Origin of the sequence: Cupriavidus sp. H19C3 (assembly GCF_049393815.1) — a bacterium.
Lineage (GTDB): Bacteria > Pseudomonadota > Gammaproteobacteria > Burkholderiales > Burkholderiaceae > Cupriavidus.
Window position 1 is genome coordinate 1489267 of record NZ_CP184985.1, and the last position, 114578, is coordinate 1603844.

At 65.6% G+C, this 114578-nt stretch carries 105 protein-coding genes and 6 tRNA genes (2 of these 111 only partly in view); 41 read left to right on the forward strand and 70 right to left on the reverse strand.

The window, feature by feature from the left end:
• The 7 genes from DFLDMN_RS06740 to DFLDMN_RS06770 all read left to right on the forward strand — a co-directional run.
• A protein-coding gene (locus DFLDMN_RS06740; protein WP_423197700.1) for an iron-containing alcohol dehydrogenase crosses the window boundary here: on the forward strand, positions 1-988 show its 3' portion. The gene continues 158 nt to the left of window position 1, outside the view; the window shows 988 of its 1146 coding nt (coding positions 159-1146); its start codon lies beyond the left edge, outside the window; the stop codon is at positions 986-988.
• An 80-nt stretch (positions 989-1068) separates the two neighbouring features.
• On the forward strand, positions 1069-2037 hold the full coding sequence (locus DFLDMN_RS06745) for a Bug family tripartite tricarboxylate transporter substrate binding protein (RefSeq protein WP_423197701.1): 969 nt from the start codon (positions 1069-1071) through the stop codon (positions 2035-2037).
• Between the two features lie 198 nt (positions 2038-2235).
• Positions 2236-3222 (forward strand): DctP family TRAP transporter solute-binding subunit, encoded by a 987-nt coding sequence (locus DFLDMN_RS06750; RefSeq protein ID WP_423197702.1) that lies wholly within the window; start codon positions 2236-2238, stop codon positions 3220-3222.
• Between the two features lie 28 nt (positions 3223-3250).
• Entirely contained in the window at positions 3251-4243 is a 993-nt protein-coding gene (locus DFLDMN_RS06755; protein ID WP_423197703.1) for an amidohydrolase family protein, read from the forward strand.
• Positions 4240-4740 (forward strand): TRAP transporter small permease, encoded by a 501-nt coding sequence (locus DFLDMN_RS06760; RefSeq protein WP_423197704.1) that lies wholly within the window; start codon positions 4240-4242, stop codon positions 4738-4740. The genes DFLDMN_RS06755 and DFLDMN_RS06760 overlap by 4 nt, the downstream gene beginning before the upstream one ends.
• 18 nt (positions 4741-4758) lie before the next feature.
• Positions 4759-6036 carry a TRAP transporter large permease gene (locus tag DFLDMN_RS06765; protein ID WP_423197705.1) on the forward strand — a complete coding sequence of 426 codons (1278 nt, stop codon included), beginning with the start codon at positions 4759-4761 and terminating at the stop codon, positions 6034-6036.
• A gap of 56 nt (positions 6037-6092) precedes the next feature.
• Complete coding sequence (locus tag DFLDMN_RS06770) at positions 6093-6716, forward strand: PPC domain-containing DNA-binding protein (protein WP_423197706.1); 624 nt, start codon at positions 6093-6095, stop codon at positions 6714-6716.
• Positions 6717-6748: 32 nt separating this feature from the next.
• Here the strand turns inward: DFLDMN_RS06770 and DFLDMN_RS06775 are convergent, their stop codons facing one another.
• On the reverse strand, positions 6749-7774 hold the full coding sequence (locus DFLDMN_RS06775) for an AraC family transcriptional regulator (RefSeq protein WP_423197707.1): 1026 nt from the start codon (positions 7772-7774) through the stop codon (positions 6749-6751).
• Positions 7775-7912: 138 nt separating this feature from the next.
• Here DFLDMN_RS06775 and DFLDMN_RS06780 point away from each other — a divergent pair, with 138 nt between their 5' ends.
• The 5 genes from DFLDMN_RS06780 (at position 7913) to DFLDMN_RS06800 (ending at position 12726) form a co-directional block, all read left to right on the forward strand.
• Positions 7913-8851 (forward strand): 3-keto-5-aminohexanoate cleavage protein, encoded by a 939-nt coding sequence (locus DFLDMN_RS06780; protein ID WP_423197708.1) that lies wholly within the window; start codon positions 7913-7915, stop codon positions 8849-8851.
• Between the two features lie 91 nt (positions 8852-8942).
• Entirely contained in the window at positions 8943-10292 is a 1350-nt protein-coding gene (locus DFLDMN_RS06785; RefSeq protein ID WP_423197709.1) for an MFS transporter, read from the forward strand.
• A gap of 14 nt (positions 10293-10306) precedes the next feature.
• On the forward strand, positions 10307-11047 hold the full coding sequence (fabG, locus tag DFLDMN_RS06790; RefSeq protein WP_423197710.1) for a 3-oxoacyl-[acyl-carrier-protein] reductase: 741 nt from the start codon (positions 10307-10309) through the stop codon (positions 11045-11047).
• An 86-nt stretch (positions 11048-11133) separates the two neighbouring features.
• Positions 11134-11925 carry an SDR family oxidoreductase gene (locus DFLDMN_RS06795; RefSeq protein WP_423197711.1) on the forward strand — a complete coding sequence of 264 codons (792 nt, stop codon included), beginning with the start codon at positions 11134-11136 and terminating at the stop codon, positions 11923-11925.
• A gap of 237 nt (positions 11926-12162) precedes the next feature.
• Positions 12163-12726, forward strand: coding sequence for a YkgB family protein (locus DFLDMN_RS06800; RefSeq protein WP_423197712.1), 564 nt, complete (start codon positions 12163-12165; stop codon positions 12724-12726).
• A 420-nt stretch (positions 12727-13146) separates the two neighbouring features.
• Here DFLDMN_RS06800 and DFLDMN_RS06805 read toward each other — a convergent pair whose 3' ends face one another.
• The gene (locus DFLDMN_RS06805) at positions 13147-13410 is read right to left on the reverse strand and encodes a hemagglutinin repeat-containing protein (protein ID WP_423198342.1); all 264 of its coding nucleotides are present in this window, start codon (positions 13408-13410) and stop codon (positions 13147-13149) included.
• Positions 13411-13710: 300 nt separating this feature from the next.
• Between DFLDMN_RS06805 and DFLDMN_RS06810 the strand changes: the two genes are divergently transcribed.
• Entirely contained in the window at positions 13711-14691 is a 981-nt protein-coding gene (locus DFLDMN_RS06810) for an NAD-dependent epimerase/dehydratase family protein (protein WP_423197713.1), read from the forward strand.
• Between the two features lie 1364 nt (positions 14692-16055).
• On the opposite strand, the gene DFLDMN_RS06815 is transcribed toward DFLDMN_RS06810, so the two are convergent.
• From DFLDMN_RS06815 to acs, 3 genes are all read right to left on the reverse strand, one after another.
• Positions 16056-16146 (reverse strand) — tRNA-Ser (locus DFLDMN_RS06815).
• A 50-nt stretch (positions 16147-16196) separates the two neighbouring features.
• Entirely contained in the window at positions 16197-18248 is a 2052-nt protein-coding gene (locus DFLDMN_RS06820; RefSeq protein WP_423197714.1) for a VC_2705 family sodium/solute symporter, read from the reverse strand.
• Positions 18249-18386: 138 nt separating this feature from the next.
• Positions 18387-20369, reverse strand: coding sequence for an acetate--CoA ligase (acs, locus tag DFLDMN_RS06825; protein ID WP_423197715.1), 1983 nt, complete (start codon positions 20367-20369; stop codon positions 18387-18389).
• A 365-nt stretch (positions 20370-20734) separates the two neighbouring features.
• On the opposite strand from acs, the gene DFLDMN_RS06830 reads away from it, so the two are divergent.
• The 4 genes from DFLDMN_RS06830 (at position 20735) to murI (ending at position 24932) form a co-directional block, all read left to right on the forward strand.
• The gene (locus DFLDMN_RS06830; RefSeq protein ID WP_423197716.1) at positions 20735-21643 is read left to right on the forward strand and encodes a DMT family transporter; all 909 of its coding nucleotides are present in this window, start codon (positions 20735-20737) and stop codon (positions 21641-21643) included.
• Positions 21644-21733: 90 nt separating this feature from the next.
• Positions 21734-22315 (forward strand): TIGR00645 family protein, encoded by a 582-nt coding sequence (locus tag DFLDMN_RS06835; RefSeq protein WP_423197717.1) that lies wholly within the window; start codon positions 21734-21736, stop codon positions 22313-22315.
• Between the two features lie 139 nt (positions 22316-22454).
• Complete coding sequence (locus DFLDMN_RS06840; protein ID WP_423197718.1) at positions 22455-23978, forward strand: fumarate hydratase; 1524 nt, start codon at positions 22455-22457, stop codon at positions 23976-23978.
• 135 nt (positions 23979-24113) lie between these two features.
• A complete protein-coding gene (murI, locus tag DFLDMN_RS06845) occupies positions 24114-24932 on the forward strand; it encodes a glutamate racemase (RefSeq protein WP_423197719.1) in 819 nt (272 codons plus the stop codon).
• Between the two features lie 33 nt (positions 24933-24965).
• Here murI and DFLDMN_RS06850 read toward each other — a convergent pair whose 3' ends face one another.
• Positions 24966-27266, reverse strand: coding sequence for an AAA family ATPase (locus DFLDMN_RS06850; RefSeq protein WP_423197720.1), 2301 nt, complete (start codon positions 27264-27266; stop codon positions 24966-24968).
• 414 nt (positions 27267-27680) lie between these two features.
• Between DFLDMN_RS06850 and DFLDMN_RS06855 the strand changes: the two genes are divergently transcribed.
• The 4 genes from DFLDMN_RS06855 to DFLDMN_RS06870 all read left to right on the forward strand — a co-directional run bounded on the left by DFLDMN_RS06855 (position 27681) and on the right by DFLDMN_RS06870 (position 30171).
• Positions 27681-28343 (forward strand): energy transducer TonB, encoded by a 663-nt coding sequence (locus tag DFLDMN_RS06855; RefSeq protein ID WP_423197721.1) that lies wholly within the window; start codon positions 27681-27683, stop codon positions 28341-28343.
• Between the two features lie 49 nt (positions 28344-28392).
• A complete protein-coding gene (locus DFLDMN_RS06860; RefSeq protein ID WP_423197722.1) occupies positions 28393-29124 on the forward strand; it encodes a MotA/TolQ/ExbB proton channel family protein in 732 nt (243 codons plus the stop codon).
• Between the two features lie 29 nt (positions 29125-29153).
• Positions 29154-29567: an ExbD/TolR family protein gene (locus DFLDMN_RS06865; protein ID WP_423197723.1), complete on the forward strand. Its 414-nt coding sequence runs from the start codon at positions 29154-29156 to the stop codon at positions 29565-29567.
• 268 nt (positions 29568-29835) lie between these two features.
• Positions 29836-30171 carry a hemin uptake protein HemP gene (locus tag DFLDMN_RS06870; protein WP_423197724.1) on the forward strand — a complete coding sequence of 112 codons (336 nt, stop codon included), beginning with the start codon at positions 29836-29838 and terminating at the stop codon, positions 30169-30171.
• A 205-nt stretch (positions 30172-30376) separates the two neighbouring features.
• Here DFLDMN_RS06870 and DFLDMN_RS06875 read toward each other — a convergent pair whose 3' ends face one another.
• From DFLDMN_RS06875 to DFLDMN_RS06885, 3 genes are all read right to left on the reverse strand, one after another.
• The gene (locus DFLDMN_RS06875; RefSeq protein ID WP_423197725.1) at positions 30377-30784 is read right to left on the reverse strand and encodes a heme-binding protein; all 408 of its coding nucleotides are present in this window, start codon (positions 30782-30784) and stop codon (positions 30377-30379) included.
• A gap of 161 nt (positions 30785-30945) precedes the next feature.
• Positions 30946-31203, reverse strand: a complete 258-nt coding sequence (locus DFLDMN_RS06880; protein WP_423197726.1) for a hypothetical protein — start codon at positions 31201-31203, stop codon at positions 30946-30948.
• Positions 31204-31499: 296 nt separating this feature from the next.
• Positions 31500-31814: a hypothetical protein gene (locus DFLDMN_RS06885; protein WP_423197727.1), complete on the reverse strand. Its 315-nt coding sequence runs from the start codon at positions 31812-31814 to the stop codon at positions 31500-31502.
• Positions 31815-31988: 174 nt separating this feature from the next.
• Here DFLDMN_RS06885 and DFLDMN_RS06890 point away from each other — a divergent pair.
• Positions 31989-32075: transfer RNA gene (locus DFLDMN_RS06890), tRNA-Leu, on the forward strand.
• 165 nt (positions 32076-32240) lie between these two features.
• Here the strand turns inward: DFLDMN_RS06890 and DFLDMN_RS06895 are convergent.
• The gene (locus DFLDMN_RS06895; protein ID WP_423197728.1) at positions 32241-33353 is read right to left on the reverse strand and encodes a YeiH family protein; all 1113 of its coding nucleotides are present in this window, start codon (positions 33351-33353) and stop codon (positions 32241-32243) included.
• Positions 33354-33465: 112 nt separating this feature from the next.
• Between DFLDMN_RS06895 and DFLDMN_RS06900 the strand changes: the two genes are divergently transcribed.
• A complete protein-coding gene (locus tag DFLDMN_RS06900) occupies positions 33466-34383 on the forward strand; it encodes a LysR family transcriptional regulator (protein WP_423197729.1) in 918 nt (305 codons plus the stop codon).
• A gap of 97 nt (positions 34384-34480) precedes the next feature.
• Here DFLDMN_RS06900 and DFLDMN_RS06905 read toward each other — a convergent pair.
• The 5 genes from DFLDMN_RS06905 to uvrC form a co-directional block, all read right to left on the reverse strand.
• A tRNA-Cys gene (locus DFLDMN_RS06905) sits at positions 34481-34554 on the reverse strand.
• Between the two features lie 260 nt (positions 34555-34814).
• Positions 34815-34890 (reverse strand) — tRNA-Gly (locus DFLDMN_RS06910).
• 75 nt (positions 34891-34965) lie between these two features.
• Positions 34966-35041: transfer RNA gene (locus DFLDMN_RS06915), tRNA-Gly, on the reverse strand.
• Between the two features lie 179 nt (positions 35042-35220).
• Complete coding sequence (gene pgsA / locus DFLDMN_RS06920) at positions 35221-35820, reverse strand: CDP-diacylglycerol--glycerol-3-phosphate 3-phosphatidyltransferase (protein WP_423197730.1); 600 nt, start codon at positions 35818-35820, stop codon at positions 35221-35223.
• Between the two features lie 198 nt (positions 35821-36018).
• Positions 36019-38169 carry an excinuclease ABC subunit UvrC gene (gene uvrC / locus DFLDMN_RS06925; protein WP_423197731.1) on the reverse strand — a complete coding sequence of 717 codons (2151 nt, stop codon included), beginning with the start codon at positions 38167-38169 and terminating at the stop codon, positions 36019-36021.
• A gap of 73 nt (positions 38170-38242) precedes the next feature.
• Here uvrC and earP point away from each other — a divergent pair, with 73 nt between their 5' ends.
• From earP to efp, 3 genes are read left to right on the forward strand one after another with little or no spacing between them, the layout of a single operon-like run.
• Positions 38243-39415, forward strand: a complete 1173-nt coding sequence (gene earP / locus DFLDMN_RS06930) for an elongation factor P maturation arginine rhamnosyltransferase EarP (RefSeq protein ID WP_423197732.1) — start codon at positions 38243-38245, stop codon at positions 39413-39415.
• Between the two features lie 24 nt (positions 39416-39439).
• Entirely contained in the window at positions 39440-39598 is a 159-nt protein-coding gene (locus DFLDMN_RS06935; protein WP_423197733.1) for a hypothetical protein, read from the forward strand.
• Positions 39595-40155: an elongation factor P gene (gene efp, locus DFLDMN_RS06940; protein ID WP_423197734.1), complete on the forward strand. Its 561-nt coding sequence runs from the start codon at positions 39595-39597 to the stop codon at positions 40153-40155. Before DFLDMN_RS06935 ends, efp begins: the two co-directional genes overlap by 4 nt.
• A gap of 84 nt (positions 40156-40239) precedes the next feature.
• On the opposite strand, the gene nagZ is transcribed toward efp, so the two are convergent.
• The 21 genes from nagZ to DFLDMN_RS07045 all read right to left on the reverse strand — a co-directional run bounded on the left by nagZ (position 40240) and on the right by DFLDMN_RS07045 (position 60594).
• Complete coding sequence (nagZ, locus tag DFLDMN_RS06945) at positions 40240-41289, reverse strand: beta-N-acetylhexosaminidase (protein ID WP_423198343.1); 1050 nt, start codon at positions 41287-41289, stop codon at positions 40240-40242.
• Positions 41289-41708, reverse strand: a complete 420-nt coding sequence (gene acpS / locus DFLDMN_RS06950; protein WP_423197735.1) for a holo-ACP synthase — start codon at positions 41706-41708, stop codon at positions 41289-41291. Before acpS ends, nagZ begins: the two co-directional genes overlap by 1 nt.
• Complete coding sequence (pdxJ, locus tag DFLDMN_RS06955) at positions 41705-42487, reverse strand: pyridoxine 5'-phosphate synthase (RefSeq protein ID WP_423197736.1); 783 nt, start codon at positions 42485-42487, stop codon at positions 41705-41707. The genes acpS and pdxJ overlap by 4 nt, the downstream gene beginning before the upstream one ends.
• 20 nt (positions 42488-42507) lie before the next feature.
• Positions 42508-43386, reverse strand: coding sequence for a DNA repair protein RecO (gene recO, locus DFLDMN_RS06960; protein ID WP_423197737.1), 879 nt, complete (start codon positions 43384-43386; stop codon positions 42508-42510).
• A 5-nt stretch (positions 43387-43391) separates the two neighbouring features.
• Positions 43392-44330, reverse strand: a complete 939-nt coding sequence (era, locus tag DFLDMN_RS06965) for a GTPase Era (protein ID WP_423197738.1) — start codon at positions 44328-44330, stop codon at positions 43392-43394.
• Positions 44327-45097, reverse strand: coding sequence for a ribonuclease III (gene rnc / locus DFLDMN_RS06970; protein WP_423197739.1), 771 nt, complete (start codon positions 45095-45097; stop codon positions 44327-44329). Before rnc ends, era begins: the two co-directional genes overlap by 4 nt.
• A 1-nt stretch (position 45098) precedes the next feature.
• Complete coding sequence (locus tag DFLDMN_RS06975) at positions 45099-45494, reverse strand: DUF4845 domain-containing protein (RefSeq protein WP_423197740.1); 396 nt, start codon at positions 45492-45494, stop codon at positions 45099-45101.
• Between the two features lie 51 nt (positions 45495-45545).
• On the reverse strand, positions 45546-46445 hold the full coding sequence (gene lepB / locus DFLDMN_RS06980; protein WP_423197741.1) for a signal peptidase I: 900 nt from the start codon (positions 46443-46445) through the stop codon (positions 45546-45548).
• Between the two features lie 71 nt (positions 46446-46516).
• Positions 46517-48310, reverse strand: coding sequence for a translation elongation factor 4 (lepA, locus tag DFLDMN_RS06985; RefSeq protein WP_423197742.1), 1794 nt, complete (start codon positions 48308-48310; stop codon positions 46517-46519).
• Between the two features lie 418 nt (positions 48311-48728).
• Positions 48729-50231 (reverse strand): DegQ family serine endoprotease, encoded by a 1503-nt coding sequence (locus DFLDMN_RS06990; protein WP_423197743.1) that lies wholly within the window; start codon positions 50229-50231, stop codon positions 48729-48731.
• Between the two features lie 115 nt (positions 50232-50346).
• Positions 50347-51429: a MucB/RseB C-terminal domain-containing protein gene (locus tag DFLDMN_RS06995; RefSeq protein WP_423197744.1), complete on the reverse strand. Its 1083-nt coding sequence runs from the start codon at positions 51427-51429 to the stop codon at positions 50347-50349.
• Between the two features lie 8 nt (positions 51430-51437).
• Positions 51438-52064: a sigma-E factor negative regulatory protein gene (locus tag DFLDMN_RS07000; RefSeq protein ID WP_423197745.1), complete on the reverse strand. Its 627-nt coding sequence runs from the start codon at positions 52062-52064 to the stop codon at positions 51438-51440.
• A 139-nt stretch (positions 52065-52203) separates the two neighbouring features.
• Positions 52204-52803, reverse strand: a complete 600-nt coding sequence (rpoE, locus tag DFLDMN_RS07005; protein WP_039006621.1) for an RNA polymerase sigma factor RpoE — start codon at positions 52801-52803, stop codon at positions 52204-52206.
• Between the two features lie 702 nt (positions 52804-53505).
• Positions 53506-54738: a beta-ketoacyl-ACP synthase II gene (gene fabF / locus DFLDMN_RS07010; protein WP_423197746.1), complete on the reverse strand. Its 1233-nt coding sequence runs from the start codon at positions 54736-54738 to the stop codon at positions 53506-53508.
• A gap of 180 nt (positions 54739-54918) precedes the next feature.
• Positions 54919-55158, reverse strand: coding sequence for an acyl carrier protein (gene acpP / locus DFLDMN_RS07015; RefSeq protein ID WP_008644813.1), 240 nt, complete (start codon positions 55156-55158; stop codon positions 54919-54921).
• Between the two features lie 169 nt (positions 55159-55327).
• A complete protein-coding gene (fabG, locus tag DFLDMN_RS07020) occupies positions 55328-56077 on the reverse strand; it encodes a 3-oxoacyl-ACP reductase FabG (protein ID WP_423197747.1) in 750 nt (249 codons plus the stop codon).
• A gap of 72 nt (positions 56078-56149) precedes the next feature.
• Complete coding sequence (gene fabD / locus DFLDMN_RS07025; RefSeq protein WP_423197748.1) at positions 56150-57079, reverse strand: ACP S-malonyltransferase; 930 nt, start codon at positions 57077-57079, stop codon at positions 56150-56152.
• Between the two features lie 78 nt (positions 57080-57157).
• Positions 57158-58138, reverse strand: coding sequence for a beta-ketoacyl-ACP synthase III (locus DFLDMN_RS07030; RefSeq protein WP_423197749.1), 981 nt, complete (start codon positions 58136-58138; stop codon positions 57158-57160).
• Between the two features lie 76 nt (positions 58139-58214).
• Positions 58215-59414, reverse strand: coding sequence for a phosphate acyltransferase PlsX (plsX, locus tag DFLDMN_RS07035; RefSeq protein ID WP_423197750.1), 1200 nt, complete (start codon positions 59412-59414; stop codon positions 58215-58217).
• Positions 59415-59651: 237 nt separating this feature from the next.
• Positions 59652-59831, reverse strand: a complete 180-nt coding sequence (gene rpmF / locus DFLDMN_RS07040) for a 50S ribosomal protein L32 (protein ID WP_423197751.1) — start codon at positions 59829-59831, stop codon at positions 59652-59654.
• Positions 59832-59982: 151 nt separating this feature from the next.
• The gene (locus DFLDMN_RS07045; RefSeq protein ID WP_423197752.1) at positions 59983-60594 is read right to left on the reverse strand and encodes a YceD family protein; all 612 of its coding nucleotides are present in this window, start codon (positions 60592-60594) and stop codon (positions 59983-59985) included.
• Between the two features lie 217 nt (positions 60595-60811).
• Here DFLDMN_RS07045 and DFLDMN_RS07050 point away from each other — a divergent pair, with 217 nt between their 5' ends.
• Both DFLDMN_RS07050 and DFLDMN_RS07055 read left to right on the forward strand, forming a co-directional pair.
• A complete protein-coding gene (locus DFLDMN_RS07050) occupies positions 60812-61411 on the forward strand; it encodes a Maf-like protein (protein WP_423197753.1) in 600 nt (199 codons plus the stop codon).
• 2 nt (positions 61412-61413) lie between these two features.
• Positions 61414-62145: an SAM-dependent methyltransferase gene (locus DFLDMN_RS07055; protein ID WP_423197754.1), complete on the forward strand. Its 732-nt coding sequence runs from the start codon at positions 61414-61416 to the stop codon at positions 62143-62145.
• 12 nt (positions 62146-62157) lie between these two features.
• Here the strand turns inward: DFLDMN_RS07055 and DFLDMN_RS07060 are convergent, their stop codons facing one another.
• The 4 genes from DFLDMN_RS07060 to DFLDMN_RS07075 are packed head-to-tail and all read right to left on the reverse strand — an operon-like array spanning position 62158 to position 65426.
• Positions 62158-63318, reverse strand: coding sequence for a S49 family peptidase (locus DFLDMN_RS07060; protein ID WP_423197755.1), 1161 nt, complete (start codon positions 63316-63318; stop codon positions 62158-62160).
• A 37-nt stretch (positions 63319-63355) separates the two neighbouring features.
• Positions 63356-63736: a Rieske (2Fe-2S) protein gene (locus DFLDMN_RS07065; protein ID WP_423197756.1), complete on the reverse strand. Its 381-nt coding sequence runs from the start codon at positions 63734-63736 to the stop codon at positions 63356-63358.
• Positions 63729-64388: an HAD-IA family hydrolase gene (locus DFLDMN_RS07070; RefSeq protein WP_423197757.1), complete on the reverse strand. Its 660-nt coding sequence runs from the start codon at positions 64386-64388 to the stop codon at positions 63729-63731. The genes DFLDMN_RS07065 and DFLDMN_RS07070 overlap by 8 nt, the downstream gene beginning before the upstream one ends.
• A 42-nt stretch (positions 64389-64430) precedes the next feature.
• Complete coding sequence (locus DFLDMN_RS07075; RefSeq protein WP_423198344.1) at positions 64431-65426, reverse strand: RluA family pseudouridine synthase; 996 nt, start codon at positions 65424-65426, stop codon at positions 64431-64433.
• A 923-nt stretch (positions 65427-66349) separates the two neighbouring features.
• Here DFLDMN_RS07075 and DFLDMN_RS07080 point away from each other — a divergent pair.
• The 5 genes from DFLDMN_RS07080 (at position 66350) to DFLDMN_RS07100 (ending at position 73391) form a co-directional block, all read left to right on the forward strand.
• The gene (locus tag DFLDMN_RS07080) at positions 66350-69553 is read left to right on the forward strand and encodes an Rne/Rng family ribonuclease (RefSeq protein WP_423197758.1); all 3204 of its coding nucleotides are present in this window, start codon (positions 66350-66352) and stop codon (positions 69551-69553) included.
• 226 nt (positions 69554-69779) lie between these two features.
• Entirely contained in the window at positions 69780-70904 is a 1125-nt protein-coding gene (gene moaA / locus DFLDMN_RS07085) for a GTP 3',8-cyclase MoaA (protein WP_423197759.1), read from the forward strand.
• Positions 70905-70955: 51 nt separating this feature from the next.
• The gene (gene mobA, locus DFLDMN_RS07090) at positions 70956-71579 is read left to right on the forward strand and encodes a molybdenum cofactor guanylyltransferase MobA (protein ID WP_423198345.1); all 624 of its coding nucleotides are present in this window, start codon (positions 70956-70958) and stop codon (positions 71577-71579) included.
• Positions 71580-71597: 18 nt separating this feature from the next.
• Entirely contained in the window at positions 71598-72905 is a 1308-nt protein-coding gene (gene glp / locus DFLDMN_RS07095) for a gephyrin-like molybdotransferase Glp (protein WP_423197760.1), read from the forward strand.
• A 207-nt stretch (positions 72906-73112) separates the two neighbouring features.
• A complete protein-coding gene (locus DFLDMN_RS07100) occupies positions 73113-73391 on the forward strand; it encodes a hypothetical protein (RefSeq protein WP_423197761.1) in 279 nt (92 codons plus the stop codon).
• Positions 73392-73463: 72 nt separating this feature from the next.
• On the opposite strand, the gene DFLDMN_RS07105 is transcribed toward DFLDMN_RS07100, so the two are convergent.
• The 6 genes from DFLDMN_RS07105 to DFLDMN_RS07130 form a co-directional block, all read right to left on the reverse strand.
• Complete coding sequence (locus DFLDMN_RS07105) at positions 73464-75023, reverse strand: DNA recombination protein RmuC (protein WP_423197762.1); 1560 nt, start codon at positions 75021-75023, stop codon at positions 73464-73466.
• A gap of 2 nt (positions 75024-75025) precedes the next feature.
• Positions 75026-76021 carry a 2-hydroxyacid dehydrogenase gene (locus DFLDMN_RS07110; RefSeq protein ID WP_423197763.1) on the reverse strand — a complete coding sequence of 332 codons (996 nt, stop codon included), beginning with the start codon at positions 76019-76021 and terminating at the stop codon, positions 75026-75028.
• Between the two features lie 5 nt (positions 76022-76026).
• Positions 76027-77466: a sodium:proton antiporter gene (locus DFLDMN_RS07115; protein WP_423198346.1), complete on the reverse strand. Its 1440-nt coding sequence runs from the start codon at positions 77464-77466 to the stop codon at positions 76027-76029.
• Positions 77467-77637: 171 nt separating this feature from the next.
• Entirely contained in the window at positions 77638-78324 is a 687-nt protein-coding gene (locus DFLDMN_RS07120) for a LutC/YkgG family protein (RefSeq protein WP_423197764.1), read from the reverse strand.
• 109 nt (positions 78325-78433) lie between these two features.
• On the reverse strand, positions 78434-79612 hold the full coding sequence (gene pncB / locus DFLDMN_RS07125; protein WP_423197765.1) for a nicotinate phosphoribosyltransferase: 1179 nt from the start codon (positions 79610-79612) through the stop codon (positions 78434-78436).
• 73 nt (positions 79613-79685) lie between these two features.
• Positions 79686-80306, reverse strand: coding sequence for a hypothetical protein (locus DFLDMN_RS07130; protein WP_423197766.1), 621 nt, complete (start codon positions 80304-80306; stop codon positions 79686-79688).
• A 434-nt stretch (positions 80307-80740) separates the two neighbouring features.
• Between DFLDMN_RS07130 and fdxA the strand changes: the two genes are divergently transcribed.
• The 3 genes from fdxA to DFLDMN_RS07145 all read left to right on the forward strand — a co-directional run bounded on the left by fdxA (position 80741) and on the right by DFLDMN_RS07145 (position 82630).
• Positions 80741-81064, forward strand: a complete 324-nt coding sequence (fdxA, locus tag DFLDMN_RS07135) for a ferredoxin FdxA (protein ID WP_423197767.1) — start codon at positions 80741-80743, stop codon at positions 81062-81064.
• 85 nt (positions 81065-81149) lie between these two features.
• Complete coding sequence (locus DFLDMN_RS07140; RefSeq protein ID WP_423197768.1) at positions 81150-82256, forward strand: NAD(P)/FAD-dependent oxidoreductase; 1107 nt, start codon at positions 81150-81152, stop codon at positions 82254-82256.
• Between the two features lie 298 nt (positions 82257-82554).
• Positions 82555-82630, forward strand: a tRNA-Asn gene (locus DFLDMN_RS07145).
• Positions 82631-82813: 183 nt separating this feature from the next.
• On the opposite strand, the gene DFLDMN_RS07150 is transcribed toward DFLDMN_RS07145, so the two are convergent.
• A complete protein-coding gene (locus DFLDMN_RS07150) occupies positions 82814-85714 on the reverse strand; it encodes an autotransporter outer membrane beta-barrel domain-containing protein (RefSeq protein ID WP_423197769.1) in 2901 nt (966 codons plus the stop codon).
• Positions 85715-85892: 178 nt separating this feature from the next.
• On the reverse strand, positions 85893-87848 hold the full coding sequence (locus DFLDMN_RS07155) for a M14 family zinc carboxypeptidase (protein WP_423197770.1): 1956 nt from the start codon (positions 87846-87848) through the stop codon (positions 85893-85895).
• A 217-nt stretch (positions 87849-88065) separates the two neighbouring features.
• Here DFLDMN_RS07155 and DFLDMN_RS07160 point away from each other — a divergent pair, with 217 nt between their 5' ends.
• From DFLDMN_RS07160 to rpsU, 3 genes are all read left to right on the forward strand, one after another.
• Positions 88066-88908 (forward strand): AraC family ligand binding domain-containing protein, encoded by an 843-nt coding sequence (locus DFLDMN_RS07160; protein WP_423197771.1) that lies wholly within the window; start codon positions 88066-88068, stop codon positions 88906-88908.
• Positions 88909-88929: 21 nt separating this feature from the next.
• Positions 88930-89616, forward strand: a complete 687-nt coding sequence (locus DFLDMN_RS07165) for a LysE family translocator (RefSeq protein WP_423197772.1) — start codon at positions 88930-88932, stop codon at positions 89614-89616.
• A 364-nt stretch (positions 89617-89980) separates the two neighbouring features.
• Positions 89981-90193 (forward strand): 30S ribosomal protein S21, encoded by a 213-nt coding sequence (gene rpsU, locus DFLDMN_RS07170; RefSeq protein ID WP_029044331.1) that lies wholly within the window; start codon positions 89981-89983, stop codon positions 90191-90193.
• An 86-nt stretch (positions 90194-90279) separates the two neighbouring features.
• Here the strand turns inward: rpsU and DFLDMN_RS07175 are convergent, their stop codons facing one another.
• Complete coding sequence (locus DFLDMN_RS07175; protein WP_423197774.1) at positions 90280-90897, reverse strand: LysE family translocator; 618 nt, start codon at positions 90895-90897, stop codon at positions 90280-90282.
• A 149-nt stretch (positions 90898-91046) separates the two neighbouring features.
• Here DFLDMN_RS07175 and nodI point away from each other — a divergent pair, with 149 nt between their 5' ends.
• Both nodI and DFLDMN_RS07185 read left to right on the forward strand, forming a co-directional pair.
• Complete coding sequence (nodI, locus tag DFLDMN_RS07180; RefSeq protein ID WP_423198347.1) at positions 91047-91991, forward strand: nodulation factor ABC transporter ATP-binding protein NodI; 945 nt, start codon at positions 91047-91049, stop codon at positions 91989-91991.
• Position 91992: 1 nt separating this feature from the next.
• Positions 91993-92868 carry an ABC transporter permease gene (locus tag DFLDMN_RS07185; RefSeq protein ID WP_423197776.1) on the forward strand — a complete coding sequence of 292 codons (876 nt, stop codon included), beginning with the start codon at positions 91993-91995 and terminating at the stop codon, positions 92866-92868.
• Positions 92869-92978: 110 nt separating this feature from the next.
• Here the strand turns inward: DFLDMN_RS07185 and DFLDMN_RS07190 are convergent, their stop codons facing one another.
• The 21 genes from DFLDMN_RS07190 to DFLDMN_RS07290 form a co-directional block, all read right to left on the reverse strand.
• Entirely contained in the window at positions 92979-94184 is a 1206-nt protein-coding gene (locus tag DFLDMN_RS07190; RefSeq protein ID WP_423197777.1) for an O-succinylhomoserine sulfhydrylase, read from the reverse strand.
• A 13-nt stretch (positions 94185-94197) separates the two neighbouring features.
• Positions 94198-95727, reverse strand: a complete 1530-nt coding sequence (gene purF / locus DFLDMN_RS07195) for an amidophosphoribosyltransferase (RefSeq protein WP_423197778.1) — start codon at positions 95725-95727, stop codon at positions 94198-94200.
• 124 nt (positions 95728-95851) lie between these two features.
• Complete coding sequence (locus DFLDMN_RS07200; RefSeq protein ID WP_423197779.1) at positions 95852-96349, reverse strand: CvpA family protein; 498 nt, start codon at positions 96347-96349, stop codon at positions 95852-95854.
• 72 nt (positions 96350-96421) lie between these two features.
• The gene (locus tag DFLDMN_RS07205; RefSeq protein ID WP_423197780.1) at positions 96422-97174 is read right to left on the reverse strand and encodes an SPOR domain-containing protein; all 753 of its coding nucleotides are present in this window, start codon (positions 97172-97174) and stop codon (positions 96422-96424) included.
• A 98-nt stretch (positions 97175-97272) separates the two neighbouring features.
• Positions 97273-98583: a bifunctional tetrahydrofolate synthase/dihydrofolate synthase gene (gene folC / locus DFLDMN_RS07210; RefSeq protein ID WP_423197781.1), complete on the reverse strand. Its 1311-nt coding sequence runs from the start codon at positions 98581-98583 to the stop codon at positions 97273-97275.
• A 77-nt stretch (positions 98584-98660) separates the two neighbouring features.
• Positions 98661-99533 (reverse strand): acetyl-CoA carboxylase, carboxyltransferase subunit beta, encoded by an 873-nt coding sequence (accD, locus tag DFLDMN_RS07215; RefSeq protein ID WP_423197782.1) that lies wholly within the window; start codon positions 99531-99533, stop codon positions 98661-98663.
• A 188-nt stretch (positions 99534-99721) separates the two neighbouring features.
• Positions 99722-100519 (reverse strand): tryptophan synthase subunit alpha, encoded by a 798-nt coding sequence (trpA, locus tag DFLDMN_RS07220; RefSeq protein WP_423197783.1) that lies wholly within the window; start codon positions 100517-100519, stop codon positions 99722-99724.
• Between the two features lie 8 nt (positions 100520-100527).
• Positions 100528-101436, reverse strand: coding sequence for a DNA-methyltransferase (locus DFLDMN_RS07225; protein WP_423197784.1), 909 nt, complete (start codon positions 101434-101436; stop codon positions 100528-100530).
• Positions 101436-102629, reverse strand: a complete 1194-nt coding sequence (gene trpB, locus DFLDMN_RS07230; RefSeq protein ID WP_423197785.1) for a tryptophan synthase subunit beta — start codon at positions 102627-102629, stop codon at positions 101436-101438. Before trpB ends, DFLDMN_RS07225 begins: the two co-directional genes overlap by 1 nt.
• A gap of 89 nt (positions 102630-102718) precedes the next feature.
• Complete coding sequence (locus DFLDMN_RS07235; RefSeq protein ID WP_423198348.1) at positions 102719-103465, reverse strand: phosphoribosylanthranilate isomerase; 747 nt, start codon at positions 103463-103465, stop codon at positions 102719-102721.
• On the reverse strand, positions 103455-104276 hold the full coding sequence (gene truA / locus DFLDMN_RS07240; protein WP_423197786.1) for a tRNA pseudouridine(38-40) synthase TruA: 822 nt from the start codon (positions 104274-104276) through the stop codon (positions 103455-103457). The genes DFLDMN_RS07235 and truA overlap by 11 nt, the downstream gene beginning before the upstream one ends.
• A 141-nt stretch (positions 104277-104417) precedes the next feature.
• Complete coding sequence (locus DFLDMN_RS07245; RefSeq protein ID WP_423197787.1) at positions 104418-107345, reverse strand: FimV/HubP family polar landmark protein; 2928 nt, start codon at positions 107343-107345, stop codon at positions 104418-104420.
• A 300-nt stretch (positions 107346-107645) separates the two neighbouring features.
• Positions 107646-108782: an aspartate-semialdehyde dehydrogenase gene (gene asd / locus DFLDMN_RS07250; RefSeq protein ID WP_423197788.1), complete on the reverse strand. Its 1137-nt coding sequence runs from the start codon at positions 108780-108782 to the stop codon at positions 107646-107648.
• Positions 108783-108871: 89 nt separating this feature from the next.
• Positions 108872-109012 (reverse strand): hypothetical protein, encoded by a 141-nt coding sequence (locus tag DFLDMN_RS07255; RefSeq protein WP_423197789.1) that lies wholly within the window; start codon positions 109010-109012, stop codon positions 108872-108874.
• Positions 109013-109136: 124 nt separating this feature from the next.
• Positions 109137-110204, reverse strand: a complete 1068-nt coding sequence (gene leuB / locus DFLDMN_RS07260) for a 3-isopropylmalate dehydrogenase (protein WP_423197790.1) — start codon at positions 110202-110204, stop codon at positions 109137-109139.
• A gap of 37 nt (positions 110205-110241) precedes the next feature.
• On the reverse strand, positions 110242-110892 hold the full coding sequence (gene leuD / locus DFLDMN_RS07265; protein WP_423197791.1) for a 3-isopropylmalate dehydratase small subunit: 651 nt from the start codon (positions 110890-110892) through the stop codon (positions 110242-110244).
• 16 nt (positions 110893-110908) lie between these two features.
• Positions 110909-111040 (reverse strand): entericidin A/B family lipoprotein, encoded by a 132-nt coding sequence (locus tag DFLDMN_RS07270; protein WP_423197792.1) that lies wholly within the window; start codon positions 111038-111040, stop codon positions 110909-110911.
• A gap of 47 nt (positions 111041-111087) precedes the next feature.
• Positions 111088-112497, reverse strand: a complete 1410-nt coding sequence (leuC, locus tag DFLDMN_RS07275) for a 3-isopropylmalate dehydratase large subunit (protein WP_423197793.1) — start codon at positions 112495-112497, stop codon at positions 111088-111090.
• A 292-nt stretch (positions 112498-112789) separates the two neighbouring features.
• Complete coding sequence (locus tag DFLDMN_RS07280; RefSeq protein WP_423197794.1) at positions 112790-113491, reverse strand: ABC transporter ATP-binding protein; 702 nt, start codon at positions 113489-113491, stop codon at positions 112790-112792.
• On the reverse strand, positions 113491-114258 hold the full coding sequence (gene livG / locus DFLDMN_RS07285; protein WP_423197795.1) for a high-affinity branched-chain amino acid ABC transporter ATP-binding protein LivG: 768 nt from the start codon (positions 114256-114258) through the stop codon (positions 113491-113493). Before livG ends, DFLDMN_RS07280 begins: the two co-directional genes overlap by 1 nt.
• Positions 114255-114578, reverse strand: partial view of a high-affinity branched-chain amino acid ABC transporter permease LivM gene (locus tag DFLDMN_RS07290; RefSeq protein WP_423198349.1) — the 3' end only. Its footprint extends 924 nt past the window's final position; only the last 324 of its 1248 coding nucleotides appear in the window; the start codon falls outside the window, past its right edge; the stop codon is at positions 114255-114257. Before DFLDMN_RS07290 ends, livG begins: the two co-directional genes overlap by 4 nt.

The window sequence follows — 114578 nt, forward strand, 5'->3', positions numbered from 1 at the left end:
GACGCCCGGCATGGAGGCAGTGATCTACGACGGCACCCCGTCCAACCCGACCGAGCGCGCCATGCGCGAAGCCGTGGTGCTGTACCGCGATTACCGCTGCGACGGCATCATCGCCATCGGCGGAGGCTCGCCGATCGATCTGGCCAAAGGCGTGGCCGTGTGCGCCACGCACGAAGGTCCGCTGCGCCAGTTTGCGGCCGTGGAAGGTGGCGTGGCACGCATTACGGCCGCCACCGCGCCCGTCATCGCGGTCCCCACCACCGCCGGCACCGGCAGCGAGGTCGGCCGAGGCGCCGTGCTGATCCTCGACGACGGCCGCAAGGTTGGCGTGCTATCGCCACATCTCGTGCCGCGTGTCGCCATCTGCGATCCCGAGCTCACGCTGGGCCTGCCGCCCGGCCTGACCGCGGCCACCGGCATGGACGCCATTGCGCATTGCATGGAAACCTTCATGGCCCCGGCCTTCAATCCGCCGGCGGACGGCATCGCGCTCGATGGCCTGCGGCGTGGCTGGCAACACATCGAACTCGCCCAGCGCGAGCCGCAGCATCGGGCCGCGCGGCTGGCGATGATGAGTGCCTCGACGCAGGGCGCGCTGGCGTTCCAGAAAGGTCTCGGCTGCGTGCACAGCCTCAGCCATGCACTGGGGGGACTGATGCCGACGCTGCACCACGGGACGCTGAACGCGGTACTGCTGCCGGCCGTGATCCGCTTCAATGCCGCGGCCCCGTCGATGCGCGAGGACGACCGGCTCGCGCGCATGGCGCACGCCATGGGACTTGCTGGCACGGACGCGGAGGCGGTGGCAGGCGCCATCGTGGAAAAAAACCGCCGGCTGGGCCTGCCCGCCGGCCTGGCGCAGATGGGCGTGGACCCCGCGCTGTTCCCGCGCGTGATCGCGTATGCGCTGGCCGATCACTGCCACAAGACCAATCCGCGCATTGCCAGCGAAGCCGACTACCTCGCCATGCTCAACGCCTCGCTCTGAGCACGTGCACCGCGCCCGCCACGCAAGACGACTTATGCCGCACCACACGCGGCACATATAACAACAGACAGGAGACCGCCATGCAACGTCGCACCTTTATCGGCGCGGGTGCCGCCATGCTTGCCGCACCCTGGGTCCACGCCCAGGCCCTGCCATCGGCACCGATCCGCATCATCGTCGGCTTTCCGCCCGGTGGTGGCACCGACGTCATGGCGCGCGTGATCGCGGAGAAGCTGACCGCGCTCTGGCAGACCACCGTTATCGTCGAGAACCGTCCCGGCGCCGCCGGCGTGGTGGCGGCCGAATACACCGCGCGTCAGCGTCCCGACGGCACCACGCTGCTGATGACCAATATCAGCAACCATGCCATCGCGCCGAGCCTGTACCCCAGGATCGGCTATTCGGTGGAAAAGGACTTCACGCCGATCATGCTGGTCGGGATTACCCCCAACCTGCTGATCTGTCGCGCCGGCGGCCCTGCCCGCACGGTACAGGAGGTCGTGGCGCTCTGCCGCAGCCAGCCTGGCAAGATCACGTTCGGCTCGTCGGGCGCGGGTGCCGCACAGCATCTGGCGCTGGAAATGTTCAAGCTGCGCGCGGGCGTCGATGCGCTGCACGTGCCGTATCGCGGCTCGGCGCCGATGCTGACCGACCTCGTCGGCGGCCAGATCGACTTCAGCTTCGAGACCATGACCTCGGCCACGCCGCAGATCCACGGCGGCAAGGCGATCGCCATCGCGCAGACGCGACTGCACCGGGCCACCAGCTTCGCCGAGGTGCCGACGCTGGCGGAGTCCGGCTTTCCCGGCTTCGATGCCGGCACGTGGTATGGCCTGGTCGGTCCCGCGCGCATGGCTACGCCGCTGGTGGCCAGAATGAATGCGGACCTCAATCGCATCGTGACCATGCCCGAGGTCGCGCAGAGGCTCGCAAGCTTCGGCGCCGAAGACGGCGGCGGCAGCGCGGCGCGCTTTGCCGGGTTCATCTCGAGCGAACGCATCAAATGGGCGCGCGTGATCAAGGACGCGCACGTCAAGGTCGAGGGCTGACCGTGTTCCGCCCTCACGCCGCGGGCGCCGCGCCCGCCGTACTCCACCCGCCGCCCTGACCCTGCGCCATCGCGCGCCGTCGTGGCCCTTGGAGGCCAGTGCGTGCGCGCGCGGGCCTGGACCGGCCCGCGGCGACCGTCACCACCACATGCATGCAACCGATGTGACGGCGCCATCCCTCATCCCAGGAGACCACCCATGAAACACGCTATCTCGCATATCGTGCTGGCCGCGCTTTTGTCCGTCGCCAGTGTCGTCAGTGCCCAGACCATCAAACTGCGCTTTGCGCATACCGTGCCGGAGACCGATTCGCAGCATCTGGCCGCGCTCTCGTTCAGCGAGAAGGTAAAGGCGCGCACCGGCGGTGCCATCGAGATCCAGGTCTACGCCAACAGCCAGCTCGGCAACGACACCTCGCTCGTGACCGGCGTGCGCAGCGGCACCATCGACATCGGCGCCACCGGAAACCCGTTTGTGACCGGGCTCGCCCCGCGCCTCAACGTGCTCGACCTGCCCTACCAGTTCGAGGATGGCGCCGCTGCCTATCGCGTGCTCGACGGCGCGGTGGGTCGCTCGCTACTCGACGAACTGGGCGCCCATCGCATCAAGGGGCTCGCGTTCTGGGAAATCGGCTTCCGCAGCCTTGGCAACAACAAGCGGCCGGTGCAACGCGCCGAGGACATTCGCGGCCTGAAGATCCGCACCACCCCCAATCCTTCCCATATCAAGGCATTCCAGCTGCTCGGCGCGAGCCCGCAGCCGATGCCGTTTGCGGAGGTATTCGGCGCGCTTGAATCGGGCGCCGTCGACGGCCAGGAAAACCCGCCCACGCTGATGGTATCGGCCAAGCTCTACGAGGTACAGAAGTACGTATCGCTGACGCGGCACGCATACACGGCCCTGGTCGTCCTCATGAACAAGGCGAAATTCGATGCGCTCAAGCCCGAGCACCAGAAGATCCTGCTGGAGGAAGCGGCGGCGGCGGCCACCTACCAGCGCAAGCTCAACGCCGAGAACGAGCGCGCGGCCATTGCGCAGCTGCGCGCCAGGGGCGTGCAGGTCAACGAACACCCCGACAACGACAGCATCCGCAAGGTGGTGCGCGAGGAAACGCGGCAGCTGTTCGTGCAGAAGAACGGCGACGCCGGCGGCGCCATCCTGCGCGCGATCGAGACCCAGCGTTGAGCGCAGGCATATGGACAGGAACCATGTCATGACCGCCCGGAACGTCCAGACCGTCCAGACCGTCCATGCCGAAGCAGGTCCCGAGGCCATCGTCGATGCGCATCATCACATCTGGCATCTCGCTGGCACCGATGCGGGCCACTATCCCTGGTTGCAGGACCGCTATGACGCGCAGAAATTCTTCCTCGGCGACTATGCCTCACTGCGTCGCGATTTCAACGCCGAAGACTACCTCGCGCACTGGCCCGGCATTCGCATCGACGGCACGGTCCATGTGGAAGCCGAACGCGACCGCGCCGAATCCCTGGCGGAAACCGCATGGCTGCACGCCCAGCACGCGCGCCACGGTTTGCCCGGCGCCGTGGTCGCCTACGTCGACCTGCTGCGAGACGACCGTGACGAAGCCTTGCGCGCGCAACTGCGCTACCCCCTCGTGCGCGGCGTGCGATGCAAGCCACGGCCCGACGCGGACGCCCTGCGCGATCCGCGCTGGCGTGCCGGCCTGGAAGCATTGGTCGCGCATGGACTGTCGTGGGACCTGCGCGTGCCCTACTGGCAACTGGAAGCAGCCGCCGCGCTGATCGCCACCGTGCCGGGCCTGCGAGTCGCGGTCGAGCACGCCGGTCTGCCGTGGGATCGCTCAGAGGCCGGTATCGCGCGCTGGCTGCAAGGGATGCGCGCTTTGGCGGCGCTGCCCGACGTCCATGTGAAGCTATCCGAGTTCGGGCTGCCCGACGCCGCATGGGATCGTGCCGACAATGTCCGCATCATCCGGCTCGCTATCGACGCCTTTGGCGCAGCGCGCTGCATGTTTGCCAGCAACCTGCCAGTCTCGGGCCTGCGTGCCGGTATCGGCGAGCTGCTCGCCACCATGACGGAAGCCATGCAGGGTCTGCCCCTCGCACAGGCGCGCGCGATCTGGCGCGACAACGCGCTCGCGTTCTATCGCATGACGCCCGCCGGCCATCCTCAACGCGGTGCCCTCGCCAGCACCGACACCCCCGGAGTCCTTCCATCATGAATCGCTTCACGCTTCGCATCGCCCACGGCGCCATGGTCCTCATGATGCTGGCCATGATCGGGCTCGTCTTTGGCAACGTGGTGCTGCGCTACGTGTTCAACACCGGCATCGCCTTCTCCGAGGAAGCCTCTCGCTTTGTATTCATGTGGCTTACGCTCGTCGGCGCGTTGCTGGTCATGCACGACCGCGCGCACCTCGGCATGAGCACCGTGGTGGCACGCCTCGGACCTGGCGGTCAGCGCCTGTGCCGCCTGCTGGCCGATGCCGGCGCCCTGGTCTGCTGCCTGCTGGTCACGCATGGCGCGTGGCAGATCGTCGGCATCGGCATGGATGATCGCGCGCCGGTCACCGGCGTGCCGCTCGGACTGGTCTACGCCTGCCTGCTGGTATGCGGCGCGGGGATGGCGGCCATGCTGGCCTGGTCGCTGTGGCGGCTGGTCAGCGGCCGCATGCAACTGGCGGAACTCGTGCCGCAATCGAGCGCGCATGTCGAATAACCGGACGGACTACGCATCATGACCATCCTTGTCTTTGTCGGCTCGCTGCTCGGCGCCATGGCGCTGGGCATGCCGATCGCGTTTGCCTTGCTCGCCTCGGGGGTCGCCCTGATGCTGCATCTCGGCAACTTCGACACCCAGATCCTCGCCCAGACCATGCTCGAGGGAGTCAACAACTATCCGCTGATGGCTGTGCCGTTTTTCATGCTCGCGGGCGAACTGATGAACGCCGGTGGCCTGTCGCGCCGCATCGTGCGAGTGGCCGCTGCGGCGGTTGGGCACGTGCGCGGTGGGCTCGGCTACGTCGCGATCATCGCGGCCACCGTGGTCGCCAGCATCTCGGGCTCGGCGGTGGCCGACACCGCCGCCGTGGCCGCGCTGCTGATTCCGATGATGCGCAACGCGGGTTACAACGTGCCGCGCGCGGCGGGTCTGATCGCCGCCGGCGGCATCATCGCACCGGTGATCCCGCCCTCGATCGCCATCGTCGTGTTCGGCGTGGTGGCGCAGATCTCCATCACCAAGCTGTTCCTGGCCGGGATCGCACCCGGCGCGATGATGGCCCTGACGCTCGCCGGCACCTGGTACGTGTGCGCGCGCAAGGAGGACCTCGCACCGGTGGAACCCTTCTCGCCCGCCAGGCTGCTGCGCGCGCTGCGCGAGGGCATCTGGGCACTCGTGCTGCCGGTGGTCATCATCGGCGGCATGAAGATCGGTGCCTTTACGCCCACCGAGGCCGCCGTGGTGGCCGTCGTGTATGCGACGGCGGTCGGCCGCCTGGTCTATGGCGAACTGCGCGTGCGCCAGATCCCGGACCTGATCGTCACCGCCGCCAAGACCTCCAGCACCGTGCTGTTCCTGGTGGCATGCGCGCTGGTCTCCGCCTGGCTGATCACCATCGCCGATATTCCGGCGCAGGTCACCGCGCTGCTGGAGCCGTTTATCGGCAACAAGATCCTGCTGATGTTCATCATCATGCTGCTCGTGATCGTGGTGGGCACCGCGCTCGACCTGATGCCGACGGTGCTGATCATGACCCCGATCCTGATGCCGGTCATCACCAAGGCGGGCATCGACCCGGTCTACTTCGGCGTGATGTTCGTGCTCAACAACGCCATCGGCCTGCTTACCCCTCCGGTCGGCACCGTACTCAACGTCGTGGCGGGCACCTCGCGCTGCAGTCTCGACCAGGTAATCGGTGGGGTATGGCCGTTCCTGCTGAGCCTGACCGTGCTGATGTTCCTGTTCGTCCTGTTCCCGCAACTGATCATGGTGCCGGCCGCATGGCTGCATTGACGCCTGCCGCCGCCACCGCCCTGCCCACGAATCACCATCCAGACAAGGAGATCGACATGACCACCATCCATGCGCCCGGCCGCGCCTTCCGCCACACGCCCGAGCGCCGTCAGCTGCGACGGCTGATGGCCGCAATGCTGGTCGCCGCGGCGACCCTGGCCACGCTGTCGCCGGCCCGGGCGCAAACGCCGGCGGCGGGCCACTGCAACGGCATGCTGCGCGTGCCCGCCGAAAACAGGAACTACCCCGACGTGCGCCGCTATATCAGGACCCCGAGCGGCTACCTGCTGGTGCTGCGCATGGGCGATAACGTGCTGGAGCGGCTCGCCGCGTTTGCCGAGTGCGAAAAGATTCCGAGCGCCAGCCTGTCCGCCATCGGCTTCGCCACCGTGACGTTCGGCTTCTGGGATGCGGGCAAGCAGCAGTTCAATCCCAAGACCTATCGCGACGTGGAGATGGCCAGCGTGGTCGGCAGCCTCGCGTGGAAGGAAGGCAAGCCGTCGGTCCATATCCACGGCGTGGCCGGCGACGGCAAGTTCGATACCTACGGCGGGCATATCCTCGCGATGGAGGTCGGCACGGGGTCGCTCGAAGTGACGGTCGCGGTGCACAATCAGCGCCTGGAGCGCGCCATCGACCCGCTCATCGGCGCCAACGTCCTCCAGCTGTCACATGAGTGAAGGGGTGGGTTCCCGCCAGCGCCGGCGTCGCGCTAGCGCCCGGCGCCGGCGGCCTCCTGCCCCGACCACCGCTTGAACGCGCGGCGGAAATTCGCGCCGTCGCTGAAGCCCAGCAACAGGGCGATATCGTCCGTGCTCATGCGCGTGGTCTTCAGGTATTCCGTGGCGAGCGAATAGCGTACGTCGTCGAGAATCGCCCCGAACGACGTGCCTTCGCTGCCCAGATGGCGGCGCAAGGTGCGGCTGGTCATGCCGAGCGCATCGGCCACCGCCTCCATGCCCGGAAACACACCGGGCTCCCGCATCAGCATCTGGTACACCTCGCCCGACACGCCGCTCGAGGTCTTGGTCTGCCCCACCAGGCGGTCGCAGGTTTCCTGGATCAGCGCGGCCGAGTGCCGGTGCGCAAGCTGCGGCTTCTGTTCGAGAATCGCGCTGTCGTAGATCAACTCATACTCTGGCTGCCCGAACTCGCACGGACATCCCAGGTACGTCTCGTACACCGCCGCATGCGCGGGCTGCGCATGGGCAAAGCGTGCCAGCAGCGGTGGGCAACTGTGCCCGGCCACGTCCTGCAGGTGCGTCACATGCTGGGTGAACTGCTGCTCGATCAGGAAGCGACGCAATTCGTCCGAGGCGATGGCCACCATCGCATCGGGAAACGTCCACACCATGCGGTCCGCATATTCGGTCCACTGGATCGTCAGCGTCGGCGTGGCGAGCCGATGGTATTTCACGCCGAGCCCGAAGTAGTCGCGCAGCGACAGGCATGACATCAGCGCGTAGCCGTACATGCCGTAAGCGGCCAGATGCAGGCGCGAGCCAACCTCGAACGGCGTGACCGGATCGTCCGACAGCGTCAGCGCGTTGCGGCACACGGCGATGTACTGCCGCACCGAGGTCAGCAGCGACGTATCGTTCAGCGCCTGCGCATCGATGCCCGTATCGCGCAGGCTGTCCTCGGGCGCGATGCCCTGTTCGGCCAGCACCTCGACCAGCGCGGCAATCTTGTACGGCGCATGAATGCGCTCGTTGTGCAGTGGAAATCTCGGCGCCATGCCAGCCCTTCCAAGTTGTCCCTTTTAGACACCGACGTGTCCGGAAATGACCTTAACGACGGCATGCTATCGAACTATCATCCTCCCGACAAGACGCCGGCACGCACGTGACCGGCCGCCAACCGAGACACCTTCTCCATGCGCAACGCCACCCGAAAAGTCATCATCTCGTGCGCCGTGACCGGCTCCGCCCACGTGCCGTCCATGTCGCCGTACCTGCCGCTCACGCCGGCCGATATCGCCGCCCAGGCCATCGAGGCGGCGCAAGCGGGCGCGGCCATCCTGCACCTGCATGCGCGCGACCCGGTCGACGGTCGCCCCACGCCGGACCCGGCCGTCTTCCGCGAATTCGTGCCGGCCATCGCGCGCGCGACCGACGCCGTCATCAACATCACCACCGGCGGCAGCACCCGCATGACGCTCGACGAGCGGCTGGCCTATCCGCGCGTGGCGCGCCCGGAAATGTGCTCGCTCAACATGGGCTCGATGAACTTCTCGCTGCATCCGGTCGCGCAGAAGATCGACGAATGGCGCTTCGACTGGGAGAAGCCTTACCTCGAATCGATGGAAGACATGATCTTCCGCAATACCTTCAGGGACATCCGCGGCATTCTCACCGAGTTCCGCGAGCACGGCACGCGCTTCGAGTTCGAGTGCTACGACGTGGGACATCTCCACAACCTCGCGCACTTCGTCAATCAGGGGCTGGTCAAGCCGCCGTTCTTCATCCAGACCGTGCTCGGCATTCTTGGCGGCCTGGGCCCGGACCCGGAGAACCTGGCCGTCATGCGCAACACCGCCGACCGCCTGTTCGGCCGCGACAACTATCACTTCTCGGTGCTCGGTGCGGGCCGGCACCAGCTGCCGCTGGTCACCATGGGCGCCATCCTCGGCGGCAATGTGCGCGTCGGGCTGGAAGACAGCGTTTATCTCGCCAAGGGCGTGATGGCGCAAAGCAATGCCGAACAGGTACGCAAGATCCGCGGCGTGCTCGAAGCATTGTCGTTCGAGATCGCCACGCCCGACGAAGCGCGTCAGATGCTGGGCCTCAAGGGCGCCAGCCACGTGCACTTCTGATGCAAGCCTGAAGCGGGACCGCCGTCCGCACCAGCGAACCCGGCGCCCCCAACGGCCCGACAAAACACATACGGAGACAAACGGAGACATCATGGCGAACCCGACATTCGAATCCGCCAGCGCCGCCACGCATCGCGAGGCCACGCGCAAGGCCATGCTCAAGCTGATCCCGCTGATGTGCGCGATCTACTTCATGTCGTACCTCGATCGCACCAACGTGGCACTGGCCAAGGCACAACTGGCCGAGCTCGGCATCACTGCCGCCATCTACGGCCTGGGCGCCGGCATCTTCTTTATCGGCTATGCGCTGCTCGAGGTACCGAGCAACCTGATCGCGCACCGGGTGGGCCCGCGCCGCTGGATCGCGCGTATCGCCGTCACCTGGGGCGCGCTGTCCGCGTGCATGATGTTCGTGCAGGGCGAGTGGTCGTTCTATGCGCTGCGCGTGCTGCTCGGCGTGGCGGAATCGGGCCTGTTTCCGGCGCTGATGTACATGGTCACGCTGTGGTTCGCGCCGCAGGACCGGCCCGTCGCGGTGGGCTGGATCTACACCGCGCCGGCCATCGCGCTGGTCATCGGCAACCCGCTCGGCGGCGCGCTGATGCAGCTCGACGGCGTGGGCGGGCTGCACGGCTGGCAGTGGATGTTCCTGCTGGAAGGCCTGCCCACGGTCCTGGTCGGCATCGTGCTGTACTTCAAGCTGCCCGAGCGGCCGTCGGACGCACGCTGGCTGTCGCGCGACGAAGCCCGCGCGCTGGAGGCCCGCGCCGTGATCGAAGACCATGCACGCCTCACCTCGGCCCACTGGATGGCCGCGTTGAAGCGTCCCACCACCGTGCTGATCGGTCTGATCTACTTCCTCAACCAGGTCGCCTTTGTCGGGCTGGTGTTCTTTACACCGGCCATGATCCAGCAGATGCAGGTCAAGTCGCCGCTGCTGGTCGGCCTGTTGTCAGGCAGCGTGGGCGTCGGCTTCCTGCTCGGCGTACTGATCCTGCCGCGCATCCATCGCCGGGTGGCGTCCGACTGCCGCTTCCTGTGGATCCTGACGGCTGGCGCGGCGCTCACCGCCGGCGCGATCTTCCTGACGGCCAGCCAGGCGCTCCAGATCACGCTGTTTGCGGCGACGGCCTTTTTCTGCGGGGGCGTGCTGCCGTCGTATTGGACCATCGCGATGAAGCGGCTGCAGGGCATTCACGCGGCGGCGGGCCTGGCCTTTATCAATACCATCGGCCTGCTTGGCGGTTTTGCCGGACCGTACCTGTTTGGCATGGTGGAATCCGCCACGGGCCGCAGCGCCTCGGGCTTCGGCGTGGTCATCGGTGCGTCCCTGCTGGGGCTGTTACTGGTACCGATGCTGGCCCGGGCCATCGATAATGAAGGCCGCGCCGGGACCGGGGACACACCTCCCCTGGCCGTCGGGGCGCGATCCCATTCCTGAAAGAAAGGTAGTTCATGAGACTGAGCCGTAAAGTCACCATCGTCACGGGCGCGGGCCAGGGCATCGGCGCCGCCACCGCACTGAAGTTTGCCCGCGAAGGCGCGCTGATCGCCGCCTGCGACGTCAATCCGGAGGCCGTCTCCGCCGTGGTCGAGGCCTGCCGGCAGGCCGGCGCGGAGGCCCACGGCTTTACCGTCGACGTGACGGACCGCCACGCGGTGGACGCCATGGTCGCCAGGGTGCAGGCGCAGTGGGGACGCATCGACGTGCTGGTCAACAATGCCGGCATCACGCGCGACGCACGGCTGCAGAAGATGACGACGAAACAGTTCGACGACGTCATCGACGTCAACCTGCGCGGCGTGTTCCATGTCGCGCAGGCCGTGGTCGACGGCATGGTCGCACAAGGCTCCGGCGTGATCCTCAACGCCAGCTCCGTGGTCGGCATCTACGGCAACTTTGGCCAGACCAATTATGCGGCGGCCAAGTTCGGCGTGATCGGCTTTACCAAGACCTGGAGCCGCGAACTGGGCCCCAAGGGCATCCGTGTCAATGCGGTGGCACCGGGCTTTATCGAAACGCCGATCCTGTCGACGGTACCCGCCGAGGTGCTGGCGAAGATGCGCGAGCAGGTGCCGCTGCGGCGTCTGGGCCAGCCCGAGGAAATCGCCAATGTCTACGCATTCCTGGCCAGCGACGAGGCCAGCTATATCAACGGCGCCGTGATCGAAGTGTCCGGCGGCATGACCGTTTGAGCGGGCGCCGCGGCGCACCGGTGGCGCGGCAACCGAAAGTCGGAACAACCGAAGAGCAGGATTACCGAAAGGCAGGACACACCAGCATGACCATCCTTGACCTCCTGAAACCGCGCGCCGGCTTGCGCGTGCTCGTCTCGGGCGGCGCCTCCGGCATTGGCGCCGTGATTGCCGAGGCGTTCCTGCAGGCCGATGCGTCGGTCTATGTCTGCGACATCGATGCGGAAGCCGTCGCGCGGGCGAAAGCGCGCCAGGCGCGGCTGTTCGCGGACGTCGCCGATGTGTCCGACCCCGCGCAGGTGGACCGCGTCATCGACGACGCCAACGCCGCGCTGGGCGGCCTGGACATCCTCGTCAACAACGCGGGCATCGCCGGCCCCACCGGCCCCGTCGAGTCGATCACGGCCGAACAGTGGCAGCAGACCATCGCCACCAACCTGAACAGCCAGCACTACTTCCTGCGCAAGGCCGTGCCACTGCTCAAGGCCACCTCGGACAGCCCCGCCATCATCGCCATGTCGTCGGTCGCCGGCCGGCTGGGCTACGCGTTTCGCACGCCGTATGCGTCGACCAAATGGGCCATCGTCGGACTGGTCAAGTCGCTGGCGATCGAGCTCGGCCCGGCCAATATCCGCGTCAACGCCATCTTGCCCGGCGTGGTGGCGGGCGAACGCATGGACCGCGTCATCGCCGCCCGCGCCGAAGCGCGCGATATCAGCTTCGACGCCATGAAGGACGAGTACCTGCAGAAAATCTCGCTGCGACGCATGGTCACGGCCGAGGACATTGCCGCCATGGCCCTGTTCCTCGCCTCGCCCGCCGGCCGGAATATCTCGGGCCAGGCGATCAGCGTGGACGGCAACGTGGAATACCTCTGAGACACACCCGCGCGGGCGGCGGACGCGAGCAAGACGACGCTGCAGGCGCCGCCGGCATCGCGCGCGTTGCCGGCGTTGCGCCCATTGCTGGCAATGGGCGCGATTATCGTCGCCAACACTGCCGCGACCGTTTGATACTTTCAGGCATGTTATCGAGTCAATAGATGATTTCGGGCAGCGCGCCCGACGCACATACTGCTTTCACCGACGCAAGCCAACCGATGAAAGGAGTTTCAAATGTCGCGCATCCAAGCCTCCGCAGTGCAGCCGGCCTCCGGCCAGAAGGGCAGCCATTCCCCCGTAGCAAAAGCGTTCAACTATCTCGTCGATTTCCTGGGCGGCTCAGGCCTCCTCAAGCACGACCTCGACTACCACCTGCTCCGCGCGGCGATGGTGATCATCTTCGCGTGGTTCGGCTACGACAAATGGTTCGAAGCCGAAATCCGCGGCCTGCTGCCGCTGATCACGCATGGCCCGCTGACGTTCTGGATGATTCCCGTCCTGGGCGTACGCGGCACGAGCTACCTCCTCGGCACCGCCGAATGGACCTTCGGTACGCTGCTGTTCCTGGGCTACTGGTACAAGAACCTCGGCGTGCTGGGCGCCATCGGCTCCACCGTCAGCTTTATCGTCACGTTCACGATCATGCCGTTCGCCCCAGGCGGATGGGAAGCTGCCGCCGGCGGATTCCCGGCCATGACGATCGTCACTGCCTTCCTGCTGAAGGACCTGGTGCTGCTGGTAGTGTCCGTCTACCTGCTCAAGCAAGACGTAGCCAGAGTCATCGCGGCGCGACGCTAGACGGACTAGCGTGCTGCGTACCCCCGAGCGAGCCAGGCAACTGGCTCGTTTTGGTTTGGGACGATGTGAAAGGAAGATGCCCGTAAGCCGGCGTTATTGCGAGCGGGTCTTCTCGTAAGCGGAAAATCCAATTGGTCACATAGGCCGGCAGCAAAAGGCGCGCGCTGGACGCCATCGCCTGTGGTCGGCCTAGGTTTCCTCGCGACCAATGCTAGCAAGCATCCAGCACGACTCCCAGCGGCAGTGGGGCCGGCCACCCTTGGCAATAGCTTTCCGGACTGGTCTAACAAGCTTGGCGGAACGCTCTGGTTCTTGCCGCCACTTCCATCGTAGTGATGGAGTCATATTTACTGTTGAAGGTCTCCGAAACCGGAGTAAAGATGACGTCCTTCACGTTGGCGACGACCTGCTTGCCAGATACTACGGCCCCTTCAGGTTGGTGTCCCCACCGGGCTCGATCGTGAGCGTGTTGCCCGCCCTGGCATGGCTGTTGGTCCAGGCCACGTCGTTGCCAACGGCCTTGCCCCGTGCGGCGGCAGCGTTCGCCGTTATCCCAAAGGCGGCGCCGTTTGAGCCGTAGCTGACGGCAAGGCCTCCGCGCCACGGCCAACTGCGCTTGCTTTGAGGTGCCCTCTTGCGCGCTGCCTCGGCTATCGCATCATCTACGCGCTTACGATCGTCCAGAGCAAATCCTCATATCGAAGCTGCCATCGTCATGCTGCTTCTTGCCCTTGGTCAATGCACCCGCCTTAGAAGCTTGTCACTCACGCACCATGGGAGATTTAGAACGTCCACCACTGAGCGATATATCTGCAATCACAAATACTGAAAAAATTACCATAGTAGTGACGCTTTTTACATCACCTGGATATTAACTGCATCGCGACATACACTTGCATCTCGTGCGCCAACGCTGCGGCGTCCGTCTCCACCTAGCGATGAAACATGTCATTGACATGCTTCATCTCATCCGCGGGGAAAACTATGCGTATAGCTGTAACGGGAGCAGGAGGTTTCATTGGGCGCGAGTTAGTTAAGTCATTACTGAATTCCGGACATACGGTGACAATCCTCGCCCGCTCCGGCGTTCCAGAATATCTGAATAGCTCAGTGACGGTGGTACGTGGCGATCTAACCGATCAAAACGCAAACTTGCAGTCGCTGGTGGAGAATTGCGATGTCTTATGCCACTGCGCGGCCGAACTATATCGACCTGAACTGATGGAAGAGCTTCATGTGGGAGGAACACGTCGCTTGCTCGCAGAAGTAGAACGTCACTCCATCGCGCGGGATGTCCCCGTGCATTGGATCAACCTCAGTAGCGTTGGCACGTATGGGCCGCCTAAACGCGGCGCGAATGAGGAGCGGGTTATCACCGAAGGCACCGCTCCCTGCCCCGTTGGACCGTACGAAATCACCAAGACCAAGGCCGATGACTTAGTACTCGCTGCCAGCGAGAGAGGCACCATCCAGCACACCATACTACGACCGACGAATGTATTCGGCGAATCCATGACGAACCGATCATTGTATGGGCTTCTATCTGCTATTCGGCGGCGCATCTTTTTCTACATTGGCCAAGCCGGTGCAATTGCCAACTACGTTCACGTTGACGACGTCGTTGCTTCTCTGGTTGCATCTGCAACGCAGCCCGCGGCTAGGAACAAAATTTTCAACGTATCCAACGATTGTCGGCTTGAGGAGCTGGTTGCGAACTCGGCAAAGGAATTAGGAGTTTCTGAACCTGGGCTGCGCGTGCCGGAGTCGACAGCGCGACTGATTGCCCGGCTCGGCAGCATCGTGCCGCGCTTTCCCCTGACGCAGGGGCGTGTCGATGCACTGGTAAATCGAACGACCTACGTCTCGGTCCGGCTCCGATCTGAATTGAATGTACACCCATCAGTTACAGTCGCATCGCGCGCTTGCGCCATGCTTCAAATGGAAACAACGAGAAACACCACATAGCGCACTGACGTATCCGCTCGCGCCGCGAGTTCAGACGCACAGCGAAATCATCTCCTTGGTGTGATGCCGTGCCCGGAAGCACGGGGGCAAAACCACCAGGGAGGGCATCTGGCGGATGCATCGTCATACTACTGAAATCGCACGCTGTACCTACCGGCAATAGACAGGACCACGAGAGCAAGTCGTGCTTATAAGAACAGGCTTCTCATATGACTATGGTTCGGCCCATCCCGCCATGTCAGGCCGCGGAAGCTTCGGCCTTTGCCACGTGCATCGGTGATCGATGCCCGATGCGATGATGAGAACATCATCCAGCGAGTAACCCCCGTCAGCGCCCACCTCATCTTCCAGATTCAGCTCGAAGCTTACCCCCGAGCTAACCCAAGACACCATCCATAGTCGTCGTTTCCCATACATGGGCCGCAACAACGTCGCGATAGCTGGCGCCTGATTGACTTTAACCCGTTGCATGTACTCGAAGGCCCCCGCTGCCCCACCATTTGCATAGAAATCGTCCCTCACGAGCAGAACCCTTCTCCCAGTGGCAGTCGCATAAACTGCAGACCATCTTCCTGGCATCTCGGGCACAACATGGGTCAATCGTAAGCTGCTGCCAGCACACCGCTCTCCCTCAGCTCGTGCCTTTGAAAGCTGCGAACTCGGGACTGCCTCTCGCAATGAATTGGCGGCACCGACAGCATTATCCACGAGTTCGAATATTGAACCCGGCCCGACTACCTTGAAGTATCCCTCCTTAGTCTCCTCCCGGCCCTTGATAAGCTGTATCCGCTCCTCCTCCGTAATGTCTTTCTGTACACAAGACTCTCCGGCGGGAAGGGTATCCATACATTTCATTCTGACGACTGCACCCAGCTGCGAAGGGGAAAAATACCGCGCCCAGCATAATGCCGTCAGAAGAACAATCGCAAAGGTACATGTCAGAATTATCTTCCTCATCTTTGCTCCAGGGCTCACCGCGTCGAATTATAATCAATTGGCGTTATATTTGGCGACCCGATTTGGATGCTGCCGTTGAATAGAGCACCCTGGGAAAATGCGAATATATGTCAGCCCCATCGCTCTAACATAACACCTAGTATACGATTACGAAAAACAATAGACAGCCCAACTTATTTGATGTCGCGTCCGCAGGTCGCGGCGCCTGGTACGGGTCTGGGACAGTAGATCGACCCATCCGGATCTGTGGAAAAAGCCCGCGCTCTTCGTAAGTCTTGCGCGGCCTTGCTCCCGGCTGTTCGCAACTTCGCACGATCAATTCGCCCGGAAACCCTTGCCAGACAAGTAACCGAAAATAAAAAAGCCGCCCAACCAGGGGCGGCTTCAGGTGATTCCATGCGTGTTCGTGGCGGAGAGAGGGGGATTCGAACCCCCGATAGGCTGTTAACCTATACACGCTTTCCAGGCGTGCGACTTAAACCACTCATCCATCTCTCCGGGAAGTCCGCGATTATAGCAGAGCCGTCATACCTGTCCAGCGTCACACCCTACCCGCGTCGCAGATAGCTCACCAGCCGGTCGATGACCGGGGCGTTGCGTGGCGTGATCAGGCTGACCAGGATGGCGGCCGCAAACCCGGCGGGGACGCCAAAGGCGCCGGAGGCGATGGGATCCACGCCGAACCAGCGGTTGCCGAAGATCCCCGTGATGCGCGTGAAGAACGGGTAGTTGACGAAGATGTAGTACACCGCCACCCCTAGCCCGGTGGCCATGCCGGCCACTGCGCCCGCTGCCGTCGTGCGGCGCCAGAAAATCGCCAGCACCAGCACCGGAAAGAAGCTCGAGGCCGCCAGCGAGAACGCCGCACCCACCAGGAACAGGATATTGCCGGGCCGCAGCGACGTGACGTACGACGCAAACAACGCTACCGCCAGCAGCACGATCTTGGCCGTCGTCACCCGTCGCTGGTGGCTCGCCTGACGGTCCACCATGTGGTAGTAGACGTCGTGCGACAACGCATTGGCGATGGTCAGCAGCAGCCCATCCGCAGTCGACAGCGCCGCCGCCAGCGCCCCGGCCGCGATCAACCCCGAAATCACGTACGGCAGCCCGGCAATTTCCGGTGCCGCCAGCACGATCATGTCCGGCTGGATCAGGATCTCCGCCCATTGCACGATGCCATCGCCGTTCACATCGCGTATGCCGAACACCGGCGGATCCACCTTGCGCCACTGCACCACCCATTGCGGCAGGTCGCCATACGATATGCCCACCAGGTGATGAAAGAACTCGTACTTGACCAGCGCCGCCAGCGTCGGCGCCGACACATACAGCAGCGCGATGCAGAACACCGCCCACGCCACCGAATTGCGGCTCTCCTGCACCGACGGCGTCGTATAGAGCCGCGTCAGGATATGCGGCAGGCTCGCGGTCCCGAGCATCAGGCAGAACACCAGGAGCACGAAATTGAGCCGCTTGGTGCGGCGCTCTTCCTCGCTCGCCGCCGGATACGGTTCCGTCGAGGGTGTCGACACCTGGCTGCGGCGCAGCGCCTCCTCGCGCATCATGGTCCATTGCTGGAGCGCATCGGCGGCATCCACGGGAAACGCCTGCCGCTCGCGTTCCACCGTCTTGATTTCGCGTAACGGCGCATTGCGCGCGCGCAGCTCCAGCAGGCGCGCGTCGAGCGCACTGCGTTCCTCGTCGAACGACCGCGGCAGCCGCGCAATACGATCCTGCAGAACCCGCGCCTGCTCTTGGAAAATCGCGCGAACCTCGACCTCCGCCGGCGCGTGTTCCAGCTGCCGCTCCTGCTGGTCGAGCTGGCTCAGCAACTTACCGTAGCTCACCTGCGGCAACGCCTCGCCATGATGCTTCCATGCAATCAGCGATACCGTCAGCAGAAACGCCACGATCAGCATGATGTACTGCGCTACCTGCGTCCACGTGACCGCGCGCATGCCGCCCAGGAACGAACACACCAGAATGCCGGCGAGCCCGAAGAACACGCCCACCGCAAATTCCACGCCGATAAAGCGCGTGACGATGAGCCCCACCCCCTGGATCTGCGCCACCAGATAGACAAACGAACACAGCGATGCCGCCAGCACCGCGATCGCGCGCACCGGCAAATTGCCGCCGGGCTTACCATTGCCATAGCGTGCCGCGAGAAAGTCCGGAATCGTGTAGCCGCCGTATTTGCGCAGGTATGGCGCCAGCAGAAAGGCGACCAGGCAGTAGCCGCCCGTCCAGCCCATGACATAGGCCAGCCCCTCGTAACCGGAGGCGAACAGGATGCCGGCCAGCCCGATAAATGATGCCGCGCTCATCCAGTCCGCGGCGATGGCCATGCCATTGAACATGGCCGGCACGCGTCGGCCGGCCACGTAATACTCATTGAGATCCGAGGTACGGCAGATCAGGCCGATGCACGCATAGATCGCGATGGTGACAAACAGAAAGACATAGCCGAGCCACAGCGCATCCGCATTGGAATGCTCGAGCAGGCCCATCATCCCGACGAAGCCGAGCAGCCCGAGCGTAAAGAGGCTGTAGTAAAGAATCAGCCGGCGACGGAAACGCGACTGGGCGTCAGGCATGGACCTGGGTCATATCGAGCGCCTGCGGTGGGCACCCCTCCCGCGCGCGGGAGGGGTCGGAGGCCGAAGGCGGAACTGCCGGTTATTGCGTCTGCCTTTCGGCTACAGCGCCTGCCTGCCGGTGGCAGCGCCTGCCGGTTATTGCGCCTGCTTCAGCTGGTCGAGAATGGCGGGATTCTCCAGCGTGGAGGTGTCCTGCGTGATTTCCTCACCCTTGGCCAGCGAACGCAGCAAGCGGCGCATGATCTTGCCCGAGCGCGTCTTCGGCAGGTTGTCGCCAAAGCGGATGTCCTTGGGCTTGGCGATCGGACCGATTTCCTTGCCGACCCAGTTACGCAGATCGGCGGCGATCTTCGCGGCTTCCTCGCCCGACGGACGCGCGCGCTTGAGCACCACAAACGCGCAGATGGCCTCGCCCGTCATATCGTCCGGACGCCCCACCACGGCCGCCTCTGCCACCAGCGGGTTGGCCACCAGCGCCGATTCGATCTCCATGGTGCCCATGCGGTGACCCGACACGTTCAGCACATCGTCGATGCGGCCCATGATGGTGAAGTAGCCGGTGTCCTTGTCGCGGATCGAACCATCGCCGGCCAGATACAGCTTGCCCCCCAGTTCTTCCGGGAAGTAGCTCTTCTTGAAGCGCTCCGGATCGCCCCAGATGGTGCGGATCATCGCCGGCCACGGACGCTTGACGACCAGGATGCCGCCACTGCCGTTGGGCACGTCCTGTCCCGTTTCATCGACGATCGCCGCCATGATGCCCGGCAGCGGCAGCGTGCACGAGCCCGGCACCAGCGGCGTGGCGCCCGGCAGCGGCGTGATCATGTGCCCACCGGTTTCGGTCTGCCAGAACGTATCGACGATCGGGCAGCGCTCGCCGCCGATGTTCTTGTAGTACCACATCCATGCCTCGGGATTGATCGGCTCGCCCACCGTGCCGAGAATGCGCAGGCTCGACAGGTCGTACTGCCTGGGGTGGATTTTCTCGTCGGCCTCGGCGGCCTTGATCAGCGAACGGATGGCGGTCGGCGCGGTGTAGAAGATCGACACCTTGTGACGCTGGATCATGTCCCAGAAGCGGCCCGCGTTCGGGAACGTCGGCACGCCCTCGAACACCACCTGCGTGGCGCCGGCCGCCAGCGGGCCGTAAGCGATATAGGTATGGCCGGTGACCCAGCCGATATCGGCGGTACACCAGAACAGGTCATCGGGCTTGATGTCGAACGTCCAGCGCATCGTCATCAGCGCCCACAGCAAGTAGCCGCCGGTGCTGTGCTGCACGCCTTTGGGCTTGCCGGTGGAACCCGAGGTGTAGAGCACGAACAGCGGATGCTCGGCATCGACCGGCTCGGCCTCGCACATGTCCGGCTGGCCGGCGGAGACATCTTCCATCCAGCGGTCGCGGCCTTCGGTCCAGCCCACCTTGCCACCGGTGCGGCGATACACCACGACATGCTTGACCGCCTCGCAGCCGCCCAGCGCCAGCGCCTCGTCGGCGATTGCCTTCAGCGGCAGCGCCTTGCCGCCGCGCATCTGTTCGTCGGCCGTGATCAGCGCCACCGCGCCCACATCCACCAGCCGTTCCTGCAGGGACTTGGCCGAAAAGCCGCCGAACACCACCGAGTGCGTGGCGCCGATGCGCGCGCAGGCCTGCATGGCCACCACGCCCTCGACGGACATCGGCATATAGATGACGACGCGATCGCCCTTGCGGATGCCGAGCGCCTTCAGGCCATTGGCAAAGCGCGACACGCGCGCGAGCAGTTCCTTGTAGCTGACGCGGCTGACCGCGCCGTCGTCGGCTTCGAACACGATGGCGGTCTTGTCGCCATTGCCCTTCTCGATATTGCGCTCGAGGCAGTTGTACGAGGCATTGATCTGGCCGTCCTCGAACCACTTGTAGAACGGCGCATTGCTTTCGTTCAGCACCTTGTTGAACGGCTTGTGCCAGTGCAGCAGTTCACGCGCGTGGCGCGCCCAGAATCCCTCATAGTCGCGCGCGGCTTCGTCGCACAGCGCCTGGTAGGCCTCCATGCTCGGAATCGACGCCGTCTTGGCAAGCGATTCGGGAGGATTGAAAACGCGATGCTCCTGCATCACCGACTCGATAGCGGACATGAGGTGTCTCCTGTATGGATGGAATCCTTTTGGCTGCAAGGTACGCCCGGCGCCTTACTCAAACCTGACGGTTCTCCCGCATGGCAGCCCCGGGGTCGGCCGCCCCCAATCACAGCGTCACCGGCGGGTAGCGCGGGGATGGCGCGGGCGCAGGGATGGCGCGAGGACAGCCCTTGACATGCTGCATCGCAACAGAAGCGGGCCGGGCGCGCATGTGCAGTCGGCTCCATTAGGCTAGCACAGCTATAATGCCGCGAGCCACCCGTCATGGCCCGCCCGCGTCTTCCGGCGTCCTCCCGGGGGCCTTCCGGCGTCCTTCCAGCACGGTTCCGGCACCCTTCCAGCGCCTGCCATACTTCCCGCCCGTGTCCTTCCACGCCCTCCTCCTGATCGCCGCCATGGCCCTGGTCGGCAGCAATGTCGGGCTCGGCAAATCGATCATCGCCGAGGTGCCGGTCCTGCTGTTCGCACTGCTGCGCTTTGCTATCGCCGTGGCCTGCCTGGCGCCGTGGTACCGCCCCGCGCGCATGCGCCGGGTCGCGCGCGCGGAATGGCGCAACCTGTTCCTGATGGCGTTCTTCGGCACGTTCGGCTTCACGCTGCTCATGCTCGGCGGGGTTCGCCTGACCAGTGCGATGGCGGCCGGCGTGATCACCAGCACCATTCCCGCCACCGTCGCCATCCTGTCCTGGCTGCTGCTGCGGGAGCATCTGTCCCGCCGCACCGTCGCGTCCGTGCTGCTGGCGGTAGCCGGCATCGCGGTGCTCAATGTCGCGCGCGGTGGGGAGGGCACCGGCGGCAGCGGCGACCATGCCTTCGCCGGCAACCTGATGATCCTTGGTGCCGTGGTCTGCGAATCGATCTACGTCATCCTCTCGCGCCGGCTCTCGCAGACGCTCGCAGCCATCGAGATCTGCGCCTATACGCACCTGATCGGCGGCCTGCTTATGCTGCCGCTCGGCATTGCACCACTATTGACCTTCGATGCCGGCAGCGTCTCGCCGCATGTCTGGCTGCAACTGGTCTGGTACGCGCTGTCGGCCAGCATCTTCTCGTTCTGGCTGTGGATGAAAGGCATCCGCCATGTGCCGGCACAACTGGCGGGCGTGTTCACCTCGGTGCTGCCGGTGGCGGCCGCCGCGTATGGCATCGCGTTTCTCGGCGAGCGCCCCGGGTGGGCACACGGTGTCGCACTGGCCTGCGTGCTCGCGGGCATCGCGCTGGCCAGCTGGCCGGGGTCGCTGGCGCGACGCTCGCTCACGGAGACCCGTTAGCGTTTTGTCACACCAAAACGGTTCCATGCGTTGGGCATGACGGTACAATCGGCGGCGCTTTTGAATGTCTGCCATCCAACCCATCATCCCATGGCCCACGATCCATCGCGTTCCAGCTCGCACTTCCCGAACCCTTCCGGTCCCGCGCGCCTGCGCCCCATCCCCAGCATCATCTTTGCCTCGCGCTGGCTGCAGTTGCCGCTCTACCTCGGCCTGATCGTCGCGCAAGGCGTCTACGTCTATCACTTCCTGGTGGAGGTCTGGCACCTGCTGTCGCACGTCACCACCTACGATGAAACCAAGATCATGCTGGTGGTACTTGGCCTGATCGATGTGGTGATGATCTCCAACCTGCTGATCATGGTCATCGTCGGCGGCTACGAGACCTTTGTCTCGCGCCTTGGCATCGACAATCACCCCGACGAACCCGAATGGCTCGATCACGTCAACGCCGGCGTGCTCAAGGTCAAGCTGTCGATGGCGCTGATCGGCATCTCCTCGATCCACCTGCTCAAGACCTTTATCGATGCGGACCAGCGCAGCGAACACGCCATCATGTGGCAGGTGATCATCCACGTGGCCTTCCTGGCCTCCGCGCTGGCCATGGCCCTGGTGGATCGCATGGTGACGCATCCCAAGCCGGCCCCGGAGATCGTCCGGCCGGACCACTGAAACCCCGCCGGGGCGCCATGTCGCCCCGAGCCGACACAGGCGCCCGTGCGACTGTGGACGCCTGTATGCAAACCCGCAGGCGTCGCCGGCACGGTGTATCATCCCGGGCTGTGTTTCATCGCTGCCCCTCCCCCACAAAATGACAGTCATCAAGCAAGAAGACCTCATCCAGAGCGTCGCCGACTCCCTGCAGTACATCAGCTATTACCATCCGATGGACTACATCACCAGCCTGGGCCGTGCCTATGAGCTGGAGCAGAGTCCGGCCGCCAAGGATGCGATCGCGCAGATCCTGACCAACAGCCGCATGTGCGCCGAAGGCAAGCGTCCGCTGTGCCAGGACACCGGTATTGTCACGATCTTCGTCAAGGTGGGGATGGACGTGCGCTGGGATGGCGCCACCATGGGCCTGACGGAAATGATCAACGAAGGCGTGCGCCGCGGCTATACGCACCCGGACAACGTGCTGCGCGCGTCGATCGTGAGCCCGCCCGAAGGCGGCCGCAAGAACACCAAGGACAACACCCCGGCCGTGATCCACTACGAAGTGGTACCCGGCAACACCGTGGACATCCAGGTGGCGGCCAAGGGCGGCGGCTCCGAGAACAAGTCCAAGTTCGTCATGCTGAACCCGTCCGACTCCATCGTCGACTGGGTACTCAAGACCGTGCCGACCATGGGCGCCGGCTGGTGCCCGCCCGGCATGCTGGGCATCGGCATTGGCGGCACCGCCGAAAAGGCCATGGTCATGGCCAAGGAAGCGCTGATGGACCCGATCGACATCCAGGACGTGATCGCACGCGGCCCCAAGGACTGGATCGAGGAAATGCGCGTCGAGCTCTATGAAAAGGTCAACGCGCTTGGCATCGGCGCCCAGGGCCTGGGCGGCCTGGCAACCGTGCTCGACGTCAAGATCATGGGCTATCCGACCCACGCGGCCTCCAAGCCCGTGGCGATGATCCCCAACTGCGCGGCCACCCGTCACGTGCACTTCACGCTCGACGGCAGCGGCCCGGCCAGGCTGGAAGCGCCGGACCTGTCGGCCTGGCCGAAGGTCGAGTGGGCGCCCAATACCGAAACCTCGAAGCGCGTCGACCTCAACACGCTCACGCCGGAAGAAGTCGCCTCGTGGAAGCCGGGCCAGACCCTGCTGCTGAACGGCAAGATGCTGACCGGCCGCGACGCCGCGCACAAGCGCATCGCCGACATGCTGGCCAAGGGCGAGAAGCTGCCGATCGACTTCACCAACCGCGTGATCTACTACGTCGGGCCGGTCGATCCGGTGCGTGACGAAGTGGTTGGCCCCGCCGGCCCGACCACCGCGACGCGCATGGACAAGTTCACCGAGACCATGCTGGCGCAGACCGGCCTGATCGCGATGATCGGCAAGGCAGAGCGCGGCCCGGTGGCGATCGAGGCCATCCAGAAGCACAAGTCGGCCTACCTGATGGCCGTGGGCGGCGCGGCGTACCTGGTCTCCAAGGCCATCCGCGGCGCCAAGGTGCTGGCCTTCGAAGACCTCGGCATGGAAGCCATTTACGAGTTCGACGTCAAGGACATGCCGGTGACGGTGGCCGTGGACAGCTCGGGCACCTCGGTCCACAAGACCGGCCCGGCCGAATGGCAGGCCAAGATCGGCAAGATTCCGGTCGCCACGGCCTGATCTCGCCGAACCTGAGCGCCGAACCTGAGCGCCGATCCTGAGCGCCGGTAACACCTCTTCGCTGACCCGGTGTTATCGGCAGCGTCCCCCTCTCCCCGCACGGGAGAGGGACCTTGTCCCTCCGCCCATCCCCCGTTGAACCCCTTCCCCATCGGCGTTTTCGATTCCGGCCTCGGCGGCCTTTCCGTACTCCGGGAGATCCGCGCGCTGCTGCCGCGCGAGTCGTTGCTGTACTTCGCCGATTCGCGCTACGCCCCCTACGGCGAAAAACCCGAAGCGTTCGTCGAAGCGCGTACGCTGCAGGTCTGCCAATGGCTGGTGGACCAAGGCTGCAAGGCATTGGTGATTGCGTGCAATACGGCCACCATGCATGCGGTGCAGGCCGTGCGCGAGCGCTTTGCCACGCTGCCCGTGATCGGCGTGGAACCCGGTCTCAAACCGGCCGCGGCGGCCAGCCACAGCAAGGTGGTCGGCGTGCTGGCCACCGCCAATACGCTCAAGAGCGACAAGTTCAACCGCCTGTTGACGTCCTTGCGCAATGACAGCCGCTTTGTGTGCGAAGCCGGACTCGGCCTGGTGCCGTTGATCGAGCAAGGCGACGTCGACGGACCGGCGGTGCATGCGCGGCTTCAGGCCCTGCTGGCGCCCATGCTCGATGCAGGCGCCGATACGCTGGTGCTGGGCTGCACCCACTACCCGTTCCTCACCGACACCATTCGTGCGATGGTCGGCGACCGCCTTGCCATCATCGACACCGGCCAGGCGATTGCGCGCCAGCTCGCGCGCAAGCTCCGGGAATTCTCGCTGGAAGCGGCCGCTGACGCGGTGCCGCAAGACCGCTACGTGTCCACGCGCGATGCGGCCCACTTGCGCGCCATGGCGGCGGCGCTGCTTGCCGTCGATGCCGCGGCGGAGACCGTGGTCATCGAGCCGGCACCGATCGGCGCCCACTAGCGACCGAACCGCCTGCCACCGGGTTCGTCCGTATCACTGCATGAAGCCGAGCGGCCGGTGCTGCCGCACCTCAGGCTTGACCGCATGCTCCTGGCGCAACTGCGCGAGGAACTCGTCCGCCGTCAGCGCCTCGCCCAATACCACGCATTGCCGCTTGACCGTGGCAAAGTCGCCCGGCGTCAGGCAATCCATGGTCTGCAACGCGTGCCGGATGGCATCGGTGAGCCGAGTCGCGTCGCCTTCCAGCGCCTCGTCGACGAACATCGCCTCGCGCTGCGCCGGCTTGAGCGGCAGAAAGCGGATCTTGAAGGAGAACCGGCGCAGCGCCGCCTCGTCGATGCGATCGAACAGGTTGGTGGTACAGATGAAGATGCCGTTGAAGCGCTCCATGCCCTGCAGCATCTCGTTGACCTCGGACACCTCGTAGTTGCGCACCGCCTGCTGCCGGCTCTGCATGAAGCTGTCCGCCTCGTCGAGCAGCAGCACCGCGCCATCTTCCTCGGCGCGCGCGAACATCGCCGCGATCTGCTGCTCGGTTTCGCCCACGTATTTGCTCATCAGGTCGGACGCGCGGCGAATCATCAACGGCAGGTCGAGCGCCGCCGCAACATGCTCGGCGAGCGCGGTCTTGCCGGTGCCGGGCGGTCCGTAGAAGCACAGCGTGCCGCGCCGGCGCGCGCCAAGAGCCTGGATGATCTTGTCGACAGCATAGCGCGTCTCAAGATGAAGATTGTCGAGCCGATAATGCGTGACCACTGGCCGCGCCTCGGCCTCGGGCCGCAGCCCCATCGCGCGGTCGGCGTGCTCGAGCTGCCGCAGGATCAGCGCTTCGACCGGCTCCTCCACATCGGGCCGCGCCAGTTCCACGAAGCGCGCCGCCGATTGCACCTGCGCCGGCGTCAGCGTCTTGCGCGCGGCCAGCCCGGCGATAAACGCATCGCTGACATCGAGACCGCCGAGGTGCTTGCGAATGATGTTCTCGCGCACGAGCGGCGGCGGGATCTTCAGTTCGAGGTGGAACTGGAAGCGCCGCAGATATGCGGGATCGATCTGCCGGATCGAATTCGAGATCCAGATCACCGGCACCGGATTCTGCTCCAGCGTCTGGTTGACCCAGGCCTTGCCATTGACCGAAGCGCGCGTGTCCTCCTGCCCGAACAGGCTCATCAGCTCGCGTGCGCTGCCGGGAAACACGTCTTCCACTTCGTCGAACAGCAGCGCCGTGCGCGGCCGTCCGCGCAGAAAGGCTTGCGACACCTGCAGCGAACGATAGCGGTCCTTGCCGGACAGGCTGTTGCCGTCGCGGTCGAAGCAATCCACTTCGTACAGCTCGCAGCCCGCCTCGCGCGCGAGCAGCCGCGCGAATTCGGTCTTGCCGGTGCCCGGCGGACCGTAGATCAGCACATTCACGCCGGACGCATGCTGGCGCGTGGCATTGCCCAGCAGCGCGGTCAGATAGCGCGCATCGGTTTCCACATGGGGATAGTCGCCAGTGCCGAGCGTCGGCGGCGCGGCGGGTCGCGTGAACACCGCCATCATCTCTGCCTCGTTGGCATAGTTGCCGAGCAGCACGTGCAGCAGACGGTCCGACAGCCGCATGAGGTCGCCCAGGTCGGTGACGCTGTTCTCGGGCAGCGGCTGCTCGATCAGGTTCAGCGTTTCCAGCCGCGAGCCTGGCCGCAACGACAGTGCCACATCGGCCGCGCTTGCGCCGGTCAGCCCGGCCAGGATCTGGAACGCCTCCTGACTATGCGCCACCTTGCAGTCGACCATCACCGCGCGCAGGTCGCGCTTGTACTTGGCGAGTGCGGCATAAAGTAGCAGCTTGCGTTCGTGGTCGGGCAGGTTGAGCACATGGCTCAGCATGTCGATGTTGCGGACCAGCAGCACGCGCTCGCCCTGCAGGCGCGAGGCAATCGCCGCCGCGGATGCGTCAAACACGGCGAACATGTCCTTGGCATGGTGCTTGACGTACTCGTCGAGGTAATAGAACAGCGCGCTTTCGTCGAACGCGCTGTTCCACTGGCCATGGCGCTCGAGAAACTCTTCCGGGGTCAGGCGCGCGGCGCCCTTCCAGGCCGGCATGTCGGCGCAACGGGCCGAGAGGAAGCGCTGCACGCGCAGCACCACGCCATAGGGCCACACCATCTCCTGCGCGCTGACGGTAAGCACGTCGTTGATGTTGCTCCGCAGGTTGAAGCGCGGACCGAGCGCGCACACCACACGCAGTGCGAACTGGGCACACATCCAGTCGAGGGCAGAACTCGAGGTGAGGCCAGTCGCGGCACGGAGCAGCGTGGAGCGGTCGTCTTCAGCAAAACGTGTGAAGTCCATGACAGATCCCTTCGCACAAGGCGGCCGGCCAGACGACGCCCGCCACGTCCTGCCTGCCGCTGGTTCTCTCGCCGTTTCTGTTAATCCTAGCGCGCTTTGCGGCCGACGGGGCATCGGCGACAACCCGTGGATGCGGTCCTGGCCACCACCACCGTCAGCGCCGGGCAGGTATCAGGCTTCGCACGACCACCGTGGCGTTGCACAATGCGCAACAAATAAGAATCATTATCGTTTATACTCCGGCACTGATAACGCTGCCCCCAGAGTGGCGCCTCCCGTCGGGATAACCGTTTCTAGGATGCGTTTATCATGGAACTCCTGCTTAGCCTTCTGGTAGGTTGTGGCATCTCGCTGATCCTGTTCTATCGCAAGTGATTGCGGCGGACTCGCTCTGTCCACCTCGTTGTCCCTCTCATGTTCGATCAACGCTTTTTCAAGATCACCGTTGCGGTCCTGCTGTTCCATGCCGGCCTGCTGTACCTGATCCAGAGCGGACTCGCACGCAAGATGACGGAAGCCGTCATTGCGCCCGAGATCATCGCCCGCATCATCCCGGTGGAACCGCCTCCCGCACCCAAGCCGCCCGAGCCGCCCAAGGCCAAGCCCGAAACGCCTACGCCGCCCAAGCCGGTCAAGGTGGTCACGCCGCGGCCGGCACCGCCCAAGCCGCAGCCGACGCCCGAGCCGGTGGCCTCCTTGCCGCCCTCGCCGACTGCGATCGAGGCGCCGCCCGCGCCGCCCGCACCGCCTGCTCCCGCGCCTGCGCCCGCACCGGCACCACCGGTCAACGCCGCGCCGCGCGCCGTCGGCATCGGCGAAATCCAATGTTCACAGCCGAGCCCGACCTATCCGCGCCAGTCGATTCGACTCAACGAGACCGGCACCACGATGGTCCGGGTGACGATCGACGAGGGCGGCCGTATCGCCAAGTCAAGCATCTCGTCGTCGAGTGGCTCGTCGCGCCTGGACGACGCCGCGCTCGAAGCGGTGCGCCGCATGCGCTGCCAGCCGTACACCGATAACGGGCGGCCGATCTCGGTCACGGCCGTGCAACCGATCAACTTTGTCTTGAACTAATCCAACGGATCTCCGGATCTTTCCATACACCGACTCATCAGGAACCACCATGCAGGACCTCGGACTCTCCCACCTCTGGTCGCAAGGCGATTTCGTCATGCGCGCGACTGCCATCATTCTGCTGATCATGTCGCTCTTGTCGTGGATCGTGATTCTCACCAAGGCGTGGGATCTGGTCCGCCTGAAGAAGATGGCGCACGGCGCCGAAAAGCGCTTCTGGCACTCGGACGAATTCGACCATGCGCTCGATACGCTGGGCTCCAACGACAGCAACCCGTTCCGCATGCTGGCCGTGACCGGCAAGGAAGCGACGCAACACCACCGCGCCAGCCAGCCGCAATTGCACGACGCGATGGGCATCTCCGACTGGCTGACCCGCTCGCTCAAGAGCTCGATCGACGAATCGGTCGCACGCATGCAATCGGGCCTGGCCGTGCTGGCATCGGTGGGTTCGACGGCACCGTTCGTCGGCCTGTTCGGCACGGTTTGGGGCATCTATCACGCCCTGATCGGGATTGGCGCGTCGGGTGTGCCAACCATCGACAAGGTGGCCGGCCCCGTGGGCGAGGCGCTGATCATGACGGCTTTCGGCCTCGCCGTGGCGATTCCCGCGGTGCTCGGCTACAACGCGCTGACGCGCGGCAACAAGTCGGTCATCTCCAAGCTCAACCGCTTTGCGCACGACCTGCACGCCTACTTCGTCTCGGGCGCGCGCATCCGCCCGAACGTGCGTAACGGGGCCGCCGACGACGGCTCCGTGCGCCTCGCCGTCAAGAACTGAGCCGGCGGCTCCGCAACCAGGAATTCATCATGGCATTCGGCACGCTCGAAGGGGACGATGACGAGGTAATGAGCGAGATCAACATGACGCCGCTGGTCGACGTCATGCTGGTGCTGCTGATCATCTTCATTATCACGATCCCCGTGATCAACCACGCGGTAAAGATCGACCTGCCGCGCGCAACCAACCAGCCCAACGACACCAAGCCGCAAAACATCAACGTCTCGATCGACGCGCAAGGCAAGGTGTTCTGGAATCAGCAGGAAGTCGACGACGCCGCGCTGGAGGCCAATATCGCCCAGGCCGCGCAACTGCAGCCGCAGCCGGAGCTGCACCTGCGTGCGGACCGCGACGTGCGCTACGAGCGCGTGGCCGAGGTCATGGCGGCGGCGCAGCACGGCGGCCTTGGCAAGATCGGCTTTATCACCGAGCCCAAGCACTGACCTGCAGACCGGCATGGCCGGTACGCGCTTGGCGACGACGAAGGGCATCCGACCGGATGCCCTTTTTTCATGAATTCATGGTTTCAATCGAACAAGCGTGTAAATGGTTGTGTCGTATCTTGTAATGATAACGGTTCTCATTTAAGATCCCTTCATCGCGCTTTCGGGCGCGGCCCACCAACCTGGCATCGATGCCGGGCAGCGCCGCCGTCGATCATCCGCATCGATCGCGTCGCCGCCAGCATCGGCCTTACGTCCGGAGAAGTCCATGAGCACCTTGAGCCTGCCGCTGCAGCAACCGCGCGAAGTCTCCCGCCGTCGCCTGTCGCTACGCCGCGTGGAGGTCGCCGCGCCCGCCTCGCAGCAAACCAGGCAGGATCGCCGCGAGCCGGCATCGGCGATGGCCTCGGTGCGCTCCGCCGTGGCCGCCCTGCCCGCCCGCCTGGAAGCGCTGATGCGCGCCGACGCACCGGCCGCGCAGACCGCGCCGGCGGTACCGCTGGAAACACTGATGCAGGGCGCGACCACACTGCCGATCCTGCATAACGGAGATGTCTACACGCTGCGCATCACGCGCTACGGCAAGCTGATCCTGACCAAATGACACGCGTGGTTCAGGCGAACCAGGCAGTCTGACCGACTTGTGGGGAACCACCTCCCAAAGAGGTGTTGAGGCTGAAGCGGTTCTGCCCCGTTGCACGGCGCGTGGCCGCCGCCGCTTTTTATTCGCACCCCGCGGGCATTGCGCCCGCGGGGTTTTTCATGCGTCGATGCCTGCCGCGCACGCATCCATGCCCATCAACCCGGCATCAAACGCCGAGCGCGGCGATGCCGGCGCGCGCGATCTGCGCGTCTTCGGTCGACTTCACGCCCGACACGCCGACTGCGCCCACCACCTGGCCGTTGACGACGATGGGCACGCCGCCTTCGAGCATGCCTTGCAGCGTCGGCGCCGTCATGAACGAGTAGCGGCCGTTGTTGATCATGTCTTCATAGATCTTCGACTCGCGGCGTCCGAGCGAGGCGGTGCGAGCCTTCTCCGTCGCGATATAGGCCGAGATCGGGGCCACGCCGTCGAGTCGCTGCATGGCGAGCGGATGGCCGCCGTCGTCGACGACAACGATCGTGACAGCCCAGTTATGAAGCTTGGCTTCGGCTTCCGCGGCCGCCATCACCTTCTTCACGTCGTCAGCCGTCATCACCGTTTTTTGCTGCATACCTCTCTCCTATGTATCGTCACAGTTCGAGGCCGCAGTATATCGTGCGACGCGCCCGCGTCCGGGGACAATGCGTCAACGGCCCACCTCCCCTCACGAACATCGCACAAAAAAATGGCCCGCCATGCAGGCGGGCCATCGGGATGCCAGCCGAGCCGCGCTCAGGCGCCGTCGGTGTACGGACTGCGCTGGTCGAGCACGCGCGCATTGTCGATAAACGGGTCGGCATTGTGCTTGCCGTCCGGCACATAGCCGTCGCGGTTCGAGATGCGTGCGCCGTCGGTATAGGCGTCGACACCGCTGCGGGCCCCGCCGGTATAAACGCTGCGATCGGGACCGGAAGCGGCCATGACGGATGCGGACGCGGCGCACATGGCGACGACAGCGGCGGCGGCGAAGATGCGTTGCTGGATGTTCATTTGGGAATCCTCTACGACTGTTCGTTGGTGACACGGCATCGTTGCAGTGCAGCAGCGATGTCACGAAGCCAGTGTAGGTGGAAACCCTGACCCCTTCGTGCGAAGTGATTGATCGATCAAATCAAAGAAATTGAGCAACGAAACGAGATGGGAACCCACACGCGGGCCCTGCCACCACGCCTTGTCAGTCGATGCCGACACGCCTTGGCGAGGGACCAGGCGCACCCAAAAAAAAGAGCCCCGCGAAGGGGCTCTCTCGATGTTGCCGGCGCTCGACTGACGCGCCGTCAGCGATATCAGTGATGGTGATGATGGCGACCGCGCCAGCCGGGGCCGTAGTAATAGCGCGGACCGCCGTAATAGCCGGGACCGTAGTACACCGGGGCCGGACGCACCACCACCGGTGGCGGGCCGTAGTACACCGGCGCGGGCGGCGCCACCACGACGGGTGGCGGCGGCGAATAGTAGACCGGTGCGGGCGGATAGTAGGCGGGGCCGCCAACCACGACGCCAGGAACGCCAATCGCCAGATCGACGTTCACACGGGCCATTGCAGCGCCAGACGCCAGCGCGGCGGCCACACCGAATGCTGCAAGGAACCAGCGTTTCATGATCGTGCCTCGTAAAGTGAGCTTTGATGATGACTATTTTAGCGGCGCCAGCATTTCCAGGTGCAACGGCAGGCGCGACATTGTTACCGCCCGTAACAGCCAGATCACTTTTGCACGATCGTGCGTCGTGCTTGCGGAGTCGCGGCGAAGCCACCACAATACCGGGCTTGCCATGCGGCCGTGGAGAAATTGGTAGACTCAGCAGACTTAAAATCTGCCGCCTTTCCAGGCTTACGGGTTCGAGTCCCGTCGGCCGCACCAGGCGCCGTGCCTTGCCCTCCCGCGGCATGAACAGCCCATGACACGGCGCCCGCCTGCCGGCATCGGCGAACATCGGTCGCCGACCTCAGCCTGCATCGGCATGAACCTGCATCGGCCGGCATCGGCCGGCATCAGGCGGCCTTAGCCACTCCCTCACTCCCCACCTCAGATCACCACCGCGCACAGCAGCGCGCCGCCCACCATCAGGAAGACGAACAGCACAGCGGCCAGACCCAATGGCCTGCGGCCGGCACGCAGCAGGTCGCCAATCCGGGTATGCAGACCGATCGCGAGCATGGCGCAGGCCAGCATCCAGTTATCGAGCGCGATCAGGCCCGGCTTCCACGCTTGCGGCACCAGCGCCGCCGAATTGATCGCCATCACCGCCACAAAGCCGAGCGCAAACCACGGCACCGCGCGCAGCATGGCACGCCAGTCGCGCTGCGCGCCGCCCTTGCCGGCATGATGCGCATCACCGGTGATCCCGCCGCGCGGCCACAGCGCCATGATCAGCAGCAGCGGGCCCAGGGCCAGCACACGTACCATCTTGGCGACCACCGCAGCATCGGCGGTGGTATCGCTGACCATCTTGCCGGCCGCGATCACCTGCGCCACCTCATGCAGCGTGGCACCCGTGAAGATCCCGAAAGTCCGTTCGGAAATCGCCAGGTGCCAGTGCTGGGTGGCCAACTCGTACAGCCACGGATAGAGCAGCATGCCGACCGTGCCGAACAGCACGACCGTGGCCACCGCCACCGCAGTCTGGCGATCGTCCGTGCGCACGACGGAAGACACCGCGATAGCCGCCGCCGCGCCGCACACCGCGCTGCCCGCGCTGACCAGGATTGCCTCGCGCCGGCTCAGCCCAAAAAAGGTCGAACCGATCCACGTGCCGAACAGCAGCGTCGCCACCAGCATCGTCAGCGGCACCACCACCCCCGCCATGCCAAGGGCTGCGATCGCCCCGAACGTCAGGCGCAGTCCATACAGCGCCACGCCGAGCCGCAGCAGATGATGCCGGGCCACCTGCATGCCGGGCGCCAGCGGCGCCAGCCAATGCTTCGGCAGCGTGTTGGCCGCTACCATGCCGGCGCACATGGCCAGGGTCAGCGCGCTAAGTCCGTATTGCGAGATGACCGGATGATCGGCCAGCGCCATTGCCAGCCACGCAATCCCCCCCAGCGGCAGGAGGGTCAGCAGGCGCATGCGCCAGAGTGCGAGGCCCGTCGGCGCGGCATGCGCGGTAACCACCGGGGAAGCAATCGGATTCGAGGACATGGCCGTGAGTGTTGTGTTTGGTATTGGCCAAGCGTAGTGATCGCCGCTCAATCAGTAAAACGGGTAATATCGGTATGCCTTAACTGATTTTTCGATTTACAGCCCCCGCAACATGGAACAGCGCCCTCTTCGCCTGACCCTGCGCCAGCTTTCGGTATTTGTCGCCGTGGCCCAGCACGGCAGCACCACCGCCGCGGCAGAGGCGCTTGCCATGTCGCAATCCGCGGTCAGCGCTTCGCTGGCCGAGCTCGAACGTGCACTCAATGGCCCGCTGTTCGACCGTGTGGCCCGACGCCTCAGCATCAACGAATCCGGACGGCAGTTCTTTCCGCGCGCCCTCTCGCTGCTCGACCAGGCCCACGAACTCGAACGGTTTGCCGCGCAGAGTGGCATCCAGTTGCGCATTGCCGCCAGCAATACGATTGGCAGCTATATCCTGCCGGCTTTGCTCGCCGGCTTTCGCAATGCGCAACCGGTGCCATGCACGCTCGATATGCGCATCGGCAATACGCGCGACGTGTTGCAGGCACTGCTGCAGTTCGAGGCCGATATCGGCCTGATCGAAGGCACGAGCCATGAGCGCGATCTGCGTGGTGTCCACTGGTGCGACGACGAAATGGTGGTGGTGGTGAGCCCCACCCACCCGCTCACGCTGGCCGCGCAGCGGCCCGAAACCTTGCACGACATGCTGCGCGAGGCAGACTGGATCGTGCGCGAGCCGGGCTCGGGCACGCGCGAGATCATCGAATCGCGCCTGGTGCCGCAACTCGGCATGCTGCGTTTTGCCTTGGAACTGGGCAATGCGGAAGCCATCAAGCGCGCCGTGATGAGCGGCTTTGGCGTCAGTTGCCTGTCGCTGCATGTGGTACGCGATGAGATCGCGCGCGGTCAGCTGGTGGCACTACGCGAGGGACTGCCGCGGGTGATACGGCCGTTGCAGTTGGTGGTGCACCAGGACAAGTTTCCCACGCAGGGACTGCTGGCATTTACCGAGTACCTGCGCGCCGCGGCACCGGGAATCGGTGCGTGACACCGCGAAGAATGTGACAAACAGCGCAACGAACGACGCGGCGCACAAAATAAAAACGGCGTCGCGAGTGCGACGCCGTTTTACTGAAGCGTGAAACTGGAGGCGGAGGTCGGAATCGAACCGGCGTACACGGCTTTGCAGGCCGCTGCATAACCACTCTGCCACCCCGCCAGGTGACTTGTTTTGCTTGGTGCCCTTGGTACGTTTTTGGTACGTTTTTGGTACGCTTGGTGCTGTCAGGACTATTTCCGCGAGAGCTCTTGTAAGAGCCATCGATTCTGCGATGCTGGATTGTAGCCCAATCGGTGTACCGCCCCGAGACAACCCAGCGACAGACCAGCCACAAACCAACGCCTGAACAGCGCTAAACCAACGCCAAACAACGTCAAACAACACCAAACAAAAAGGGAAGCGGTGCTTCCCTTTGGGACTGGAGCGGGAGACGAGTCTCGAACTCGCGACCTCAACCTTGGCAAGGTTGCGCTCTACCAACTGAGCTACTCCCGCGTACAACTTTTTACTGCTGCGCAACCGCTTCTGGTCAGCACTTTTGCGACCGGAAGCCATTGTGCCTCGATAACCTGGAGCGGGAGACGAGTCTCGAACTCGCGACCTCAACCTTGGCAAGGTTGCGCTCTACCAACTGAGCTACTCCCGCAGGGTCCTGCATACTACTGAAAAGCAGACAATCGCGCAATATCTTTTAATCACGCATCTTCTTGTCGGCTTTTGACGCTAAATGCTGTTTATCTTGCGATATTCGCTTGCGTCGTCAGCAGCGAGAACGAGATTATTGCAAAGATCGAACCGGCTCGTCAACAACTTTTTGCGCGATATTCACTTCTGCGCGCGTGCACTGCCGGTCATGCTGCTTCTCTCGCGAATCTGCGGCCACGCGAGCTTCATGTAATAGAACATCGACCACAACGTAAGCACCGCGGCGAGGTAGATCATCCAGCCGCCCAGCAACGATGCGTCGAAGCCGAATAGCGAATCGTGAAACAGCAGCAGCGGAATCGCGATCATCTGCACCGTGGTCTTGAGCTTGCCCAGGAAATTCACGGCCACGCTCTTGGAGGCGCCAATCTGGGCCATCCATTCGCGCAGCGCGGAGATCGTGATCTCGCGGCCGATGATGACCAGCGCAATCAGGTCCGCCACCCGCCCCAGCGCCAGCAGCGATAACAGCGCCGCCGTCACCATCAGCTTGTCGGCCACCGGATCGAGAAAGGCGCCGAACGCCGAGGTCTGGTTCCAGCGACGGGCCAGAAAACCATCGAGCCAGTCCGTGACCGCCGCCACGATGAAGAACGTGGCCGCCGTCACGTTCTTCATCTGCATCGGCATCCAGGCCTCCGGCAGGTAGTAGACCCCCACCACGAGAGGAATCATGGCGACGCGAAGCCAGGTCAGCAGGATGGGAATGTTCAATGGCATGGAGCAGAGGGCGACGGTGTCTCAGCCGGTTCGGTCAATGTGGAATGCCGCGATTGTCGCCGATTTCCGGTCAACCATGCCAATTTCGGCCCGGCCGGTGATCGGCCGGTGATCGGCCCGTGAATGCGCCGGTGAATGCGCCGGTGCAGCACCAGTGAGCGCGCCGTGACCACGCGGCGCCCCATCTCGCCGCAGCGGTCAGTGCAACTGGCGGTAGATTTCCTCGGCCAGGGTCCGTGAAATCCCCTCCACGCTGGCCAGTTCATCGACGCTTGCGGCCATCACGCCGCGCAACCCGCCAAAGCGGGTCAGCAGCTTCTGGCGCCGCCGCGCGCCCACGCCCTCGATCTCTTCGAGACGCGAGGTGGTACGTGCCTTGGCGCGCCGCGCGCGCATGCCCGTGATGGCAAAGCGGTGTGCCTCGTCGCGGATCTGCGCCACCAGCATCAGCGCCGCGCTGCCCTGCCCCAGCTCCAGCGACGGACGGCCATCGGCAAACACCAGCGTCTCGAGCCCGACCTTGCGCCCTTCGCCCTTGGCCACGCCTACCAGCATGCCGATATCGAGTCCGAGCTCCTCGAACACCTGGCGCGCGACCTCCACCTGCCCCTTGCCGCCATCGATCAGCACGATGCGGGGCATGCGCGGCACGCCCTCGCCTCCGCCCGCGGCCCCACCGGCGCCCTCGTTACCGCCCTCGTTGCCACTTTCGTCGCCACGCTTGCCGGCACTTCCCGCCGTGGGCTCTCCGCCCGCTTCCTGCATCTGCTCCACCAGCTTCTGGTACCGCCGCGTCAACACCTGCCGCATCGCCGCGTAGTCGTCGCCAGGCGTGATATCGGCGATGTTGTAGCGCCGGTATTCGCCGTTCTGCATCTCGTGATGGTGGAATACCACACACGAGGCCTGCGTCGCCTCGCCAGCGGTATGGCTGATATCGAAGCACTCGATGCGCAGCATGGCGAGGTCCTCGAGGTCGAGGCCGATGGTCTCCGCCAGCGCGCGCGTGCGCGCCTGCTGACTGCCCTGCTCGGCCAGCCGCCGCGACAACGCCAGCGCGGCGCCCTGTTGCGCCATTTCCAGCCACGCGCGGCGCTGGCCCTGCGGCTGCCGCACGAGCGCGATCCTGCGCCCCGCCTGCATCGACAGCGCTTCCACCACGGCGCCATCCGCGGGCAGATGGCTGACCACGATGATCGGCGGCGCGCTCTGGTCGAGATAATGCTGAATCATGAAGGCCGACAGCACGCGCGCGGCAATCTGGTCGACCGTGGCTGCGGTCTGCGGCGCGGCCGCTTCCCCCTCGCCACCGCCTTCCCCCTCCTCGCCGTCTTCCACGATCATCGCCGCTTCCTCGACGTGCGCGGGGAAATACGCCTTGTCGCCCAGATGCCGGCCGCCCCGCACCATCGCGAGGTTGACGCAGGCGCGTCCGCCCTCCACCGCCACCGCGAGGATGTCGATATCGCGCGCCTGCCCTACTTCCTCCACGGCCTGGCGCTTGAGCACCGTGGACAGTGCCGCAATCTGGTCGCGCACCGCCGCTGCCTGCTCGAATTCAAGCCGGCCCGAATGCGCCTCCATCTTGTCCTGCAGGCCGGCCAGCACCTCGTTCTCCCGCCCTTGCAGGAAGCGCGCAGCGTTGCCCACGTCGCGCGCGTAATCCTCTTCGTTGATGGCTCCCACGCATGGCGCCGTGCAACGGTGAATCTGGTGCAGCAGACACGGGCGCGTGCGGTTGTTGAAGACCGTGTCCTCGCACGTGCGTAACTGGAACACCTTCTGCAGGATCTGCATGCTTTCGCGCACCGCATACGCGCTCGGGAACGGGCCGAAGTACTGGTGCTTGCGATCGGTCGCGCCACGGTAATACGCCATGCGCGGAAAGCGATGCCCGGTCAGCTTGAGAAACGGATACGACTTGTCGTCGCGGAACAGGATGTTGTACCGCGGCGCAAGCGCCTTGATCAGGTTGTTCTCGAGCAGCAGCGCCTCGGCCTCGGTGCGCACCACGGTCGTCTCGATGCGCGCGATCTTGCCGACCATCATCGCGATGCGCGGCGATAACTGCGTCTTGTTGAAATAGCTCGAAACCCGCTTCTTCAGATCGCGCGCCTTGCCGACGTAGAGCACATTGCCATCGGCATCGAAATAGCGATAGACGCCCGGCAATCCGGGCAGGCGCGCGATGACCGGACGCGCATCGAATGCGGGCGGCGCCTCGGGCTGACCGTCCTCCGCGGGCGATACAGGCGATACAGGCGATACAGGCGATGCCGACACAGCCGGCGATGGCGCCGGCACGGGGGCAAGGGGGTCGACGGGCGTGGCGGGATCCTGCTCGGGCATCAGTCGGGAAAGGTGGGGGGGCTGGCTACAATCTAGAATCGCAAGTTTAGAGCATTCTTTCCGCACCTCTCGCATGACTATCCGCTCCTGGGACATCTTCTGCACGGTCGTCGACAACTTCGGCGACATCGGCGTCTGCTGGCGGCTCGCGCGCCAGCTGGCGCAGGAACATGGCCATGCCGTCCGCCTCTGGGTCGATGACTTCCACAGCTTTGCGCGTCTGGCGCCGGAACTGGCGCCAGACGCGCCGGCGCAACGCGTGGCGGGCGTCGAAATCCGTCCGTGGCAGCCCGGCGCCGACGCCCCGTTCACCCCGGAGGACGATTTCGTGCCGCATGACGTGGTGATCGAGGCGTTCGCCTGCGACCTGCCCACCGCGCTACTGCAACGGATGGCCGCCGCGCCGCGCAAGCCGGTATGGATCAACCTGGAGTATCTCAGCGCCGAGGCATGGGTCAGCGACCATCACCGGATGATGTCGCCCCATCCGCGCCTGCCGCTGGTCAAGCATTTCTTCTTTCCAGGCTTTGCGCACGATACCGGCGGGCTGCTGCGCGAATCGATGCTCGGCGCACAGCGCAAGGCGTTCCTGTCGAGTCCGGCCGCGCAAGCCGCGCTCTGGCACCGGCTCGGCGTGCGGCCGCTTGCGCATGCGCTGCGGGTCAGCCTGTTCGCCTATGCCAATTCCGCCCTGCCCGCCCTGCTCGCGCACTGGCGCGATGGTGCCGAACCCGTGCAATGCCTGATGCCGCAGGGCCTGGCCGCGCAGCAGGCCGCGCAATGGCTCGGCACGAGCGCGGAGCCTGGCACGCAGGCCCAGCGCGGCAACCTCTCGCTGCATATCGTGCCGTTCGTGCGGCAGGAACTGTTTGACGAGCTGCTGTGGGCGTGCGACGTCAACTTCGTGCGGGGCGAGGATTCGCTGGTACGCGCCCACTGGGCGGCGCGGCCGCTGGTCTGGCACATCTATCCGCAGGACGACGACGCCCATCATGCCAAGCTCGACGCGTGGCTCGCCCGACTGGCGCGCACCGGCATGCCGGCCGATACGATGGCCGCGATGACGGCGTTCTGCCGCGCCTGGAACGGCTATGGCACCGAGCGTGACATTCCCCGCGCCTGGGCGGACTTCCGCGCACAAATCCCGGCCCTCGCGACCGGTATCGACCGTTGGCAGAGGCAGCTCCAGCACCTGGGCGACCTGGCCGCCAATCTGGTGGCATTCAGCGAAAATCAGGTAGAATGATGGGTTGATTTTGATGGCAAGCCAATGAACGCCACCCCTGCCGGCGGCGCATTCGGGGCCATCACCGCGCTGGCCATCGCTGCGATCTTCCGTGCGGTCATGACTGCGCCATCATCCCGCGCCATACCCGATTCCGGGACGCAGCACCCGGGACAGACTTTTTCAGGAAAACAGTTCAGATGAAAATCGCACAGGAACTCCGCGTCGGCAACGTGTTCATGATCGGTTCGGACCCGATGGTCGTGCAAAAGGCCGAGTACAACAAGTCGGGCCGTAACGCCGCCGTCGTCAAGATGAAGTACAAGAACCTGCTTACCGACGCCCCGGGCGAGTCGGTGTTCAAGGCTGACGACAAGTTCGAAGTGGTGGTGCTCGAGCGCCGCGAATGCACGTACTCGTACTTTGCGGATCCGATGTATGTGTTCATGGACGCCGACTACAACCAGTACGAAGTCGAAGGTGAGAGCATGGGCGACGCCCTGCACTACCTCGAGGACGGCATGGCCGTGGAAGTGGTGTTCTACAACGACAAGGCCATCTCGGTGGAACTGCCGACGACCGTGGTGCGCGAGATCGTGTACACCGAGCCGGCCGTCAAGGGTGACACTTCGTCGGGCAAGGTGCTCAAGGGCGCCAAGATCAACACCGGCTTCGAACTGCAAGTGCCGCTGTTCTGCAATATCGGCGACAAGATCGAAATCGATACGCGTACCGGCGAATACCGCAGCCGCGCCAACTAAGTCGGCCCGGTGCAATAAAAAAAGGCAGCCTCGGCTGCCTTTTTTTATTGCCGTCGCCCGACGTGACGACGCCCGCTCACGTCGTCACGCGATCAGGTCGTGGCTCTTCAGCAGCGCCAGCGCCGAGCGGTATTCCGGCTCCTGCTGCAGGCGATTCCAGTCGAGCGGCTTCTTGCGGCCGAACAGCTTGCGGATGCGCCGCTGCGAGGCCTTGCCAATGACCACATCGAGTTCCTTCAGCAACTGGTCGGCGCGCTCGGGATGATTGCAGATCAGCACCATGTCGCAGCCCGCATCGAGCGCGGCACGCGCGGCCTGTGTCACCGTGCCGGCCACGCTGGCGCCTTCCATGCTGAGGTCATCGCTGAAGATCACGCCTTCAAAGCCGAGCTGCGAGCGCAGGATGTCCTGCAGCCAGAAACGCGAGAACCCGGCCGGGTTCGCATCCACCTTCGGATAGATGACATGGGCCGGCATCACCGACGCCAGCGTCGGGCCCATCCAGTCGTACGGCCGCGCGTCGTGCTCGAGAATCTCGTCGAGCGGGCGCTCGTCGACCGGCACCGCCACGTGCGAGTCCGCCGCCACGAAACCATGCCCCGGAAAATGCTTGCCGCAATTGCTCATGCCCGCCAGCAGCAGGCCATGGGTCAGGTGGTTGGCGAGCATCGTCACCACGCGCGGATCCGCATGGAAGGCGCGATCGCCGATCACGGCACTGCGGCCATAGTCGAGATCCAGCACCGGCGTAAAGCTGAGGTCGATATCGCATGCGCGCAGTTCGGCCGCGAGCACATAGCCGCACGCCACCGTAGCCTTGGTAGCCGCCAGCACATCCTGGTCCCACAACGCGCCGAGTCTTGCCATCGCCGGCAGGTGGGTAAAACCGTCGGTCTTGCAGCGCTGCACGCGCCCGCCCTCGTGGTCGATGCAGATCAGCACGTCCTGCCGCACCTCCCGAATGGCGCGCGTCAGCGCCAGCAGTTGCCCGCGCGACTCGAAGTTGCGCGCAAACAGGATTACGCCGCCCGTGAGGGGATGCGCAATGCGGCGGATATCCTCGGCGTCGAGCTGCTTGCCGACGACATCGAGCACGACGGGGCCCGGCCGCTTGCCGGAAGTCTTCTTGTTCATCATGTATTGGTCGATTCCATTGACGAGGCGCCACGCTCGGCGATGGCGAATGCCACGGCATATTCGTGCTCGTCGCTCACACTGACCCGGATGGTCAGGTTGCGTTCCGCCACCCATGCCGCCAGCTCGCCCGAGCAGACCGGCGTGGGTTCGCCGGACGGCAAATTCAGCAGTTCCATCGCGCGCCACGTCATGGGCCAGCGCATGCCGAGCCCGATTGCCTTGGAGAAGGCCTCCTTGGCCGCGAAGCGTGTCGACAGGAACGCCAGGCCGCGCTTTTCCGAGCGCGCCTTGCGGGCATGATAAATCTTGAGTTCGCGTGGACCGAGCACCTTTTCGGCAAAGCGCCCGCGCGTGCGTTCCATCACGCCCTGTACGCGCGCGATCTGGATGATGTCGGTGCCGATGCCGTAGATCACGCGGGCTGTCCCGGTACGGGATAGCGCGTGCCAAGGCGCGCGGCGACCATGATCGCCTTCATCTCGCGCACCGCGTTCTGCCAGCCGACGAACACCGCATGCGCGACGATGGCATGGCCGATATTGAGCTCCTGAATGCCGGGCAGCGCCGCCACCGCCTGCACATTGGTGTAGTGCAGCCCGTGGCCGGCATTGACCACCAGTCCATGCTGCTGGCCGGCGCTGACGCCGGCCGCCACGCGCTGCAGCTCGGCCGCCTGTGCCGCGGGCGTATCGGCCTCGGCATAGGCGCCCGTATGCAGTTCGATCACGGGCGCCCCGCACGCAGCCGCGGCAGCGATCTGGTCGGCGTCCGGGTCGATGAACAGCGACACGCGGATTCCGGCTTCCCTGAGCTGGCGGCAGGCCGCCTCCACCTGGGCCTGGTGCCCTACCACATCGAGCCCGCCTTCGGTGGTGACCTCCGCGCGCTTCTCCGGTACCAGGCACACGTCCTGCGGACGGATCTCGCAGGCGATATCGAGCATCTCGGCGGTAATCGCGCATTCCAGGTTCATGCGCGTCGCCAGGCGCGGACGCAAGGCTCGCACGTCGGCATCGCGGATATGGCGGCGATCTTCGCGCAGATGCAGCGTGATCAGGTCCGCGCCGGCCTCCTCGGCCAGCAACGCGGCCTGGAGGGGGTCGGGATACACCGTGCCGCGCGCATTGCGCAGCGTGGCGACGTGGTCGATATTGACGCCAAGGTCGATGACACCGGGGTTCGCGTGAAAAATCATGCTGTCTGCTGTCTTGAGAGTCAGAGGTACTGCAGGTCGATCAGGATCTGCCGCGTCTTGAGCGGCGCGCCCTGCAAATAATAATGCAGCAGGAACCGCATCAGGCCGCGACTTTGCGCAACGGTCTGCGCGCGGCTGTAATCGTCCTGTGCCATATCGAGCAGCGTCTGCCCGCTCACCACCGGCCAGCTCGACGGATCGCTGGCCTGCGCGCGCCGCACGCCCCGCTCGGGCTGGTACACGTAGTCGAGCCCCGGCTGCACGCGTTCGCCGCTGGGCACGCAGCGGTCGAAGCCCACGGCAAAACCGGTCTCCTGCAGCAGCACGCGCTCGAAGCCGCGCAGCACCAGGCTGGCCGGCTCGCCATGCGCCAGCCGCGTGAGCGTGATCATGTAGTGCTTGAACAGTGCCGGATGGGCATCCTCGCGCGGACAGAAGCGGAGCAGCAGCTCGTTGAGGTAGAAGCCGGACAGCAGCGCATCACCGGCCAGCGGCAGCATGCCGCCCACATACTCGGCCTTGGTCAGCGTCTTGACCTCGCCGCGCCCGCTCCATGACAGCGCGATGGGATGGAAATGCTGGAGCACCGCCCGCAACGCGGAATGCGGCCGCTTGGCACCCTTTGCCACCATCGCCATGCGGCCGTGATCGCGCGTGAACACATCGAGGATAAGGCTGGTTTCGCGATACGGATAGGCGTGCAGCACAAAGCCCGCCTCGTTGGCGACACGCAGTTCGGAGCGCGCCGGCACGATGCGCATGGCGCGGTCCATCATCTCGCGGCCCATGGCCGCCGATGCGCTCAAGCCTGGCACGGCCTGCGTGGCCAGCAGCTCGGCCGCATCCTCGGCGATGGGATCCGCGCGCCGCGCAGGGCCGCCGCGGCGCGCGTCAGCCATGCTCGTCACTCGTATCCGTAGGCACGCAGTCCGGCTTCGTTGTCGGCCCAGCCGCTCTTCACCTTGATCCACATCTCCAGGTAGACCTTGCCGTCGAACAGCTTCTCCATGTCGAGGCGCGCCTCGGTGGAGATCTGCTTGAGCTTGGTGCCCTTGTTGCCGATGATCATGGCCTTGTGCGCGTCGCGCTCGACCAGGATGGTGGCAAACACGCGGCGCAGGCGCCCTTCGGTTTCGAATTTGTCGATGACCACGGTGCTCGTGTACGGCAGCTCGTCCCCGGTCCAGCGGAACACCTTCTCGCGAATGATCTCCGAGGCCAGGAAACGCTCGCTGCGATCGGTCATCGCATCGGCGTCGTACATCGGCTCGCCTTCCGGCAGATAGGGCCGGATGATGGCCATCAGCCGCGTGATGTGATCGCGCGTCTTGGCCGACATCGGCACCACCTCGCGGAACGGGAACTGCTGCCCCATCTTCTCGAGGAACGGCATCATGACCTCGGCACGCTGCTCGCCGAGCCGGTCCAGCTTGTTGGTAACCAGCAGCACCGGCGTGTTCTTCGGCAGCAGGCTCAGCACCTTCTCGTCGTCGGGGCCGTAATGACCGGCTTCCACCACGAACAGCACGAGGTCCACCGACGACAGCGTGGAGGTCACGGCACGGTTGAGCGAGCGATTCAGCGCGCTCGCATGGCGGGTCTGGAACCCCGGCGTATCGACGAACACGAACTGCGTATCGTCGGTGGTCTGGATACCGACGATACGGTGGCGCGTGGTCTGGGCCTTGCGGGACGTGATGCTGATCTTCTGGCCGACCAGCGCGTTCATCAGCGTGGATTTGCCGACGTTCGGACGGCCAACGATGGCCACCGTGCCGCAGCGGAAGGCCGGGGCATCGGAGGGTTCCGCCGCATTTGGCGACGGCGGGTTCAATTCGGTCATTCCTTCAACCTGAGAGACAACTGGGGATCCGGCGGAACCGGCTGCTTGCGCGTCTTGCCGGTACGTTCCGCGCGACTGCGCTTGAGCAACTGCGGCACCAGCTTCTGCACCTCGTCGAGGGCCAGCTTGGCCGCCGCCTGCTCGGCCGCGCGCCGCGAGGCGCCCGTGCCGAACACACGCACTTCCAGTTTAGGCACGGTGCACTCGACTTCAAACTGCTGGCTATGCGCCGCGCCGTGGGTGGCAATGACGTTGTACTGCGGCAGGGCAATCTTGTGGCCCTGGAGATACTCCTGGAGCAGGGTCTTGGCATCCTTGCCGAGGGTGCGCGGATCCACCTGCTCCAGGATCGGGATATAGAGCTTGCGGATCAGCGCCCGCGCGGCATCGAAACCCGAATCGAGAAATACCGCGCCGACAATGGCTTCGAGCGCATCGGCCAGGATCGAGGGGCGGCGAAAACCGCCGCTCTTCAATTCGCCCTCGCCCAGGCGCAGCGTATCGGACAACTGCAGCATCTGGGCAATCTCGTACAACGCCTGCTGCTTGACGAGGTTGGCCCGCACGCGCGACAGATCGCCTTCGTCGAGCTTGCCGAACATGCCGTAGAGCATGTCCGCCACGGCGCAGTTGAGCACCGAATCGCCGAGGAATTCCAGACGTTCGTTGTGCTGGGCGCTGTGGCTGCGGTGCGTCAGCGCTTGTTGCAGCAATTCGGGCTTGCTGAATCGGTAGCCGAGTCGTTGCTGCAAGGCGTCGAGGTTCATGTCAGAGCTGCGTTCCCGAATAAGTAATCAATAGACTCACGGAGCCGTAGACGGGAATCACGGTCCGGTAGGAAAAATCAATTGCGCGAACACGACCTGTATCGTCTTCCGTCACGTTCAGGTCTTCGCCCTTGATGGACGAGATCTGTTCGATCTGGGCCTGCTTGTCGAAATAAGTCGCTACCTCCTGCCGGTTCGTCGCGTGATCGCGGGCAAAGCTTACCGCGCGCCGAACCGAGAAATACTCCAGGACGCTCGGGATCGACTTCACCGCGGGCAGCACCGCGCAGAGCAGCACCACGATGATGACCAGCAGCGACCAGATGGAAAAGCCACGTGATTTATAAATCACACCACGTCGCCGTTGTTTCCCTTGTACACCGACCCATTGACCCATGTTGCGCTTCCCTCGTTTTATGTGAGTGTCGTTGCGCCGCGTCGAAGCTTGCTACTTGAAAGTCCCGACGCGTCCAAAATTGCCCAGATTCATCCAGATCATGAACGCCTTGCCCACGATATTCTGATCCGGGACGAATCCCCAGTACCGCGAATCGAGGCTGTTGTCCCGGTTGTCACCCATCACGAAATAATGACCTTCCGGAACCTTGCACGTCAGCCCTTGCTGATTGTAAGTGCAGTTCTCGTGGAACGGAAAATCCGGATCGGCGCCGGCCACATAGGCCGGCCGGTCGGCATCGTTGAGAATGCCATGCGACGGGCCGTCCGGCAGCGTCTCGGTGAAATGCTTCGAATAGGCCAGCCGCTCCTCGTCGAGATACTCCGGCAACGGGGCGTACTGCGCCGGCTTGCCGTTGATGGTCAGCCGCTTGTTCTCGTAGCGGACCACATCGCCGGGCACGCCGATCACCCGCTTGATGTAGTCGAGCGACTCGTCCTTCGGGTAGCGGAACACCATCACGTCGCCGCGCTGCGGCTCGCCCACGTTGGCGATCTTCTTGTTGATCACCGGCAGGCGAATGCCGTATTCGTATTTGTTGACGAGGATGAAGTCGCCGATCAGCAGTGTCGGGATCATCGAGCCGGACGGAATCTTGAACGGCTCCACCACGAACGAGCGCAGCACGAATACCGCCAGGATGACCGGAAAGAAGCTCGCCGAATATTCCAGCCACCAGGGCTGGCGCATCTTTTCCTCGGCCAGGCGGCGGCGCGAGTTCTCGAGCTCGGCGCCAGCCAGCGCGGGGGCCATGTGGCTTCGATTGGCATCGAACTCGGCCAGCGCCAGGCGCGCCACGCTACGGCGCTGGCGTTCGAATACCAGCTTGTCCGCGACCCAGGCAATGCCCGTAATGACCACCAGCACAAAAAGGATCAGTGCGAAATTCATGACGGCGTTTTGATCTCAGTATCTTGTTGTCGGCACGCGCGCGGACCTGCCGTTCCGCGCGGCGCCGTCGATTATTTGTCGTCGACCTGCAGGATGGCCAGGAATGCCTCCTGCGGAATCTCGACGGTACCCACCTGCTTCATGCGTTTCTTGCCGGCCTTCTGCTTCTCGAGCAGTTTCTTCTTGCGGCTGATATCGCCGCCGTAGCACTTGGCCAGCACGTTCTTGCGCAATGCCTTCACGTTCTCGCGCGCGATGATGTTGGAGCCAATCGCGGCCTGGATCGCCACGTCGTACATCTGGCGCGGAATGATCTCGCGCATCTTCGCCGCCACCTCGCGCCCGCGGTACTGCGAGTTCGAGCGGTGCACGATCACGGACAGCGCATCGACCTTGTCGCTGTTGATCAGGATATCCACCTTGACCACGTCGGAAGGGCGATATTCCTTGAACTCGTAATCCATCGACGCATAGCCGCGCGAGACCGACTTCAGGCGATCGAAGAAGTCGAGCACGATCTCGGCCATCGGGATCTCGTACGTGAGCTGCACCTGCTTGCCGTGATAGCTCATGTTGATCTGCGTGCCGCGCTTCTGCGTGCACAGCGTGATCACGGAGCCGACGTAGTCCTGCGGCATATACAGGTTGACCGTGACGATCGGCTCGAGAATCGCTTCGATCTTGCTCGGGTCCGGCATCTTGGCCGGGTTCTCGACGGTCACCATGGTGCCGTCGCGCAGCTGCACCTGATAGACCACGGTCGGCGCGGTCGTGATCAGGTCCATGTCGAATTCGCGCTCGAGCCGCTCCTGCACGATCTCCATGTGCAGCAGACCGAGGAAGCCGCAGCGGAAGCCGAAGCCGAGAGCCTGCGAGACTTCCGGCTCGAACTGCAGCGAGGCGTCGTTGAGACGCAGCTTCTCGAGCGACTCGCGCAGGGCTTCGTACTGGTTGGCTTCCACCGGATAGAGACCGGCAAACACCTGCGGCTTGACTTCCTTGAAGCCGGGCAGCGGTTCCGCGGCCTTGCGTGCCATTGCGGTGATGGTGTCGCCCACCTTCGCCGCCTTCAGTTCCTTGATGCCGGCGATGACAAAGCCCACCTGCCCGGCCGACAGCGCGTCGCGCTGGACCGACTTGGGCGAAAACACGCCGACCTGCTCCACCAGGTGCTGGGCGCCCGTGGCCATCAGCAGGATCTTGTCCTTGGTGCGCAGGGTACCGTTGACCACGCGCACGAGCATGACCACGCCCACGTAATTGTCGAACCACGAATCGATGATCAGCGCCTGCAGCGGCGCGTCGGCGTCGCCCTTGGGCGGCGGCACCTTGGCGATCAGGGCCTCGATCACGTCCTCCACGCCCTGGCCGGTCTTGGCCGAGCACGGCGTGGCGTCCTGCGCGTCGATGCCGATGACGTCCTCGATCTCCTGGATCGCATTGGCCGGATCGGCCTGCGGCAGGTCGATCTTGTTGAGCACGGGCACCACTTCCACGCCGAGTTCGATGGCGGTGTAGCAGTTGGCCACGGTCTGCGCCTCGACACCCTGCGACGCATCCACCACGAGCAGCGCGCCCTCGCACGCCGACAGCGAGCGGCTCACTTCGTAGCTGAAGTCGACGTGCCCCGGGGTGTCGATCAGGTTGAGGTTGTAGACCTCGCCGTTGCGCGCCTTGTAGGTCAGCGCGGCGGTCTGCGCCTTGATGGTGATGCCGCGCTCCTTCTCGATGTCCATCGAGTCCAGCACCTGCGCCTCCATCTCGCGATCGGAAAGCCCCCCACAAAGCTGAATGATCCGGTCGGCCAGGGTCGATTTCCCGTGGTCGATGTGGGCAATGATCGAGAAATTGCGGATATGGTCCATCTAAAAGTTCAGGAAACGCTGGGGTGACCGGGGTGAGCCGATCATGCTGGTTACGCGGCGCTTAATTGCGACGCTTCCATGACGCTACGATACGACGCCATGTCAAAGCGCAAAGACGCGAAGTTCTGTACGACGGATACGGTCCCGTGACGGGCCGCCGGGACGAAGCAGGACGGGCCGAGATAGGTGCGCGGATCATGGGCGCGAAGCTCGCGCCAAACCGCGATTTTACCGGATTTTCAATGGCTTCCGGGACATCAATGGTCACGCCGCACCCCGCTGCCGGGTGCCGGCCACAACACCTTGACAGGCCAGGCAAAAACGTCGCACCCGACGCTTGGCACGGGTGCGACGCAGGCAGGCATCAGGCGCTCAGCTGGCCCGCACCGAAGTGCTCGGCGCGCCTGGCCCCGGGCGCTTACCGCGCCTGACCATTCGGCCGCAGCGTCAAGACCTGGGTGGCATCGCCGCGACGCACGAAGATTGCCGCGATGCGGCTGCGGTCGAGGGACTTGACGAGCTCGTTGAACTGGCGCGCACCAGTCACATCGGTATCGCCGAGGCGCAGGATGATGTCGCCCGGGCGAATGCCAGCCCGCAGCGCCGGACCATCGGCGGTATCGACCTCCACACCCGACTTGACCTTGAGCTCCTTGAGTCTGGCCTCCGGGATATCGTTGACCACCAGCCCCAGCGCATTGGGCTTGGGCGCCTGGGTGGCACCCTCCTCGCCGCCGCGCCGGTCGCTGCCACGCGAGCGTGCCAGCTTGGGATTGTCGGGCTCGAGCTCCGCCACGGTAATCGAGACATCGCGCGTCTGACCTTTGCGCCAGAACGTCAGCGGCACACGCGTACCCGGCTTGGTGTCGCCCACCATGCGCGGCAGGTCGGAAGCCTTCTCGATATCGCGGCCATTGAACTTGAGGATGATGTCGCCAGCCTCGATGCCCGCCTTCTCGGCCGGACCGCCCGGCTCCACGCTGCCGACCAGCGCACCGCGCGCACGACCCAGGCCGAGCGAATCGGCAACCTCCTTGGTCACGTCGCCGATGGCCACCGCGATACGGCCGCGCGTGACCTTGCCCGAAGTCTTCAGCTGTTCGGTCACGCGCATCGCCTCGTCGATCGGAATCGCGAACGAGATGCCCATGTAGCCGCCGCTGCGGCTGTAGATCTGGGAATTGATACCGATGACCTCGCCGCGCAGGTTGATCAGCGGGCCGCCCGAATTGCCGGGATTCACGGCCACGTCGGTCTGGATAAACGGCAGATAGTCACCGGTGTCGCGACCCTTGGCGGACACAATGCCCGCGGCCACGCTGTTGTCCAGCCCGAACGGCGAGCCGATGGCCAGTACCCATTCGCCGGGACGGATCCGGTCGGAGTCGCCCAGCGGCAGGCGCGGCAGTCCATTGGCCTCGATCTTCAGCAGCGCCACGTCGGTACGCTTGTCCGAGCCGATCAGCTTGGCCTTGAATTCACGCTTGTCAGGCAGCGTCACGTAGATGGTTTCCGCATCCGCCACGACGTGCGCGTTGGTCATCACGTAGCCATCCGCGCTGATGATAAAGCCGGAGCCGACTCCACGGCTCTGCTCCTCGCCTTGCGGCGGCTGCGGCTGGCCGCGTCGCGGCGCGCCCGGCGGCGTGGGCACACCGGGCATCGGCACCCCAAAGAAACGGCGGAAGAATTCGGCCATCTCGTCGTCTTCCGGCGTGCCGTTGCCACGCTGCCGCACGCGCTCGGTGGTGCGGATATTGACCACGGCCGGACTGGCCTTTTCGACCAGGTCGGTGAAGTCGGGCAGGTTGTAATTCGACGCCGCAGCCTGCGCATGGCCCAGCGTGGATACCGTCGGGCCCAGCGCAAGCATGGCGACCATGACCATGGTTCGCACCAGGGCTGGGGATTTCGTAATCATCGACAACTCCCGGGATTTCAGCGAGAAAGAGACGCGCATCGAATGTATGGCGAAAACTCGTGCTACCGGCGGCACCAGGCGATACGTGTGACGTACCGCCCGCGCACCAGCTTGCTCAGTGTACCGTCTTGGGCGGCTTGAATTCGACCGCGGTGGCAAACTGCTTGACGGTGGCCGCCGGCACCTCGCCGACAACCGTAATCCAGTAATCGGCCACGCGGCGCACCACGACCTGGGTCGCGCCCAGCGACGCCACGCCCTCGCGGCGCGTGCGTTGCTCGGACACCGGCTCGATGAAGATCGACAGTCCGGTCAGGCCATCGCTATAGACGACCTGCAATACCTCGAATACCTGGCCGCTCTTGTTGCCGCCCTGCGGGGGCGCGCGCAGCTCCCCGAGCGGACGACGCACCTCGCGGATTCGCTGGAAGCCCTTGATGGGCGGTGTGATGGTCCACCCTTCTTCGGCCAGGTTGGCCGGCTGGTAGGTAACCTCGTAATGGTTCCAGGAACTGGAATTCTTGATGGCGGTGAGAATGCGCTGCTTGTCGGACGGCACGCCGATATCGACCTGCGAAAACGCCACCTGCTCGAGCACCTTGCCGCTTTCGCCAAGCGTCTGCGCGCGCATCAGCAGGCCCGAGTTCTTGTCGGCCCATAACCGCACCGCGTACCGCGCCGTGTCATGCGGCTCGAGCGCGAAGACTTCGCACTCGACACCCGCTACACGTTCCGGCGCCAGCTTGCGCATGTCGTAGAGATCGAGCACATCGGTCTTGTTGGTGGCGAGCAGCGCCGGGAAACGATCCTTCGCTTCCTGCTTCTCCACCACCACGAGCTTGGCCTCGGGAATCAGGCTATGCACCACGTCATTCTGGCGCAGTACCTCGCGTGGCTTGCCGTCAAGCGTCTCCAGGCGTTCGTACTCGTTCTGCACGAGATCGCTGTAGTGCTGGATGCGCGACGCGTGCATCACGCTGCCACGCTGATAGATCAACGTACCGACGTAGTTCTCGCGTTGCGCCGCGCGGTGGATCTTGTTGAGCCATGCGGTGGCGTCGCGACGGTTCAGCGTGCTTTCCGACGGCTGCGCGGTCGCTGCGGCAGCGGTCAGGCACAAGGCCAGAAAAAAGGACCTGCGCAGGCCCTTCATTCCGTGTCCGCCCGCTGCGTTGGCGGGCGTTCGTCCTTTATGCATGTCCGGCATTATTCCTGCGAATTGTCCTGGGTGAAATTGGCGCCGTTGGCCACCGTGCGCATGGTCGGCACGAAAGCATCGGTCGCTACCGACGCGCGGTGCGCGCGCAGGTACTCATCGAGGCGGGGATCGCGAATCATCTGCGAGCTGTCGGCAGAAACCGTCACCAGCGCGCCGCCCTTGGCAGGTGCGGGCTGGTCGGCACGTGCCACCACGGCGTCGGGCGTGCCGATCTCGGTCGGGCCGCGCATCTGCGGCACCACCACCCAGCTGACCGCTGCCACCGCGGCGGCGATCGCCGTGCCGGGCATCACACGGCGCACCCACGACGGTCGCACCAGCAGACGCTGCCGGCTGGCCGCGGCTACCGCGGGGACCAGCACATGAGGCTCGGCTGCGAGCGTCGCGGAGAAGCGCGCCAGAAACGCTTCGGTGGAGCCCGCATGCGTGAGTTCCTCGGATCGCAGCGTATCGCCGATCAGCTGATACACGCCCCAATCCGCCATGCCGGCCTCGCCTTTCGCGAGATCGAGCACCGCATCGACGTCATTCGGCGCCAGCTCGCCGTCCATCAACACGGAGATTTGTTCCGATGCTTCCACTACATGAACCGACTGCTTATGAGCCTGACCCATTTCCCACCCCAAGAAATTCCATTGAACACCGATAAATCCCGTTCTACCGCTTGTCGTTTATCGATGCAGGAATAGGCTGCAACGCTGGCTGCACGACATTCATGACTGCGACTACCCTACCGCGACTACCCTACTGCTGCTACCACCGCTTGCCCTCTGCCGTTCCCAGCAGCGGACGCAATTTCTCGGCGATGGCCTCGCGCGCACGGAAGATCCGCGAGCGCACCGTGCCGATGGGGCACCCCATCGCCTCCGCGATCTCCTCATAGCTGAGGCCTTCGATCTCGCGCAGCGTGATGGCGGTACGCAATTCCTCCGGAAGCGCCTCCATCGCGCGGTTGACCGTCTCGGCCACCTGGCGCGTGTGAAGCATCGACTCCGGCGTATTGATATCCCTTAGTTGTTCACCGTCCGCAAAAGTTTCAGCCTCTTCGGCGTCAATATCGCTGGACGCCTCCGGGCGGCGGCCCTGGGTTGCGAGGTAGTTCTTGGCCGTGTTGACGGCGATCCGGTACAGCCACGTGTAGAAGGCGGATTCGCCCCGGAACTGGGGCAAGGCGCGGTACGCCTTGATGAAGGCATCCTGCGCCACATCCTCCACTTCGGCGGGGTCTCGCACGAGGCGCGAAATCAGGCGAATGATCTTGCGGTGGTACTTGGCCACCAGCAGCTCAAATGCCCGTTTATCGCCCTGCTGGACGCGTTCAACAAGAAGCTGATCGGCTTCGCGTTCGCTCACGAATAGTTCACCTGCAGTGTATCTCTTGGTTTCGTCGTCACGACAAACGTTGTATTTTACCTACGATTCCGCTGCAGCCGAGTGTCCTGAAGCGCATTCTGTGACCGCGGCTTCTCAACAACGTTCCGCGTGCACCGCACATGGTTGCACCCCGGCCCCGCTGCGGCGCAACCGTGCAGGGCCCGGCGTAGTGCCGGCAAGACGGCCGGGGCAGCCTGCCAGGGCAATACCAGCACCTCGGCCCGGGCACCCGCTCGCAGCGCCACGCAACAGAGTGGCGCGCCGGCGGCACCGTGCGCGACAACGGCGACCGCGCTACTTTCCCTCGAACGCGCGGCGGCCGGTTCGGGCCGACACGGCCTGGCCCCAGATGCCGTGGAACGACATGCCACGCGCACGACCGGCGCCCCATGTTGCACGCCCCCGGTAATCGCGACGATGCGGCACCGGGCCGCACGCCAGCGCGCGGGCCACGACCGCATCACCCAGGCCGCGGCCAGCAGTACGCCGGCCAGTGCCATCGCATGCGGCCATTGCCAGCCTTCCGCATGGGTGGTGGCGGCCTCCACGCAGCGCGTCAGCAGCCAGCCGAGTGACAGGCCTTCGCAGACAAACATCACAAGCAGGGCCCATCGCATGGGATGGGCCCCGGCATGGCGCATGGCCTCACGGATGCGCCTGGATGCGGTGGAAAACGCCGGATCAGGCGCGGCGGAAGACAAGCGTACCGTTGGTACCGCCGAAACCGAAGTTGTTCTTCACGGCGACATCGATCTTCATCTCACGCGCCGTATTGGCGACGTAGTCGAGATCGCACTCCGGATCCGGGTTCTGAAGGTTGATCGTCGGCGGCGAGACCTGATGATGCAGCGCCAGGACCGTGAATACCGACTCCAGACCACCGGCGCCACCGAGCAGGTGGCCGGTCATCGACTTGGTCGAGTTGACGGCCATCTTGTAGGCGTGGTCGCCGAAGGCCGCCTTGACGGCATCGGATTCGTTCTTGTCGCCGAGCGGCGTGGACGTGCCATGCGCATTGAGGTACTGCACCTCGTCCGCGTTGATGCGTGCGTCCTTGAGCGCGTTGACCATGCAGCGGCGCGGGCCGTCCATGTTCGGCGCGGTCATGTGGAACGCGTCGCCACTCATGCCGAATCCCAACAGCTCGGCATAGATGCGCGCGCCGCGGGCCTTGGCATGCTCGTACTCCTCCAGCATCAGCACCCCGGCACCCTCGCCCAGCACGAAGCCGTCGCGATCGCGGTCCCACGGACGCGAAGCACCCGCCGGATCTTCGTTGCGCGTCGACAGCGCGCGCGCCGCGGCAAAGCCGCCGATACCCAGCGGCGAGACCGTCGACTCGGCGCCGCCGGCCAGCATGGCATCGGCATCGCCATACTGGATCAGCCGGGCGGCCAGGCCAATGCTGTGCAGGCCGGTGGTGCAGGCGGTCACGGCCGCGATATTGGGACCCTTGACGCCGTGGATGATCGAGAGGTGGCCGGAGATCATGTTGATGATCGACCCGGGCACGAAGAACGGCGAAATCCGGCGCGGACCACGGTTGGCCAGCACCATCTGCGTTTCCTCGATCATCGGCAGGCCGCCGATACCGGAACCCACCAGCACGCCGATGCGCTCGGCGTTGGCTTCCGTCACTTCCAGGCCGCTGTCGCGCAGCGCCTGGGTACCAGCCGCAATGCCGAAATGGATGAAGGTATCCATGTTCCGGGCTTCCTTGGCGGGGATGTAATCCTCCGCATTGAAGCCCTTCACTTCACCGGCAAAATGGCAGGCGAGCGCGGAGGGATCGAATTTGGTAATGGTGGCGATGCCGGACTTGCCGGCAACCAGGTTGGCCCAGCCTTCGGCAACCGTGTTTCCGACCGGAGACACAAGGCCAAGCCCAGTGACAACGACGCGACGACGGCTCACTATCTTTTCCTACGAGTACGTGAAGCGGAAAGGGAGTACTGCTGGATCTCCGCGGAGATCAGTCCGATTCTGCTTCTTCGAACAGACGAAAGCCACAGAAAACACCATGGCAGACCGGAGCGGCCGGCCCACGTGCCTTCTGTGGCTCGAATGAATACCGAGACGGCAGCAGAGACAGGCTCAGGCCTTGACGTGCGCGGTGGCGTAGTCGATCGCTTGCTGCACGGTGGTGATCTTCTCGGCTTCCTCATCGGGAATTTCCATGCCGAATTCATCTTCCAACGCCATCACGAGTTCAACCGTGTCCAGCGAGTCCGCACCGAGATCATTCACGAACGACGATTCGTTCTTGATATCTGCCTCGGCCACGCCAAGCTGTTCAGCCACGATTTTCTTGACGCGTTGTTCGATATTGTCCATGTAACCCTCCAGGGAAGTTCGACAAAAAGTGGGCGCATTTTAGCAGGTTTGGACCGCAAAAAATCCGCTTGCGACCCTTTGCAAGAATCGCGCCCGTTTGGTTTGAAAAACAGCTGCTTCGCCCGGCTTCTGAAGGCTTCTCCCTCGAAACCGAAGCCAGGTATTTCAATCAGTTCATGTACATGCCGCCGTTCACGTGCAGCGTGGTGCCCGTGATGTAGGCGGCCTGCGGACCAGCCAGGAATGCCACTGCCTGGGCGATATCTTCCGGCTGGCCAAGACGGCCGAGCGGGATCTGCGCCTTCAGCGCGGCATGCTGCTCGTCCGACAGGACCTTGGTCATGTCGGTATCGATAAAGCCGGGGGCCACACAATTGACGGTCACGTTGCGGCTGCCGATCTCGCGCGCGAGCGCGCGGGTCATGCCCTCCACACCGGCCTTGGCCGCCGCGTAATTCATCTGGCCAGGGTTGCCTGTAGATCCCACCACCGAGGTGATATTGATGATGCGGCCGCCGCGGGCCTTCATCATCGGGCGCAGCACGGCGCGCGACAGGCGGAACACCGCGGTCAGGTTGGTATCGATGACATTGCTCCAGTCATCGTCCTTCATGCGCATGGCAAGCTGGTCCTGCGTAATGCCGGCATTATTGACCAGCACACCGAGGCCGCCGTGCGTCTTCACGATATCCTCGATCACGGCTTCGCAGCGCGCGGCATCGTTCACGTTCAGCACCACGCCGCTGCCACGCACGCCGGCGGCGGCGAAGTATTCGCCGATTGCCGCCGCACCGGCCTCGCTGGTGGCGGTGCCGATCACGTTGGCACCCTGGCGCGCGAGTTCGAGCGCGATGGCGCGGCCGATGCCACGCGAGGCGCCCGTTACCAGCGCAATCTGATTGTCCAGAGGTTTGCTCATATTGCGTTGCTCTATCTGTGCTCTATGCGAAGGTTCGCGTTGTTTTGCTTCGATCGACGCTGCCGCGCCGCGTCAGCGCAGCAGCGCCAGCGTTTCCTGCAGCGACGCCGGATCGAAGATGGCGCCGCCCACGAGATTGCCGTCGATGCGCTTGGTCATGCCGGCCAGGACCTTGCCCGGACCGCATTCGATCACGTGGGTAACACCCTCGGCGGCGATCTTCTGCACGCACTCGACCCAGCGCACCGGCGCGGCCGCCTGGCGGACCAGCGCATCCTTGATCTGGGCGGGATCGCTGACGATGGCAACGTCAACGTTGTTCACCAGCGGAATTTGCGGCGCGGCAAAGGTCAGGCCGGCCATGCGCCCCTTGAGGCGATCCGACGCGGGCTTGAGCAGCGACGAATGGAATGGCGCCGACACCGGCAGCGGCAGCGCGCGCTTGGCGCCTTTGGTCTTGGCTATTTCGCATGCGCGTTCCACCGCGCCCTTGTGTCCGGCGATCACTACCTGCAATGGGGCGTTGAAATTGACGGCCTCGACCACGCCGGCCGATGCGGCCTCGGCACACGCCGCACGCACATCGTCGTCGGACAGGCCGAGAATCGCCGCCATGCCGCCCTCGCCCACCGGCACCGCTTCCTGCATGGCCTGCGCGCGAAAGCGCACCAGCGGCACCGCATCGGCAAACGGAATCACGCCCGCCGCGACCAGCGCCGAGTATTCGCCCAGGCTGTGACCGGCCACCAGCGACGGCCGCGGGCCGCCCGCATCGATCCAGGCGCGGTACACCGCCACGGCGGCGGTCAGCATCACCGGCTGCGTGTTGGTGGTCAGGTTGAGTTCTTCGGCGGGACCTTCGGCGATCAGACGGCCGATATCCTGGCCGAGCGCGCTGGACGCTTCCTCGAGCGTCGATCGCACGACCGCATTATCGGCAAACGCGTTGAGCATGCCGACCGACTGCGAGCCCTGGCCGGGAAATACGAATGCGAATGTCATCGGTGATTCTATCCTTGAGATCTCAGTGAGCGGGATCCACTGGCTGGCGCCGCGCGTCCGCGCGGCGCGGACCGCATCTTACATGCGCAGCAGGACCGCGCCCCACGTAAAGCCACCGCCAACGCCTTCCATCAGCACGGTCTGGCCCGGGCGGATGCGGCCATCGCGCACCGCCTCGTCGAGCGCGAGCGGAATCGACGCGGCCGAAGTATTGCCGTGCTCGTGCACGGTGGCAACCATACGATCGTTCGTCATCCCCAGCTTCTTTGCCGTGCCCTGCATGATGCGGATGTTCGCCTGATGCGGGATCAGCCAGTCGATGTCGCCCGGCACCATCTCGGCAGCGCCGATGGCTTCGCGCGCGACCTTGTCGAGCACGTTCACCGCGAGCTTGAATACGGCCTGGCCGTCCATGTGCAGGAACGGGTTGCCGGTAATGTTGCCGCCCGAGAGATTGCCCGGCACGCACAGGATATCGACGTGGCTGCCATCGGCATGCATCGCCGTGGACAGGATGCCGGGCTCGTCGGAAGCCGTCAGCACCACCGCGCCGGCGCCATCGCCAAACAGCACGCAGGTGGTGCGGTCGTTGAAGTCGAGAATGCGCGAGAACACCTCGGTGCCGATCACCAGCACATTGCGATGCGAGCCGCTGCGGATGAACTTGTCCGCCGTGGCCAGCGCGTACACGAAACCCGAGCACACGGCCTGCAGGTCGAACGCGGCGCAATGGTTGGTGATGCCAAGCTTGTTCTGCACGATGCACGCGGTGCTCGGGAACACGAAGTCCGGCGTCGACGTGGCCACCACGATCATGTCGATGTCCTGGCGGTCGATGCCGGCCGCCTCGAGCGCACGCTCGGCCGCCTTGACGGCGAGGTCGCTGCTCGTGACATCGGGCTCGGCCCAGTGGCGCGCCGAGATACCGCTACGCGTGACAATCCACTCGTCGCTCGTTTCGATACCCTTCTCCGCCAGTTGCGCGGCCAGCTCGTGATTGGTCACGCGCCGCGGAGGCAGGTAGCTCCCCGTACCGATGATTTTTGCGTACTTGGTCATGTATGAATCGGATCGTGTGGACCGTGACACCGCCCGCGGCCGGGCGCGATCTCCGGCCGGATCTCCTGGTGCCGTGTCAGGCGGCATGCTTGTTGGAATGGGGATCGGAAGCGTCGGTCGCCGGGCCACCCGCGGAAGCCTCGGGGCCACCCGGGAGGGTTCCCGATGCGTTGCCGGGAGTGCCACCTGGAGTGCCACCCGGAGTGCCACCTGGGGTCCCACCTGAAGTGCCACCCGAGGTGCCACCCGAGGTGCCACCCGAGGCGCCACCCGACTTGTTGGCGAAGGCCTTTGCGATGCGCTCGACGACGCCGTTACTGGCGGCATCATACCCGCGTTTGATCGCCCACTCAAAAGAGCGGGCGTCGGCCGAGCCGTGGCTCTTGATCACCAGCCCACGCAGGCCCAGCAAGGACGCGCCATTGTGGCGCGCCGGATCCAGGCGCCGGGCCAGGCGCTTGAGCACCGGCATGGCCAGCGCCGCAAGCAGCTTGGTGAACCAGGAGCGCGTGAACTCCTCCTTGATCAGGCTGCCGATCATCTTGGCCAGCCCCTCGGAACTCTTGAGCGCCACGTTACCGACAAAGCCATCGCACACCACGATATCGGTGGTGCCCTTGAAGATGTCGTTACCCTCGACGTTGCCGTAGAAATTCAGCTCCGAAGCGCGTAGCAGCTCGCCGGCGGCCTTGACCACCTCGTTGCCCTTGATCACTTCCTCGCCGATATTGAGCAGGCCGACGGTCGGGTGGTCCTTGTGATCCACCACAGCCACCATGGCTTCGGCCATGCGGGCAAACTGCAGCAGGTGTCCGGGCTCGCAGTCGGCATTGGCGCCGAGGTCGAGCACCGTGGTGCCCCAGCCCTTCTCGTTGGGAATAGTGGTGGCGATGGCCGGGCGCTCGATGCCGTCAAGCGTCTTGAGCACATAGCGGGAGACCGCCATCAGCGCCCCGGTATTGCCGGCCGATACGCACGCGTCCGCATGGCCTTCCTTGACCTGCGTGACAGCCACGCGCATCGAGGAATTCTTTTTCTTGCGCAGCGCCACCTCCACCGGGTCATCCATCGTGATGACCTCGGTTGCGGCGACGATGCTGACGCGCGGATGGCCAACGGCATGCAGCGTCTTCAGCTGGGCCTCGATGGCATCGGGCAGCCCCACCAGCACCATCTCGGCATCGTCGTGGCGGGATAGAAAACTGATCGCTGCGGGCACCGTCACGGACACGCCGTGATCGCCGCCCATGCAGTCGATGGCGAGCTTGATCGTCATTGTTCCCTGGTACGGAATACGCGCCGGCATCCACCGCACTCTAACACCGGCTGCGGATCGGCAGCCTGGCGTTTCGCGGGGACGCTACCAGCCGGACGCGCGAATACGTTGCGGTACCGGCGCGGGCGGGATGATACCCGAGCGCCCAACAAAAAAGCGGCAACGAGCTTGCCGCTTTCCTGTTTCATACCTGACAACGTGCGCGAGCGAGACTCTGGGTCACGCCGGACGACCTGGTCAGTCGTTCTTGGTCTTGATGACCTTGCGACCACGGTAGTAGCCGTTCGGGCTCACGTGGTGACGCAGATGCGCTTCGCCGGTGGTCGGCTCGACCGCCAGGGGCGCAACCGACAGATGGTCGTGCGAACGGTGCATGCCGCGCTTGGACGGCGACTTCTTGTTCTGTTGAACAGCCATGATGACTCCTTCGAGAATTTTGCGATATTAACACAACGCATCCTGCACAAGGCGTAGCCGGGGCCCGGCCGGATGCTTCAACTTGTCAGGCGCCAGGCGCCCGCTCCCTCAATACGCTCAAGCCCTGCGCGGCACGCCCAGCGCGCCGGCATCAATGCCTGGTCGTCTTGAGACCAGCCAGCGCCGCAAAGGGCGATGGCCGCTTTTCTTCCTCGGGCGGCGCCTCGGGCTCCACCTCGCCATCCGCGCCGGTCACGAGCGACTCGTGCACGGACGGACATACAACGTGCTTGGGTGCCGCCGGCAACGCCAGCAACACCTCGTCTTCAATCAACTCCAGGACCGAGAACCGGCGCGATCCGACGATCACGTCCACTTCATCGTCGTCCATCGGCGCGGCGTCGGCCGCTTCCTCGCTCGCCAGCACCTCGAAACGCATCCCGGTCCCGATCGGCTCGGCATAGACCTCGAGGCAACGCTGGCAGTCGAGCCACACGCGCCCCGCGACCGTCACATCGAGAAACAGGCGCTGCACTACCGGCGCGCCGGGCTCCACCGCCTCTTCGCGCATGAAGCCTGCCACCGTGTAGCGGAAGGTCTCGTCCGCCGCGCTATCTGGCGCGCCCTCGGCGGTCTCGGCTATGATGCGCGGCAAATCGCGCACCGCCACCTCTCCCGCCACACTGCCGCCCTTGCGGCAGAACGCGAAAAGATCGGTTTCGCGCAGGTCGAACGCCACGCTGGGCGAAGTCGGCTGGCTCATGATGTGGATGTCGCTGGAGGCCGCCGCCTTTCGGTTCCTGGTTCCTTCTTTTTCGTTCCGTCGATCAACGTACGAACACCGGGAATGCCTGGAACGCCTGGAACGCAAACCAGGCAAGCATGTGCCCTGGCGGCTAAACGCGCGATTATACGGTGGTTTTTCCCCGGCGGCAAAGTTTACCGCCTCAAATCCTCTTTCGCCTCAGACAGTTATCGATATGTCACATGCCTCCCGGCCGCCCCTGATCCTGGGGTCGAGTTCTCCTTACCGCCGCGAGCTGCTGGCGCGGCTGCGCCTGCCGTTCGACGTGGCCGTGCCCGCCATCGACGAAACGCCACAGCAAGGCGAGGCCCCCGAGGCCACCGCGCTGCGACTGTCGCGCCTCAAGGCGGAAGCTATCGGCGCGCGCCACCCGGGCGCGCTGGTGATCGGCTCGGACCAGGTCTGCACGCTCGACGGCGCCCAGCTGGGCAAACCCGGCACACACGCGCGGGCACTGGCGCAACTGCAGCGCATGCGTGGCCGTACGGTCACATTTCACTCGGCACTGTGCCTGCTCGACGGGCGCAGCGGCACCGCCCAGCTCGCCGACGTGCAGACGCGCGTGACCTTCCGCGACCTGCCCGATGCCGACCTGGACGCCTACCTGCGGGCGGAGACCCCTTATGACGTGGCGGGCAGCGCCAAGGTCGAGGGACTTGGCATCGCGCTGCTCGCGCGCGTCGAATCCGACGACCCCACCGCGTTGATCGGCCTGCCGCTGATCGCGCTGACCGGCATGCTGCGCGCGGCCGGGTACCCTTTGCTGACGGATTGAACATGGCCGGCACGCTCTATCTGATTCCCAATACGCTCGGCAAGCGCGACGAGCACGACCCGCTGCCCGACGTGATTCCGGCCGGAGTGCAGCAGATTGCGGCACGACTCGATTACCTCGTAGCGGAAAACGCCAAGACCGCGCGCGCGTTTCTCAAGAAGCTCGGCGCAACCTGCCCGCTGGCACGCCCGATCCAGGAGATCGAGATCCGCGAGCTCAATGTGAATACCCCGGCCGCCGCGCTCGGCGCGCTGCTCGACCCGATCGTGGCGGGGCGCGATGGGGGACTGCTATCGGAAGCGGGCGTGCCGGCCGTGGCGGACCCCGGCGCCGACCTGGTGCGCCTGGCGCACGGCCGCGGCGTACCGGTACGACCGCTGGTCGGTCCAAGCTCTATCCTGCTGGCGGTCATGGGCTCCGGCCTGAATGGCCAGAGCTTCGCGTTCAACGGCTATCTGCCGGTCGATCCCGACGAGCGCGCGCGCCGACTGCGCGAACTGGAAGCCCGTTCGCGCAAGGACCGGCAAACCCAGGTGTGGATCGAAACGCCCTACCGCAACGGCGCCCTGCTCGATGCGCTGCGCCAGCATTGCGCCGGTACCACGCTGCTGTCGGTGGCGGTTGACCTCACGCTGCCCACCGAAACCATCGTCACGTTGCCGCTCTCGGCGTGGACGCCGGAGCGGCTGGCGTTGCACAAGCGGCCGGCCATCTTCTCGCTGCTGGCTGCCTGAGCGCGGGGCGCGTCAGCGTACGCCGAAGCGCCCGCTCCAGATCATGGTCTTCATCGCCGCGGTGCCCATGGCCGCGCCAAAGCGCTTGGCCACGCGCTCGGCGATGTTTTCCTTGACGGTGTAGTCGACGATGTCCTCGGCCTTGAAGAGATCGCGCGCCACGTAGTCGGCGCTGCCCATGCCGTCGGCCAGCCCCAGCTCAACGGCACGCTCGCCCGACCAGAACAGGCCCGAGAACAGCTCGGGATCGTCCTTGAGCCGGTCGCCGCGCCCTTCCTTCACTACGTTGATGAACTGCTGATGGATTTCCTTGAGCATCGACTCGGCATATGCCTTCTGGCGCGGCACCTGCGGCGAGAACGGATCGAGCATGCCCTTGTTGGCGCCCGCGGTGTATAGCCGGCGCTCGATGCCGAGCTTGTCCATGAGGCCGGTAAAGCCAAAGCCGTCCATCAGCACGCCGATGGAGCCGACGATGCTGGCCTTGTCCACGTAGATCTTGTCGGCCGCCGCGGCCACGTAGTAGCCACCGGACGCGCAGATTTCCTCCACCACTACATAGAACGGCTTGCCCGGATAGAGGGTGCGCAGCCGGTGGATTTCGTCGTTGATGATGCCGGCCTGCACCGGCGAGCCGCCCGGAGAGTTGATCTTGAGGATCACGCCCGCCGCGTTGGTATCGGCGAATGCCGCCTGCAGCGATGCATTGATCGACTCCGCGCTGGCCGGCGTGCCGGCGGCGATCTCGCCGTCGAGCGACACCATCGCGGTATGGCGGCCGGACGTGCTGAGCGCGCCGTCGCCCTTGAAGTCGAAAACCGCGAACAGGATCAGCGCCAGGATGCCAAGCCCGACCAGACGGAAGAAGATGCGCCAGCGCCGTGCCGCCCGTTGTTCGCGCAGCGTGGCCATCAGCACGCGCTCGAGCACATCGCGCTCCCAGCGGGCGCCGTCCGCGCCGACCGGCGCCGCCCCGCTGCCGCCGGCCATGCGCGCGCGCCGGGCTTCGGCCTCGCGGCGGGCGGCCTCATCACCGGCACGCAACTCGTGGTCGAGCGGAAACTCGGCCTCGCGCGCCACATCGAGGCGCTGCGCCTCGTCGGGGCTCGCCCCTGGCTTGCCCGACGCTTCGGGGGAACCCGGTTCACCAGGCGGTTTTTGCTGTTCTGTCATGCAATGGACTCGTTGGGTTCAGACTGACGCCCGTATTTCACTGACCTTCGGGCGGTAAAAAAGGGGGTTCCGGCAGCCAGTAGACGGCGCCGTCGCGTTCCTCGATCCGGAGTTTGGCCAGGGAGGCGCCCCGGCAAGGGCCGCCCACGCAGAGGCCGGTGTCAGGCGCGTAAACCGCGCCATGTGTCGCGCACATCAAGTATAGGCCCGCGCTGTCGAAAAACTGGCCCTCCTGCCAGTCCATCTCCATGGGCACGTGGGCGCAGCGATTGAGGTAGCCATGCGCGGCGCCGTCGTAGCGCACCACGAACGCGCCGATCTCGCGCGCCTCCAGCGCGACCGTGAAGCGCACGCCGATGCCGCCGTCCACGAGATCGCCGGACGCGCAGAGCCGCCGTGCCGCACTGGTTTCAGGCATGGGTCAGCAGCCACTCGTGGAGGTCGGCGATGGACGTGGCGCAATGCACCGGTGCCATGGCCCGCAGCGAGTCGGCCGGATGCGCGCCATAGCAAACGCCAAGGCCATGCGCGCCCGCGTTGACCGCCATCTGCAGGTCGTGCGTGGTATCACCGACCATGACCGTGCGCTCGACGCCCTGGCCGAGTTCACGCGTGAGTTCGTGCAGCATGGCCGGGTGCGGCTTGGAAAAGGTCTCGTCGGCACAACGCGTGGCATCGAACAGCTGGCCGAGGCCGGTGGCGGCCAGCGCTCGCTCCAGGCCGACGCGGGTCTTGCCCGTCGCCACGCCCAGGAAATAGTGCTCGGCACGCAGGGCCTCCAGCATGTCGCGCACACCCTGGAACAGCACGAGATCGGCGTCGCGGGTCAGGAAATGGTAACGATAGCGCTCGGCCAGGCGCGGATAGTCGGCCGGGTCCAGCGTGGGCACGGCATAGGACAGCGCGTCCTTGAGTCCGAGCCCGATCACATGGCTGGCGGCACTATCGTCGGGAACGGGCAGGCCGAGGTCGCGGCTGGCCATCTGGATGCACTTGGCAATGGTCGGGGTGGAATCCATGAGGGTTCCATCCCAGTCAAACACGATCAGGTCAAAGCGCTGCCGGGCCATGAGGGTCCTTGAGGATAGGGAGACGCGGGGTGCCGCAAGGCATCAGGCCACCGCGTCCGACCCCCGCAATTGTTGCAGAAAATCGACACATTCGGCGGGCAACGGCGCGGACACCGTGAGCGGCTCGCCGGTGCCAGGGTGCGTAAGCGTGAGCCGGTGTGCGTGCAGGAACATGCGCTTGATGCCGGGCCGCGCGCCGCTGCGGGCAAGCGCCTTGTTGAGCGCGAAGTCGCCGTACTTGTCGTCGCCCACGATCGGGTAACCGGAATGGGACAGGTGCACCCGGATCTGATGCGTGCGGCCAGTCTTGAGCTCGGCTTCGAGCAAGGTGAAGCCCGTAAATGCCTGCACCCGGTTGAACACCGTATGGGAGGCGAGCCCGTCGGCCTGCACCCGCACGCGGCGTTCGCCCTCCGGCGTGCTGTACTTGAACAGCGGCAGCTTTACATGCTGGCGCTGGTTGGCGAATTCCCCGGCCACGCAGGCAAAGTAGCGCTTGTCCATGCCATTGCCGCGGATCTGCTCGTGCAGATGCACCAGCGCCGAGCGCTTTTTGGCCAGCACCAGCACCCCGGATGTCTCGCGGTCGAGACGGTGCACGAGCTCCAGGAACTTGAGCTGCGGGCGCGCGCGGCGCAACTGCTCGATCACGCCGAACGCCACCCCCGAGCCGCCGTGGACCGCCACGCCGGCGGGCTTGTCGATGATCAGCAGGTGCGCGTCCTCGAACAGGATCGGGAATTCCGCGGGCGGGGCCTCGGCGGGCGAGGCCTTCTCGGCCACGCGCATCGGCGGAATGCGGACAATATCGCCGATCTGCAATCGATAGGTAGCGTCTATGCGACCCTTGTTCACGCGCACCTCGCCGGAGCGCAGTACCCGATAAATATGGCTCTTGGGAACGCCCCGCGACACCTTCAGCAGAAAGTTATCGATACGCTGGCCTTCGGCACTTTCGTCGATCGTGACGTACGCCACCTGGAGCCCACTTGCCGTGGATCGCGGCTCCTTTTCAATTTGATGGCGTAACTCATTCATTTTCAATATAATTTCCCGGCTGTTGCCGGCAACTGGCTGGCAACGCAAGGCCTTTGTGTAAAGGTGTAGAGGATATTTGGCGCGGGGATGGCAATGGTATTGCCCATCAGTAACGCAGTGGTATTGCCCACAGTATTCGCGCGAATTTCCGCATTTTACACTTCGGGTTGCCGCCAGCCCGGCCCGTCCCGCCTGTATCGCGTACCCCGCGCAGGCCGGAAGGGCAAATGACGGTATCAGCAGCACGCACGCGCCACGCCGGCGCGCAGGAAGTCGCCCGCAGGCGGCTTCGGCAACGACGGCGGGCACGTGGGAACAGAGCTTTCAGGTAGATCAGAATTTGGATGCGGATGCCGTGTGGCATCCGCAAATGGTGAGAGAAGACCGCCTGCACCGGGAATCCGGTGCCGGCCGGCAGGTGAGCCTGCCAACTGACTTGTCATGCCGGACATGTGGTTCCGGCTAGTACTCCGGCGCCGGTCGCAGAACTCCAAGAAGCAGCCAGCGCGCCCCAGGGAGAAGTCGGGTTGGCATCGGTCGCGCCTGCCGTGTCCGAAAAACTTGCTCTTTGACGCGTCCTGGCCGCCCGGCCGGCCGCGGTGCGAGGCACGGATGCCCATCGATGCATGAGCATGCCGCGCCGGCCGCATCGCCTCCGGTACCCGGGAGTTCGCCGGTCGCCGCTTCTGGAGCAGGGCTTTTTGGCGCCCTTCCCGACCAGCGGACCAGCGGACGACTGCCTCGACGTCAACGACTCTCTCCTCACCCGTGCCCCGCCCGGCCGCTGTCGCGAACGATTCGCCACGACATGCGGCCAGCGACTCCGGCAATTCTCCCGCCCACCGCTCTCTTTCCTCGCGTGCTCCATGGATCGTCGCGCAGCCGGCCACTGGCCATGCGCGACACTGGAGTGAGGTATTGCGATGAAACGCATGCTGTTCAACGCGACGCAACAGGAGGAGTTGCGCGTCGCGATTGTCGATGGACAGAAACTGATCGACATCGACATCGAAACCGCCGGGCGCGAACAGCGCAAAGGCAATATTTACAAGGGTGTCATCACCCGCATCGAGCCCTCGCTCGAGGCGTGCTTCGTCAATTACGGCGAGGAGCGCCATGGCTTCCTGCCGTTCAAGGAAGTCGCGCGCGCTTTCTTCAAGGAAGGCGTGGACGTGCGCAACGCCCGCATCCAGGACGCGCTGCACGAGGGCCAGGAACTGATCGTCCAGGTCGAGAAGGAAGAGCGCGGCAACAAGGGCGCGGCCCTGACCACGTTCATCTCGCTGGCCGGCCGCTACCTCGTGCTGATGCCGAACAACCCCCGCGGGGGCGGCGTGTCGCGCCGCATCGAAGGCGAAGACCGCCAGGAACTGCGCGAAACCATGGCGCAGCTGAACGTGCCGGACGGCATGAGCATCATCGCCCGCACCGCGGGCATCGGCCGCGCGGCCGAGGAACTGCAGTGGGACCTGAACTACCTGCTGCAACTGTGGAAGGCCATCGACGGCGCCGCCGGCGACAACAAGGCCCCGCTGCTGATCTACCTGGAATCGAGCCTCGTGATCCGCGCGATCCGCGACTACTTCCAGCCGGACATCGGCGAAATCCTGATCGATACCGACGAGATCTACGAGCAGGCCCGCGCCTTCATGAGCGTGGTGATGCCCGACAACATGAGCCGCGTCAAGAAGTACCGCGACGACGTGCCGCTCTTCTCGCGCTTCCAGATCGAACACCAGATCGAGTCCGCGTACTCGCGCATGGTGATGCTGCCGTCCGGCGGCGCCATCGTGATCGACCATACCGAGGCGCTGGTCTCGGTGGACGTGAACTCGGCGCGCGCGACCAAGGGCGCCGACATCGAGGAAACCGCGCTGCGCACCAACCTCGAAGCGGCCGACGAAATCGCCCGCCAGCTGCGCCTGCGCGACCTGGGCGGCCTGATCGTGATCGACTTCATCGACATGGAGTCCGGCAAGGCCCAGAAGGACGTGGAAACGCGCCTCAAGGACGCGCTGCGCCATGACCGCGCACGCGTGCAGATGGGCAAGATCAGCCGCTTCGGCCTGATGGAGCTGTCGCGCCAGCGCCTGCGCCCGTCGCTGTCCGAGGGCTCGCACATTACCTGCCCGCGCTGCAATGGCACGGGCCATATTCGCGATACCGAATCGTCCGCGCTGCAAGTGCTCCGCATCATCCAGGAAGAGGCGATGAAGGAGAACACCGCGGCGATCCATTGCCAGGTGCCGGTGGAAGTGGCGGCCTTCCTGCTGAACGAGAAGCGTCAGGAGATCAACCTGATCGAGCTGCGCTTCAAGGTCAACGTGCTGCTGATCCCCAACAAGCACCTGGAGACCCCGCACTACAAGCTCGAGCGCCTGCGTCACGACGATCCGCGCCTCGAGGAGTCGACCGCCAGCTATCGCATGGCGGAAGCCGCGGCCAAGGAACTGGAGGCCGATACCAGCTACAGCAGCCGCAAGAAGGAAGATGCGCGTCCGCGCCAGGAAGCCGCCGTCAAGGGCATCACGCCCGACGCGCCGGCGCCGGTGTCGGTGCCGCGCCCCGAGCGCGCGCCGCGTCCGGAGGCCCCGGTCGCGCGGCCGGTGCCGGCCACCCAGCCGGTGGCCAGCGGTGGCTTCATGGCCTGGCTGAAGGGCCTGTTCGGTGCCCGTCCGGCCGCGCCCGCCGTGGAGACGGCGCGTGCGGGTGGCGAAGCACCGGCACGCGAAGCGCGTGAGGGTCGCGAGGGCCGGGAAGGCCGTGGCGAGGGCCGCCGTGAGCGTGGCGAGCGCGGCCAGCGTGGCGAGGGCCGTGGCCGCAATGGCGAGCGTGCCCAGCGCGGTGAGGGTCGCGAGGGTCGTGAAGGCCGCGAGGGTCGTGAAGGCCGTGAGGGGCGTGAAGGCCGTGAGGGGCGTGAGGGGCGTGAGGGCCGCGAGGGCCGCGCCCCGCGCGGAGAACGCGCCGAGCGCGGCGAGAAGGAGCCGCGCGGCGAACAGCGTGCCGAGCGTCCGGCCCGCGCCCCGCGCGAAGGCCAGGCCGCACCGGCCGTAGCCCGCCAGGCGGAAGTCGCCGCAGGCGAGCGCGGCGATGCGCGCCAGGAAGGTGGTCGTCGCGAGCGTAATCAGGAACGCAACCAGGAGCGCCGCGAACGTCAGCGCGACCGCCAACGCGAGCGCGGTGAAACGCGCGACGCCGATCTGGCGGAAGCACCGCTCGCAGCGGAAGACGCAGCTGTGGCCCAACTGGCGCCGCAGACCGCGTTCGAAGCCATCCAGGCCGCACCGGCCACGGAACTGCAGGACGGCGCCGAGCGCGCCGAAGGCCTGGAAACCGTGGGTGGCGAAGCAGGTGAAGGCGAAGAGCGCCGTCGCCGCAATCGTCGCGGCCGCAACCGCTATCGCCGCGAGCGCGACGAGGCACAAGGCGCCGACGGCGATAACGTCGGCAACCTCGCCGAAGTGGCGGCAGGCGTGACCGAATCGGAGTCCGATCTGGTCGAAGCTGCCGCGCCGCTGGTGCCGTCCGCCGAAACCGCGGTGGCCGTGGTGGCGCCGGCACCGGCTGCGCCGATCGCGGCGGAACCCGTGGTAGCGGCACCGGCCCCGGCGCCCGTGTTTGCCCCGGTCACGCCGGAAGTGGAACCTGTGACGGCGAGCTATGCCGCGCCCGAGCCGGTGCGCGCCGCGCCGGAAGCCCCGGTGACGCCGGTGGCCACCCCTGCGGAGACGCCCGTGGCGGCGCCGACTGCGCCGGTGGCTCCGACAGTGGCTCCGACGGTGGCTCCGACGGTGGCTCCGACGGTGGCTGCCGCCCCGGCCACCCCGGCCATCACCGCGGCCCCGGCAACCCCGGTGGCACCGGTGGCGGCTCCGGCGCCTGCGACGGCCGGCCTGACGGTTGCCACGCTGGAGCCGATGCTGGCGCAGGCTGGCCTGCAGTGGGTCCATACGGACAGCGACAAGCACCGTGTCGCCCAGGAAGCCGCCGCGCGGATCGCGCCGGCCCCGCGGGTGCCGCGCGAGCGCAAGCCGCTGCCGCCGCTGCCCCAGGGTCCGATGATTCTCGTCGAGACCGGTGGCAACCAGCGCGACATGGCCACGCAGCAGCAACAGCAACAGCAGTAAGGCCATGACGGCAGCCCCGCCCGCAGCAGTTCACGGGCGGGCGGTGCCGGAACCGGTCTTGCGGACGAAAAAAGGGACGGCTCAGCCGTCCCTTTTTGTTGAGGGCCCGACTGTACTCCTCCAGACAATCCCCATGTGTACGCCACCGCGCGCCCGGTGCCGCGCGGGTTCCGGCTAGAATGGCAGCCAGAGCGGTGGCAACACCGTCGCCCCTGCCCCCGAGTCCATGACCGACACTGTCATCCCGATCCTCGACCTGCGCGACCATCGATATCGATCGATGGTGCCGAGCATTCCCGCCACGCTGGTGCCGCCCACCGGGCTGGTGACGGACACGCGCGGCCGTATGCTCCACGACCTGCGCATTTCGGTGACCGACCGTTGCAACTTCCGCTGCATCTATTGCATGCCCAAGGAAGTGTTCGACAAGGACTACACGTTCCTGCCGCATTCGGATCTGCTCAGCTTCGAGGAAATCGAGCGCGCGGCGCGGCTGTTTGTCGCCCAGGGCGTCGAGAAGATTCGCCTGACCGGCGGCGAACCGCTGCTGCGCAAGAACATCGAAAAGCTGGTCGAGATGCTGGCGCGCATCGAGACCGTCTCGGGCAAGCCGCTCGACCTCACACTGACCACCAATGCGTCACTGCTCGCGCGCAAGGCACGGGCGCTGCGCGATGCCGGCCTCACGCGCGTGAGCGTGAGCCTCGACGCCATCGACGATGCCACTTTCCGCCGCATGAACGACGTGGATTTCGCGGTGCGCGACGTGCTCGACGGCATCGAGGTGGCGCAGTCCGTGGGCCTGGCCCCGCTCAAGGTCAACATGGTGGTCAAGCGCGGCACCAACGACGCGGAGATCGTGCCGATGGCGCGTCATTTCCGCGGCAGTGGCATCATCGTGCGCTTTATCGAGTTCATGGACGTCGGCGCCAGCAATCACTGGCAGATGCACGATGTGCTGCCGTCGGCCGAGGTCGTGCGCCGCATCGACGCGGAGTTTCCGCTGGAGATGGTGCCGGCCAACTACACGGGCGAGACCGCCGAACGCTGGCGCTACCGCGACGGTGGCGGCGAGATCGGCGTGATCTCGAGCGTCACGCATGCGTTCTGCGGCGACTGCAGCCGCCTCCGCCTCTCCACCGAAGGCAAGCTCTACCTGTGCCTGTTCGCCACCGAAGGCTACGATCTGCGCGCGCTGCTGCGCGGCGGCCATGACGACCTTGCCATCGCCAATGCGATCGCCGAGGTCTGGCGCGGCCGCGCCGACAATTACTCGGAACAGCGCAGCAATCCCGCCGTGCGCGAGGCGCGCGCGGAGCGCAAGATCGAGATGTCCTATATCGGCGGCTGACCTCGTGCCGTGCCCGCGACTCCCGCACGCACCCGTTGCCTGCCCCTTGCCATGATCGAACGCGCGCAGATTACCGGACTGGTGCTGGCCGGCGGCCGCGGCAGCCGCATGGGCGGCACCGACAAGGGTCTGCAACCGTTGCATGGCGTGCCGATGGCAGTGCATACGATGCGCCGCCTTGGGGTCCAGACCGGTGCCCTGCTGCTCAACGCCAATCGCAATGTCGACGCCTATGCGGCGGCGGGGATGCCCTTCGATGCGGCCGTCGTCCCCGACCAGGAGCTGGACGGCGTGCCCGCCTTTGCGGGTCCGCTGGCGGGCATGCTGGCAGGCCTCGACCGCTGCACCACCGCATGGATGGTGACATCCCCGTGCGACACGCCGTTTCTGCCTGAAGACCTGGTGGCGCGCCTTGCCGCCGCGCTCGATGCCGAACAGGCCGAAGTGGCCATTCCCGTCACCGTCGACGCCAGCGGCCGGCGCCAGGTGCAGCCGGCCTTTCTGCTGATGCCGGTGAGCGCGCGCGACGACCTGCGCGCGTACCTGACGCAAGGTGGCCGCAAGATCGAAACGTGGGCGGCCCGCCACCGGCTCGTGGAAGTCCCGTTCCAGGACGCCGCGGCCTTTGCCAATATCAATACGCTGGACGACCTGCGCGCCTTCGAGGCGCCTTGACCGGAACCCATCACGCCCATGCCTTCCCTCCAGTCCGTCATCTCGTGCCTGTCCGACTACGACCCCACCGCGCTGACGGTGGCCCAGGTCAATGCCATCATCGCCGACGTGATCGAGCCGATCCGTGGCGTGGAACAGGTGGCCATCCGTTCCGCGCTGGGCCGCGTGCTGGCGGAGGACGTGGTGTCGTCGCTCGACGTGCCGGCGCACGACAACGCGGCCATGGACGGCTATGCGTTTGCGGGGGCGGTGCTGGCCCAGGCCGGAGGCGACACGGTCTGCCTCGACGTGATGGGCACCGCGTTCGCGGGCGATGGCACCGGGGCGGCACCGGACGCAGGACAGGCGGTTCGCATCATGACCGGTGCCGTCATGCCGCCCGGCTGCGATACGGTGATCCCGCAGGAGATGGTGGAGCTGCTGCCGGCGCCCGATGCCAGCGCGGGCGCCCAGCGGGTGCGCTTTGCCACCCGCGCGGTACGTGCCGGCGATAACCGCCGCCTGCGCGGCGAGGACCTGGCGCGCGGGCAGGCGGCCTTGCCGCGCGGGCGCATTCTGCGGCCGGCCGATATCGGCCTGCTGGCGTCGCTGGGCGTCGCCGAAATCAAGGTGCGGCGGCGTCTGCGCGTGGCGTTTTTTTCCACCGGCGATGAACTGCGATCGATCGGCGAGCCGCTTGATCCTGGCTGCGTCTACGACTCCAACCGCTACACGCTGCACGGCATGCTGCGCCGGCTCGAAGTGGACCTGATCGACATGGGCGTCGTGCGCGACGATCCGGCCGCGCTCGAAGCCGCGTTTCGCACCGCCTGCGAAAGCGCGGACGCGGTCATCACGTCCGGCGGCGTGTCGGTGGGCGAAGCCGATTTCACCAAGCAGACCATGGCAAGGCTGGGCGAGGTCACGTTCTGGAAGATCGCCATGCGACCCGGTCGTCCGATGGCGTTCGGCCGGATTGCGTCGAACGGCCACGAAGCCCTGCTTTTCGGCCTGCCGGGCAACCCGGTGGCGGTCATGGTCACGTTCTACCATTTCGTGCGCGCCGCCCTGCATCGACAGATGGGTGCAGTGGTACCGCCGCTGCCGCTGATCCGCTTACGCAGCGCGGGGCCGATCCGCAAGAAGCCGGGCCGCACCGAATATCAACGCGGCATCGTCGCGCGCGGCGCCGATGGCGAGATGGAAGTTCGCCTCACGGGCCAGCAGGGTTCGGGGGTGCTGCGCTCGATGAGCGAGGCCAACTGCTTTATCGTGCTCGATCACGCGCAGGACATGGTGGCGGCCGGCGATCGTGTCGACGTGATGCTGTTCGATGGCCTGGTCTGAACTGGTATGGATATGTGACATTGATGATGGGAATCGATAACGATACCATCGGCCAAACTGTCGTTTTTGCGCACCACTCGTCGCGGGCGTGCTGGCTCGGCCCCATGATTTGCGCATGCGTTACCAATGCAGACTATGCGGCCATAGGCGCAATCGCTACACTTGCAGCACGCAAAATCTGAATGATCCCTACCCCATACTGCCGTGATGAACCAGGAGATTGCCTACCTCCACCCCGTCAAGACCGCCCGCGCGCTGGTGCTGGTCTACCTGTGCTTCTCCGTACCGATCGTGGCACTGGCATTGTTCGTGGCTTATCTGCGCGATGAGAACCTGCCGGCAATTGCCTGGCTGACGGCGATGATCCTCAATGCGCTGCTTGGCTTTGGCCTGCTGTGGCTGGCATGCAAGGCCTACAACTGGGTCGCCGCGCGTTTCGGCGGCATCGAGGTCCATGTACGGGAACTGACCGGTCCGCAGGACTGACGCACCGCAGGACCGACGCACCAAAGGACCGATGTACCGCGCGTAGCCGATCCTGATCCTGCGGCAGGGTTTTCAGGCTTGGGTTCCCCCCTTGGTTCCCACATTGGTTTTCGCATTAGGTGCCACATTGGGTGCCACATTAGGTGCCACATTGGGGGCAGCATCGATCCCGGCGCCCATCGCGGCACCGCCATCGTTACCACCGTCCGCACTCGATGGTGGCGCACCGGCACCCTTTGCTCCTTCTGCTCCTTCTGCTCCTTCTGCTCCTTCTGCTCCTTCTGCCCCTTCTGCACCCATAGCACCCATAGCCCCCACCGCGGCCGTTCCCAGCAACTGTTCCGCCATCTCGCCGGGCAGCGCTTCCACCGTCCGCAGTTTGCGTTCCATCTGGCGCGTCCGCACTTCCGCCTGTTCGATATTCCGTGCCGCGCGCACCAGCGTATCGCGCGTCTTGGCCAATACCTCGCCGAACTTGCCGAATTCGGTCTTGACCGCGCCAAGCACCTCCCACACCTCGCTCGAGCGCTTCTCCAGCGCCAAGGTACGAAAGCCCATCTGCAGACTGTTGAGCAACGCGGTCAGCGTGGTCGGTCCCGCCACCGTGACGCGGTAATGCCGCTGCAGCAGGTCGGTCAGGCCCGGACGGCGTAACACCTCGGCGTACAGCCCTTCCGTTGGCAGGAACAGGATCGCGAAATCGGTGGTGGCCGGCGGCGACAGATATTTGTCGGCAATCTTCTGCGCTTCGCCGCGTAGCGCGACTTCGAGCTCGCGGCCCGCGGCCGCCACACCCTCGACATCGCCGCGCTCCTGCGCATCGACCAGGCGCTCGTACTGTTCCTTCGGGAACTTCGCGTCGATCGGCAACCAGACCGGGTCGCCACCGAGTGCCTTGCCCGGCAGGCGAATCGCAAACTCCACGCGCGCGCCGGAGTTGCGCACGGTTTCGACATTCTTGCCGTACTGGTCCGCGGTGAGCATCTGCTCCAGCAGCATCTCCAGTTGCACTTCGCCCCACGTGCCACGCGTCTTCACGTTGGTCAGCACGCGCTTGAGATCGCCCACGCCCTGCGCCAGCATCTGCATCTCGCCCAGACCCCGGTGCACCTGTTCGAGCCGATCGGACACCAGCCGGAACGATTCACCAAGCCGCTGTTCCAGCGTGGCGTGAAGCTTCTCGTCCACCGTGCGACGCATTTCCTCAAGCTTGGTGGCGTTGTTCGATTCGATATCGCGCAGCTTCTGCTCGATGGTGGCACGCACCTCCACCAGCCTGCGTTCGTTCGATTCGGTCAGACGGCCAAGCTGCTGCGCGAAGGTATCGATCTGGTTGTTCTGCAGCCGCGCGATCTCGGTCAGCTGTGACAGCAGCGCCTGCTGCAGCCGCATCATCTGCTGCCCGGCCTCGCCGCGATTGGCGCGCGCGGATTCGTCGATCTCGTGGCGCAGTTCGCGCTCCACGCGTTCGAACCCGCGTGCGGCGTCGTCACGTACCTGCCCGCGCAACTCGGCGAGCTGGCGCGCCAGTTCGCCCGCAGGCGACCCTGCCTGCGTACGCCACAGCAGCAGCAACAGCAACACCACCGCGACCAGCGCGGCAACCAGCGTCAGGAGCGACATCCACGTCATGGTCAACGACGCCGCGGCATGACGTCGGGATTGATGACCGAAGGCGGCTTGCCCGCCTGCGGGCCCGCATCGAGCGCGGCAATCAGGTTGTCGGCGGCAAGATTGGCCATCGCGCGGCGCGTCTTTTCGGAGGCGCTCGCGATATGCGGGGTAAGCACGACGTTCGGTACCGTCAGCAGGTCCGGATGGACGCTGGGTTCGCCCTCGAACACATCGAGCCCGGCCGCGAAGATCTGGCGCGCGCGCAACGCCTGCGCCAGCGCCGCATCGTCGACGATACCGCCGCGCGCAAGGTTGATCAGCGTGGCGGTGGGCTTCATGCGCGCCAGCTCGGCCGCGCCGATCGCATGATGGCTGGCGGGACTATATGGCAGCACCAGGATCAGGTGGTCGGCCTGCGCCAGCAGTTCCTCCTTGCCGACGTAGCGCGCGTTGAGCGCGCGCTCGGTGTCGGCGGGCAACTGGCTGCGGTTGTGATAGATCACCGGCATGCCAAAGCCCGCAGCGCGGCGGGCGATGGCCTGGCCGATGCGGCCCATGCCGAGAATGCCGAGCGTGGCGCCATGGATATCCATGCCGACCAGCATGTCGTAGCTCCAGCGTTCCCATTTGCCCGCGCGCAGATAGTGCTCGGACTCGGTCACGCGCCGCGCCGTGGCCATCAGCAGTGCCCAGCCGAAGTCCGCGGTGGTCTCGGTGAGGACATCCGGCGTGTTGGTCGCCACCACGCCCGCCGCGGTCAACGCCGGAACGTCGAGGTTGTTGTAGCCGACGGCCATATTGCAGACCGCGCGCAGTTGCGGCAGCGCACCGACCAGCGCGCCATCGATGCGGTCGGCGGCGTTGGCCAGCACGCCGGCCTTGCCCGCCAGCCGCTGCCGCAGCGCGGCGGCGTCGAGCACCGCGTCTTCCTGGTTGCTGTCGACGTCGAAGTACTGCGCCAGGCGGTCGATCACGTCGGGGAAGATCGCGCGCGTCACGAGAATGGAGGGCTTCATTGCGGTCACACGTGGAAGAAGATGAACGTCATCACGAAGAAGATCGGCAGCAGGATCGTGCCCGACCATGCCATATAGCCGAAGAAGCTCGGCATGCGCACGCCGCGGTGCTCGGCAATCGCCTTGACCATCAGGTTGGGCGCGTTGCCGATATAGGTATTGGCGCCCATGAATACGGCACCGGCCGAGATCGCCGCCAGCGTGGACGCGTCGCGCGTCATCAGCGTGGCCGGATCGCCGCCGGCGGTATTGAAGAACACCAGGTAGGTCGGCGCATTGTCGAGGAACGACGACAGCATTCCGGTGGCCCAGAAATACATGCTGTCAATGGGTTGGCCGTTGGCGTCGCTGACCATATGGATCACGCCGGCGAAGGCACCGTCGGTGCCGGCGCGCAGCATGGCGATCACCGGGATGATCGTAAGGAAAATGCCGGCGAACAGCTTGCCCACCTCGAGCATCGGCTCCCACGTGAATTCGTTGCCGCGGCGCGCGCTGCCCGGCGTCAGGTATATCGAGAGACCTGTCAGCACGATCAGCAGCACATCGCGCACGGCGGCCGGGAGCGGCACCTCGGTGCCCATGACGTCGAACACGATGCCGGGCTTCCACAGCCCGCTCATCAGGACCAGCGCGATCACGCCCAGCAGCAGCACGAAGTTGATCTTGCCCTCGATGCTGATGCGCGGCGTGTCGGGCGTGGGATCGACCGGCAGCGCCTCTTCCTTGTTCAGGTAGTAATGGCGGTCGACAACATAGAACACGACCAGCAGCACCGCACAGAGCAGCACGGTCTCCGGCAGGATATGGCGCAGCGTCCAGAAGAAGTCCACGCCCTTGAGAAAGCCGAGGAATAGCGGCGGATCGCCAAGCGGCGTCAGCGAGCCGCCGGCATTGGCCACCAGGAAGATAAAGAAGACCACCACGTGCGCGACATGCCGGCGGTTGTCGTTGGCGCGCAGCAACGGACGGATCAGCAGCATGGCGGCGCCGGTGGTGCCCATGAAGCTGGCAAGGACGGTGCCGAGCGCGAGCAGCCCGGTATTGAGCCGTGGCGATCCGTGCAGGTTGCCGCGTACGCAGATGCCACCCGCGATGACAAACAGGGAGGTCAGCAGCACGATAAAGGGGATGTATTCCCCCAGCAGCGCGTGCACGACGTTGGACGCGGCCGCGTGCGCGCCGAACATGACGCCGAACGGCACCAGGAACAGCAGGCCCCAGCCCGCCGCGATCTTGCCGTAGTGGTGGTGCCAGAGCGCCGGCGCCAGCAGCGGGCACAACGCAATCGACAGCAGGATGCCGGCGAACGGCAAGCCCCACACGGGGGACAGCGCGGCACCGTCGATTTCCGCGGCGCTGACCAGCGACGGCAACAACAGCAGGGTCAGAGACAGGCTCAGCGTCCGCAACCGGAACAGAGGCAACAGGGACAGAGGCAACAGGGACAGAGACGGGAACAGAGACGGGGACAGCGAGAGAAATGGCTTGGCGGCACGTCGCATCGGGCAAGGGCTCCTGGTCGCGAAACGAAGGCCAAGTGTAAAGCAAACCCCTTTGAGACAGGTCTCAAATTGCGCCGCAATCTCCGCAAACTGGTGCGCGGGGCCGGGCCCTCAGGCCTGATCGACCACGATCACGTGCACGCGATACGGGCCATGCGCGCCCAGCACCAGCGACTGCTCGATATCGGCGGTACGCGACGGCCCGCTGATGATATTGGTGGCGCGCGGCAGCTGGCCGCGCTCGTCGCGCATGCGCGCAAAGGCGTCTTCGAGATTGGCGACGATGCGCGATGCCGGCACCACCGCGATATGCGTCTCGGGCAGCAGCGCAGCCGACGCATAGGTCTGCGGCCCCGAGAACAGCATCAGCGAACCGGTCTCCGCAATCGCGCAGAAGCATCCGGTAATGCCGACGAGGTCGCCATGGTCACGGTCACCCTCCACATCGCGCACCGGCGGGCGCGCCTCGACCTCCAGGCCGTGCGCTGCCCATGGCAGTTCGCCGAGCGACTCCCATGCCACCGCGCGACGGGCCAGGCCAAGCCCGTCGAGGTAACGCGCGGCAGCGGCGGGCACATCGGCGAGGGTAGCCACGCGATCGACCGTCGACGCCATTTTCTGCGCCTGCTCGCTAAACACCTGCGTCCGGTCGTCACCAACCGGCGGACGCGGGCCTTGCGGATGGCGGGCGAGGTAGTCCGCCACCGCTTCGCGCTCGCCGGGCGTCACCTCGCGCGGACGCCCCTGGGCGGCGCGGATGCGGGCAAGGATTCGGGCGCGGGCGGTACTGGTGTCCATGGGCGGCTCAACGGGTGAAGATCGCGGGAAATCGGCGGAAAGCCCGGCGATTATAGAGGCAGCGCATGCGCACGCCGCGCCGGCGGGCCCGGCGCGCGCGTGAATTTTCCTAAGCGGCGGCCTGAACGGCAAACACCTGGCGCAGGTAGGCCAGGTAGCCAGGATCGTCGCACATGGTCTTCTCGGGGGTATCGGACAGCTTGGCCACCGGCTGGCCGTTGCAGCGCACCATCTTGATCACGATCTGCAGCGGCGTGTAGCCCAGATCGTTGGTCAGGTTGGTGCCCACGCCAAACGCGAGCCGGCAGCGGCCGCGGAAGCGCTCGTACAGTTCGATGACCTTGGGGATATTGAGCGCATCGCTGAAGATCAGCGTCTTGCCGCGCGGGTCGACGCGATTGGCGGCGTAATGCGCGAGCATGCGCTCGCCCCATTCGAGCGGATCGCCCGAGTCGTGACGGACACCGTCGAACAGTTTGCAGAAGTACAGATCGAAATCGCGCAGGAAGGCATCGAAGCCATAGGTGTCCGATAGCGCAATCCCGAGGTCGCCGCGATATTCGCGGGCCCAGCTCTCGAGCGCGAAAACCTGCGAATCGCGCAGGCGCGGCCCGAGCGCCTGGCACGCCTGCAGGTATTCGTGCGCCATGGTCCCGAGCGGAATCAGGTTGTGCGTGCGCGCGAAATGGACGTTGCTGGTGCCGGCCAGTTGCGAGCCGAGCACGGTGCGCGCGGTCAGCAGCACCTCCTCCTGCCAGTCGCGCGAGAAGCGGCGGCGCGTGCCGTAGTCGGCGATCACGCATTCGGCGTACGGCGCGGCCTTCAGCAGCTCGAGTTTGGCTTCCAGACGGCGCCGGCCTTCGGCGAGGTCGGCTGCAGGTTGCGTGCGCCGGAAGTAGACCTCGTTGACGATGGCGAGTAGCGGCACCTCGAACAGGATGGTATGGAGCCAGGGGCCGCGAATGATGATGTCGATTTCGCCGCCGCCCTTGGGCGACGGCGCTACCTCGACGTACTTCTGGTTCAGGTGGAACAGCGCGAGGAAGTCGACGAAGTCGCTTTTGACAAAGCGCATCGCGCGCAGGTATTCGAGCTCTTCGTCCGTGAAGCGCAGCTCGCAGAGATGGGCCAGTTCGGCGCGGATATCGTCGACGTAGGGTGTCAGGTCCACGCCGGCATTGCGGCATTTGAAGCGGTACTCGACCTGGGCTTGCGGAAAATGATGCAGCACCACCTGCATCATCGTGAACTTGTACAGGTCGGTGTCGAGCAGCGAGCGGATAATCATGACGGGCCAGACGGCGTTGCCGGTTCAGGCAGACATGCTAACCGATGTGATGCGTCTGTGACGCGCGCCCGGCTCAGCCGCCATCGAGAAAGCGTTGCGGCGCGCGCGGCTTGGGGCCCCCGTCCAGACACCAGAGCGGGCCCGCCGCGGTGCCGCCTTGCGGCCCGCCCTGCCCGCCTCCCTGGGCGCCGCCATATGCGCCACCATACCAGCCGCGCCGCCGTTCGCGGCTGCCGGCGCCCGCGTGCGCATCGCCATTGCCGGCGCACGACACCAGCGTCGCGCGCGCTCGCGGCACCCCCTGCGGCAGCGGCTCGGCAAAGCGGCCGGACGGCGCCATGATGCGCTCCTCGTAGACCGACTGGCCGGCATGGTCGAAGCGCAGCACCTGCACCATGGCATCGGGCGGCGGCTGCAGGTCGGGACCGCACGGCAGGAATCCCTCGCGGCCGCAGTTGGCCATGGCGACGCCGGCCGGCGCGCGCACCACGCTGAAGCTGTCCCACTCGAACGCGGTCAGGGCCGAGAGCGTCACCGGCTGGTCGCTGCGGGCGCGCCATGCCACCAGCCGCGCCACCACGCTGTCGGCCGTGGTCGACGTTGCGGCCAGCGTCTGCGCCGGGGCGGCCGGCGCCAGCAGGCTGGCGACCAGCGCAAGACTGGCGCAAGACAGGCGACGGCGGGACAGCGGCATGGAGGCTCCTGGGCGGGACATGGATGGCAACAGTGGCAAAGGTAGCAACAATGGGTGGCAACGGGGCGTAACCCCGGCAAAACCCCGTATGGCACAGGGGAATAGTAGGCGGGAATCGCGCCAGGACGGCCGCGTACCGCCGGCGCGTGCCCCCTCCCGCAGGCTCCGCGGCACCCCGCAATACGGGTCCGCACGGGCGATGGCCCAAAAAAGCCCGCAAATCACATAAAGAAATAAGAAAACTATCTGACCTGGCTATATAGAGCCGCTATCCTTGCGGGAAGGCTCGGCTACAATAGCGGTCTTTGAAAGGCCACGGCCCGCGCTCGCCCATGCCGCGTTGCGACAACCTGCCCGCGCGATATCCGGGGGGGAAGGGATCAGTGGCCCATATTGTTTCCCATCGAAGACCGATCCGTTTTTCTGGAACCGAAATGACTCACGTTGTCACCGAATCCTGCATCCGTTGCCGCTACACCGACTGCGTTGATGTGTGTCCGGTCGATTGTTTCCGCGAAGGCCCGAACTTCCTGGCCATCGACCCCGACGAATGCATCGATTGCGCCGTGTGCGTGGCCGAGTGCCCGGTGAACGCCATTTACGCCGAGGAAGATGTGCCTGGCGACCAGCAGCAGTTCATCGAACTGAACGCCGAGCTGTCCCGGGTGTGGCCGTCCATTACCAAGACCAAGGCCCCGCTGGCCGAGGCCGAAGAGTGGAAAGACGCCACCGACAAGCTGCAGTACCTGCAGCGGTAACTACCAATAGAAAGCGAAAGCCGTCCCCGCGCGCTTTCCCGCAATGCCGGGCACCTTTGCGTGCCCACAACGTATCAGGACGAATATGGACTTGAGCATTCCCAATCCCGTGGCCGACGCGACGCAGCAAGGCAACGGTGCCAACACCGGCGGCCAACCGCTGGAAATCGACGCGCTGATCGTCGGGGCCGGCCCCGTCGGTCTTTTCCAGGTCTTCGAACTGGGCCTGCTCGAGATCAAGGCGCACGTGATCGACTCGCTCAAGGTGGTCGGCGGCCAGTGCGTGGAGCTGTATCCGGACAAGCCGATCTACGACATCCCGGCCGTGCCCATCTGTACCGGCCAGGAACTGACCGACAACCTGCTCAAGCAGATCGAGCCGTTCGAGCCCACGTTCCACCTGGGCCAGGAAGTCACGATCGTCGAGCGCCGTGAGGATGGCCGCTTCTTCGTCGAGACCTCGCTCGGGACGCGCTTTCTCACCAAGACCATCTTTATCGCCGCGGGCGTGGGTTCGTTCCAGCCGCGTACGGTCAAGGTGGAAGGCATCGACAAGTTCGACGGCAAGCAACTGTTCTACCGCGTCAAGGATCCGAGCCGCTTCCACGGCCGCAACCTCGTGATCGTCGGCGGCGGCGACTCCGCGCTCGACTGGGCGCTGGACCTCGTCGGCAAGGCCGAATCGGTGGTGCTGCTGCATCGTCGCGACGGCTTCCGCGCGGCACCGGCATCGGTGGCCAAGATGAAGGATCTGTGCGAACAGATGGAGATGCAGTTCCTGGTCGGCCAGATCAGCGGCTACGACGAGCGCGATGGCGTGCTGACCGAAGTCAAGGTAACCGGCGCCGACGGCGTGACGCGCCGCCTGCCGCTCGACGACCTGCTGGTGTTCTTCGGCCTGTCGCCGAAGCTCGGCCCGATCGCCGAGTGGGGCCTCGACCTGGAGCGCAAGCAGATCAAGGTGGATACCGAGAAGTTCGAAACGAATATCCCGGGCATCTTCGCGGTGGGCGACATCAACACCTACCCCGGCAAGAAGAAACTGATCCTGTCCGGCTTCCACGAAGCCGCGCTGGCAGCGTTCGGCGCCGCGCCGTACATCTTCCCGGAAAAGAAGATCCACATGCAGTACACGACGACTTCGCCGAAGCTGCACAAGATTCTCGGCGTGGAATCGCCGGTGTTCGACTGAGCACGGCAAGCGCCATCGAAAAAAACCGCCTGCGGGCGGTTTTTTTCTGGCACAAACGAAAAAGGCTCGCTATAATGCGGCCTCGCTGTTGAGCACGGCAGGCCGTACGGGTGGCAGAATCTCCCGGATGCCAGGCTGCAAGCCAAGCCAGAAGCCGATTCTGGCGTCGCGCGCACAGTGACCGAATTTCCGTCGAACGCTGGTTAATGTTGGCCGTAACGCTTTCACACGAAAGCAAAACATTAAAAAGTTGTTGACGAAATAAAGAGAAGGTGGTTATAATTTCTTTCTCTGCTGTTCCCCGATAGCTCAGTCGGTAGAGCGCCGGACTGTTAATCCGTAGGTCCCTGGTTCGAGCCCAGGTCGGGGAGCCACCCAATAGGAAAGGCCGATGCGAAAGCATCGGCCTTTTGCTTTTCGCTTTTCGCTTTTCGCTTTTCGCTTTCCGCTTTCCGCTCTCTCCGCTTTCCTTTTTTGCTTTCCGCCTTCTGCCTGTTGCTGCCCGGCGGCATGGCATCTCCGGTTCCATCGCGCATGGTGCGCCGCCATGGTCGCTCCTACCAGGTGTACCGCACCCCGAGCGACCCCGAATAGCTGCGATAGTCGCCACCGAAGCCTTTCCGCAGCACCCCCTGCACCCATCCGCTCCAGTTGCGTCCCAACTCGGCCTGCGCGCCGATCTTCACCTCGCCGATATCGCCCGAGCTCGACGCGGACTGACTCTGCCCATTGAATGCCACCGCGTTATCGCCAGTTGCATGCCACCAGTTCAGCGTCAGGAACGGCTGCGCACGCAGCGCGCTCCGGTTGAGCGCGCGCGCATAGGCGCGTACCCCCAACCGGGTCTGCACGCCGCTGGCGCCATCGGCCGCGATGCGCGTGCCGTTGCGTTCCACATGACCGCCACCGGTGTACGACACGCCGGTCACCTGCGCCTGCGGCTCGACGTACCACAGGTACTGCCGCCCGCGACTGAGGGGCAGCGCGTAACCAATCTCCAGCGAGCCCGACCACGTGGCGCTGTGATAGTCCTCGCGCGGCAGCGACTGTCCGCTCACGGTGTTGCTGTAGTGCCCATACTGGATCCAGGCATCGACATAGGTGCCACCGGGGTCCGTCACGTACTCGTACCAGGTGCCATAGACGCCGACGCTGTAGCCGTCCACCTCGCCATCGGCGCGATAGCCCGTCACGCTGGAGTCCGTATGGCTCGACGCATGGCCGATGCCGGCCATCAACCCGAGGTGGTAACGGCCCTGGCCCTGACCCCGCCCCTGCCGCCAGCGATGAATATCGCCGCCGAACTGCAGGAGCGTCGTGGTCGTGCCCGTATCGAGCTGCGCGCGGCCGGACGACATGTCGGCATGGCCTACCGCCACCCTTGCCCAGCCCGCATGCGCGGTACCGGGGCGCGGCAGGAAGCGGCGCTCGGTCAGGACCTCGTCCCCCACGCGATCGTGCAGGCTGTGCCGGAACATGTCGCGCGCGGCAGCCTGGTTGGCGAGATAGGCACCGACCTCGGGCCGGATGATGGGGATCACTGGCGCAGGTGCCGGCGGCTTTGGCGTGGGGGGATCGGGCGGATCAGGCGCGGGGGGCGGCACGGGCGCGGGCGGATTCAGCGCGGAGCGCAGATACCAGTTGCCGTCGCCACCATCGGTCACACCCCCCTGATACAGCCGGTAATCGTAGGCACCCGCTACCACGCGCCCATCGAGTACAAACGCCCCCGAGGCAGAGGCCGCGCGATCGAGCACGTTGACGACGGCGATGCCGTCGCCCGGCGTCAATGCGCCCGCGCCGCCGGCATTGCGCACGGCCAGGCGCGTGGCGCCGGCCGCGCCCACCCGCGTGCCGTCCACCACCAGTACATCGGAAATCCCATGCGAAGCGCCATCGTCGAGCACGGTATCGACCTTCAGCGTGCCGCCGTTCGATACGAAGGTGCCGCCACCGCTGGTGCCGGCCGACGCACCGCCGCTGATCAGCAGCACATCGCCCGCGACCGGGTTGCGCTGCAGGTCGAGCGTGCCGGTCTGGGTGAAGCTCTGCACGCCGAGCAACTGACCCTGCGCGGGCCCTTGCAGGGCGAGCGCGTGACGTGCATCGCCAAATGGCAGATACTGGCCCGTGGCGTCGAGCGAGGTCGCGGTGCCATCGTGCGTGGCGAGCGCAAGCGTCCCCGTGTTGTCGACGGTGTTGGCACCGCTGGTGCCAAGATCGCTGACGCCGACGGCAAGCCGCGTCCGCACCTGCGCGCCGGCTTCCGCCACGGCGCCACGCAGCGTCCAGGTGCCGCTGTTCTCCAGCGTGACCGCCGATGTGCGCGCCGCCACGCTGCCAGTCATGTCGCCGCTGTTGACGATATGCAGGGTCTTGCCTGTGCTGGACCGGTCGAGCACGTCGGCGACGATGGCCACGTCGCTCAGCGCATCGAGCGTGCCGGCGTTGACGATGGTCTGCGCCGCCCCACCGTCGAGCGCGATGGCGGCCCCCTTTCCGCCACCGCCATGGATCTTGCCTGACGGCGCATTGTCGATCGCGATGTTGCCCCCGGTTCTGACCCATAGCGCCGGCAGGTCCGCCGTGGCCCCCTGACTCACGATCTCGCCCGACTGGCGGATGGTGATGGCAGCCGTGCCGGAAAGGGCGTAGATGCCTGCAGCGGCCTGGCCGGTGCGGATCGTTCCCGCATTGCCGATGTCGATGGGCCCATTGAGCGAGAACGCATCGATGCCATGCGACGCCACGCCGTCCGTGGTGACCAGACCGCCGTTCTCGACATGCACGCGCTCGGGTCCGCTGACCACGATGGCCGAGGCCTTGGTGCCGGTCGTCTCGATGGTCTGGCCGGCATCCGTGACGAAGTCGAGATCGGTGCCGGAGGAAGTCACCCCGACGCCGTTGGTCGAGGCATGGATCGACCCACCCGCGAGAAAGACCGAAGGCCGCCCGCCGCGCACGTATAACGCGCCAGTGGGAACGCTCGTATCGCCCGTGGCCAGCGGCCAGGCGAACAGCGATACGTTGCGCAATACCACGGTGACCGGGGCCGATCCCGGTCCGACCGTCGTGACCCCGATCGCTATGCCGCCACTCTGGGGCGAAGCGATACTGCCTCCGTCGAGCGAGAGGCTGGCACCGCCGATGCCGACAACTTCGAGCACCGGGAATCCCAGCACCGTGGCAGCGTTGGTGAAGGACACGCCGGCACCCGTCACGCCGATCGTGCCAAGGGGTGCGCTGGCGGCAAAGCTTGCGCGGCCCGCGTCGACCGACCACTGGCTCAGTCGCACCGTACCGTTGCCGCCCGCATAGTTGCTCGTCACCGGACCGATATCGATGCCCGTGCATGCGACGGCAGCGGTATCGAGCCCCATGCATGCGGCATGCGTGCGGCCCGCCAGCACGAAGGATATGGACAGCGACGCCATCCATCTGATGCGCGATCTGTTCACGATGCCTTCTCCCGGGAAAAGGCTGCACTGCAAGTATTTGTTCTACGCGCGTCGCATGGGCTCGCAACGCACGCTTAGAGTATGGGTCGCGCGTGCGCGAATAGGCGTCAGATGCTGTGGCGACGATGCGAGTTATCCGCTGTCGCATCAGAAGCGCATGCGGCCATGCGCATCACGTTCATTTGCCCAGGCGGCTCGATGGCGGGGTGATATCGATAAACACGGCATCGGGCGGGCCATAGTTCCAGTCGGCTCCCACGCCCTGCACGTAGAGCAGGTGCCGGCCTGATGCCAGGCCGGATGTATCGACCACGCCGGACACTTCCACCGTCGGTCCCGTTCGTCGCGCATCGAGCCGGATCCGCTGTGCCCCGGCCTCATCGGGAAACATGCCGACCGAAGCATAGGCGCCGCGCACAGGCGCCGCACGGTTGCGCGGCACAGCCGGCTGGCCGCGCAGGCCCGCATCGTACCGGTACCGGTCATCGTCGATGGTCGCGCGGATCACGACTGGCTGGCCACGCTGTGCCGTGTTGCGCGACAACCGGATGTCGCTCACGTCTGGGCCGCGCGCGAGCAGGCGCGGCGCATGCAACGTGCGGGCCGCGTAGCGCAGCGCATCGAACAGCGGCGGCGCCGTGCTGCGCTCGAATTCATAGCAGGGCTCGTAGAACGACTTGCCGATCTCGAGCGTCATGGCGGGCACGCCGAGTTCGGCCAGGAACATCGACGGGGCATCGCCTTCCACCGGATACCGCAGTTGCCGCGTGGCACGGTAGCGCGTGTGCCAGGCGATGCGCTGGGCCAGCGCCGACAGGTCCATGTCGGCCGGCAGCTGGCCTTCCAGCTCGGGCCACAGGATCCATCCGCCGTAACTGTGCAGGTCGAGATAGAGCCCGGGATAGTCGCGCGGGATGCCATGCGGCGATTCGCGTGCCGGCTCGTCCAATGCCGTGGTCGCGGACCTGGAGGCGGATGTGGACGCGGTCGTGGACGCGGTCGTGGACGTGGACGCGGTCGTGGTCGTGGGCGTGGGCGTGGGCGTGGGCGTGGGCATGGACCTGAATGGCGACGTGGCGCGCAGGTTGGGCAAGACACCGCCACGGTAGCTTCCACCTGCATCCCTGACGCCGGCGATGTAGTGCACGATCGACCGCGTCTCGGCCTCGGACAGCGCGGCCGCGCCACGATAGGTTTCATCGCACGGATCGGACGACGATGCTTTGCCGTCGCTGCCATTCCACCCATACGAAAAATTGCGGTTGAGGTCGACACCGGATTCGAGCGGCGCCGCGCTGCAGTAACCGTCGGCGACATTGACGTTCTTGCGCCAGCCGCCGCCGGTCGACATCGCACTGCGCTCGGCCAGCGCCCTGCCGTCGGGATTCGCATGCGCGATGAAGTGCAATTCGTGGCGATCGAGCAGCCAGGTCGCGGTCGGCTCCGTCCCGTAGTTGCGCACGAGCCATTCGGCAAAACGCATGGCGATCTCCGCCGTTGCCATTTCGCGCGCGTGCAGCGATGCGGTGACCACCATGCGCGGCTGGCGATGCCCGGCCGGCTTGCTGCGGCCGAGCACGAGCGCGAGGATGCCGTCGCGAGCGCCGCGGCCAAAGCTGTCGGGCCATTGCGCGCGCAACGCCGCGGGCACGGCCCGCTCGGCGACGTCGCGCAATGCCAGTCCGCGCTGCTGGCTCCACGTCAGCCCCACCGGCGCGACCCGCGCCAGGTGGGGAAAATGCCGCGCCAGCTCCATCATGTCGGCGTTGACGCGCCCCACCTGGCGATAGCACGACGCCACGTTGGCATAGGGCTCCGCCACCGCGCGCGGCCGGCGTGGCGCCCCCGCCTGCTGCAGGAAGCCCGCGATGCGCGCCGTGTCGAACTCATCCACCTCCACGGCAAGGCCCGCGGCGCGCAGTGCCGCCATGCCGCGCGCACCGGTCTCGATGCGGGCTACGCCGGCGGCTTCGTCGAGCGCGAAATGGCCGACGATGCGCGCGAGGCGGCTGGCGTCTTCAGGCGAGGCCAGGGTAACGCGTGCCGACCACACCGCAGGCACGCCGTGCGCCGGGCTCGGTCCGGCTGCGATCGCAAGGCCCAGCGCCATGCCGCCGATTGCACTGAAGTCCATGATGGCCTCTCCTTCGCCCGCTGTCTTGCCATGCAGGCTAGACGGCGACCCTCCGCGCGGCCATCGCCGGATTCCGAACTTTCCGACGAGCAAGTCACGTTCGCGCGGCCGCGCATGGACTGCACAAACCTTCCAGACAGCGCGCACGGGTGGGCGTAACATCGGCCGGGCAGCGCGCGACCCTGCGCCGCCCGTATCAGACAGGAAAGCCCCCGCCGTGACCGCCAGCAGCTGGATCGACCTCAGGCACGATGCCCAGACCGGCATCGAGTCCCTGCATGCCCATTTCGAGGGCCATGCGTACGATCCGCATTGGCACGACAGTTACCTGATCGGCTACACGCAGCAGGGCATCCAGCAATTCCACTGCCGCCGCTCCGTGCACAGCAGCACGCCGGGCCAGGTCTTCATGCTGGAGCCCGGCGAAATCCACGACGGGCGCGCCGTGGCGCCAGACGGCTTTACCTATGCCTCGCTGATGCTTGACCCGCAGTGGATCGAGCGCGAATTGCGCGCGGTGTTTGCCGAGGCCCCCGAACATTGCCTGCCGGGGTTCGCCAGCACGCTGCAACGCGACCCGCGGCTGACCGCGGCGGTGGTGCAGGCGCACCGGGCCGCGCATGAGCCGTCCTCGCGCATGGATCGGCAGTCGGCCTTCGATACGCTGCTGATCCGCCTGACGGCCCATCTGCAATGGCGCCAGCGCACCACCGGCGATCCACGTCTGCCACTCGCCGCCGCACGGGCGCGCGACTATCTCCATGACCACCTTGGCGACGATGTCGGGCTCGACGACCTCGCGGCCGCAGCCGGGGTCGATCGCTTCCGGCTTACGCGCGCGTTCAAGGCCGCTTTCGGCCTGGCGCCGCACGCCTACCTCGTGCAGATGCGCCTGGCCCATGCGCGGCGGCTGCTGGCGGCGGGCGTCACCCCGGTCGACACGGCCGCCGCGCTCGGCTTTGCCGACCAGAGCCACCTGGGCCGCTGGTTCCGGCGTGCCTATGGCCTGACGCCGGCGGCTTACCGTCAGCGCTGCTCAAACGTTCCAGACATCGGCTAGGGCGCGCGGCAACATGGCCGCATGAACCCGACCCTGCCCCTGCTCCCGTTCCTGCTGTTCGCGTTCGTTGCCTCGATCACGCCGGGACCCACCAATATCCTCATCCTGTCCAACAGCGCCCGTCATGGCGTGAGGGCGTCGCTCCCGATCGTGTTCGGCGGTTGCGGTGGCGCGGCGCTGCTGGTGCTGGTGGTCGGTCTGGGCATCGGCGAAACGCTGACCCATCATCCCGACGTGCAGCGCGCGATGGCATGGGGCGGCGTGCTGTGGCTGACGTGGCTGGCGTGGAAGATCTTCAGCAGTCCGGCCGCGGCGATCGAGGTGACGGCCGCTCCGGGAGCCACCACGACGGGACGCACGACGGGACCCACTGCGGACCCCGCTACGGAGAGCCCCGGCGCGGCGGCCACCCCACCCCGTCCGCTCGGCCTTGCCGGTGCCGCGGGGCTCCAGCTGATCAACCCCAAGACGTGGCTGATGGCCGTCGCCGTGGTCAGCGTGTTTGCCGGCCATGGCGCCGACCAGGCGCATAACGTGCTGCTGCTGTCGCTGGCCTTCTTTGGGATGGCCGTGCCCTGCATGCTGGCCTGGGCCTGCCTGGGCGCCGGCGCGGCACGCTTTCTGCGGTCGCCGGTCACGATGAAGCGGTTCGACCGTCTGATGGCACTCCTGCTGCTGGCATCGGCCTGGATGAGCTTGCTCGAATGAGCAGTTTTCGCCTTGCGCGCGCGCCGGGCGCACTTTTCTAGCGCCATGGCGCTGTTTTCAAGACTTTTGCTTGACTGGCCGACCGTAAACCTGTAAAAGCTTACCGGCGTATTACTTGCGCAAGACCCACGGAAACAAGGTAGCCCGCCAAGTTTTTACTACGTAGGAAAATTTGGCTCATCACCCCGCGCCAGCAACGCTGTTGCAGGTTCACGGGGGGCACCGCGGCATTCGTCGCAGCGTGCATACCACTGTCGCCAAAGGCTCCGGAGCCCGGACGCGACGCCGTTTCCCCCCGTATGAACCCGCCGCTGTGTGCAGGCATGACATGTGCCAGACCACCGGCACTTCCCAAAGGACTGAGTTGACTAAGATCGTTCTGAAACCGGGTGAGCCCGTTGAAGTTGCAATGCGTCGTTTCCGTCGCGCCATTCTGCAGACTGGCCTGATCGTGGAACTGAAGAGCCGTACGGCCTACGAAAAGCCGACGACCGAACGCAAGCGCAAGAAGAAGGCCGCCGAGTCGCGCCTGCGCAAGCGTCTGCGCATGCAAATGCTGCCGAAGAAGCTGTACTGATTCGGGCCAGCAGATAGAAAAACCGCCAGATCTCTGGCGGTTTTTTCTTTTTGGGCCCGCATCGCGGGACCCTTGTCACGCTGCGCTCAGGTCCGCGTCGCAATCAATGCGCCGGCACCGATCAGCGTAATGCCGCCGGCACGCTGCACATTGGCCTGCGCGCGCCGCGTGGTCAGCCGGTGCGCCAGCGAGCGCGCCAGCAGCGCATAGACCATCGCATTTGCGCTCGCCATGACGACAAAGGTCGGGATCAGCACCGCCGCCTGTGGCCAGAAGGCCGCGCGTGCGTCGATAAACTGCGGCACGAAGGCCACGAAAAACACGATGCTCTTGGGATTGAGCGCGGTGACCAGCCACGCTTTGGCAAAGCGCTGTGGGCCACTGCCGGCCTGCGACGCCACCTCCATCGCACCGGCCCGGCCGGCAGCGCGCAGAGCCTGAATACCCAGATAGACCAGATAGGCGGCACCTGCCCACTTGAGCGCGGTGAACAGCGCGGCGGAAGCCGCCAGCACCGCGCCAAGGCCGGCCATGGACAACGTGAAGGCGGTCAGGTCACCCGCTGCCACACCAGCGACCGTGGCAAACGCGCTGCGCCCGCGATGCGCCAGCGCATCGCCGATCACGAGCAGGATGGTGGGACCCGGGATGATCAGGATCACCACACTGGTCAGCACAAACGCAAGCCAGTGCTCGAAACTCATGGACGCCTCCCGTCATGTATGTTTGCGAATCGTGACAGCGTAGTGCAAAGCGCGCCATCTGTCTCCTTCCCCGTTGGTGCCGGTTGGGGCCCGTTGCCGGCCGCCCGGCGCGCAGGGGTGCTGCATTGCACCAACGCACGGTCGGCATAATGGCGGGTATCGTACTTTTACCGGGTTCTGCCTTGACTGCCATCCTTCAACTGCGCAAGGTGCGCAAGATGTACGGCAATACGGTCGTGGTCGACGATCTCGACCTCGAAGTCCAGCGCGGCCAGTGCTTTGGCCTGCTGGGCCCTAACGGCGCCGGCAAGACCACCACGCTGCGCATGCTGCTCGGCCTCACCACGCCCGCCTCGGGCACGCTGATGCTATGCGGCGAGCCCATTCCCCAGCGGGCGCCACAGGCGCGCATGCGCGTCGGCGTGGTGCCGCAGTTCGACAACCTCGATCCCGATTTCACCGTGATCGAGAACCTGCGCATCTTCGGCCGCTATTTCGGCCTGTCGTCGGCCGAAATCGAGCGCCGCGTGCCCGGGCTGCTGGAATTCGCGCGGCTCGAGAACCGCGCCGGCGCACAGGTACGCGACCTCTCGGGCGGCATGCGCCGCCGCCTGACGGTGGCGCGCGCGTTGATCAACGATCCCGACCTGCTGGTCATGGACGAGCCCACCACGGGCCTCGACCCCCAGGCGCGCCACCTGATCTGGGAACGATTGAAATCGCTGATCGCCGCCGGCAAGACGATTCTGCTGACCACGCATTTCATGGAGGAAGCGGAACGCCTCTGCAACCATCTGTGCGTGATCGACGGGGGCCGCAAGATCGCCGAAGGCAAACCCCATGAACTGATCGACCGGGAAATCGGCTGCGACGTGGTGGAAATCTACGGCGACGAACTGGAGCCGATGCACGCACAGGTCAAGGACCTGGCCGAACGCGCCGAGATGCGCGGCGAGACGCTGTTCTGCTACGTACGCGAGCCCGCGCCCCTGCTGGCCATGCTGCATGGCCGCCCCGGCATCCGCTACCTGCACCGGCCCGCCAATCTCGAGGACGTATTCCTCAAGCTGACCGGCCGCGACATGAGAGATTGAGATGAGCGAACACGATCCCGTCAATACCTCGCCCGCCGCCGGCAACGTGCATCCCGCGGGCCATGGGGCCGCGGCCGGCACGCCGGCGCGCCAGCACTATCCGCAACCGCTGCTGCCACGCAATGCGCGCAACTGGATGATGGTCTGGTACCGCAACTTCCTGGTGTGGCGCAAGCTGGCCATTCCGTCGATGATCGGCAACCTGGCCGACCCGATGATCTACCTGTTCGGCCTGGGCCTCGGGCTCGGGCTGCTGGTGGGCCAGGTGCATGGCGTCTCGTATATCGCGTTTCTGGCGGCCGGCACCACGGCGTCGAGCGTGATGATGTCGGCCAGCTTCGAGGCCATGTATTCGGCGTTCTCGCGCATGCATGTGCAACGCACGTGGGAAGCGATCATGCACGCGCCGCTCACGCTCGGCGACGTGGTGCTGGGCGAGATCGCCTGGGCCGCCAGCAAGGCCGTGCTGTCGGGCGTGGCGATCATGATCGTGGCGAGCGCGCTCGGCTACGCGCGCTTTCCGGGCGCGCTGGCGGCGTTGCCGGTGATCGTGCTGGCCGGCATTGCCTTTGCGAGCCTGGCCATGATCGTGACCTCGCTGGCGCCGAGCTACGACTTCTTCATGTTCTACCAGACGCTGGTGATGACGCCGATGCTGCTGCTGTCCGGCGTGTTCTTTCCGCTCGACCAGCTGCCCGACGCCGCGCGCGCCGCAACGTACGCGCTACCGCTCGCGCACGCGGTAGCGCTGATCCGGCCATTGATGCTGGGGACACCGGTGGACAATGTGGCGCTGCACCTCGGCGTGCTGATCGCCTACGCCGTGGTCGCGCTGATGGTGGCACTGGTGTTGTTGCGCAGGCGCATGCTGCGCTGAGGGGTGAGCCGGGAGCGCGCGTACCGGTCAGGCATGCGCGCTCCCGTCAGCGGCTCGGTTGCGGCTCGGTTGCGGCTCGCTGCCGACCGCAGGGGATCGGCTTGACGCGCTTATTCGCCGAGGCCGCGCAGCAGATCGGCCTTCAGGTCCGCCACCGATTCCAGACCCACCGACAGGCGGATCAGCCCTTCGCTGATACCGGCCGCGGCCTTGGCCTCGGGCGCCACGCGCAGGTGCGTGGTGGTGTACGGGTGCGTGATGGTGGTACGCGTATCGCCCAGGTTGCCCGTGATCGAGCACAACTTCGTGCTGTCGATCACGCGCCAGGCATTGGCGCGCTGCTGCTCGGGCGTGTCGCCCTTGACTTCGAACGAGACGATCGCACCGCCGCCGCTCTGCTGGCGCATGGCCACGTCGTATTGCGGATGCGACTTCAGCGCCGGGTGGAACACGCGCGACACCGCCGGATGCGACTCCAGGAACTCGGCGATGGCGAGCGCATTCGACGAATGACGCTCCATGCGAATGGCCAGCGTCTCCATGCCCTTGAGCATCACCCAGGCATTGAACGCCGACAGCGTCGGGCCCGCGGTCCGCACGAACGGAAACACCTTGCCCATGATGAAGTCGCGCTTGCCGACGATGGCGCCGCCGAGCACGCGGCCCTGGCCGTCGATATGCTTGGTGGCCGAATGCACCACCACGTCCGCGCCGAACTTCAGCGGCTGCTGCAGCGCTGGCGAGCAGAAGCAGTTGTCGACCACGAACAGCGCGCCCGCGTTATGCGCAATATCGGCCACCGCGGCAATGTCGGCCACCTCGGTGAGCGGGTTGGACGGCGTCTCCAGGAAGAACAGCTTCGTGTTCGGCCGCACCGCCGCGCGCCACGCCGACAGGTCGTGACCGTCGACATAGGTGGTCTCCACGCCGAACTTGCCCAGCACGGCGTTGAACAGCGTCATCGTGGAACCGAAGATCGAGCGCGAGCTGACGATATGGTCGCCGGACTGCAGCGTGGCCAGCGCGATCGAAAGGATCGCGCTCATGCCAGACGCCGTCGCCTGGCAGGCTTCCCCGCCCTCCAGCGCGGCCAGCCGCGCCTGGAACATCGAGACCGTCGGATTGGTAAAGCGCGAGTAGGTGTAGGCCTCTTCCGAGTTGGCAAAGCGCTCGGCGGCTTCGGCGGCGTTGGCGAAGCAGAAGCTAGAGGTCAGGTAGATCGCCTCGGAGTGCTCCATGAACTCGCTGCGCAGCGTGCCGGCGCGCACGCCGAGGGTATCGATGCCAAGGGAGGCGGGGTCGAACGGTTCGCTCATCGTGTCGGTGTGTTTACTCGTTGCCGCCCGAACGCTGCAGGTGCAGCTGGGAACGCTCGGTGTCCGCATTGGTACCGTCGCGGTCAGCCTGGCTGCGTGCCGTTTCCAGGCGCTCCAGGTAGGCCTCGTCGATATCGCCGGTGATGTAGCGGCCATCGAAGCACGAGGCATCGAAGTCGCCCAGCGCCGGGTTGATGTCGCGCACCGCCTGCTTCATCGCTTCCACGTCCTGGTACACGAGCTTGTCGGCGCCGATCATGCGCGCCACTTCCTCGTCGGAGCGGCCATGGGCCACCAGTTCGCTACGCGTCGGCATGTCGATGCCGTACACGTTGGGGAACTTCACCGGCGGCGCGGCCGAGGCAAAGATCACCTTGTTGGCGCCGGCGTCGCGCGCCATCTGCACGATCTCGAACGAGGTGGTGCCACGCACGATCGAGTCGTCGACGATCAGCACGTTCTTGCCCTTGAACTCGACGCCCATCGCGTTGAGCTTCTGGCGCACCGACTTCTTGCGTACGGCCTGGCCCGGCATGATGAAGGTGCGGCCCACGTAGCGGTTCTTGAAGAACCCTTCGCGGTAGTCGACGCCGAGGTTATTGGCCACCTGCATGGCCGCGGGACGGCTCGAATCGGGAATCGGCATCACCACGTCGATATCGCCGGTCGAGATCTCGTTGCGGATCTTCTGCGCGAGGTAGTCGCCCATGCGCAGGCGCGCATCGTAGACCGGCACCCCGTCGAGGCAGGAATCCGGGCGCGCCAGATACACGTACTCGAAGATGCACGGCGTGAGCACCGGGTTGTCGGCGCACTGCTTGTTGTAGAGCTTGCCGTCGAGGTCGAGGAAGATCGCCTCGCCCGGCGCCACATCGCGCTCCATGGTGTAGCCCATGCCTTCGAGCGCCACCGACTCCGATGCGACCATGAATTCCTTGCCGGTCGGCGTGTCGATGCTGCCGAGGCAGAGCGGGCGGATGCCGAACGGATCGCGCACCGCCAGCATGCCGTAGCCGGCGATCTGCGCGGTGATGGCATAGGCGCCCTTGACGCGGCGATGCATGCCGGCCACGGCGCGGAAGATGGTCTCGGGATCGAGCCCGTTGCCGTTGCTGGCGCGCTGCAGCTCGTCGGCCAGCACGTTGAGCAGCACTTCGGAGTCGGAGTGCGTGTTGATGTGGCGGCGGTCGCGCCGGAACATCTCCTCGCGCAGCTGTTGCCAGTTGGTCAGGTTGCCGTTGTGCGCCAGGATGATGCCGTACGGCGCGTTGACGTAGAACGGCTGTGCCTCTTCCTCGCTGGAGGCCGAACCCGCCGTCGGGTAGCGCACCTGGCCGATGCCGGCGCTGCCGGGCAGGCCACGCATATTGCGCGTGCGGAACACGTCGCGCACGAGGCCGTTGGCCTTGTGCATGTGGAAAGTGCTGCCGTTGGCGGTAGCGATGCCGGCCGCATCCTGCCCGCGATGTTGCAACAGCAGCAGGCTGTCATAAATCAGTTGGTTGACAGGCGAGGTGGAAACCACGCCGACGATACCGCACATGCCAAGCTCCCAGGAAAGGCAAAGGATTCAGGGGCGCGGCCCGCCAGGGGGAAGACGGGCCCGCGTATGACGCGGCACGCCGCCGGCGTACCGCGCTCGACCCCGGGCCTGAGGCCCGGCATCTTCAAGTCTTGACGTATCTGGCCAGGTCCGGCGGCAGCCATTGCCGCGCGGCCTCCATGGCCTGCATCACATAGGGCCGGGACACCGCGTCACGCCAGAACGGTTCCTCGGGCAACTTCGTCAGGCTCGCGACCACGACGATCACCATGATCAGCAGCGCACCGCGTGCCAGCCCGAACACCAGGCCCAGGCCTCGGTCGGCGGGCTTCAACCCGGTACTCTCCAGCAACTGGCCCAGCACCGCGCCGGCCAGTGCCGCGCCAATCCACACCGCCAGGAACACGGCCACGTAGCCGAGCGCCATGCGCGTCAGTTCGCCACCGGGGAGCGAGGCCGGCATCCAGCCCGCGGCAGTCGCGCCAAAGTGGTATGCCACCACCAGGGCCGCCACCCAGCCCACCAGGGCCAGCAACTCGCGCACCAGGCCGCGCATCACACCGATCAGCGCCGACGCCACCAGGATGAACGCCACGGCGTAGTCAAAAAACGTAAAAGTCATGCGTGCGGCTCAGGTACCCGGCATCGGCCTGGCACAATCCAAGATGGGGACGGCATGGCGGGGTGCAACCGCCTATTGCTCCACAAGCTTCGAGGTCAGGCCAATGGCCCGCACACGCTTCTCCGCGGCTTCCGCGGACTCCCGATCGCTGAACGGACCCGCGCGCAGCAGGTTGCGCTCGCCATCGGCGACCATTTTCTTTTCCACATAAGCCGGCACCTTGCTCTCCTTGAGCTTGACCAGCCAGTTCTTCGCGCGTTCTTCGGAAGCGAACGCGCCGATCAGGATCAGGTACTTGCCGCCGGTGGCCTTCTCGGCCGGCTTGTCGACCTTGGCGGCGGGCTTGGCTTCGGCCACTCGCGTCTCCGGTTTGGCGTCATCGGCCCTGGGCTTGTCGGCACCAGCGCCGGCACTGCCATTGGATGGCGTACTGACGATCTCCTCGCCCGCATCGAGCGCGGCGTCGTTGCGCGCCGCCGGTGCCGGCGGCAGCGGATCGGCCTTGCGCGCCTCGACCTTGGGCTTCTGGTTCTGACCCTGGCCGTTGGCGACCTTGACGGCGACGTCCTCGGAGACCGGGCGCGGCTTGTGTTCGAAGATGATGGGCAGGACGATGATCGCCACGGCCAGCAGCACCACCGCGCCAATCAGGCGGCGGCGTGCGCGCTGCTTCTGGGGGAAATCGGGATCGAGCGTGTCGTCGGCGTAGTCTTCCGCCAGCCGCCGCGCAGCGGACGTGCCGGTGTCCGTGCGTGAGCGGCGTCCCCGCTCGGGTGCCGGATCATTGCGCGTCTTGCGGGACGAGAACATCGAAAGCAGGCCCATGGATGCCCAAAGAGTTGGTTCGATCGCACTACAACACTACGACTCGATTCCCGGGACAGCCCCGGCGACAAGCCCGGGGCCAGTCTGGAATCGCGGAATCAGTTCGCCTGCGTGGCGCGATACGCAAGCACGCCGGCGACGGTGTAGAACGATCCGAAGACCAGGATTCTATCATTCTCGCCTGCCCTGCCGATGGCGTCGCGATAAGCAAGTTCGGGACTCGCAAAGCAATTGGCCGAATTGTCCGGGCCCGGGCGGAAGCCCGCGGCCTCCACCTTTTGCAGCAGGTCGGCCGCCGTCGCCGCGCGCCCGGTGGGCAGGTCACACAGGCACCAGTGATCGATCTTGTCGCCCACGTGCTGCAGCACCCCGGCGATGTCCTTGTCGTGCATGGCGCCGAATACCGCGTACGTGTAGCGGAAAAAACCCATGTTCTCGAGGTTCTGCCCCAGCGTGGCGGCCGCATGCGGGTTGTGCGCGACATCGAGGATGACCGCGGGCCGGCCCGGCAGTACCTGGAAGCGGCCCGGCAATTCCACGAACGCCAGCCCGTTGCGCACATCCTGGGCGCTGACCGGCAGCCGCGGCCGCAGCGCCTGCAGCGCCGCCAGCGCGGCGGAGGCGTTGAGCAACTGGTTGGCGCCGCGCAGGGCCGGATAGCCAAGGCCATTGAGCTTGCGCTCGCGCCCGCTCCAGTCCCATTGCTGGCGCTCCTGCCCCTTGGCCGCCTGGTGCTGGAAATCGCGACCGACCAGCCACAGGTCCGCGCCGATCTCCCGCGCATGGTCGATCAGCGACTGCGGCGGCATCGGGTCGCCGCAGATGGCCGGCACGTGCGGGCGGAAGATCCCGGCCTTCTCGAAGCCGATCTTCTCGCGCGTATCGCCAAGGTACTCGGTGTGGTCGATATCCACGCTGGTGATCACCGCGCAATCCGTATCGATCACATTGACCGCATCGAGGCGGCCGCCGAGACCCACTTCGAGCACCATGGCGTCGAGCCCCGCGTGCGCAAACATGTGGATGATCGCGAGCGTGGTGAATTCGAAGTACGTCAGGCTGACCGGATCGGCAAAACTGGTACGGGCGCGCTCGACCGCCTCGAAGTGCGGCAATAGCTGGGCGTCGGTGGCGATCTCGCCGTTGAGGCGCGCGCGCTCGTTGAACGAGATCAGGTGCGGCGAGGTATGGCAGCCCACCTTGTAGCCGGCCTCGAGCAGGATGCGTTCGAGCATCGCGCAGGTGGAACCCTTGCCGTTGGTGCCGCCCACCGTGAACACCACGGCGTCGATGCGCAGGCCCAGTGCTTCCTTGACGCGCGTAATGCGCGTCAGGCCCATGTCGATGCCCACGGGATGGGCGGTTTCCAGATGCTGGAGCCAGTCGGGGAGATTGTGGAAGATGGGCATGCTGATTGACGACACGACAAAAACAAAATGGCGCGGGTTGGCACCCGCGCCATTGTCCTGCAAATCCCGCGTTGGCGTCAGGCCACCGCGTCGGCCGGCTGCTTTTGCAGCAGCGCGAGCAACTGCGCGAGCTCCGCGCGCAGCTTGCGGCGGTCCACGATCATGTCGATGGCGCCCTTCTGCAGCAGGAATTCGGCGCGCTGGAAGCCTTCCGGCAGCTTTTCGCGCACAGTCTGCTCGATCACGCGCGGGCCGGCAAAACCGATCAGCGCACGCGGCTCGGCAATCACCACGTCGCCCAGGAACGCAAAGCTGGCCGACACGCCGCCCATGGTGGGGTCGGTCAGCACGCTGATGAACGGCAGCCTGGCATTGGACAGCTGGTTCAGCATGGCGGTGGTCTTGGCCATCTGCATCAGCGACAGCAGGCTTTCCTGCATGCGCGCACCGCCGGTGGCGGTAATGCAGATGAACGGCACCTTCTGCTCCAGCGCGGCCTGCGCGCCACGGGCAAAGCGCTCGCCCACCACGGAGCCCATCGAGCCGCCCATGAATTCGAACTCGAAGCACGACACCACGACCGGAATGGTGTGGATCGCGCCGCCCATGACTACCATCGCATCGGTCTCGCCGGTGTCGTCCATGGCGGCCTTGATGCGGTCCGGGTACTTCTTGGTGTCCTTGAACTTCAGGGCGTCGACCGGCACGATTTCCTGGCCGATCTCGTAGCGGCCCTCGGCGTCGAGCAGCGCGTCCAGGCGCTCGCGGGCGCGGATACGCATGTGATGGTCGCACTTGGGGCACACATGGAGATTGGCCTCGACGTCGGTCCGGTACAGGACCGATTCGCACGCCGGGCACTTGACCCACAGCCCTTCCGGAATGCCCTTGCGGGTGGAGGGGTCGGTCTGTTGAATCTTGGGAGGCAGGAGTTTATCCAACCAGCTCATGACAGCTCCTTACGGAATTCAGGCCGCGAATTTACCACGGCCGGGGCAATCCGGCCGCAGCAATTCACGCGTTTGCGCCGTTTTCGTCACAGTACTCCAGCCATGCCGTCGCCGGTTTGTCGCGTGCGCGGCACTTGCGGGGCGCGGTGTATCGGCGCGTTATGGTTCGACTGACGGCCCGAACGCCATCAGCGGTCGAGCGCGGCGCGGATATCGGCGATAAAGGCGCGCAACGACTCGACGGCCTGCTCGCGCGGCGCATCCTCCAGAAGCTGGACGATGCGGCTACCGATCACCACGGCGTCCGACACCTCGGCAATGGCGCGCGCGCTCTGGGCGTCGCGGATGCCGAAGCCCACGCCCACCGGCAGGTTGGCATGGCGCTTGATCAGCGGAATGCGTGCCGCCACACTGTCGAGGTCGAGCGCGCTGGAACCGGTCACGCCGCGCAGTGACACGTAGTACAGGTAGCCGCTGGCCACGCGCGCCACCGCCTCGATCCGCTCGTCGGTGCTGGTCGGCGCCAGCAGGAAGATCGGATCCATGCCATTGGCGCGCATCAGCGCGGCAAAGGTCTCGCATTCCTCGGGCGGGTAGTCGACGATCAGCACGCCGTCGACGCCGGCCGCCTTGGCCGCCTTGGCAAACGCGTCATAACCCATGCGCTCGACCGGATTGGCATAGCCCATCAGCACCACCGGCGTGGTGTCGTCGGTCTGGCGGAATTCCACCACCCACGCCAGCACCTGCCTCAGCGACACGCCCTGCGCAAGCGCGCGTTCGGAGGCGCGCTGGATGACCGGGCCATCGGCCATCGGGTCGGAGAACGGCACACCGAGCTCGATCACGTCGGCACCTCCCGCGACGAGCGCATGCATGAGCGCCACCGTCAGGTCCGGGGCGGGATCGCCGGCGGTGATGAACGGAATCAGGCCCTTCTTGTTCTGCGCGGCCAGTGCCGCGAGTGTCTTCTGGATACGGGACATGTCTGCACTCAGATAAGGGTACCGCTGGCCGACGAACGGTCGTCGCCGGACGCATCGCCCAGCTCGTCGTTGGCCGCGGGAATGTCGTTGGTGGTCGCCATCCCGGCCGGTGCGGCGGGCGCCGCCAGCGCGGGCTGGGTCGCGCCCACGCGCTGGCGGGCGACCTCGATATAGGTCGGATTGATCTCGAAGCCGACAAAGCGGCGGCCGTGCCGCAGGCAGGCCACCGCCGTGGTGCCGCTGCCCGCGAACGGATCGAGCACCAGACCGCCCGGCGGGCAGCTCGACAACACCATGCGCTCGACGATCTCGAGCGGCTTCTGCGTCGGATGATCGGCACGCTCCGGATCCTGGCGGTGGATGCGCGGCACGCTCCACAGGTCCTTGGGGTTGTAACCGACCTCGAGCCACTTCTTGCCCTCGAAACGCGGGCGGCTGCGCGCCTTCTTGGTCTCGGCGTCGTACGGAATGCGCACCGGATCGAGATCGAAGTAGTAGTCGCGCTGGCGGGCAAAGAAGCCGATGTTGTCGTGCACCGACGAGAACTTGCGCGTGGTGCCGCCCATGCTCGGCACGCGGCGGTCCCAGATGATCTCGTTGATCATCGTCATGCGCTGCTTGAGCATGACAAACAGCTCGGGCGAGTATTGCCACGTGCAGAACAGGTACAGCGAGCCGCGCGGCGCGATCTTCGGCACCACGGCATCCATCCAGCGCACCGACCAGTCGAGGTAGGCCTGTCCCGAGAGACGGTCCGAGTCGTTGCCGTAGTCCTTGCCGAGCCCATACGGCGGATCGGCCACCACCAGATCGATCGAGCCGTCGGGGATGCGCGCCAGCCCCTCCAGCATGTCCTCCTGGTGCAGGCGCAGGTCCGCCGTGTCGAGCACGTCGAGCGTCGAATCCGGCGCGCGCATCAGAGACGGATCCCCGCGCGATCCGCCACGGTGTGCATGTCCTTGTCGCCACGGCCGGACAGGTTCACCAGCAGCAGCTTGTCCCTGGGCAGCGTCGGCGCGAGCTTGCACGCGTAGGCGATGGCATGGCTCGACTCCAGCGCCGGGATGATGCCCTCGATACGGCAGCAGTCGTGGAACGCCTGCAGCGCTTCGTCGTCGGTGATGCTCACGTACTGGGCGCGGCCGCTGTCCTTGAGCCATGCATGCTCGGGGCCGACGCCGGGATAGTCGAGACCGGCAGAGACCGAATGCGTCTCGATGATCTGGCCGTTGTCGTCCTGCAGCAGGTAGGTACGGTTGCCGTGCAGCACGCCGGGCGTGCCGGCCGTCAGCGACGCCGCGTGCCGGCCGGTGTCGAGGCCGTCGCCGGCGGCTTCCACGCCGATCAGCTGGACGTCCTTGTGCTCGATATACGGATAGAAGATACCCATCGCATTGGAGCCGCCGCCGATGCAGGCGATCACGCTGTCGGGCTGGCGCCCGGTCAGCTCGGGCATCTGCACCTTGGCTTCCTCGCCGATCACGCACTGGAAGTCGCGCACGAGCATCGGGTACGGGTGCGGGCCCGCCACGGTACCGATGATGTAGAAGGTGGTCTCGACGTTGGTCACCCAGTCGCGCATGGCTTCGTTGAGCGCATCCTTGAGCGTGCGCGAGCCGCTTTCCACCGGCACCACGGTCGCGCCGAGCAGCTTCATGCGGTACACGTTGGCGGCCTGGCGCTTGACGTCCTCCGAGCCCATGTACACCACGCACTCCATGCCGAAGCGCGCCGCGATGGTGGCCGTGGCCACGCCATGCTGGCCGGCGCCGGTCTCGGCGATCACACGGCGCTTGCCCATGCGGCGGGCCATCAGCGCCTGGCCGATCACGTTGTTGATCTTGTGCGCGCCGGTGTGGTTGAGGTCCTCGCGCTTGAGGTAGATCTGCGCGCCGCCGAGCATCTCGCTCCAGCGCTGCGCGTGATAGATCGGCGACGGGCGGCCGACGAAGTGCTTGAGCTCGCGCCGGAATTCGGCATCGAACGCCGGATCCTGCTGGCAATGGGCGTAGGCTTCACGCAGCTCGGCAAGCGCGTGCATCAGGGTTTCGGAAACGAAAACTCCGCCATAGGGGCCGAAGTGGCCACGGGAATCGGGCAAGTCGTACATGTCCAGGCTCTTCCAAGAGAGTCCCGCGCGCTGGGCGGGGACGAATGACGAGGGGGTGGCGCAGTGGCAAGCGAGGCCGGCGGGCCGGCTCAACGAAGGCCGGTGGCGTCGGCAGCGCGAACCGCGCGCACGAACGCGGCAATGCGGGCGGCATCCTTCACGCCCTTGGCCGCCTCCACGCCGCTGCTGACATCGACGGCGTAGGGGCGCACGCGTGCCACCGCCTCAGTGACGTTTTGCGCGTTCAACCCACCACTCAAAACGATGCGAGGAGCGTCGCTTGCGGAGGGGTTGTCCAGTTGCGGGTCCGGCGGCGCGGCGCGCTCCGGAGGGTTGGACGGAAGCCATGGGGCAGGAATCAGGGTCCAGTCGAAGACGTGGCCGCCACCGCCATAGCCTTCGACGAAGGCATCGAGCAGCAAACCGGCGGCGTCACGATACAGATTGGCGAATTCTACCAAATCGAGACCCTGCCGCACACGGGCCGCACGCATGAACGGTAGCCGGCAACGGCGGGCAATCTCGGTGCACTGCTGCGGCGACTCGTCGCCATGGAACTGCAGTAGCGTGAGCGGCACACGCTCGGCCACGTGGGCCACTTCCTCGGCATCGGCATTGACGAACAGGCCGACCACGGAGACGAACGGCGGCACGCGCTCGGCCAGCGCGGCGGCGCGCGCCACCTCCACGCAGCGGGGGCTGCCGGGATAGAACACCAGGCCGATGGCATCGGCGCCCGCGTCCACCGCCGCGCGGACATCGTCCTCGCGGGTCAGTCCGCAGATCTTGATGCGTGTGCGGTGCGGCATGGGCTCGTTGGCCGGATCAGGCGCCATCATCGGAAAACACTCCGTGAAACACGCTCGCCGACGGGTCCGTGGCGGGCAAATCGTACGGTTCAGGATACTTTACGCCGACCAGGTAGAGCCCGTCCGGCATGAAGGTCGGAGCAGCCTGGCGCCGGTCGCGCGAGGCCAGCACCTCGGCCAGCCATTCTGCCCGATATCGTCCGCGTCCGACCGCCACCAGGCATCCCATCAGGTTGCGCACCATGTGATGCAGAAACGCACTCGCGCGAAAGCGCAAGAATACCCAGTTGCCATCGGCCCGCACGGTCACGTCGTACATGGTCTTGACCGGGGACCTGGCCTGGCATTCGGCGGCGCGAAACGCCGAGAAATCGTGCTCGCCCAGCAGGCAGGCGGCCGCCGCGCGCATGGCGTCGACATCGAGCCGCTGGCCCGGCGGCAACATCAGGTAGCCGGCCCGGCCATGGATCATCGGCACGCGGTGCGGGCCGGTATAGAGCGCGTAGTAGTACATGCGCTCATACGCCAGAAAGCGCGCATGAAAGCCGTCGTCGACAGGCATGGCCCATTGCAGCGCGATCGATGGCGGCAGAAACGCGTTGACGCCGCGCACCCACGAGAACGGATCGCGCGACAGTCCGGTGTCGAGGTGGACCACCTGCCCGAGCGCGTGCACGCCGGCGTCGGTCCGCCCCGCCACCGTGGTCAGGAGGCGCACGCCGGCAAAGCGTTCGATGGCGTCCTCGAGGTGGTCCTGCACGGTATTGCGGTGCGGCTGCGACTGCCACCCGGAAAAGGCGGCACCGTCGTATTGGAGGCCGAGGGCGATGCGGTTCATGGGATTCGGTCATGGGGGCACGGCCCCAAAAACAAATGCGCCGGAAGGGACGCTTCCGGCGCATCGCTTCGGGACGCGGCGCGAGGTTCGCATGCGCGCGCCCGGAGGCGCAATGATAACCCAGTGCGCTCGCTCGACCGCTCAGGCCACCTCGCGCAACAGCGTGCGGGCTTCGGCCTGCAGCGGGTCCTGCGACTGGTCCACCACTTCCTGCAGCAATTCGCGGGCCCCTTCCCTGTCGCCGATCTCGATATACGCACGCGCAAGGTCGAGCTTGATCTGCATGTCGCGGCCACCGTCGATGCCGGTCGCGGACAGCGTGCTCGGTGCCACGCCGTTGGTATGCTCGCTGCGGTGCTCGGAAGTCACGCGCGACAGATCGATCGGCTCCACGAGCTTGCCGTCCTGAAGCATGGTCGGAGCCGGCAGCGGCACCGTGGCTTCATCGAGGCGCGGCGTGTGGAAGGCCGGCGCCGGCTCGGCCAGCACGTCGTGCCTGTCATGATCCGTGTCACCCTTGTCCGCATTCAGGTCGAGCGAAATGCCCGACATGTCGAATTCGAGCGGACGGGCACGGGTCGGGGTATCCAGCGCGGGAACCTCGAAGCTCGGCACCTCGGCCAGGTGCCGGCCAGCCTCTTGCCCCGGCATGTCGAGGCCGGCGTCGAGGCTTTCGTCAAGAACATCCACCCCACGTGCCGCCGGTATCGCTTCGGTCGACTCAGAGCCGAACACGAGCGAGGCCGACTGCGGCGCCACGATGGGCTCCCCCGGCGCAGGCGCCGGGAAGGCGTCCAGCGGCAGTGCCAGATCGCCCAGCGCGGGCTCCTTCGGCGGCTGCTGCGGGTTGCGCGCGGGGTCTTCGGTGCGCCACTGGTCGGCGACCGGGGTCCGCGTATCCTCCTGTTCCGCGGCCTGCTCGGCCGCCACGGACAGGTACAGCGCGTTGGCGGGGTCGAGCTTGCGCCCCATCTCTACCGCCTGCTGCCAGTCCGCACCTTGTCCGCCCGTCTGGGCAAACATTTCTTCTGCGATCACCCGGAAACCTTCCACATCCTGACGAGTGCTGTAAATCTCCATGAGCTTGAGGCGAATCGCCTGGCGCTCAGGATTCTGCTGGAGCGCTTCGCGCAGGATTTCCTCCGCCTGCACGTCGCGCCCGTAGGCGATATAAACCTCCGCCTCGGCGATCGGATCGACCTCGGTCGCTTCCGGCGAGTTGCTGCCGATGCGGAAGTCGGCGCCGAACACGCTGTGCTGCGACGTATCCACGCTCTGGCCGCCGGCGGCGCCGAACAGCGAGTGGCCACCCGCCATCACCGTGCTCTCCTGCGACAGGATGCTGTCGCCAAAGCCCGTGCTCTCGCTCGCCTTCTGCTTCTGGCGGCGGCGATAGATCGCATAGCCGCCCAGCAGCGCGATCAGCAGGCCGGCGCCCGGCAGCAGCATCGGGTTGTCGAGCAGATCGTCGAGGAACGACTTCTCGGGCGGCAGCGGTTGCGGCTGCGGACGCGCGACCGGCTTGACCGGCGCCGCGGCCACGGGTGCCGAAGCGGCGACCGGTGCGGCGGCCTGCGCTTGCGGTGCCGAAGCCCCCTGCGCTGTCGTCGGCGGCGAAGCCGATGCCGCCGCAGTGGCTGGCGTAGCAGCCTGGGGAGTGGCCGGTGCAGCGGGCGGCGGCGCGTTGGTCGCGACGTCGGCCTTGGCCGGCTCGGCCGGCACCACGGTCGGTGCCGGTGCCGCTGCGCTGGTGGCGCTGGTGGCGCTGGTGGCAGCGTTGGCGCCGGTCGCGGCGGACGGGCTGGTGCGGGCCGCGTTGTTGGCCTGGTTCAGCTTGGCGATCTCCGCGTTCTTCAGCTCCATCAGGCGCTGCATGTCGGAGACATTCTTCTCCAGCTGGGCCAGCTTCGACTCGGCTTCCTTGAGCTTGCGCTCGTTCGCGACGTTGGCCTCGGCCTGGGCCGCGGCCTTGGCCTGCGCGCCCCGCTCGGCCTTGCTGAGCTTGAGTTCGTCGCGCGGTCCGGTGGCCGGGGCCGCCTGTTCCTGCACGCGTGCGGTGACGGCGCCGGCCTGCTCGCGGCCGGTGCCCGCCTCCACCGACCTGGCCGCCGCGGCCGCGGCCAGGCGGCTGCGATAGCTGTCGAACCCCTGGGTGCGGGCCACCACCTCGCGGCGCGCCTCGCGCGGGCTCACGGTCTGGGCCTGCTGGGCCGACGGCACCTTGAGCACGACGCCGGACTTGATGCGATTGATATTGCCGCCGATAAACGCGTTGGGGTTGTTGCGATAGAGCGCAAGCAGCATCTGCTCGAGCGAAACCGCTTCCACGCCCTGCGACGCGTCGCCGGCAATCGAATAGAGCGTGTCGCCACGCTGCACGGTGTAGCTGCCGCTCGGCGCGGCGCCACCGTCGGCGGCGGCCGGAGCCGGGGCGGGTGCCGCCTGCGCGGCGCGGCGCGGGGTGCGCTGGCGCGGCGTGGCGTCACCGCCGGTGGCGGGTGCACTGAGCACCGGTGCCGCGGCGGGTGCCGGCGCGGCCGGCAAATTCTCCGCGGGGGCTGCCGGCGAAGCGTCCGGCGTTGCCGCCTGGACCACCGTGCTGGGTGCGAAGGACTGCGGCGCGGGCTTGCTGCCGGCCGGGTCGAGCAGGAACGTATAGGCGCGCGTGACCTTGCCGCTGGACCACGTCATGTCGACGAGGATATCCACGAAGGGCTCGCTGATGGGCTGAGCCGAGCGGACATATGCCACGTAGCTGCCGTTCGGACGGCGCTCGACATTGACCCGCACGGTGCCGACCGCGGGCAGATAGGTCAGGCCGGCACGCGCATACGCGTTCGGCGCGGCCAGCTTCACGGTCAGGCCGTCGGCTTCTTCCGGCGTGACGCCGCTGATATCGATTTCAGCCTGAAGCGGTTGCCCCAGGCTCGACTGAACCCGTAGTTGTCCAAACCCCGCGGCATACGCGGCCGGCTGCGCAAGCAGCAGACCGAGAGCCGTCACGGCCAGCGTTGACCAGCGCTGACGGACAGTAGGCGCATCTTTCCGGCGATGTAGGCTCACACTCACCTCGTGCTCCATTTTGTTTTCTAGTAAACAGAAAAAAACCCGACCCAATGCGCCTGGCGTGGCAAACGATAGCGCGGAGCGGACTCATGCAGTTTATAAGTCCGCCCGGACTTCGCCCAGACTGCCGCTGTGACGCGGCTATGACCCCCCAGCCAAGCGTATGCCGGCTGTATTGTGACGCAAGCCCGGGGAAAAAGTGGCGCCGGAACGTAACAACGCCGCGCGTGGGCGCGGCGTTGCACGGAAAGTGACCATTTCTGTTGCCTGCCCGCAACGGAAGCGGAAGGCGTGTCAGAACAGTCAGGCTTCGATCAGAATGCGCAGCATGCGGCGCAGCGGTTCGGCGGCGCCCCACAGCAACTGGTCGCCCACCGTGAAGGCCGAGAGGTACTCTCCGCCCATCTGCATCTTGCGCAGGCGGCCGACCGGAATGGTTAGCGTGCCGGTCACCGCGGCTGGGGTCAGGTCGGTCATGCTGGCCTCACGCGTGTTCGGCACGACCTTGGCCCACTGGTTATTGGCGGCGAGCATGCCCTCGATCTCGTCGAGCGGCACATCCTTGCGCAGCTTGATCGTGAGCGCCTGCGAATGGCAGCGCATGGCACCGATGCGCACGCACAGACCGTCCACCGGAATCGCGGTGGCGCCGGTCGCGCCGAGGAAGCCTTCGCCGCGGCCGAGAATCTTGTTGGTCTCGGCGCCGCCCTTCCACTCCTCGCGCGACACACCGTTGCCGAGGTCCTTGTCGATCCAGGGGATCAGGTTGCCGGCCAGCGGCACGCCGAACTGCTTCGTCTCGTCCGCCGACAGGCCGTGCTGGGTGGCGAGGATCTGGCGGTCGATCTCGAGGATGGCCGACGCCGGATCGTCGAGCAGCGCCCTGACCGAAGCATTCAGGGTGCCGAACTGCGTCAGCAGCTCGCGCATATGCTGGGCCCCGCCACCCGAGGCGGCCTGGTACGTCATCGAGGTCATCCACTCGACGAGATCATGCTGGAACAGGCCACCCAGGCCCATCAGCATGCAGCTCACCGTGCAGTTGCCGCCGATAAAATTCTTCACGCCCTTGGCGAGCGCGTCCTTGATCACGCCGAGGTTGACCGGATCGAGCACGATGATCGCATCGTCCTTCATGCGCAGCGACGAAGCCGCGTCGATCCAGTAGCCCTTCCAGCCCGCCGCGCGCAGGCGCGGGAACACATCGTTCGTGTAGTCGCCGCCCTGGGCGGTGAGCACCACGTCGCACTGCTTCAGTGCGTCGATATCGTTCGCGTCCTTCAGCGTGGTTTCATTCTTCGCCATGGCCGGCGCCTTGCCGCCAGCGTTGGACGTGCTGAAGAAAATGGGCTCGATATGGTCGAAATCGCGCTCTTCCTGCATGCGTTGCATCAGGACGCTGCCAACCATTCCTCGCCAACCGACGAGACCTACAATCATGACTAACCTCGGATGTGATGTGAACTTCCCCGCCATTTTCCTCGCCCGGCGTGGCTGCGCGGGGAAGACGGGCAGGCACGACGAACGATCTAGGCGATCGCTTTCTTGGTAATGGTTTTAATCGTCGTTGCGGTAACCGCCGGGCCATGCGAATCCGCGCCGACCATGCCGCTGGTAACGGTAATGGTAGCGAGGGAAGCAGTCGGGATGGACTGGTCGATTCGGGCCATGCGGGGGAGTCTACACGATTTTGCGGCGGTGCCGCAGCCATACCACCAAAACGACAAAAGACAGAAGCCGAAAGATAAAAGACAAAGGGCAGGACCTGCGTCCTGCCCTTGCCATGACAACCGCTTACAGCGCGGCCAGCACGGCCTCGCCCATCTCGCGCGTGCCGACCTGGCGGCAGCCCGGCGTCAGGATGTCCGCGGTGCGGTAACCCTGCGACAGCACCTTCTTGACCGCGTTCTCGATACGATCGGCCTGCTCGGCGCGGTTCAGCGAATAGCGCAGCATCATTGCCGCCGACAGGATGGTCGCGAGCGGATTGGCGATGCCCTTGCCGGCGATGTCCGGCGCCGAGCCGTGCGACGGTTCGTACAGCCCCTTGTTGTTCGCATCCAGCGACGCCGACGGCAGCATGCCGATCGATCCGGTCAGCATCGCCGCCTCGTCCGACAGGATGTCGCCGAACATGTTGCCGGTCACGATCACGTCGAAGCTCTTGGGTGCCTTGACCAGCTGCATGGCCGCATTGTCCACGTACATGTGCGAGAGCTCCACGTCCGGGTACTCCCTGCTGACGTCGATCACCACATCCTTCCAGAACTGGAAGGTCTCCAGCACGTTGGCCTTGTCCACGCTGCACAGCTTCTTGCCGCGCTTGGCCGCCGCCTGGAAGGCCACGTGGGCGATGCGGCGGATCTCCGGCTCGCTGTAGCGCATGGTGTCGAACGCTTCACGCTGGCCCTTGAAGAGACCGTCCGGCGCCTCGCGCACACCGCGCGGCTGGCCGAAGTAGATGTCGCCGTTGAGCTCGCGCACGATCAGGATATCGAGGCCGGCCACCAGTTCGGGCTTGAGGCTCGACGCGCCGGTCAGTTCCGGATAGCAGATCGCGGGACGGAAGTTGGCGAACAGCTGCAGGTGCTTGCGCAGGCCGAGGATGGCCTGCTCGGGGCGCAGCGCACGCTCCAGGCTGTCGTACTTCCAGTCGCCGACCGCGCCAAACAGGATGGCATCGGCTTCCCTGGCCAGCTTGAGCGTCTTCTCGGGCAGCGGATGGCCTTCCGCCTCGTAGCCGGCACCGCCCACCGGCGCGGTTTCCAGCGTGAACGTTTCGTCGAGGGCGTTGAGCACCTTGACGGCTTCCGCAACGATCTCGGGGCCGATGCCGTCACCGGGCAGCACTGCAATCTTCATCTTGGCGTATTCCTGTACGAATGTGAAAAGGCCGGGCTCAGCCGACCAGGCGATTGCCGAGCCACGGCATCTTGACCATGCGCTCGGCCTCGTAGGCCTTGATCTTTTCCGACTGGCGCAGCGTCAGGCCGATATCGTCGAAACCGTTCACCATGCAGTACTTGCGGAACGGCGTGATATCGAACGCATAGCTGTCGCCGCCCGGCGTGACCACGACCTGGCGCTCGAGATCGATGGTCAGCTGGTAGCCGTTGAAGGCATTGGTCTCGTTGAACAGGTGATCGACCTGCAGCGCGGTCAGCGCCACCGGCAGCAGCCCGTTCTTGTAGCAGTTGTTGAAGAAGATGTCGGCAAAGCTCGGCGCGATGATGGCGCGGAAGCCATATTGCGTGAGCGCCCACGGCGCGTGCTCGCGCGAGCTGCCGCAGCCGAAGTTGTCGCGCGCGAGCAGGATCGACGCGCCCTGGTAGCGCGGCTGGTTGAGCACGAAGTCCGGGTTCAGCGGGCGGCGGCTGTTGTCCTGGCCGGGCTGGCCCACGTCGAGGTAGCGCCATTCGTCGAACAGGTTCGGGCCAAAGCCGGTGCGCTTGATCGACTTGAGAAACTGCTTGGGGATGATCGCGTCGGTATCGACGTTCTCGCGGTCCAGCGGCGCCACGAGCCCGCTGTGTACGGTGAATTTGTCCATGATGCCAAGTGCCTCGTTACTTGTTGGCCGCGCGTTCGAGCGCGTGGCCGGCGGCCTGCGTGTCCTTGCCGAAGCCAGCCACCGTGTTGCAGCCAGCCAGTTGGAAAATGCCGATGCATGCGACCACTGCGATCAGGAGCTTTTTCATGATTCTGTCCTACGGTTTGTTCTTGAACGGTGGAAGGAAAGCCCGGCTCAGCCGAGCTTGCGGATATCGACGAAATGGCCTTCGATGGCAGCCGCCGCGGCCATTGCCGGGCTGACCAGGTGGGTACGGCCGCCGGCGCCCTGGCGACCCTCGAAATTGCGGTTCGAGGTGGACGCGCAGCGCTCGCCCGGCTCGAGGCGGTCGGCATTCATCGCCAGGCACATCGAGCAGCCCGGTTCGCGCCATTCGAAACCGGCGGCCGTGAACACCTTGTCGAGGCCTTCACGCTCGGCCTGCGCCTTGACCAGGCCCGAGCCCGGCACCACCATCGCCAGCTTGACGTTGGACGCCACACGGCGGCCCAGCTTCTGCACCACCCACGCGGCGGCGCGCATGTCCTCGATGCGGCTGTTGGTGCACGAACCGATAAACACCTTGTCCACCTTGATGGCGTCCATCGGCACGTTCGGTTCCAGGTTCATGTATTGCAGCGCGCGTTCCATCGCGCCGCGCTTGACCGGATCCTTTTCCTTCTCGGGATCGGGCACGCGGTCCTCGATGCTGACCACCATCTCGGGCGAGGTGCCCCAGGTGACCTGCGGACGGATCTCCTCGGCACGCAGCTCCACCACCTTGTCGAAGTGGGCGCCGGCGTCCGAGTGCAGCGTGCGCCAGTAGGCCACGGCCTGGTCCCATTCCACGCCCTGCGGCGCGTACGGGCGGTTCCTGACGTATTCGATGGTGGTGTCGTCCACGGCCACCAGGCCCGCGCGCGCGCCGGCCTCGATCGCCATGTTGCAGACCGTCATGCGGCCTTCCATCGACAGCTCGCGAATCGCCGAACCGGCGAATTCCATGGTGTAGCCGGTACCGCCGGCCGTGCCGATCTTGCCGATGATGGCGAGCACGATGTCCTTGGCGGTGCAGCCGCGCGGCAGCTTGCCTTCCACGCGGATCAGCATGTTCTTCGCCTTTTTGCCCAGCAGCGTCTGCGTGGCCAGCACGTGCTCCACCTCGGAGGTGCCGATGCCATGCGCGAGCGCGCCGAAGGCACCGTGCGTGCTGGTGTGCGAGTCGCCGCAGACCACGGTCATGCCGGGCAGCGTGGCGCCCTGCTCGGGCCCGATCACGTGCACGATGCCCTGGCGGTGGTCGTTCATCTTGAACTGCGTGATGCCGAACGCGTCGCAGTTGGCGTCGAGCGTGTCCACCTGCAGGCGCGAGACCGGATCGGCAATGCCATGGGTGCGGTCGGTGGTCGGCACGTTGTGGTCCGACACGGCCAGATTGGCGCTGATGCGCCAGACCGGACGCGACGCAATCTTCAGGCCCTCGAATGCCTGCGGGCTGGTGACTTCATGCAGCAGATGTCGGTCGATATAGAGCAGCGTGGTGCCGTCTTCCTCGACGTGGACAGTGTGGTCATCCCAGAGTTTGTCGTAGAGCGTCTTGGCCATGATGCAGGGGGCGGGTCTGGACCATCCGGGCGGGGACGGCGCCGATCCGCAAGTTGGTTTGCAGGGGATTGTTTTTGCCGGTAAAGCCACCGCGATTGTGCAGCCATTTGGGTGGCAACGGCGATTGCTTGACTTCGCAAGCGATTATGCCACGGGCAGCGCAAAGCCTGCGCGCCGTGCTATCGGACAAGAGATTGCGATTGGCGAAAGGGGGATTTCGCGGTTGGCGAATGCCGGGCGGGAGCAAGCCACCGGGGCAGCCCGGCAGCTTCCGGCCGCCCCGGTGACCGGCTCAGCCGCCCAGATAGGCGGCGCGGATGCGGTCGTTGGCCAGCAGGTTGGCACCGGTATCGGCCAGCACCACCTTGCCGGTCTCCAGCACATAGCCGCGGTCGGCCACCTGCAGCGCCTTGTTGGCGTTCTGCTCGACCAGGAACACGGTGACGCCCTCGTCACGGATGGTGCGGATGATATCGAAGATCTGCGCGATCACCAGCGGCGCCAGGCCGAGCGTGGGTTCGTCCAGCAGCAGCAGGCGCGGCCGGCTCATCAGCGCGCGGCCGATCGCCAGCATCTGCTGCTCGCCGCCCGACATGGTGCCGGCGCGCTGCGTGGCGCGCTGCTCCAGGCGCGGGAACAGCCTGAACACGTGCGCGATGCCGGCCTCGATATCCTCGCGGCTGGCAAAGAAGCCGCCCATCTTGAGGTTCTCGAGCACCGTCAGGCTCGGAAACACGCGGCGCCCTTCCGGCGAGATGGCCATGCCGAGCCGCATGATGCGGTGCGTGTCCAGATGCGTGATGTCCTGCCCCTCGAACAGTACGCGCCCCGCGGAGGCGCGCGGCGAGCCGCACACCGTCATCATCAGCGTCGTCTTGCCGGCGCCGTTGCTGCCGATCAGGGTGACGATCTCCCCCTTGTTGACTTCGATCGATACACCAGACAGCGCCTCCACGGCGCCATAGTGGGTATGGACCTGTTCCAGCTTGAGCATCAGTCCTCTCCCAGGTAGGCCTTGATCACGCGCGGGTCGTTGCGCACTTCGTCGGGCTTGCCGATCACGATCGGGCGGCCATGCTCCATGACCAGGATGCGATCGGATACGCCCATCACGAGGCTCATGTCATGCTCGATCAGCAGTACCGAGATGTTGAACTCGTGGCGCAGGCGGTCGATCAGTTGCTGGAGCTCGATCTTCTCCTGCGGATTGAGGCCGGCCGCCGGTTCGTCGAGCATCAGCAGGCGCGGCCCGGTGATCATGCAGCGCGCGATCTCGAGCCGGCGCTGATGGCCGTACGAGAGCGTGCCCGCCTCGCGGTTTGCCACCGCGGTCAGGCCCATGCGGTCGAGCCACATGGCCGCACGCGCGAGCGCCGCGCGCTCGGCGTGACGATACGACGGCGTAGCCAGCAGCCCGTGCAGCAGGCCGGCCTTCACCTGGCGATGCTGCGCCACCAGCAGGTTCTCCACCACCGTCAGCGACTTGAACAGACGGATATTCTGGAACGTGCGCACCAGCCCGCGCCGAGCCACCTGGTGGCTCGGCAGGCCGCCGATGGACTGCCCGTCGAGCGTGACCTCGCCCGCGGTCGGTTTGTAGAACCCACCCACGCAGTTGAACACGGTGGTCTTGCCGGCCCCGTTTGGACCGATGATCGCGAACACCTCGTCGCGACGCACGTCGAAGTCGATGCCATCGACCGCCAGCAGGCCGCCGAAGCGCATCTGCAGGCCCGATACTTTCAGCAGTTCAGCGCTCATTGGGGCAGCTCCACGTGCGGACGGCTCGCGGGCAGCAGGCCCTGCGGACGCCACATCATCATCAACACCATGACCAGGCCGAAGATCAGCATGCGGTATTCGGCAAAACCGCGCGCCACCTCGGGCAGCACGGTCAGCAGGATGGCCGCCAGAATCACGCCGAGCTGCGAGCCCATGCCACCCAGCACCACGATGGCGAGAATCAGCGCCGACTCGATGAAGGTGAACGACTCCGGATTGACCAGGCCCTGGCGCGCCGCGAAGAACGCGCCCGCCAGTCCCGCGAACGAGGCGCCGAGCGTGAATGCCGACAGCTTGAT

Bases quoted from the DNA above. Each gene is read 5' to 3' on its own strand.
- DFLDMN_RS06865 (WP_423197723.1), top strand. From the start codon at position 29,154: ATGGCATTCGGCACGCTCGAAGGGGACGATGACGAGGTAATGAGCGAG.
- DFLDMN_RS07225 (WP_423197784.1), bottom strand. From the start codon at position 101,436: ATGCGCGCGCCGGATTCGACGCTCGACGTGCTCGACACGGCGGACCTG.
- DFLDMN_RS07060 (WP_423197755.1), bottom strand. From the start codon at position 63,318: ATGACAGAACAGCAAAAACCGCCTGGTGAACCGGGTTCCCCCGAAGCG.
- efp (WP_423197734.1), top strand. From the start codon at position 39,595: ATGAAAATCGCACAGGAACTCCGCGTCGGCAACGTGTTCATGATCGGT.
- DFLDMN_RS07200 (WP_423197779.1), bottom strand. From the start codon at position 96,349: ATGACTTTTACGTTTTTTGACTACGCCGTGGCGTTCATCCTGGTGGCG.
- DFLDMN_RS06765 (WP_423197705.1), top strand. From the start codon at position 4,759: ATGACCATCCTTGTCTTTGTCGGCTCGCTGCTCGGCGCCATGGCGCTG.
- era (WP_423197738.1), bottom strand. From the start codon at position 44,330: ATGACCGAATTGAACCCGCCGTCGCCAAATGCGGCGGAACCCTCCGAT.
- asd (WP_423197788.1), bottom strand. From the start codon at position 108,782: ATGATTGTAGGTCTCGTCGGTTGGCGAGGAATGGTTGGCAGCGTCCTG.
- DFLDMN_RS07130 (WP_423197766.1), bottom strand. From the start codon at position 80,306: ATGCCGCTGTCCCGCCGTCGCCTGTCTTGCGCCAGTCTTGCGCTGGTC.
- livG (WP_423197795.1), bottom strand. From the start codon at position 114,258: ATGAGCGCTGAACTGCTGAAAGTATCGGGCCTGCAGATGCGCTTCGGC.
- DFLDMN_RS07120 (WP_423197764.1), bottom strand. From the start codon at position 78,324: ATGGACACCAGTACCGCCCGCGCCCGAATCCTTGCCCGCATCCGCGCC.
- DFLDMN_RS06975 (WP_423197740.1), bottom strand. From the start codon at position 45,494: ATGGGTCAATGGGTCGGTGTACAAGGGAAACAACGGCGACGTGGTGTG.
- acpP (WP_008644813.1), bottom strand. From the start codon at position 55,158: ATGGACAATATCGAACAACGCGTCAAGAAAATCGTGGCTGAACAGCTT.
- DFLDMN_RS07155 (WP_423197770.1), bottom strand. From the start codon at position 87,848: ATGGACTTCAGTGCAATCGGCGGCATGGCGCTGGGCCTTGCGATCGCA.
- pgsA (WP_423197730.1), bottom strand. From the start codon at position 35,820: ATGCCATTGAACATTCCCATCCTGCTGACCTGGCTTCGCGTCGCCATG.
- recO (WP_423197737.1), bottom strand. From the start codon at position 43,386: ATGGCTGACGCGCGCCGCGGCGGCCCTGCGCGGCGCGCGGATCCCATC.
- rnc (WP_423197739.1), bottom strand. From the start codon at position 45,097: ATGAACCTCGACGCCTTGCAGCAACGACTCGGCTACCGATTCAGCAAG.
- DFLDMN_RS06795 (WP_423197711.1), top strand. From the start codon at position 11,134: ATGACCATCCTTGACCTCCTGAAACCGCGCGCCGGCTTGCGCGTGCTC.
- DFLDMN_RS06760 (WP_423197704.1), top strand. From the start codon at position 4,240: ATGAATCGCTTCACGCTTCGCATCGCCCACGGCGCCATGGTCCTCATG.
- moaA (WP_423197759.1), top strand. From the start codon at position 69,780: ATGACCGACACTGTCATCCCGATCCTCGACCTGCGCGACCATCGATAT.
- DFLDMN_RS06900 (WP_423197729.1), top strand. From the start codon at position 33,466: ATGGAACAGCGCCCTCTTCGCCTGACCCTGCGCCAGCTTTCGGTATTT.
- DFLDMN_RS06785 (WP_423197709.1), top strand. From the start codon at position 8,943: ATGGCGAACCCGACATTCGAATCCGCCAGCGCCGCCACGCATCGCGAG.
- rpmF (WP_423197751.1), bottom strand. From the start codon at position 59,831: ATGGCTGTTCAACAGAACAAGAAGTCGCCGTCCAAGCGCGGCATGCAC.
- nodI (WP_423198347.1), top strand. From the start codon at position 91,047: ATGGCGGGTATCGTACTTTTACCGGGTTCTGCCTTGACTGCCATCCTT.
- pncB (WP_423197765.1), bottom strand. From the start codon at position 79,612: ATGATTATCCGCTCGCTGCTCGACACCGACCTGTACAAGTTCACGATG.
- leuD (WP_423197791.1), bottom strand. From the start codon at position 110,892: ATGGACAAATTCACCGTACACAGCGGGCTCGTGGCGCCGCTGGACCGC.
- DFLDMN_RS07280 (WP_423197794.1), bottom strand. From the start codon at position 113,491: ATGCTCAAGCTGGAACAGGTCCATACCCACTATGGCGCCGTGGAGGCG.
- DFLDMN_RS06860 (WP_423197722.1), top strand. From the start codon at position 28,393: ATGCAGGACCTCGGACTCTCCCACCTCTGGTCGCAAGGCGATTTCGTC.
- mobA (WP_423198345.1), top strand. From the start codon at position 70,956: ATGATCGAACGCGCGCAGATTACCGGACTGGTGCTGGCCGGCGGCCGC.
- DFLDMN_RS07205 (WP_423197780.1), bottom strand. From the start codon at position 97,174: ATGGGCCTGCTTTCGATGTTCTCGTCCCGCAAGACGCGCAATGATCCG.
- leuC (WP_423197793.1), bottom strand. From the start codon at position 112,497: ATGGCCAAGACGCTCTACGACAAACTCTGGGATGACCACACTGTCCAC.
- DFLDMN_RS06750 (WP_423197702.1), top strand. From the start codon at position 2,236: ATGAAACACGCTATCTCGCATATCGTGCTGGCCGCGCTTTTGTCCGTC.
- earP (WP_423197732.1), top strand. From the start codon at position 38,243: ATGACTATCCGCTCCTGGGACATCTTCTGCACGGTCGTCGACAACTTC.
- DFLDMN_RS06935 (WP_423197733.1), top strand. From the start codon at position 39,440: ATGAACGCCACCCCTGCCGGCGGCGCATTCGGGGCCATCACCGCGCTG.
- pdxJ (WP_423197736.1), bottom strand. From the start codon at position 42,487: ATGATTTTTCACGCGAACCCCGGTGTCATCGACCTTGGCGTCAATATC.
- fabG (WP_423197710.1), top strand. From the start codon at position 10,307: ATGAGACTGAGCCGTAAAGTCACCATCGTCACGGGCGCGGGCCAGGGC.
- purF (WP_423197778.1), bottom strand. From the start codon at position 95,727: ATGTGCGGTATCGTCGGCGTGGTTTCCACCTCGCCTGTCAACCAACTG.
- DFLDMN_RS07235 (WP_423198348.1), bottom strand. From the start codon at position 103,465: ATGGCGCCTGATCCGGCCAACGAGCCCATGCCGCACCGCACACGCATC.
- DFLDMN_RS06880 (WP_423197726.1), bottom strand. From the start codon at position 31,203: ATGAACATCCAGCAACGCATCTTCGCCGCCGCCGCTGTCGTCGCCATG.
- DFLDMN_RS07190 (WP_423197777.1), bottom strand. From the start codon at position 94,184: ATGAGCGAACCGTTCGACCCCGCCTCCCTTGGCATCGATACCCTCGGC.
- DFLDMN_RS07165 (WP_423197772.1), top strand. From the start codon at position 88,930: ATGAACCCGACCCTGCCCCTGCTCCCGTTCCTGCTGTTCGCGTTCGTT.
- DFLDMN_RS06755 (WP_423197703.1), top strand. From the start codon at position 3,251: ATGACCGCCCGGAACGTCCAGACCGTCCAGACCGTCCATGCCGAAGCA.
- fdxA (WP_423197767.1), top strand. From the start codon at position 80,741: ATGACTCACGTTGTCACCGAATCCTGCATCCGTTGCCGCTACACCGAC.
- DFLDMN_RS06775 (WP_423197707.1), bottom strand. From the start codon at position 7,774: ATGGCGCCGAGATTTCCACTGCACAACGAGCGCATTCATGCGCCGTAC.
- uvrC (WP_423197731.1), bottom strand. From the start codon at position 38,169: ATGCCCGAGCAGGATCCCGCCACGCCCGTCGACCCCCTTGCCCCCGTG.
- DFLDMN_RS06850 (WP_423197720.1), bottom strand. From the start codon at position 27,266: ATGGACTTCACACGTTTTGCTGAAGACGACCGCTCCACGCTGCTCCGT.
- DFLDMN_RS07045 (WP_423197752.1), bottom strand. From the start codon at position 60,594: ATGAGCCAGCCGACTTCGCCCAGCGTGGCGTTCGACCTGCGCGAAACC.
- DFLDMN_RS07255 (WP_423197789.1), bottom strand. From the start codon at position 109,012: ATGGCCCGAATCGACCAGTCCATCCCGACTGCTTCCCTCGCTACCATT.
- DFLDMN_RS06995 (WP_423197744.1), bottom strand. From the start codon at position 51,429: ATGCATAAAGGACGAACGCCCGCCAACGCAGCGGGCGGACACGGAATG.
- DFLDMN_RS06885 (WP_423197727.1), bottom strand. From the start codon at position 31,814: ATGAAACGCTGGTTCCTTGCAGCATTCGGTGTGGCCGCCGCGCTGGCG.
- DFLDMN_RS06820 (WP_423197714.1), bottom strand. From the start codon at position 18,248: ATGCCTGACGCCCAGTCGCGTTTCCGTCGCCGGCTGATTCTTTACTAC.
- DFLDMN_RS06800 (WP_423197712.1), top strand. From the start codon at position 12,163: ATGTCGCGCATCCAAGCCTCCGCAGTGCAGCCGGCCTCCGGCCAGAAG.
- DFLDMN_RS07075 (WP_423198344.1), bottom strand. From the start codon at position 65,426: ATGAATGAGTTACGCCATCAAATTGAAAAGGAGCCGCGATCCACGGCA.
- trpA (WP_423197783.1), bottom strand. From the start codon at position 100,519: ATGTCCCGTATCCAGAAGACACTCGCGGCACTGGCCGCGCAGAACAAG.
- lepA (WP_423197742.1), bottom strand. From the start codon at position 48,310: ATGGACCATATCCGCAATTTCTCGATCATTGCCCACATCGACCACGGG.
- truA (WP_423197786.1), bottom strand. From the start codon at position 104,276: ATGAACCGCATCGCCCTCGGCCTCCAATACGACGGTGCCGCCTTTTCC.
- fabG (WP_423197747.1), bottom strand. From the start codon at position 56,077: ATGAGCAAACCTCTGGACAATCAGATTGCGCTGGTAACGGGCGCCTCG.
- accD (WP_423197782.1), bottom strand. From the start codon at position 99,533: ATGAGCTGGTTGGATAAACTCCTGCCTCCCAAGATTCAACAGACCGAC.
- DFLDMN_RS07030 (WP_423197749.1), bottom strand. From the start codon at position 58,138: ATGACCAAGTACGCAAAAATCATCGGTACGGGGAGCTACCTGCCTCCG.
- DFLDMN_RS07050 (WP_423197753.1), top strand. From the start codon at position 60,812: ATGTCACATGCCTCCCGGCCGCCCCTGATCCTGGGGTCGAGTTCTCCT.
- leuB (WP_423197790.1), bottom strand. From the start codon at position 110,204: ATGAAGATTGCAGTGCTGCCCGGTGACGGCATCGGCCCCGAGATCGTT.
- DFLDMN_RS06770 (WP_423197706.1), top strand. From the start codon at position 6,093: ATGACCACCATCCATGCGCCCGGCCGCGCCTTCCGCCACACGCCCGAG.
- lepB (WP_423197741.1), bottom strand. From the start codon at position 46,445: ATGAATTTCGCACTGATCCTTTTTGTGCTGGTGGTCATTACGGGCATT.
- DFLDMN_RS06810 (WP_423197713.1), top strand. From the start codon at position 13,711: ATGCGTATAGCTGTAACGGGAGCAGGAGGTTTCATTGGGCGCGAGTTA.
- DFLDMN_RS07000 (WP_423197745.1), bottom strand. From the start codon at position 52,064: ATGGGTCAGGCTCATAAGCAGTCGGTTCATGTAGTGGAAGCATCGGAA.
- fabD (WP_423197748.1), bottom strand. From the start codon at position 57,079: ATGACATTCGCATTCGTATTTCCCGGCCAGGGCTCGCAGTCGGTCGGC.
- plsX (WP_423197750.1), bottom strand. From the start codon at position 59,414: ATGACGATCAAGCTCGCCATCGACTGCATGGGCGGCGATCACGGCGTG.
- nagZ (WP_423198343.1), bottom strand. From the start codon at position 41,289: ATGAACAAGAAGACTTCCGGCAAGCGGCCGGGCCCCGTCGTGCTCGAT.
- DFLDMN_RS06780 (WP_423197708.1), top strand. From the start codon at position 7,913: ATGCGCAACGCCACCCGAAAAGTCATCATCTCGTGCGCCGTGACCGGC.
- DFLDMN_RS06990 (WP_423197743.1), bottom strand. From the start codon at position 50,231: ATGATTACGAAATCCCCAGCCCTGGTGCGAACCATGGTCATGGTCGCC.
- DFLDMN_RS07105 (WP_423197762.1), bottom strand. From the start codon at position 75,023: ATGACGTGGATGTCGCTCCTGACGCTGGTTGCCGCGCTGGTCGCGGTG.
- DFLDMN_RS06870 (WP_423197724.1), top strand. From the start codon at position 29,836: ATGAGCACCTTGAGCCTGCCGCTGCAGCAACCGCGCGAAGTCTCCCGC.
- DFLDMN_RS07070 (WP_423197757.1), bottom strand. From the start codon at position 64,388: ATGGCCCGGCAGCGCTTTGACCTGATCGTGTTTGACTGGGATGGAACC.
- DFLDMN_RS07065 (WP_423197756.1), bottom strand. From the start codon at position 63,736: ATGCCTGAAACCAGTGCGGCACGGCGGCTCTGCGCGTCCGGCGATCTC.
- DFLDMN_RS07055 (WP_423197754.1), top strand. From the start codon at position 61,414: ATGGCCGGCACGCTCTATCTGATTCCCAATACGCTCGGCAAGCGCGAC.
- DFLDMN_RS07110 (WP_423197763.1), bottom strand. From the start codon at position 76,021: ATGAAGCCCTCCATTCTCGTGACGCGCGCGATCTTCCCCGACGTGATC.
- DFLDMN_RS06840 (WP_423197718.1), top strand. From the start codon at position 22,455: ATGACAGTCATCAAGCAAGAAGACCTCATCCAGAGCGTCGCCGACTCC.
- folC (WP_423197781.1), bottom strand. From the start codon at position 98,583: ATGCCCATCTTCCACAATCTCCCCGACTGGCTCCAGCATCTGGAAACC.
- DFLDMN_RS06835 (WP_423197717.1), top strand. From the start codon at position 21,734: ATGGCCCACGATCCATCGCGTTCCAGCTCGCACTTCCCGAACCCTTCC.
- glp (WP_423197760.1), top strand. From the start codon at position 71,598: ATGCCTTCCCTCCAGTCCGTCATCTCGTGCCTGTCCGACTACGACCCC.
- DFLDMN_RS07270 (WP_423197792.1), bottom strand. From the start codon at position 111,040: ATGAAAAAGCTCCTGATCGCAGTGGTCGCATGCATCGGCATTTTCCAA.
- DFLDMN_RS07080 (WP_423197758.1), top strand. From the start codon at position 66,350: ATGAAACGCATGCTGTTCAACGCGACGCAACAGGAGGAGTTGCGCGTC.
- DFLDMN_RS06895 (WP_423197728.1), bottom strand. From the start codon at position 33,353: ATGTCCTCGAATCCGATTGCTTCCCCGGTGGTTACCGCGCATGCCGCG.
- DFLDMN_RS07185 (WP_423197776.1), top strand. From the start codon at position 91,993: ATGAGCGAACACGATCCCGTCAATACCTCGCCCGCCGCCGGCAACGTG.
- DFLDMN_RS06745 (WP_423197701.1), top strand. From the start codon at position 1,069: ATGCAACGTCGCACCTTTATCGGCGCGGGTGCCGCCATGCTTGCCGCA.
- DFLDMN_RS07140 (WP_423197768.1), top strand. From the start codon at position 81,150: ATGGACTTGAGCATTCCCAATCCCGTGGCCGACGCGACGCAGCAAGGC.
- DFLDMN_RS07100 (WP_423197761.1), top strand. From the start codon at position 73,113: ATGAACCAGGAGATTGCCTACCTCCACCCCGTCAAGACCGCCCGCGCG.
- DFLDMN_RS06875 (WP_423197725.1), bottom strand. From the start codon at position 30,784: ATGCAGCAAAAAACGGTGATGACGGCTGACGACGTGAAGAAGGTGATG.
- trpB (WP_423197785.1), bottom strand. From the start codon at position 102,629: ATGTACGACTTGCCCGATTCCCGTGGCCACTTCGGCCCCTATGGCGGA.
- DFLDMN_RS06855 (WP_423197721.1), top strand. From the start codon at position 27,681: ATGTTCGATCAACGCTTTTTCAAGATCACCGTTGCGGTCCTGCTGTTC.
- acs (WP_423197715.1), bottom strand. From the start codon at position 20,369: ATGTCCGCTATCGAGTCGGTGATGCAGGAGCATCGCGTTTTCAATCCT.
- DFLDMN_RS07175 (WP_423197774.1), bottom strand. From the start codon at position 90,897: ATGAGTTTCGAGCACTGGCTTGCGTTTGTGCTGACCAGTGTGGTGATC.